This is a genomic window from Roseburia zhanii (assembly GCF_014287635.1).
Lineage (GTDB): Bacteria > Bacillota > Clostridia > Lachnospirales > Lachnospiraceae > Roseburia_B > Roseburia_B zhanii.
The window spans coordinates 115,344-230,686 of sequence record NZ_JACOPH010000002.1 but is presented as its reverse complement, the minus strand read 5'-3'; the positions used below and the strand labels follow the sequence as shown (position 1 = coordinate 230,686).

Here is a 115,343-nt window from a genome sequence, read left to right as displayed (position 1 = left end):
TCTTTACAATGTTGGGGATGGACTGCGTAATTTTGGCATCTGGCTGATCGGAAATATTCCGGTATTTTTTGTATTAGCGGTTGTGATCGCAGTCATTGTCTGGATCGTTAGAAAGGTAAAAAAGATCAGAAAGAAAAAAGAAATCCATACAAAAGAAGAAAAAACGAAAGACTAAGAAAATCAAGCAAAAAGCAGGTGTCAAGAAAAAATACTTGACACCTGCTTTTCGCTGTGTTATCCTTTCCTAGGTGATAAGATGGAAACAAAGGTAGAACAGGCATATCTCTATGATTTTTATGGAGAACTGTTGAATCAGCATCAGAGAAAAGTATATGAAGATTTTTTTTTCAATGACCTTTCATTAAGTGAGATCGCAGAAGAAGAAGGCATCAGCAGGCAGGGAGTGCATGATTTAGTCAGACGGTGCACCAGGGCATTAGAAGAATATGAGAATAAACTGCATCTGGTGGAAAAGTTTCTATATATAAAAGAAAAAGTAGGAGCGATTCAGAATCTGACAAGTTCCTATGATGCAAAGAACCAGGAAACAATCAGGGCGGAGATCAATAAGATCTCCAATGAAATATTAGAGGAGCTGTGATATGGCATTCGATAATCTGTCCGAGAAATTGCAAAACGTATTTAAAAACTTAAGAAGTAAGGGAAGATTAACCGAAGATGATGTGAAGTCTGCTTTAAAAGAAGTGAAGTTAGCATTATTAGAAGCAGATGTAAACTTTAAAGTAGTAAAACAGTTCATCAAGACAGTACAGGAACGTGCGATCGGTCAGGACGTTATGAACGGTCTGAATCCGGGACAGATGGTGATCAAGATCGTAAATGAAGAAATGATCGCACTCATGGGTTCCGAAACGACAGAGATCGCATTGAAATCAGGTAATGAGATCACAGTGATCATGATGGCAGGTCTGCAGGGTGCAGGTAAGACAACAACAACAGCGAAGATTGCCGGTAAGTTAAAGCAGAAAGGCAGGAATCCATTGCTGACAGCTTGTGATGTATACCGTCCGGCAGCGATTGAGCAGTTGAAGATCAATGGTGAGAAACAGGGCGTGGAAGTTTTTTCCATGGGAGATAAGAATAAGCCTGTTGATATTGCAAAAGCAGCCGTTGAACATGCACAGAAGAACGGATTTAATGTTGTGATCTTAGATACAGCCGGTCGTCTGCATGTAGATGAAGAAATGATGGACGAATTAGTTGCCATTAAGAATGCGGTAGATGTGACACAGACCATTCTTGTGGTTGATGCCATGACAGGTCAGGATGCCGTGAATGTGGCAGGTATGTTTGATGAAAAAATCGGGATCGATGGTGTGATCTTAACAAAGTTAGATGGTGATACCAGAGGCGGTGCGGCACTTTCCATTCGTGCAGTTACCGGAAAACCGATTCTTTATATAGGTATGGGTGAGAAACTTTCAGATTTAGAACAGTTTTACCCGGATCGTATGGCGTCCCGTATCTTAGGTATGGGTGATGTGCTGACAATGATTGAAAAGGCACAGGAAGCCATCGATGAAGAAGAAGCTAAGAAATTAGAGCAGAAGATGAAGAAAGCCGAGTTTGACTTTGAAGATTATCTAAGTTCGATGAGTCAGATGAAGAAGATGGGTGGTCTTTCGAGCATTATGAGCATGATGCCGGGCATGGGTGGCATGAAGATGCCGGATATTGACGAAGCGGAGGCGGAAAAAGGAATGCGCCGTACAGAGTCCATTATCTATTCCATGACATTAGAAGAAAGAAGAAATCCGTCACTGCTCAATCCGAGCCGTAAGCGCAGGATCGCAAATGGTGCAGGAGTGGATATCGCAGAAGTGAACCGTTTAGTGAAGCAGTTTGAACAGGCAAGAAAGATGATGAAACAGCTTCCGGGCATGATGGGCGGTAAACGAGGCAGAAAAGGAAGATTTAACCTTCCGTTTTAACAGGAATTAAAGCAAAGAAGCTTTGATCATAAATATTACATTTTTTAAATTTTAGGAGGAAAATTATCATGGCAGTTAAAATCAGATTAAGAAGAATGGGACAGAAGAAAGCACCTTTCTATAGAATCATCGTTGCTGATTCAAGATCTCCAAGAGATGGAAGATTTATCGAAGAAATCGGTACTTATGATCCTACACAGGACCCGACAGAGTATCATGTAAATGAAGAATTAGCTAAGAAATGGTTAGCAGACGGCGCACAGCCAACAGAAACTGTTAGCAGAATCTTCAAAGCAGCAGGAATTGAAAAATAAGTTTTTGCAGACAAACAAGCGAGGTAGAAGTGATGAAAGAATTAGTAGAAGTAATTGCGAAATCACTTGTCGATTCCCCGGATGAAGTTGTCGTTACAGAAACGCAGAACGAAAAAGGAATTTTAGTAGAACTGCGTGTGGCACAGTCTGATATGGGTAAAGTGATCGGTAAACAGGGACGTATTGCCAAAGCAATCCGTGCCGTTGTAAAAGCAGCAGCCTCAAAGGAAGACAAGAAAGTGATCGTTGATATCGTTCAATGATCACAGCATATGACAAACAGACAGCATCTTAAGAAGCACTGTTGAAAGTGCAGTTCTTTGGATGCTGTTTTACGCTATTTAGAAAGGTATAAATATGGATGATTTATTAAAGGTCGGAGTGATTACAAGTACACATGGGATTCGTGGAGAAGTCAAAGTATTTCCAACAACCGATGATCCGAAACGTTTTTTAGATTTAGAGGAGATTATTTTAGATACAGGAAAAGAGAAAAAAACATTATCGATCCAATATGTGAAATTCTTTAAAAACATGGTGATCTTAAAATTTAAAGAGTTTGACAATATCAATGATGTTGAGATATACCGCCAGAAGGATCTGTATGTTACCAGAGAACAGGCAGTACCATTAGAGGAAAACGAATATTTCATTGCAGATCTGATCGGTTTAAAAGCCGTTTCCGATGAAGGGGAGGAATTAGGTGAGATTGCCGATGTGTTACAGACAGCTGCAAATGATATCTATGTCATTAAAAAGAAAGGCACATCGGATCTGTTAGTGCCGGCGATCAGGGAATGTGTGTTAAGTGTCGATATTGCAGGAGGCATGGTAACACTGCATCTGCTTCCGGGACTTCGTGAAGTGAATCAAAAATAGAAAGAGTGAATACGATGAATTTTTATATCCTTACATTATTTCCGGAAATGGTGATGCAGGGGTTAAATACCAGTATCATTGGAAAAGCAGTAGAAAAAGATATTCTTCATATAGAAGCAGTAAATATCCGCGATTATACAAAGGATAAGCATCAGAAGGTCGATGATTATCCTTATGGTGGTGGAGCTGGTATGGTCATGCAGGCACAGCCGGTATACGATGCATATTTAGCAGTAACAGATAAGATCGGCTATCGTCCGAGAACCATTTATCTGACACCGCAGGGGCCGACATTTACACAGCCGATGGCAAAAGAATTTGCACTTGAAAAAGATCTGATCTTTTTGTGCGGACATTATGAAGGTGTGGACGAGCGTGTCTTAGAGGAGATCGTTACAGATTATGTATCGATCGGGGACTATGTTTTGACAGGCGGGGAACTTCCGGCTATGGTCATGGCAGATGCGATTTCACGTATGGTACCGGGAGTTCTGACAAATGAAGAATCCGGTGCGACGGAATCTTTTGAAGGAAATCTGTTAGAATATCCACAGTATTCAAGACCGGCAGAGTGGAATGGAAAAAAAGTGCCGGAAGTATTACTTTCAGGAGATCATAATAAAATAGAGAGTTTCCGCAGAGAACAGTCAATCATGCGTACGAAGAAATACCGTCCGGATCTTTTGAAAAAGGCAGATCTTTCGATAAAAGAAAAAGCTGTTTATGGTGTGAATGATCTGTTGTAATTTGATCCTGATACCCTTTTTGCATTTCATACCTCAAAAATGACGTTTCACGAAATGAATAAGTTTTTGTTTATTTGGGAAGTATAATGGATTTATACATGATAGTGATCGCAAAAAGGAGGAAAATTTATGGAAAGAGTAAAAGAACAGGCGAAGAAATTCTTAGTTTCTATACTGGTATTTGGATTGATACTATCGATTGTACAGCCAGTCAGTGTATATGCCTACAAAAGAGCAAATGTCACACAGACGCAGGGATCGGAACTTTCAGATGCGTTAAGTTATGAATGGAATGCTGTCATAAAGGATAATGAATTGACAGTGTCGATAGCAGATGCTGACGCAGGTATTGCAGAACGCACAAAAAGTAAGTTTGTTGCAAGGTTATATGTAGCAGAGGGTGGAAAGTTAGATACGAAGGCTGGTTCGGATTTTTCAGGAACGAAATGTACGATATCATATGATATGTCTTCTTATGAAGATGGAATCTATACGACACCTGTTTATGTCTATGCAGTTTCAAGCACTGGAATCTCCTATTTTCAGTATATGATCGCTTTGTATATTGAGATCCGGGATGGAGTGGCTGAGATCTTTTCACCATATGGCGAGTTAAATGTGAATATGTTAAAAGATCTGAATGAAAATTATAAACCGGAAGATTATGCAAGCCCGGCAACTTATAACGGACTGATCTTATGTAAAAAATATGATGAGATCGTTGCAAAAGCGAAAGAACTGACAGCAAACTGTTCCACAGATCTCCAGAAGATCAAGACGATCCATGACTGGATATGCACGAATGTATCTTATGATATGGAAGCATTAAACAGCGGCAATACAACGAATCGTGGAAATGCAAGCTGGGTATTTGAAAATAAATTAGCAGTTTGTGCAGGATTTGCATCCTTAGGTGAATTGATGTTTCAGGCAGTAGGTATTCCGTCTGTCTATATCACAGGACGCGGCTGTGATGTATTAGATGATGGCATTGAAAATAATTTGTCATTGGCAGATTCCCACGCATGGAATGCTGTATACTGTAATGGATCATGGCATTATATAGATATGACATGGGATTGTCAAAACCGATATTACGGAGCAGGAAATGAGAATAATAAATCCGATAAGAAACCATCGTACCGGTATTTTGGAACACCTGCAGAATTGTTTGGTGTTGGCCATTATCCGATAGAGATTGCAGCTACAGATAAAGCAGCAACACATATTGAATTAGAGAGTGTAAAGAAGAAATACTTCGTTGGCGAAGAATTCAGTAAATTATACATGATCTACTTTGTTACAGCTGATGGAACAAGATGGTATGCTGGTGCACAGGGACTTGGAGAGGCTACCGGATATGATATGAGTAAACTGGGAACACAGACAGTTACCATTTCATATAAGGGATTTTCCACTTCCTTTGATATCAATGTCGTAGATATTACAGGTATCAGGGTAGAACCGGATACAGATAAAGTATATATGGCTGGAGAAGATTTTACACCTTCCTATAAACTGTATTGCCAGCTGTCAGATGGAACAGAAAGTGAAGTTACAGATCTGACAGATGTTACATGTACCGGATATGATACCAAGAAGGGTGGTACACAGACAGTTACAGTTTCTTATAAAAACTTTACTACATCTTTTGATATCAAAGTATCAGAGATCAAGGGGATCAAAGTTGTACCAAAGGTAACAGAGTATAAGAGAGGTGATCTCCTCAGACGTAATAATGATATCTATTATATCATGGGTGATGGAAGTGAAGTTTTGATTGAAAAACCGGAAGTAACTTACAGTGGATATAACAGGTATAAGATCGGCAAACAGACGGTCACTGTAAAATGCGGTGGATATACAACTACTTATGAAGTAACTGTAACAGATACAACGAGTTCAGGTTCAACATCAGGTGGTACCACAACAACAAAAAAGCCATCTACCGGTACGACAACGACAACAACATCATCGAACATAGCAGACGTAACACTTTCAGCAGACAGCTATACTTATACAGGTGATTACATCAGACCGGTGATCACAGTAAAAAATGCAGCAGGCCAGGAAGTAGATAAGAGATATTATTCCGTTATTTATGCCAACAATAAAGATGTTGGAACCGGAAGTGTAACACTTTCCTTTATCGGTACATATTCAGGCAATGCGAAAGTGACAAAGACATTTACAATCCTTCCAAAAGGTACAAAAATCGCTAAATTAAAACCGGGTGCTAAGAAGTTAAATGTCAAGATCAAAGCACAGAAAAAGCAGACATCCGGATATCAGATCAGATATGCTTTAAAGAAGAATATGAAAGGTGCTAAGATGGTAACTTTGAAAAAGAATACCAAGTTTACCACTACGATCAAGAAGCTGAAAGCGAAAAAGACCTACTATGTACAGGTCCGTACTTACAAAACAGTAGCAGGCCAGAAGTATTACAGCGACTGGTCAAAGGCTGTTTCAAAGAAAACAAAATAGATCGTCACACACCAATAACTATACCGTCCCAGAAGTTTTGGGACGGTATTTTTAAATCTAATGCAATTACATGGAAATATGTGTATAATAGTGGTGCAGGTAACTATGAGAATATAGGATAGTTACAATGATAATGAGGATACAAGGAGAGTAATATGCTGCGGATTGCTGTATGTGATGATAATGAGAGATTTTTAAAAGATGCGGTCTCTATGATTGAAAGATGGTCGGAAGAAAGTGGGAGAAGTGTTGAGATCTTTTGTTTTGACAATGGGGATGATCTGATCGCAAAGAATGCCATGCATCAGATGGATATTATCTTATTAGACATCATCATGCCATTATTTAATGGGATGGAGGCAGCAAAGGAACTTCGGAAACAGGATATGACAGCAGATATCATCTTTTTGACTTCATCAACGGAATTTGCATTAGAATCCTATGAAGTAAAGGCAAAAGGATATTTGTTAAAACCGGTATCCTATGAGAAATTATGGGAACTGTTAGAGGAATGTGGCAGGGATTTTCAGGCTGATAATAAATATCTTGTAGTAAAGACCAAATTCGGCTATCAGAAGATTTTTTATCGGGATATCGAATATATTGAAGCACAGAATAAGACGATCATTTTTTATATGCAGAATGGAAAAACGGCTGCAACGGCAGAAACACTAAGTTCCTTTGAAAATAAGTTAAATGACAGCGAGGGATTCTTTAAATGCCACAGAAGTTATATCGTTTATATTCCAAACGTCGATAATTTTAACGCATCAGAGATCAATACGAGATCCGGTTACCGGATTCCTATTGCAAGAGGATATGGAAAGGCATTTAAGGAGGCATATTTTGCATATATGTTTCAAAACTGATCGGATCATATAGTTGGGAGGGAGCATATGTTTGAGTATATTCTTGAGATCATACATTATGGTGTGATCATGCTTTTTGGAATATATTTATCTGCCGCTTTTTTAGGGATCGGAATGAACCGCAGCAATATCTTAAAATTCTTAGGCGTTGCTGTGATATTAGGAATACTTAATACCATTTCTTTCTTATCAGGCGGTGTGGAATTTACAGAGCGGATCTATCCTATGATCATGCATCTGCCGCTGATACTGCTTTTCTGGAAAGGATACCGCTATAAGCTGTTCCCTTCAGCATTGTCAGTGTCTATCGTATATCTGTGCTGTCAGATCAGTAACTGGATCGGAGTGTTCATCTTTAATGCGACAGAACAGCAGTGGGTATATTATGGAACGAGGATCATTGTCAATATACTGATCTTTTTGCTACTTATGCATTTTGCAGCTGCAGCCATAGCAGAACTTCTCAGAAAAGACACAAAAGATATTGTTATTTTCGGGCTCATTCCATTTGTGTATTATCTGTATGATTATGCAGTGACTGTTTATACGAAGCTGTTCTATTCGGCAGGCGAAGTGGTAACAGAATTTTTAGGATTTATGCTCTGTATCTCGTATGTGCTGTTTCTGATCCTGTATTTTAAACAGTATGAGGAAAAAATGGAAACGGAACAACAGAATAAAACAATGGAATTACAGCGGATACAGTCCGAAAAAGAAGTAGAGCGGATGAAACAGTCAGAATATACGGCAGCGATCTTACGGCATGATATGCGGCATTTTTTAAACGATATCGCAGGATTTGTAGAAAATGGAGAAAAAGAGCAGACATTGAGCTATATCCATGAAGTGATCGAAAAAGTAGACAGCACCGCAGGAAAAAAATACTGTACCAATAAGATCGTCAATATGATCCTTTCTTCTTATGAAAATAAGATGAAAGAGGAACAGATTGATTTTACTTATTCGATCCGCATACCAAAAAAATTAGAGTATGCAGACAGCGATATATCTTCCATCCTGTCAAATGCATTAGAAAATGCGATCCATGCAGTTGAGGAATTAGAAACAGGGAAAAGAAAAATCGGATTAGATATGCGTACCCATAATGATAAACTACTGATCTCTATCAGGAATACATATGGAAAAAAACCGCATATGGCAGATGGACTTCCGGTATCAGGAGAGCCCGGTCATGGTTTTGGAACACAGAGTATCCGCTATGTGACAGAAAAATTAAAGGGGAACTGTCAGTTTGGAGTAGACGAAAAATATTTTATACTGCGGATCGTACTCTAAGCCTTAAGAGTAATTTACAAACAATAGAAGAATATGGTAGAATAGTAACCGCAGGAATTTTAGCCTGCGGTGCTTTTATATATGAAAATGGAGGTGCACCATGAAACGGGTATTTTTGATCGTATTAGACAGTGTAGGCATAGGGGAAATGCCGGATGCGGCAGATTATGGTGATGCAGGCAGCAACACACTTCTTGCAGCATCAAAAAGTCCATATTTTTCTATGCCGAATATGCGTAAACTTGGATTTTTTAATATAGATGGTGTTGATATCGGGGAAAAAGAGAAAAATCCCACTGGCTCTTTTGCCCGTATGGAAGAATTATCCAAAGGAAAAGATACCACCATCGGACATTGGGAAATTGCAGGTATTGTATCCAAAGCACCATTGCCGACGTATCCGAATGGATTTCCAAAAGCAGTGATTGAAGAATTTAAAAAGAGAACGAACAGAGGTGTTTTGTGCAATAAGCCGTATTCCGGTACAGATGTGATACGTGATTATGGGGAGAAACATCTACAGACAGGAGATCTGATCGTCTATACCTCAGCAGATTCTGTTTTTCAGGTGGCAGCCCATGAGAAGATCGTTCCGGTAGAAAAGCTGTATGAGTACTGTAAGATCGCAAGAGAGATCCTGCAGGGTGAAAATGGCGTGGGACGAGTGATCGCAAGACCATTTACCGGAGAGGCCGGAAAGTTTACAAGAACCGTCAGACGGCATGATTTTTCTTTAGAACCGCCTAAGGTTACGATGTTAGACCAGCTAAAAGAAGAAGGTTATGATGTGCTTTCTGTCGGCAAGATCATTGATGTATTTGCAGAGCGTGGCATTACAGAATATGTAAGGACTACCGGTAATGAAGATGGTATCCAAAAAACGCTCGCATATATGGAAAAAGATTTTGAAGGTCTGTGTTTTACCAATCTGGTAGATTATGATATGCTTTACGGACATCGCAATGATGTGGACGGTTATGCAAAAGCGCTGACGTATTTTGATCTTCAGGTGCCAAAGCTGTTACAGAGAATGAGAAAAGATGATGTGTTGATGATCACCGCAGACCATGGATGTGATCCGAGTACACCGTCAACAGATCATTCCAGAGAGTACACGCCGCTTTTAATGGTCGGAGAAAGTATCCCATCCGGCATCAATTTTGGCACACGAAAAGGATTTTGCGATATTGCCGCAACAATCCTGAAATTATTTGACCTGACACCAGAGTGTGAGGGCAGCAGTATCCTATAACGTAAACTAACTATTCAGAACCCCTTAGAATCATAAAAATTGATACGTCATGCTTGCATGTAAGTAGCAGTTTTTATGATTCGTAAGGTGGCTCGAATAGAGCCACCGCCCCATATATGAGCAAAATAGCTGCAAAGCAGCGGTAAAGCACGATTTATCGTGCGGTTTTGCGAATATATGAGTGGGGTTCTGAATAGTTATAACGTAAAAAACAAAAGAAAGAGGGGAGTTTCCTATGTATGGAACATGGTGGTCGATCGTTCCGCCGATCGTAGCAATCGTATTAGCATTGATAACAAAAGAAGTTTATGTATCACTGTTTTGTGGTGTATTATTAGGTGCATTATTTACAGCAGGATTTCAGCCTTGGGCGACATTTGAAACATTATTTAACACAATGACAGATAGTATGAACTTAAATATCATCATCTTTGATGTACTGTTAGGTATGATCATTGTATTGATGTCGCAGTCAGGTGGTTCAGCAGCCTATGGAAACTGGGCGAGCAGTAAGATCAAGAATAAAAAAGGTGCATTATATGCAACGACCGGACTTGGAATATTGATCTTTGTAGATGATTATTTCAACTGTCTGACAGTTGGTTCTGTTATGCGTCCGGTAACGGATAAGTTTAAGGTTTCAAGGGCAAAATTAGCATATATCATTGATGCAACAGCTGCTCCGGTCTGCATCATTGCTCCGATCTCAAGCTGGGCAGCAGCAGTCAATTCCTATGTGCCGGAAGATAGTTCACTGACTGGATTCCAGCTGTTTTTACGGACAATTCCGTATAATCTGTACGCATTGCTGACAATTTTAATGGTACTGTTCGTAATCGGCTGGAATTTAGATTTTGGTTTAATGAAAAAGCATGAACAGAATGCAGCAAACGGAGATCTGTTTACATCAGGCAGGGAAGAATTTGAAGCAATGCAGGAAGCAGAGAAACATGTCAATCCTAACGGTAAGGTGATCGACCTTGTACTTCCGGTAGCAGTTTTGATCGTATCGGCAGTATTTGCAATGGTCTATACCGGATTCTTAGGCGGGGCAGGAAATGTGATCGATGCATTTGCAAACTGTGATGCTGAGATGAGTCTGATCTTTGCTACAATGGTAACTGTGATCTTTATGGCAGTTCTTTATCTGCCGAGAAAAGTTATTTCCTTTAAGAATTTTATGGGCGCTTTAGTAGAAGGTGCAAAACTGATGCTTCCGGCAATTCTGATTCTGACATTTGCATGGACATTAAAAGGAATGGGGGACAATCTTGGAATTTCTGATTTTGTCAAAAGTACTGTAGGTGCCAATGCAACTGCAAGTGTAGTCATTCCGGCAGTCATGTTCTGTATCGCTGTATTTTTAGCATTTTCTACAGGTACTTCATGGGGCACATTTGCCATTTTAGTACCAATCGTTGTCGGTATGTATGCAGGCAGTGATGAAGAAATGATGATCATTGCAGTTTCCGCAGTTTTAGCAGGTGCAGTATGTGGTGACCATGTTTCACCGATCTCCGATACGACGATCATGTCATCATCCGGTGCACAGAGTAACCATATCAATCACGTACAGACGCAGATGCAGTATGCAGCCATCGTGGCAGTCATCTGTATCGTCGGTTATCTGATCGCAGGTATCAGTGAAAACTGGCTGATCTCACTTGGCAGTTCAGCAGTGATCTTGATCGCAGTATTATTTGCGATCCGTAAAAAGGAGAGTAAGAAAACAGCATGAAAAAGGTGATCAAAGTACCTTATATCGACCAGACGAAAGAGTATCCGACAGGATGTGAGAGTATCTCTACAGTCATGCTTTTATGGTATCTTAAAATTATGGTCACACCAGAGCAGTTTATCGATGATTATCTGATAAAAGAACCAATGCAGAAAAAAGGGGACAGGCTTTACGGCCCTGACCCTTTTTTCAAGTTTGCGGGAAGTCCGTATGATGCAGATTCTTTCGGGTGTTATCCGCCGGTGATCGTTTCCGCATTAAACAGGTTATTTAAAGAAAAACAAATTCCAAAGAGAGCAGAAGACATTACCGGAATGTCCATGGAAGATATGATAAAAAATTATATTGATCACGATATCCCTGTGATCTACTGGGCAAGTATCGATTTAAAAGAAACGATCATAGGTCCTGACTGGTATCTGTCAGATGAAAGCAGATTTACATGGATCTCCAATGAGCACTGTATGCTTTTGGTGGGCTATGATGATACATCTTATTATTTTAACGATCCATGGCACAACCATGGCTGTATTGCTTATCCGAAGGCACTTGTGGAAATGAGGCACAAAGAACAGCGTGAAATGGCAGCTGTGGCTGTTGACAGTGGAAAAACCATAGTATAAAATAGAATAGTTTGTTATAATATGTGACAGTTACGATTACATTATGGTTCGGAGGAATTATTTTGGCTGATTTAAGAAAAGAAATAGAAAAAAGAAGGACATTTGCGATCATATCCCATCCGGATGCCGGAAAAACGACATTAACAGAGAAATTTCTTCTCTATGGAGGAGCGATCAATTTAGCAGGTTCTGTCAAAGGTAAGGCAACCGCAAGACATGCAGTTTCCGACTGGATGGAAATAGAAAAAGAAAGAGGTATTTCTGTTACTTCTTCTGTATTACAGTTTAACTATGACGGATATTGTATCAACATCTTAGATACACCGGGGCATCAGGACTTCTCGGAAGATACTTACCGTACACTGATGGCAGCAGATTCCGCAGTCATGGTCATTGACGGTTCAAAAGGTGTAGAGGCACAGACAAGAAAATTATTTAAAGTCTGCGTGATGCGGCATATCCCGATCTTTACATTTATCAATAAGATGGATCGTGATGCGAACGATACCTTTGATCTGTTAGATGAGATCGAAAAGGAATTAGGGATCGCAACCTGTCCAATCAACTGGCCGATCGGTTCCGGTAAGAATTTTAAAGGAGTCTATGACCGCAACAAAAAAGAAGTCATGCTCTACAGTGATACACAAAAAGGAACAAAAGAGGGAGAAGAAAAGATCCTTTCGATCGATGATGATTCCCTTTTGGCAGAGATCGGTGAAGAAAATTACGAGAAACTGCTGGAGGAGATCGAACTCTTAGACGGTGCAAGCGCAGAATTTGACATGGATCTTGTATCAAAGGGAGAACTTTCACCTGTATTTTTCGGTTCTGCACTGACAAATTTTGGTGTGGAAACATTTTTAAAGCATTTTTTACAGATGACATATTCTCCATTGCCAAGACGGTCAAATGAGGGAGAAAAAGATCCGTTTGATGAAGATTTTTCCGCATTTGTCTTTAAGATCCAGGCAAATATGAATAAAAACCACAGGGATAGGATCGCATTTATGCGTATCTGTTCCGGTAAATTTACTGCAGGCATGGAAGTTACCCATGTACAGGGTGGCAACAAAAAGATCAAATTATCCCAGCCACAGCAGATGATGGCACAGGAGAGAAAGATTATCGAAGAAGCTTATGCCGGTGATATCATCGGTGTGTTTGATCCGGGGATTTTTTCTATTGGTGATACGATCACAACAGCAGCAAAACCGTTCGAATTTGAAGGTATCCCGACATTTGCACCGGAACATTTTGCAAGAGTGCGGCAGTTAGATACCATGAAGCGGAAACAGTTTGTCAAAGGTATCACGCAGATTGCACAGGAAGGTGCGATCCAGATCTTTCAGGAATACGGCATGGGGATGGAGGAGATCATCGTAGGCGTTGTAGGTGTGCTTCAGTTTGATGTTTTAAAATATCGTCTGGAAAATGAATACAACGTGGAGATCCGTCTTGAAAATCTCCCACACGAATATATCCGCTGGATTGAAAATAAGGATATCGATATTGATAAACTGACCGGTACATCGGATATGAAAAAAATTCAGGATCTTAAGGGCAATCCGTTACTTATCTTTGTCAATGAATGGAGTGTCGGCATGACGCTTGACAGAAATGAGGGACTTGAACTGGCTGAGTTTGGAAAGAACTAAAGTAAAGGAGCGTTTTGTATGGAAATGACAACAATTACAAAAGATAATTTTGATGATGAAGTATTGGCATGTAAAGTACCTGTTATTTTAGATTTCTGGGCAGAGTGGTGTATGCCCTGCAAAATGCAGTCCATGATCTTAGAGGAATTTGTAAAAGAGATGGGAGATGCCGTTAAGATCGGAAAAGTTAATGTTGATGAAGAAGCGGCTCTGGCTTTAAAATACCAGATTATGAGCATTCCGACTCTGGTGCTGATGGACAAAGGCGTATTTGTAAAACGTGTGTCAGGAGTACAGCAGTTAGAAGAACTGAAAGATTTTGTGGCAGGTATTGCTTGACAAGTATTTTAAGAAAATTTATACTAAAAGGCAGTTGAAGAAATGATTCAACTGTCTTTTTTCTTTTATCTGAAAGATTTTATATCATAGATGATAGGTTATTTTGCAGACAGCAAAGATTCCACTTACAATCCCTATTATAAAAAATTTAAAGTTTGTAGTTGACTTTTTTGGAAAAGTATACTACTATTGTTACTAGAAACGAACATAAGTTCGCAAATGTTGAAGGAGATCATTATGGCAAAGGACGATAAGAAAGAAGAAAAGATAGAAAATAAATTACAGGCATTAGATGCAGCGATCGCTAAGATCGAGAAAGATTATGGCAAAGGCTCTATTATGAAGCTTGGGGAATCTGCAAAACAGATGAATGTTGATGCAGTTCCGACAGGGGCATTAAGCTTAGATGTTGCACTTGGGATCGGTGGACTTCCGAAGGGACGTGTGATCGAAATCTATGGACCGGAATCGAGTGGTAAGACAACGGTTGCCCTGCATGTGGTTGCAGAAGTACAGAAGATGGGCGGAATCGCAGGATTTATCGATGCAGAACATGCACTTGATCCTGTCTATGCAAAGAATATCGGGGTAGATATCGATAATCTATATATTTCCCAGCCGGACAGCGGGGAGCAGGCATTAGAGATCACTGAAACCATGGTACGTTCCGGTGCGATTGATATTGTGATCGTGGACTCTGTAGCTGCACTTGTACCAAAGGCAGAGATTGATGGGGATATGGGAGATTCCCATGTCGGATTACAGGCACGTCTGATGTCACAGGCATTGCGCAAACTAACTTCATTGATCAGCAAATCTAACTGTATTGTTATATTTATCAATCAGCTTCGAGAGAAAGTCGGGGTAATGTTCGGCAGTCCGGAAACAACGACTGGTGGACGTGCACTGAAATTTTATTCATCTGTACGATTAGATGTCAGAAGGATAGATACCTTAAAGCAGGCGGGCGAATTTGTCGGAAACAGAGTCCGTATTAAAGTTGTCAAGAATAAAGTTGCTCCGCCATTTAAAGAGGCAGAGTTTGATATCATGTTTGGACAGGGAATCTCAAGGGAAGGAGATATTCTTGATCTTGCGGTAGACTGTAATGTTATCAATAAATCAGGTTCATGGTATGCATACAACGGTGAAAAGATTGGTCAGGGACGTGAGAATGCAAAACAATATCTGAAAGAACATCCGGAGATCCGTGACGATGTAGAAAAGCAGGTCCGTATCCATTATGAACTGATTGAATCTGATGATAAGGATAATACAGCAGAGAAAAAGCCGGAAGAGAAAGCAGCTAAACCGTCAAAAGAAACAGCAAAACCAGAAGATGATAAGAATACAAAAGAGGAATAATGCATTACATAGTAACAGAGTATAAAGAACTCGGAAAAGGCAGGGTCGAACTTTGTCTGAATGAATCCATAAGATTCTGCCTTTATAGAAAAGAAGCGTCTGCTTTTCATCTGAAAGAAACATCAGAATTAACAGAAGAAGAATATCAGCAGCTGATACATGAAGTCATCGGAAAACGTGCAACGAAGCGGGCAATGCATATTTTAGAGCGGCAGGAGAGAACAGAATACCAGCTTCGTGAGAAACTGCTGCAGAATGGTTATCCTGAGGAATCCATAGAAGATGCAATCGATTATGTGAAATATTATCATTATGTGGATGATCTGCGTTATGCAAAGACTTTTATCCGTTATCATCAGGAAAAGCGGAGTAGAAGACGGCTATATAATGACCTGCGGCAGAAAGGCATTTCAACAGATGTGATCACAAGAAGTTTAGAAGAAGAATTTTTTTCAGATGAGCGTCAGCAGATCATGGATCTGATTGAGAAAAAAGGATTTTCAGCAGATACAGCAGATCAGAAAGAGTATCGGAAAATGTATCAGTTTCTGATGCGCAGAGGATTTAAGGGGGCAGATATCATGGCTGTGATGCGTTATAGTTCACAGGCATACTGTGAACTATAACTTTTGAGCAGTCCCATATAAGATTTTGCTTCGTAAAAAGGGGACTGCTCACTCTTGAATCACGTTCTTACATACCTAAACAGCAGGTGTTTAGGTACTGTATGGACAGTTCATGTGATGCGTCAGAACTACTTGACATAATTGGCAATAAAGTATAATATTTATATATTGTTAATTATGACAGATAAGAATTAGTTTTTGTTATATGTACAATGAAAATTGAATAAAGGAGGTGCTCCTGTGCAAGAAGTAATTATTGCTGTGATAGTCACGTTAGTACTTGCTGTACCGATCACATATCTCATTACCGTTGCTTACCGCAAGAAAGTTTCTGACCAGAAGATCGGAAGTGCGGAAGAAAAGGCAAGAGAGATCATTGATGAAGCAGTCAAGACAGCCGAGACGAAGAAGCGTGAAACTCTCCTCGAAGTCAAAGAAGAAACCATCAAGAGTAAGAATGACTTAGACAAAGAGATACGTGAACGTCGGGCTGAGATCCAGCGTAATGAAAGACGAATCGTGCAAAAGGAAGAAAACTTAGATAAAAAGTTAGAGTCTATCGAGAAGCGCGAAGCAGGTTTCATTGCGAGGGAAGAAGAACTGAACAGACAAAAAGCAGAAATTGCTAAGCTGAATGAAGAGCGCGTGCAGGAATTAGAAAGAATCTCAGGACTTACCTCCGAACAGGCAAAAGAATACCTTTTAAAAACTGTTGAAGAAGATGTAAAACTTGATACCGCAAAATTGATCAAAGAACTGGAAAATCAGGCAAAGGAAGAAGCTGGTAAGAAAGCAAGGGATTATGTGGTTACAGCCATACAGAAGTGTGCTGCTGACCATGTTGCAGAAACTACGATTTCCGTTGTCCAGCTTCCAAATGATGAGATGAAGGGAAGAATCATCGGACGTGAAGGACGTAACATCCGTACATTAGAAACACTTACAGGTGTAGATCTGATCATTGATGATACGCCGGAAGCGGTTATCCTTTCTGGATTTGACCCTATTCGCAGGGAAATTGCAAGAATTGCATTAGAGAAATTGATCGTGGATGGACGTATTCATCCAGCAAGAATCGAAGAAATGGTTGAAAAAGCCAAAAAAGAAGTAGAAACAATGATTCGTGAAGAAGGCGAAGCTGCTACATTAGAAGTAGGCGTTCATGGAATTCACCCAGAACTGGTACGTCTGTTAGGACGTATGAAATTTAGAACCAGTTATGGACAGAATGCATTGAAACATTCAATCGAAGTTGCACAGATTGCAGGACTCTTAGCAGGTGAGATTGGTGTAGATGTCCGTACTGCAAAACGTGCAGGTTTACTACATGACATTGGAAAATCAGTAGATCATGAAATGGAAGGTTCACATATTCAAATTGGTGTTGAATTATGTAGAAAATACAAAGAATCTCCACTGATTATCAATGCAGTGGAGGCACATCATGGTGATGTAGAGCCAGAAAGTTTGATTGCATGTCTGGTACAGGCTGCTGATACGATCAGCGCAGCACGTCCGGGTGCAAGACGGGAAACAATAGAAACATATTCAAACAGATTAAAACAGTTAGAAGATATTACAAATAGTTTTAAAGGGGTAGACAAATCTTTTGCCATTCAGGCAGGTAGAGAGATTCGAGTGATGGTAGTTCCTGAGCAGGTAAACGATGCTGATATGGTATTGTTAGCGCGTAACATTTCAAAACAGATAGAATCTGAATTGGAATATCCGGGACAGATCAAGGTAAATGTAATCCGGGAGTCCCGCGTCACTGAGTATGCAAAGTAATACGATAGTATGATGAAAAATAGAGGAAAGTATTGGAAATGTAGAGTTTTCGATACTTTCCTTTTTATCATATTTTAAGGAGGAATAAACCAATGGTTCAAAAATTAAAAAGAATAAAACGTGAATTAGTCCAAAAAGGTGCAATCGTCAATATGTACAAAGACAGCATTGAACTGCCCGACGGAAAAGTCGCAGAATGGGATTTTATCGAGCATAGGAAAGGTGCAGCGGCAGTGCTTGCGGTTCTGCCGGATGGCAGGATTTTGATGGTCAGACAGTATCGTAATGCGCTAGACCGGGAAACATTAGAAATACCGGCAGGAGCCAGAGACAGTGTCACAGAAGATACCGCTATCTGTGCTAAAAGAGAATTAGAAGAAGAAACCGGTTATATCTGCGGCAAAATAGAAAAACTGTTAGCATTGAAGTCAACGGTTGCCTTTTGCAATGAGTTTATTGATGTATATTTAGCAACAGAGCTGACAGAGGGAGTGCAGCACTTAGATGAAGAAGAATTTATCGACGTAGAAGCATGGAAATTATCAGATCTGTGTGAGAAGATCTATGCAGGAGAAATTCAGGATGCAAAAACAGTAGCTGCAATTCTTGCATATGCAAATAAGATCAAAAGCTGACAGAACAGAAGCAGCTGAATGAATAGAGTAATGATGAAGTATCAAATAGTTACCAGATAAATTATAGCTTACAGGCAAAGAGAGTCAGTGGTATAAAAGAGAACAGACAGACATATGTTAGACTAATGATGTGGACGAGGATAGCAATGAAAAAGAGTTCAACACTGTTTTTTGCAGTATTTCTTTGTGGAGTCATTAGTGCTAATGTTCTTGGCATCGCATCCGGCAGGGAATTTGGTGCGATCAATGAATATTTTATCAACCGCTATCTGTATGCGGATATATGTGGAAGGGAATTATTTTTATATTTGTTTTATGAGAGGGTTCCGAAAATTTTTCTGCTGTTATTTTTAAGCATCGGAATCTATGGAACATTTATCATAAACGGATATATCTGTTATCTGGGATTTTCAACAGGATTTCTGGCAGTGATCGCAATTATGAATTATGGGATAAAAGGTGTTTTGTTAATGATGGGATTTTTTCTCCCGCAATGGATCTTTTATGTGCCGGTCATTGCAATCTGGTATCTTGGTTTAAAACGATATAAAGGGATCAGGACGGAATGTGTCAGTGCAGACCGGAGAGGGAATGATCCGATCCGATACGTGATATTATTTGTGATCGGAGCAGTATTATTGTTACTTGGGATTTTTATGGAAAGTTATGTGAATCCATTTCTCTTACAGAAGATCATTCGTTTTTTGAAGTGAGGTAGTAGAAATAAGTGGAAGAATGAAAAAACTGTAGCATTCTAAATAAAATTTATATTATCTACAGTTACCTGTAAATCATCAATGAGCAGCCTCTGGCAAAATGATTTTTGCAAAGGAGGCTGCTCATTGATTATCTTGATTTTTGGATTAGGTGCTGCTGAAAATCCCATCATGCAGTAAAATTAAGCATTCATTTCAGCCATATCATAGATCAGCTTTTCAGAAGCTTCCCATCCTAAACATGGATCAGTGATAGATTTTCCATAGATATGCTCACCGACTTTCTGGCTGCCCGGTTCGATATAACTTTCGATCATAACACCTTTTACCATATTTCTGATCTCAGGAGAGAGAATACGGTTGTGCATGACTTCTTTGACAATACGAACCTGTTCTGCATACTGTTTATTGGAATTTGAATGGTTAGAATCAATGATCGCAGCAGGATTCATAAGTTCCATCTGGTCATACCTCTCAATAAGACGCATGATATCTTCATAGTGATAATTCTGTACACAGTTTCCATGTTTGGATACAGCCCCACGGAGTACAACATGTGTCAGAGGATTTCCGGTTGTTTCAACTTCATATCCGCGATATACAAAATGATGCGGATGCTGTGCAGCATATACGGAATTTAACATAACAGTAAAGTCACCACTGGTCGGATTCTTCATACCGGAGGCAACATCAAAGCCACTGACAGTCAGACGGTGCTGCTGATCTTCTACAGAACGTGCACCGATAGCAACGTAAGAGAGAAGGTCTTCTACATAGCCCCAGTTTTCAGGATAAAGCATTTCATCAGCGCAGGTCAGTCCGCTTTCCTCGATCGCACGGATATGCATTTTACGCATAGCGATCAGACCAGCTAACATGTCAGGTTTTTTCTCAGGATCAGGCTGGGAAGCGATTCCCTTGTAACCTTCTCCGGTCGTACGTGGTTTATTTGTATAAATTCGCGGAATGATGATCAATTGGTCTTTTACCTTTTCGGCAACGGCAGTTAAACGGCTGACATAATCACATACAGAATCTTCATTATCTGCGGAGCATGGTCCGATGATAACTAAAAAACGGTTATCTTTTCCGGTGATCACATCTGAGATCATTTTATCCCTTTCTGCTTTTAATGCTGTTAATTTAGCGGAAAGAGGATATTGTTCCTTGATTTCTGAAGGACTTGGTAATTGTTTTAAGTAAGAAAAACTCATAATCATATCTCCTGTTCTTTTTATCTGCGTAAAAATGGTTACAGTCTGCGGATAGCTTTGAACTGTAATGAAAAAGGTTATAGAAATCTGTGATTCCCATAACCTTCAAAGTAAGTGCAACCGGCGGGAATCGAACCCACATTGCAGGAGTCGGAGTCCTGTGTTCTATCCGTTAGACTACGGTTGCAGAACAAAAATTATAATAATACATAGAAGGAAAAATGTCAACAAATTCTTTTATTTTATCCTTGTAACGGCTTGACTTTTGAAGTATGGTTTGCTATTCTAAAAAATGTATGTTGTTACAAAAATATTACAATAATGCAGAATACTTAAAAATTATAGATATATTACATTGAGAATTGGTTTTAGAACAGGAGGAAATCAAATGAGCAGTCAGGATAACAAAGATAAGAATCAAGCAGATACACAGAATACAATGGCAGAGAAATTTGCACAGGCAGTCGAATTTTGCAAGAAAAATGTGCGTTACATTGCAGCGGCAGGTCTGTTTATCGTATTAGTGATCGTACTTGCCAAATGTTCAGGTAATAGTGCGGATAATGCCAAACCGAAGAAAGATGCGGCTACAGAGGTTGTGACAGAAGTAACAGAAACAGCAGAGAATTATACACAGGATGCGTATCCGCAGATCAATGAACTGATCAGCAATTACTACACCGCATATGCAAATGGGGATACAGATACACTTGCTACATTAGCAGATCCTCTTTCAGATGCAGAAAAGAGTTATATTGCAGTATTCAGCCAGTATGTAGAAGGATATGAGAACATTTCCTGCTACACAAAGAAAGGTTTAGATGATACTTCCTATATCGCATCTGTATATTTAGAAGCAAAATTTAAAGATGTAGATACAACTGCACCGGGTCTTGAAACATTTTATATCCGCACAAGAGAAGATGGTTCTTTATATATCGATAATGTATATGGTCAGTTCAATTCCCAGATGGAAGAATACGAAACAGATGCAGAGGTGTCGGCATTGTTAGATGCATTCAGCCAGCAGGACGATGTTGCTGCATTACAGACAGATGTGCAGACAAAATATGATAATGCACTTGCAGCGGATGAGAATCTGAAAAACATGGTAGAAAAGACAATACCGGATGCGATCACTGTATGGGCATCTGATCAGGCGGCAGCAGCAAAGAAAGCAGAGGAAGAACAGAAAGCTGCCGAAGAAGAACAGAAGAAAGCGGAAGAAGAAGCAGCTAAGAAGGCAGCGGAAGAACAGAAGAAAGCAGAAGAACTTGCAGCCGCAGTCGTTGTATATGCTACAGATAAAGTTAATGTACGTGCAGAAGCAAGTGAAACAGCAGACGTCATCGGGCAGTTAGAAGCTGGTTCACAGACAACAAGATTAGAAGATAAAGACGGATGGAGTCGTATCGATTACAGCAATGGTACACAGGGATATGTGAAATCCGAATTTTTATCTACTGAAGCACCAACTGCTCCGGCAGCAGACACAACAACAGATGCAGCACAGACAACAACTGACACAAGTGCAATCGCAGAGGGAACTGTGATCAGACTGACACAGAGTACGAATATCCGTGAATCCATGAGTGAGGATGCTCCAAAGGTTGCAACTGCTTTTTCAGGAGAAAAAGTTACAGTTATCATGAGTTATGCAGAAGGTTGGACAAAAGTAACTTATGGAGATAAGACAGGCTATATCAAAACAGAATTATTAAAGTAATTACAGCAGAAAAGGTACTTAAGAGTACATAAAAACAGATAAGGAGTGTACGGAGGCTTAGAACGTCAGATGACAGTAAGTCTCCGTATTTTCAGTTTTTTATATAGTGTTGACTACAGTTAAAGGGAAAGATGGCAATGGCAGAGGGGATTCGGATCAACAAATTTTTAAGTGAAGCAGGTGTATGTTCAAGGAGAGAAGCCGACCGGCAGGTAGAAAACGGCAATGTTACGATAGATGGAAAAATTGCTGTGATGGGTGATCGTATTTTTGATGGACAAAAAGTGTGTTTTATGGGAAAAGAAGTCACATTAGAAGAAGAAAAGATCCTGCTTGCAGTCCATAAACCGGCAGGAATCGTATGTACGGCAGAAAAGCGGGAGAAAAATAATATTGTGGATTTTATCCATTATCCGAAACGGATCTATCCGGTTGGAAGATTAGATAAGGATTCCACCGGTCTGATACTGATGACCAATCAGGGAGAACTTGTCAATAAGATCATGCGTGCCGGAAATATGCATGAAAAAGAATATATCGTCACCGTCAATAAGCCGGTCACAGATGCATTCCTGCGGGGAATGTCAGGGGGCGTGCCCCTTGTGGAACTTGGCGTTACGACAAGAAAATGTAAGGTAGAAAGATTAGGCAAACGGAAGTTTAAGATCATTCTGACACAGGGGTATAACAGACAGATACGCCGGATGTGTGAATATTTTGGCTATCGCGTGGAAGAATTGCAAAGAGTGAGGATTATGAATATCCATCTTGGAGATTTAGCACCGGGAACTTATCGGAAACTGACCACGAAAGAATATACGGAATTGATGCACATGCTTGCACATTCAAAAAGCGTTCCGGTAATGCCGAAAAAGGAGTAACAGAATGGAAATAAAAGACAAAATAGAAGATTTAAGAAAGCAGATTGAATACCACAGCAACCGGTATTATAATGAGGACAATCCGGAAATATCAGATTATGAATTTGATATGATGATGCAGGAATTGAAAAAATTAGAGCAGGAATATCCAGAGTATGCATCTGTTAATTCCCCGACAAAAAAAGTAGGTGGATCGGCAAAAAGAGAAGCCGGTGTTTTAGTACGGCATAATGTACCAATGTTAAGCCTGCAGGATGTTTTTTCAAAAGAAGATGTGATCCGTTTTGTCGAAGAAATGAAAGAGCAGCTAGACGATCCGGAGTTTGTCGTAGAATATAAGATTGATGGGCTTTCCATGTCACTTCGTTATGAAAATGGAGAGTTAAAATTAGCAGAAACCAGAGGAGATGGCATTAACTTTGGGGAAGATGTGACAGAAAATGCGAAAGTGATAAAAGATGTCAAAAAGAAATTAAAAGATACACCTGAATATTTAGAGATCCGCGGAGAAGTTTATATGAAAAATGCGGATTTTGATGCAGTCAATGCAAAACAGGAACTATTAGGTAAAAAAACATTTGCAAATCCGAGAAACTGTGCAGCAGGAACGCTTCGCCAGTTAGATACTGCGGTCACAAAAGAACGGAAACTTTCCATGTTCATATTTAATATCCAGCAGACAAGAGGCATTACGTTTGAAACACATACACAGGGATATGAATATTTGAAAAAGCAGGGAATCCCTGTGATCGACGATTATAAGGTATGTAAAACGGCTGATGAAGTGTGGGATGCGATCGAAGCGATCGGAGAAAACAGAGGAAAGTTAGCTTATGACATTGATGGGGCAGTTGTCAAGATCAACCGTTATCAGGACAGGGAGATCTTAGGTGCAACATCAAAAGTGCCGCGATGGGCAGTTGCCTATAAGTATCCGCCGGAGGAAAAAGAAACGGTTTTAAAAGAAATCGAATTGTCTGTAGGACGTACCGGCAGAATCACACCGACAGCAGTATTTGAACCAGTGCGTTTGTGCGGAACATCCGTTTCAAGGGCAACACTTCATAATCAGGATTTTATAGACGATTTAGATATTGGAATTGGCGATACCATCGTCGTATACAAGTCCGGTGAGATCATTCCAAAGATCAAAGAAGTGCGGAAAGAAAAAAGACCATCTGACTGGGTGAAATTTCAGATTCCAGATGTCTGTCCGGTCTGCGGAGAGAAAACCGTCAGAGATCGTGATACGGCAGATATCAAATGTACCAACGCAAATTGTCCGGCACAGTTAGAGCGGCACATCATCAATTTTGTGGGCAGAGATGCCATGGATATCAAGGGATTTGGAACAGTATATATTGAAGAATTAGTCAGAAAGGGGTATATTAGTAGTGTTGCCGATATTTATGATCTAAAAGACCATCGGAAAACACTGATTGAAGAAGGCATCATCGGAAAAGAAAAAAATACAGATAAATTATTAGATGCGATTGAAAAATCAAAAGAAAATGATGCATACAAACTTCTGACCGGATTTGGAATCCCAAATGTTGGAAAAGCAGCAGCAAGAACGATCATGAAAAAAATGCAGAATATTGATACACTGATGCAGGCGAGCATGGAAGAATTACAGGAAGTAGATGATATCGGAGAAGTTTCCGCAGACTGTATCAGACGTTTTTTTGCAGATGAAAAGAACAGACAGCAGGTCGAGAGATTAAAACAGGCAGGTTTAAATATGGAATGTAAGGAGAGTGCCGGAGAAGATCAGCGTTTTGCGGGACTTACATTCGTCATTACAGGTACTCTGCCGAATATGGATCGAAAAGAGGCGGCAGCCATGATAGAGAACTTCGGTGGAAAAGTCACTGGTTCCGTATCGAAAAAGACAAATTACCTGCTAGCGGGCGAAAATGCCGGAAGTAAACTGACAAAAGCACAGACATTAGGCATTTCCGTAATCTCAGAAGATGAACTGTTACAGATGATACAGGAAAAATAAGAGTAGATGGTAATTTACCAGTCAACGACAGATTAAAATAGAAAGAAGGCGTTCATATGCCAATTCGTACACAGAGCGATTTACCGGCAAAAGAAATATTAGAAAAAGAGAATATATTTGTCATGGATGAAAACAGGGCGATGCATCAGGATATCCGACCGATCAGTATTGCAATCTTAAACCTGATGCCATTAAAGGAAGATACAGAATTGCAGCTCCTCCGTTCCCTGTCAAATACACCATTGCAGGTGGATATTACATTTTTGACGGTTACAAGCCATGAATCCAAAAATACATCTATGAGCCATCTGAATAAATTCTACCAGACATTTGATGACATCAAAGAAAAGCGGTTTGACGGACTGATCATTACCGGTGCTCCGGTAGAAAAAATGGAATTTGAAGAAGTTGATTACTGGGAAGAAGTCTGCACGATCATGGACTGGAGTAAAACACATGTAACGTCAACGATGCATTTGTGCTGGGGCGCGCAGGCTGGTTTATATTATCATTATGGAATCAAAAAACATATTCTGGACCACAAAGTATTTGGCATTTTTGACCATCGTGTGATGAACCGGAAAGTGCCATTGGTACGTGGATTTGATGATCATTTCATGGCACCACATTCAAGAAATACAGAGAACCGTACCGAAGATATCCGTGCGATCAAAGAGCTGACGATCCTTGCGGAATCAGAAGAAGCAGGTGTTTTTCTTGCCATTGCAGATGAGGGAAGAAAGATTTTTCTCATGGGACACCCAGAATACGATCGCATGACATTAGATAAAGAGTATAAGAGGGATTTAGAAAAGGGGATTGAGATTTCCCTGCCGAAGAATTATTATCCAGATGATGATGCTTCACAAAAACCGAATCTTCAGTGGCGTTCGCATGGAAATGCGTTATATTCTAACTGGCTGAATTATTACGTTTACCAGACAACACCGTATGATTTTATTGATACAGCGGAGATTGTGGGGAAATAGGTAGCAGCATAAGAACTTTTGCATAATTAAAAAATCAGGGACAAGCAGAACTTAAGCTGTTTGTCCCTGAAATGATATATGATGAAACTTCATTGGTATTTATAAAAATTCTATTTGTAAGAACTCAAATCTCTGATCAAGATTTTTCGTGCAAATACAACAATTCATGTTATAATAAATCAAAACACTTGTAGCATACTCGTAAGATTGCTCAATCTAAATCAACACCACCTATACAACAAGAACGCATCACATAAGGAGAAGATAGATGAAACCAGAAGAATTACTACAGACATTGATGAAAATGCAGAAAGAAACCAAAGATGGAACATTAAACTGGCGCCTAGATGTGCAGACCACAGAGGGCAATGAGAAAAAGTATACAGTCGAAGAAGATGAAAAGACATGGATGGTAGACGAATGTTATGTATCCTATCATTGTACATACAGAGGAAAAGAATTCTGCCTGATCTCTTATGAAATGATAAAGACTAGCGGCAGGGAAATACATACGAGCAATTATCTGTTCCTGCCACCGCTTGGAGTACGGTTATTTTCCTTAGAAACACTTCTTCCGCATAGTATTGAAGCCGATGCAGTATTGGTATCACAAGTGCATATGCTTTGGGAACTGCTGATGGAACTTGTGAAAAAACAGAGTCCACAGGTAGAATTTCATATTACAGAAGCAAGTGTGAATGTAGAAGATATATAAAAAATAGCTGCAAAGCAGTGGGAAAGTACGATTTATCGTACGGTTTTGCTAATATATGAGAGAAGTTTGGAATAGTTGCAAAGATAGCTATAAGAGGATAGGGGGCATCAGATGTCACAACCGATACAGCTTAATACTGTGGAAAAAGAAGCTATTTACCGGATGCGGGAATTATTTGCATTACAGAAGGAAGTTTCCATAGCCACAGAAGTAAGTGAAGAACAGGAATTTATCACAACATTGGCGGAACAGGCATTATATCCTGAAAAGCCACAGCTGTGTTTTCAGAAAGTCGAAGAAAATTTAGAAGAACAGGCTGCATTTCGACAGGACGATACAGAACGTTTTCATCTGGCAAAAAAGCTGCATAACAGACCATGTGTCCGCAGGCTGATCACCTGTGGCGGTGTAGATGATGGAAAATCTACATTGATCGGCAGGCTTCTTTATGACACCATGGGCAAGCAGGAGCAGGAGAGCATTGCAAAAAATCAGGTATATCTTAGAAAAGATGGTTCTATCGACTATGCATTGTTAGCAGGGATGACGGAAGAAGAAGCAAAACAGGGCATTACCGTACAGGTTTCCTACAGTACATTTGAAGGAAAATCCTGTAGTTTTTTAATGGCAGATGTTCCGGGTCATGAAGAATATACCAGAAATATGGCTTATGCTGCCTTAGATTCTGATACAGCGATCATTATGATCGCCGCTAATAAGGGAATCGTGCCACAGACAAGAAGACATACGAAGATCTGTTATTTTATGGGTATACGAAATATGATATTCGCTGTCAATAAAATGGATATGACAGGATATGACAGAAACGTTTTTGATATGATCTTAAAAGAGATCCGGCAGATGATGCAGGAATATCCGGGCTGTCACATTCAGATAGTTCCGGTAGCAGCTAAAAGTGGCGTAAATATCATTCAGGCTGCATCAGAGATGCCTTGGCATCAAAACGGAAGTCTGTTGGAATTATTAGAACAGATGCCACAGTCAAAAAAAGATGACAGGTTCTATTTCCTGACACAACGTATCTGTAAATCCAGTCAGATCAAAGGTGCTGTGATCAAAAAAAGAGTGATACAGGGTGAAATGGTATCAGGAACATTGCAGACCGGAGATGAGATTTTTGTTTATCCTACGAATCAGTGTGCGAAAGTGACAAAGCTTTATCTGCTAGATAAAGATACAGAAATGGTAAATGGAAAAAATCCATTAGGGATCGAATTAGACCGGGAGTTAGATATTGCAAGAGGTTCTGTACTGACAAAAACAGATATTTTAAGTTCTACAGACTGTATTGAGGCAGATATCTTATGGACTTCTGATAACCGGCTGACGCAGGGCAAGCGGTATTTAGCAAAAATCGGTACGGATATCGTCAATGCGGCAGTTACAAAGATTCATTATCAGGTTGATGTCAATACAGGAGATCACCGGTATGCAGAATATTTAACAAAGAATGCACTTGCACGCTGTGAACTCTGTTTTTCCAAACAGGTATATCTGACAGCGGAAAAAGAGAACCGTACCCTTGGAACATTAAAACTTTTTGAGCGGGAAACCGGTTTGCTCGCCGCTTATGGAAATATCATTCAGACAATTTCCGGGGAAGTATGGAAGGAAAATTGCAAGGAAGTAACTGCAGCAGAACGAGAGATGGCACTCGGGCAGAAAGCAGGTCTTATTCTCTTTTTGCATGATGAAGAAAACTATGCGAATTGTGTAGAACGGTATCTGCTTGGCATGGGATTTCATACCATGCAGCTTATGGCAGAGGGAACAGATGAAAAAGAGAGAATTTATATCAGAAAGTTCTTAGATGCCGGAATGATCCTGTTATTAAGAACAACACCGGAAGGAATCGGTATGGCAGAAAACTTGATCGGCGAACAGGACAGAATCTTTTCTTTTGCAGGTTCATGCATGGAAAAGGAAGAATTTTCAAATTCTTTAAAACAGATTAAACAATGGGCATCTTCATTATTATAAAAGAGTGTGTGCTTGCTTTTTCTATATAGATTCGAGTGTCAAAAGGTGGCTTCAAGTTTTTTGATTGGCAGATTGCACAAAGCCGAGTCTATTTTGTTCCGTTGTACGAAAATAAGAAAATCTAAGTCTGCCTGAATTAGGTCGCAACAAAGTGACGTGTACGTCTTAAACGCCCCGTCCATGGGGCATTAAGACTTTTGCTGCCGTCCATGGCAGCAAAACACTATATATTAACAGGCAGACTAAGATTTACTAATTTTCTCCCAAAGTCACAAAACAGTCTCGGCTTTGTGCAATCTGCCAGCTACTAAGTTGTGAGCCATCTTTTGACTCTCAAATTCTATACAAAAAAAGAATGCAGCCGCTTGCTGCATTCTTAAGGGGAGAGTTTATGAAAAAGTTTTGTTTGTATCAAATGAAGTAATGAGTGGGGGAACTTCATTTGATGAGATTAGTATATCCATAAATTGTGTTCATTTGGTGTCCTAAAAATGAAGGGTTTATGAAGAAATTATAAAAATAAATGTTAGAAATTATGAAGGAGTGAATTTATGAGCAAAATTTGGAAAACCATACCTGTTTTTTTCTGTGTAATGCTGTTTTTGTGTACTTCAATACCGGTACAAGCCGCAGGATTACAGGTACAGTGGTACAACGGCGAAACTGAAACAGATATTTCTGTAGAAAAAGGTCAGAAATTCTATTTGGGAGATTTTATCAGTATTATAGGAAAAAATACTTCGAAAACAGCAGCATTGTCAAAAGCTTCTTACCGATCGGGCAGTTCTAAGACGGCATCGATCAATGGAAAAGGCTATTTAAATGCGAAAAAAGTGGGAAAGACGGATATTACTGTCACCTGTATGGGAACGAGATTAGTCTGCCATCTGACTGTTGAGAAAAAAGGAACATTTGACAGTAGTGCTGCAGTGAAGAATCTGCAGGCAGCAGGTAAGAAATTTCCTAAAAATTTTCCAAAGAAATTAAATGCATCTAAGGCATTCGCCCTAAAAAAGAAAATCGATGCATTTCTTGTGGAATACCAGTCGTATTCTGCAAAAAAACTGGCATATGACGGTTTTTTATATGAAAAAGAGCGTCCAGCACCGGATAATAACGATTATAAACGATGTGAAAAACTTGCAGCACCATTAGCAGGACGGTATTTAAGTGCAGAAGCGTTAGTGAGGCAGTTTATCTTAGACAATGATCCGACGTCCATCCAGTCGAAAAAGACGATGAAGATCGCATCAGCCGCAGCAAGCAGCAAGACAGGAAAGATTACGATAAAGCTGTCAAAGAGTTTAAATGCAGATCAGATCTGTGCCGCACAGCTTGCCTTTCCGGAAGAAAATGGTACAATCAACAGTAGGTCAAAAGCGAATATCCGTGTATCTGTATATGATGAAACGACAGAGAAGTATTATACTGCCTTGATTACGCTCAAAAAAGGCAGCAGACAGTATACAACGAATTTATCAGTATATACATATGGAAAATATGAAAATGTAGATATCGTAAAAGGACATACTTACCTGATCGGTTCAAAACTCATATGGGCAGGTGGAACAAGGATTAAGGCAAAATAAAAGTACAAAGGAGAACGGACGAATGATAAATCCGGCAAAATTATTTCAGATCAAAAATATGTGGGATCGATTTACCAAGAATCACCCGAAATTTCCAAAGTTTTTACAGGCAGCAGCACAGGCTTCTATCGGAGAAGGCACAGTGCTTGAAGTAAAGATCATAAAACCAGATGGAGATTCGATCGCATCGAATATCAAACTGACAGCAGATGATATGGAACTGTTAAACGAGATCACCAATATGGCAAGAGAAAATTAACAGTATTTCTTGCGAATCTAAGATAAGGGTGCTAAAATGACTAAAGTACTACAATAAAAATACAGGAGGAATGAACATGAGAGAGAACATGAAAAAGCGTCTGGCAGTATTTTTATCAATTTTATTTATTCTGCCGACAATCATGTCAGTACTGCCGATGACATCACAGGAAGTGCAGGCGGGAGTTACATATATGGGATGGAACATGACATCCTATAATTACTCGGGATCAAGCAGAGTGATCGCAGTAGAAGCAGGACAGCAGTTTAATATTGGTGATTTTGTCATGGTCTATGGAGGCAGTTCAAGTACGATCGCATCCATGGTAAAGACATCTTATAAGTCAAATAAAACATCCGTTGCAACAGTAGATTCTAAAGGTGTTGTGAAAGCAAAAAAGACAGGTAAAGCAACCATTACGATCAAATATAAGGGACAGAAATTAAGCTGTATCGTTAATGTTGAAAAGGCAGGAAGCTTTGGAGAAAAAGATATTATTGCATCAGCACAGAATGAAGTAAATGCACTTGTTAAGAATCTGCCATCAAAAGTGACCGGCAAGAATGGATTTTCACTTCTGAAAAAGAAAGCTGATTATTATAAAAAAATGACAGATTATACTGATGATTATGCAGCTAAGATTTCTTATGACGGATTCTTAAAAGAGAATTATTCTACAACAAGCAAACTCGCTGTTCCAGATGCATCAAAATATTATCGTATACAGGCATTATTAACTACTTTTGCTGAGAAAAATAGTCCGACATCTACCCGTTCAGCAAAAGTTTTAAAAGTGAAATCCCTGTCAGGAAAGACAAGCGGCATTACGATGAAACTGAACAAGGCAGTTACAAGTGACCAGATTTTGGCATCTAATATTGAAAGTTCCTATTATAATCAGGATACTCTTAGCCAGAATACATCAAAATCTTATATTACAGTATATGATAAGACGGCAGGTAATAAATGGTATTCTGGAATGGTAACCTTGAAAAAGGGCAGCAGATCAGCAACGCTGGTATTGACAAAGTATAAGTTTTCCGGTGGAGCAGGTAAATATGTAAAAGTAAAACTGAAAAAAGGACACACCTATCAGATCGGCTCATCTGTATACTGGACAAAAGGAAAAACAGTAAAAGTAAAATAAGATTACATGAGATTTATGAGTGAGCAGTCCCCCTTTTGCGTAGCAAAACTTTGTATGGGACTGCTCCTTTTGTTTGCAGGAGGAAAGAATCCATGAAGAAAAATACACAGAAAAAAGCAGCCTATATGTGGGATCTTATGATTCCCCTTCTGCTTATGATCTGCATATTGCCATTACTGGTACACCTTGCCGTATACCGCTGTGGATACAGCCAGTATGACTGGTATGCAGCAGATGATCTTCTGCCAGATTTCTATTGCTATTATAAAAGCTATTTTATAGATATTGTAGCAGCATTTGCCTTGATCATACTGGCATTCCGTATGGGACTGTATAAAGAGGATACAAAGCAGATCCGGTGGTTTTATCCATTGTTTGTCTATGTTCTTTTTGTTATGTTATCTACCATATTTTCCATGAATCAGACAGCTTCTGTTCATGGCAATTTTGAATCTTTTGAAAGCGTATTTGTGCTTATCGGATATGTTGTACTTGCATTTTATGCCTATCAGATGATGGAACATGAAAAGGATTATCAGATCATTTTATACGGAGTTATGGGAATCAGCGGCGTGTTTGGGATCGTTGGATTATTTCAGGTATTTCATTGTGATCTGATGCAGTTTGCATGGGTACAGAAACTTCTGATGTCAGCAGAAGAATATGAAACGTATGGCGGTATGATCGAGGATACATTTTCTGGAAATAATGTCTATTTGTCTTTATATAACCCGAATTATGCAGGAATCGTATTATGTATGCTGTTTGCTGTTTTATTTGTTATGGCATTGACAGAAACACAGAAAAAAAGAAAGATCTGCTATACAGTCATTGCCGGACTTATGATGTTTTTGATCTGGTATACCTATTCGAGAGCATCTTTACTTGCACTGATCGTTGTGATCGTGCTTGCAGGAGCATTTTTAAAACCGATCAGAAAGAAGAAAAAATTATGGCTTCTTCCACTTTTACTGTTTGCAGCCGGAGCTTTTTTCATTGTCATAGATGTGGCAGGCGGCAGTAAATATCTGTCCCGTATGATTGATACGAACGACAGGGAACCGTTAAGCAGTATGACAACAGAAAAGAATGGGATTTTCCTTTGTTATGATGGGACAGATTATCGTATCTGGGCAGAAAATGAACAGCTTTATTGTAGAAATCTGACGACAGAAGATGAACTGTATGCAGATATGGGAGAAGAATTATCACTCCCAATGGAAGACGATGCAAAGGCAGTTTACATACAAGAGGAACAGCCGGAGATCTTATTATATTTAGCAGAAACAACATTGACATTTATCCGGAAAGACGGTACTTATTACTATAAAAATTTTGCCGGAAAGATCAGCAGCATGTCTGATGTCAAAGCGGCAGATCTGCATGGACTGGAATACTTAGGCTCTGCCCGCGGTTATATCTGGTCTAGGACGATTCCACTGTTAAAAAGCCACCTGTTGATCGGCAGCGGGCCGGATACGTTTGCAGAACTGTTTCCACAGGAAGATTATGCCGGAAAAATCGTATATGCAGACAGTCCGGACGTTGTGATCGAAAAAGCACATAATGATTATCTGACGAAATGGGTGCAGACAGGCGGGATTTCTGTTTTGTGTATTCTGATCTTTTATGTGATCCTTCTTAGAATGGGAAAGAAAAAATTCTATTTAGCAGATATGGATTCCATGCAGATGCGGCTTGGACTAGGCTGTTATCTTGCCTGTATCAGTTATATGCTTGCAAATCTGTTCAACGATTCTACAGTGCAGACATCACCGTTATTCTGGGTTTTTGCAGGGATTGTATTAAGCGCGGCAGGCTAGGAATTGATAACGGTCAGTCTGCAAACAAGAGGAAAAGGAGAAAAATCATGTTGATCAGAACAGCATCCATAGAGGATATTGAAAAAATAGCAGCAGTAGAAGCAGCCTGTTTTCCGGCAGCAGAAGCCGCCACGAAAGAGCAGTTTGCAAAAAGAGTAGAATATTATGGCAATCATTTTTTACTGATGTTTGACGGAGAACAGTTAGTTTCTTTTGTCGATGGATTTGTGACCGATGAAGCCGACCTTACCGATGCGATGTATGAAGAAGCAGAACGGCATAATGAAAAAGGTGCATGGCAGATGATCTTTGGAGTGAACACTCTTCCAGAATACCGCAGGCGGGGACTGGCAGGAGCACTTTTACAACAGATGATACAGGAGGCAGAAGAACAAAAACGTAAAGGGCTTGTGCTTACCTGTAAAGATGCCCTGGTGCCTTATTATGCGAAGTTTGGATTTGTAAATGAAGGCGTTTCCACGCAGTCTACACATGGAAATGTTGTCTGGAATCAGATGCGTTTGACCTTTTAAATGCAGGGAGTTCAGATAATGCAATAACTTTTGGTTATAAAAAATATGAAAAACTATAATAACAAACTATATTGAAATATCAAAACGAATATTATATTATGGTACTAGAATCAAAAACCATGTCAAAAAATAGAAAAAGGAAGGAAGTTATAGATATGAATTACCATGTGGGAGTCATTTCGGGTGACGGAATTGGACCAGAAGTAGTAGCAGAGGCACAAAAAGTATTAGATGCCATCGGAGCGAAATTTGGTCATACATTTACATATGATGCAATTTTAATGGGAGGATGCTCGATCGATGCAACAGGCGTACCGCTGACAGACGAGGCGATCGCACAGGCAAAAGCATCTGATGCAGTTTTAATGGGATCGATCGGAGGCAATACAGCGACATCTCCATGGTATAAGTTGGCACCGCACCTTAGACCGGAGGCAGGACTTTTAAAATTGAGAAAAGCATTGAATCTGTTTGCAAATTTAAGACCTGCATATCTGTATGAAGAATTAAAAGAAGCCTGCCCGCTTCGTGATGACATTATCGGGGACGGTTTTGATATGATGATCATGCGTGAATTAACAGGCGGTCTTTACTTTGGAGCACGTAAGACAGAAGAAGTAAACGGTGTGATGACAGCCGTAGATACACTGACTTATACAGAAGATGAGATCAGAAGAATTGCAAAACGTGGATTTGATATTGCAATGAAACGCCGTAAGAAAGTAACCAGTGTCGACAAGGCAAATGTTTTAGATTCTTCAAGACTCTGGAGAAAAGTCGTAGAAGAAGTGGCAAAAGATTATCCCAAAGTCACTTATGAACATATGTTAGTAGACAATTGTGCCATGCAGTTAGTCAAAGATCCAAAACAGTTTGATGTGATCTTAACAGAGAATATGTTCGGAGATATTTTATCTGACGAAGCAAGTATGGTAACAGGTTCGATCGGAATGTTATCATCTGCAAGTTTAAATGATACGAAATTTGGTCTTTATGAGCCGAGCGGCGGTTCTGCACCGGATATTGCAGGAAAAGGCATTGCAAATCCGATTGCAACGATCTTAAGTGCAGCGATGATGCTCCGCTATTCCTTTGATCTTGACAAAGAGGCAGATGCTGTAGAAGCAGCCGTAAAACAGGTGTTGAAAGACGGTTACCGTACGATCGATATCATGCCGCAGGAAGAAGATAAAAAAGCATCTGTGACACAGGTGGGAACAAAACAGATGGGAGATCTGATCTGTGAACGTATCTAAGGAGATACAGCAGGAACATTCAAAATACAGACAGAAAGGAATATAGAACATGAGTATGCAGATTATAGCAGCGATCGCTGTTTTAGTAATAGGAGTCAGTGCATTAGTAATTTCACGTAGAAATAATAAAGATGATAAATAATGGAGGAATCGCCTTATGAGAAGTGATAACGTAAAAACAGGTATGCAGCAGGCACCACACAGAAGTCTGTTCAATGCATTAGGATTTACAGAAGAAGAAATGAAAAAACCAATGGTAGGTATCGTAAGTTCCTATAACGAGATTGTTCCGGGACATATGAACTTAGATAAGATCGTCAACGCTGTAAAATTAGGCGTTGCAGAAGCAGGCGGTGTGCCGGTAGTATTTCCGGCGATCGCAGTCTGTGATGGAATCGCAATGGGACATGTCGGCATGAAATATTCCCTTGTTACAAGAGATCTGATCGCAGATTCTACAGAATGTATGGCAATGGCACATCAGTTTGATGCATTAGTTATGGTGCCAAACTGTGATAAAAATGTGCCGGGACTTTTAATGGCAGCAGCAAGGATCAATGTACCGACTGTTTTTGTATCCGGTGGTCCGATGCTCGCAGGTAAGATCAATGGCTGCAAGAGAAGTTTATCTTCCATGTTTGAAGCTGTTGGTTCCTATGCAGCAGGTACAATGACAGAAGATGAAGTAAAAGAATACGAAGAAAAAGTATGTCCGACCTGCGGTTCCTGTTCCGGTATGTATACGGCAAATTCTATGAACTGTCTGACAGAGGCACTTGGTATGGGACTTGGCGGAAATGGTACGATTCCGGCAGTATATTCAGACAGGATCCGTCTTGCAAAACATGCAGGTATGGCAGTTATGGATATGTATAATAAGAATATCCGTCCAAGAGATATTATGACAAAAGAAGCGATCATCAACGCATTGACCGTAGATATGGCATTAGGCTGTTCCACAAACAGTATGCTCCATCTTCCGGCGATCGCACATGAAGTAGGCTTTGATTTTGACATCAAATATGCAAATCCGATCAGTGAAAAAACACCAAACCTCTGCCATTTAGCACCGGCTGGTCCTACTTATATGGAAGACTTAAACGAAGCCGGCGGTGTCTATGCAGTTATGAAAGAATTAGCAGATGCAGGTCTTTTGAATACAGACTGTATGACAGTAACCGGAAAAACAGTTGGTGAAAATATTAAGAATGCAGTCAATAAGAATCCGGAAGTAATCCGTCCATTAGATAACCCATATACAAAGACAGGTGGACTTGCTGTATTAAGCGGTAATTTAGCACCGGACGGAAGTGTTGTAAAACGTTCCGCAGTCGTACCGGAAATGCTTGTCCATGAAGGTCCTGCAAGAGTATTTGAATGTGAAGAAGATGCAATCGCTGCGATCAAAGGCGGCAAGATCGTTGCTGGCGATGTTGTAGTGATCCGTTATGAAGGACCAAAAGGCGGTCCGGGTATGCGTGAAATGTTAAATCCGACTTCTGCGATCGCAGGTATGGGATTAGGTTCCTCTGTAGCATTGATCACAGACGGACGTTTCTCAGGTGCAAGCCGTGGAGCATCGATCGGTCATGTTTCACCGGAAGCTGCTGTCGGAGGTCCGATCGCATTAGTAGAAGAAGGAGATATCATCAAGATCAATATTCCGGAAATGACATTGAATGTAGATATATCCGATGAAGAAATGGCAGCAAGAAAAGCAAAATGGCAGCCAAAACAGACAGAAGTTACAGGATATTTAAAGAGATATCGTGAAATGGTAACATCAGGAAACCGTGGTGCTATCTTAGAAACAAAATAGTTATGATCCACAGGAACAGTTGTGGACGATAACGTAAAGTAAGGACGAAAGAGAGGAATTTTCATGCAGTTGACAGGTGCAGAGATCATCATTGAATGTTTAAAGGAGCAGGGCGTAGATACTGTATTTGGTTATCCGGGCGGGGCAATTTTAAATGTATATGATGAGCTGTATAAGCATAAAGATGAAATTAGACATATCTTAACTTCACATGAGCAGGGAGCATCCCATGCAGCAGACGGATATGCAAGAAGTACAGGAAAAGTCGGTGTCTGCATGGCAACAAGCGGACCGGGAGCAACGAATCTTGTAACCGGGATCGCAACAGCCTATATGGATTCTGTTCCGATGGTAGCAATTACCTGTAACGTTGGTGTGCCGCTGTTAGGAAAAGACAGTTTTCAGGAAATTGATATTGCCGGTATCACAACACCGATCACAAAACATAATTTCATTGTAAAAGATATAGAAAAACTAGCACAGACGATCCGCAGGGCATTTAAGATCGCCACAAAAGGAAGACCGGGTCCTGTATTAGTTGATATTCCAAAAGATGTTACCGCACAGAAATGCAGATACACGCCAGAAAAACCAGAGAGGATCGGACGTTTCACAGACCAGATCACAGAAGAAGATCTTGATATGGCAGTACATATGATCGAAAAATCCAAACGTCCATATGTATTTGTAGGCGGTGGAGCTGTTATCTCCGAAGCAAGTGAGGAATTACGTGAATTTGTAGAGAAGATCCAGACACCGGTTTGTGATACGTTGATGGGAAAAGGTGCATTTGACGGTACAGATGAGAAATACACAGGTATGTTAGGTATGCATGGGACAAAAACATCAAACTATGGTGTCAGTGAGTGTGACCTCTTAGTTGCGATCGGTGTAAGATTCTCTGACCGTGTAACCGGAAATGCAAGCAAGTTTGCGCATCATGCAAAGATTTTACAGATTGATATCGATCCAGCAGAAATCAACAAGAACATTATGGTAGATGCAAGTATCATCGGAGATGTCAAAGAGGTTTTGTCCCGCTTAAACAGCCGGATCAAACCGATGGAACATACAGAATGGTTAGCGCATATCAAAGAATATGCAGAGAAATATCCATTGACTTATCCAAAAGAAGGACTGAGTGGTCCATATCTGATCGATACGATTTACCAGAAGACAAAAGGCGAAGCAGTGATCGTTACCGAAGTCGGACAGCATCAGATGTGGGCAGCACAGTTTTATAAATATTCCAAACCACATACACTGATCACATCCGGTGGTCTTGGTACGATGGGATATGGTTTAGGAGCAGCGATCGGAGCACAGATCGGAAATCCAGACAAACAAGTGATCAATATTGCCGGTGACGGATGTTTCCGTATGAACATGAATGAGATTGCAACAGCAGTCCGCCAGAAACTCCCAATGATCGAGATTATTGTCAATAACCACGTACTTGGTATGGTAAGACAGTGGCAGAATCTTTTTTATGGAGAAAGATATTCGGCAACCATTTTAGATGATGGCATGGACTATGTGAAATTAGCAGAAGCCATGGGTGCAACAGGATATCGGGCAACCACAAGAGAGGAGTTTGAAACTGCGATTACAGCGGCATTAGAAGCTAAGATGCCGGTCGTTATCGACTGCGTGATCGACAAGGACGATAAAGTGTGGCCGATGGTAGCACCGGGGGCTGCGATCAGCGAAGCATTCACCGAAGAAGACTTAGAAGTAAAAAAATAATAAAAAAAAAGAATTGACAGTTGTGTCGAAAAAGATTACATTAGTGAATAAATATACAAGAAGCAGTATTCAATAATTAATTTGAGGAGGATATGTGAAAATGAGCAGAGTTTACAATTTTTCTGCAGGACCAGCCGTTCTGCCGGAAGAAGTACTAAAAGAAGCAGCAGATGAGATGTTAGATTACAAGGGAAGTGGTATGTCTGTTATGGAAATGAGCCACCGCTCTAAAGTATATGACAATATCATCAAAGAAGCAGAAGCAGATTTAAGGGAACTGATGAACATTCCGGATAATTATAAAGTGTTATTTTTACAGGGTGGAGCATCACAGCAGTTTGCAATGATCCCGATGAATCTGATGAAGAACAAAAAAGCTGCCTATATTATTACCGGACAGTGGGCAAAGAAAGCATGGAAAGAAGCACAGATCTATGGAGATGCAGTTGCAGTAGCATCTTCCGAAGATAAGACTTTCTCTTATATTCCGGACTGCTCAGATTTAGACATTCCAGAAGATGCAGACTATGTATATATTTGTGAAAACAATACGATTTACGGTACAAAATATAAAAAGTTACCAAATACAAAGGGACATACATTAGTAGCTGACGTATCCTCCTGCTTTTTATCTGAACCGGTTGATGTGACCAAATATGGTGTGATCTACGGTGGTGTTCAGAAGAATATCGGACCGGCAGGTGTTGTTATCGTGATCATCCGTGAGGATCTGATCACAGAAGATACCTTACCGGGAACACCTACCATGTTAAAATATAAGATCCATGCAGATGCAGATTCTTTATACAATACACCACCTGCATATGGTATCTATATCTGTGGAAAAGTATTCAAATGGTTAAAGAAAATGGGCGGACTTTCTGTTATGAAAGAACGTAATGAGGAAAAAGCAAAAATCTTATACGATTTCTTAGATCAGAGCAAACTCTTTAAGGGAACTGTTGTTAAAGAGGATCGTTCTTTAATGAACGTACCATTTGTAACAGGTAACGAAGAATTAGATGCTAAATTCGTAAAAGAAGCAAAAGAAGCAGGCTTTGAAAACTTAAAAGGACATCGTACCGTTGGTGGTATGAGAGCTTCTATCTACAATGCTATGCCAAAGGAAGGTGTAGAGAAATTAGTAGAATTTATGCGTGAATTTGAAAAAAACAACGCATGATCTGACAGAAATAATCGTAAAAAAGGTTTTATAAAAGGAGTAGAGGATATGTTTCAGTATACCTGTTTAAATCCGATCGCCAATGTCGGTCTGGATCTGTTATCAGATGATTACAAAAAAGTAGAAGATTTAAAAGATGCACAGGCGGTTTTAGTCCGTAGTGCATCCATGCATGATTTAGATTTACCGGATAGCTTAGAAGCAGTTGCAAGAGCCGGAGCCGGTGTCAATAATATTCCATTAGATAAATGTGCAGATAAGGGAATCGTTGTATTCAATACACCAGGCGCAAATGCAAATGGTGTAAAAGAAATGGTTCTTGCAGGTTTATTACTTGCTTCCCGTGATATCGTAGGCGGTATCGAATGGATCAAAGAGTCCAAAGATGAAGCAGACATTGCAAAATTAGCAGAGAAACAGAAGAAAAATTATGCAGGCTGTGAGATCTCCGGTAAGAAATTAGGCGTGATCGGACTTGGTGCGATTGGTGTGCTGGTTGCAAATGCAGCCACACATTTAGGCATGGAAGTGTATGGATATGACCCATATATTTCTGTAAATGCAGCATGGAATTTATCACGTAATGTAAAACACATCAGCAATGTAGAGGAAATCTATAAAGAGTGTGATTATATCACCGTACATGTTCCATTATTAGATTCTACAAAAGGCATGATCGATAAAAATGCGATCGATATGATGAAAGACGGAGTTGTGATCTTAAACTTTGCAAGAGATCTTTTGGTAGATGAAGCAGCAGTCGTAGCAGCATTAGCTGATAAAAAAGTAAAGAGATATGTAACAGATTTCCCGAATCCTACAACAGCAGGAAAAGAGGGTGTGATCTTAACACCACATCTTGGAGCGTCTACAGAAGAATCCGAAGACAACTGTGCAATGATGGCAGTCAGAGAGATCAGGGATTACTTAGAGAATGGTAATATCGTACATTCTGTAAACTATCCTGACTGCAGCATGGGTGGCTGTGATAAAGCAGGACGTGTAGCTGTTTTACATAAAAACAGCAAAGGTATGATTGCACAGTATACTTCTGTATTAGGAGATGCAGACATCAATATCGAGGATATGATGAACAAATCCAAAGGAGATTATGCATATACATTATTAGATGTGGATACTCCGGTTACAAAAGAAGTAGCTGCAAAATTAGAAGCTATTGAAGGTGTATTAAAAGTACGTGTTGTAAAATAATAAAGGAGAACAAGAATGGCAACGATCAGACCATTTCTGTGTATCCGTCCATCAGAAGGTAAAGCGGCAAAGATTGCTGCTTTACCTTATGACGTTTATAACAGAAAAGAAGCAAAAGAAGTAGTAGCAAAAAATCCTGATTCTTTTTTAAAGATCGACCGTGCAGAAACACAGTTTGATGATTCTGTCGATACATATGATCCATGTGTATACAAAAAGGCACATGATATTCTCTGGAAAATGGTCGAAGATGGTGACTTTATTCAGGAAGATAAACCATGTTATTATATTTATGAACTGACCATGGATGGAAGGGTGCAGACAGGTATTGTGGCATGTGCATCCATTGATGATTATGTTTCAGAAGTGATCAAAAAGCATGAGAATACAAGGGCAGAGAAAGAAGCAGACCGTATCCATCACGTAGATACCTGTAATGCACAGACAGGACCGATCTTTTTGGCATATCGTGCAAATGATATCATAAGACAGGTTGTAAAGGATACAAAGGAGGGAACACCGCTGTATGATTTTATATCAGATGATGGAATCCGTCACAGAGTATTCAGGATCGATGCAGCAGAAGATATTACGAAGATACAGAATGCATTTGCAAAGATACAGGAGATTTATATTGCAGATGGACATCACAGGGCAGCATCTGCCGTGAAAGTAGGACTGATGCGGAGAGAGCAGAATCCATCTTATACAGGAGAGGAAGAATTTAATTATTTCCTGTCCGTACTTTTTCCGGATGAAGAACTGATGATCATGGATTATAATCGTGTGGTAAAAGATCTAGGTGCTTATAACGAAGATACATTTCTTGAAAAAGTAAAAGAGATTTTTTCCGTAGAAGAACTTTCAGGTGCGAAAAAGCCGGAAGAAAAGGGAAAGATCACGATGTATCTTGCAGATAAATGGTATGAACTTACGATAAAAGCACAAGATAGAAGTGAAGATCCGGTAGAAGGTTTAGATGTGTCTTTATTACAGAATCTGCTGTTAGACCCGGTGCTTGGCATCAAAGATCCAAAGACGGATGCAAGGATCGATTTTGTGGGTGGCATCCGAGGCATCCATGAGTTAGAACGACGGGTAGCAGAGGATTGTCAAGTGGCATTTGCGATGTATCCGACTTCAATACAGGAATTATTTGCTGTAGCAGATGCAAACCGCCTGATGCCGCCGAAATCTACTTGGTTTGAACCAAAACTCCGGAGCGGATTATTTATACATGAACTGTAATTATTCCATACAAACCGTACAGCTATCTTGTACGGTTTCGTTTGTGTTATACGAAAGATAATGTTAATATGTATACTATACAACAACAGGCTTGGAGGTTATCAATGGGAATACAGGATATTACGGATGTTACCACAGAGGCAGTTACATTAGAAGATGTTAGCGCAGCAGCAGAAAAGATAAAAGATACGAATCCTAGCATGATTCGTCAGTGGCTTGAGAGCCTTTTACCCGGAATCTTAGGATTTGCATTAGAAATTTTATTAGCAGCCGTTATTTACTTTATCGGTACAAAAGTGATCAAACTTGCAAGAAAAATCTTAAAACGCTGGTTAGAAAAATCAGATGCAGATCTAGGAGCAAGACAGTTCTTAGATGCGCTGCTGAAATACATTTTGTATTTTATACTGATCGTACTGATCTTGACACTGTTTGGTATTACGACAGCATCTGTTGTGGCGGTGGTAGGTTCTGCCGGACTGACAGTCGGTCTTGCATTGCAGGGCAGTTTGTCTAATTTTGCAGGAGGAGTGCTGATCTTATTATTAAAGCCGTTTAAAGTAGGCGATTATATCAAAGAAGATACACATGGCAATGAGGGAACGGTTGCAGAAATTTCTATCTTCTATACAAAACTTTTAACGGTCGATCAGAGAACCATTGTGATCCCGAATGGTACATTGGCAAACAGCAGTTTGACGAATGTTACCCATAGTGATAAACGCCAGCTTGCTTTACAGGTAGGCATTGCATACGAAGCAGATCTGCGTCTTGCAAAAGAAGTGCTCTATAATGTAGCAGATAGTGATACAGCAGGTTTAAAAGATGAGGAAATCAAGGTATTCGTGTCAGAATTAGGTGCCAGTGAAGTGACATTAGGACTTCGTATCTGGGTAAAGACAGAAGATTACTGGGAGGCAAAATGGAGGCTGACCGAGAATATCAAACTTGCATTTGATGAGCATAAGATTGAGATCCCTTATCAGAAGATTGATATACAGATGCAGAAATAGCAAAGACACAAGGGAGAGTTAAAATGAGAGGACAAAGGATAAAAAGTGCTTTAGCTGTTGGAAGCATCTGCCTGTTTGCAGCAGGATGTGGGCAGAGTACAGATCAGGCTGTGCTGATAAATGATGCGGCAGAGAGCACCGAACCTGTCACTGGTGAAACAGATACCAGCCAGACTGACACAGAAACGGTATTACAGGAAACAGAAACGGCAATGCGTGGAAATAAGATCAGCGAACAGTCATTTGATGTAGAATTAGCACCATTGGGCAAGGTGTCATTCAGTTCCTATGCACCGGCAGAAAAACAGGGAGATGTTATTTTTACGATCGAACAGCAGGGAACGGAAATTGCTGAATTAGAAGGCATGGAGTCAGACAACCGACGGAAAAATGATCAGTTTTATGCAGTCGAGGCAGTTTCTTTTCCGGATTATGATGGAGATGGAGCAGCTGATATCATTACCATTTGCAGTTATCAGCCGGAAAATGATGATAAATTTTTGGAGGCACGTATTTACAAAGGAAATGCATCTGGACAATTTACATTAGAAAAAGAACTTTCTAAGGAAACCAATGCGGCATTGACAGAAATGACCGTAGATTCCGTCAAGCAGTTTATCGGTGCAGTGGATACTGCAAATAGCGGCAGCAGTAGTAAGTCCATGGAAGGCTGGCAGCAGGCATATATCGATCATATCAGGACGCATACAGCCGATGAGGGACAGGAATATGATTTGATCTATTTAGATGCAGATGATGTACCGGAAGTTGTTGAGATCGGGAACTGTGAGGCAGCCGGATGCCGGATCCTCAATTTTTATAATGGCAGGATTCAGGAAACACAGTTAGGCAGATTATATTTTACTTATATTGAAAAAGAAAATCTTCTATGTAATTCAGAAGGATTGATGGGTTATTATTATGATAATGTTTACAGTATCAAAGATGGTGTGCTGACACTGATCGGTAATGGTGAATACTGGTTTGCATCGGAAATGGGAGATGCACTAGATGAAAATGGAGAACCATTATATGAATACAGCTGGAATGGAACAAAAGTATCAAAAGAAGAATATGAACAGGATCTTAGGGCAATTTATGATACCGATAAAGCCAAAGAGGGATACCAGTGGGATGAAGCTTATTCCACTGAAAAAATCATAGAAGTATTAGAAGGAATGAAATAAGATTGACAGAAAGGAAAAAAGAGGTGTTATTAAAAAGGATGGAGCAGAAGAAAAAAATAAAGTCATGGAGTAAAAGGATTTTTACATGTATGATGGCAGGATGTATTGGTATTTTAGGAATGCCGGGCATATCCGCACAGGCAGCAGCCTTTGTGCCGAAAAATCCACTGCATGTTTGTATAGGAGAAGATACGACAGATTATGATACAATCACATTTGGAATGTATCCGCAGACACAGATCACAGGAACAGAACTGACCGATGCGATCATCAATGCTGATTATGACAGTACAACCGGCGATGCCGTTGTGGATGGAGTGACATATCGTAGAATGAGCAGGGACGATGCGACAAGTGTAATCAATTATCCGTCAGGGGAAGGATACAGATATTTTAAATGGGAACCGGTCAAATGGAAGGTGTTAGAAGTCAGTGATGATGATATTTTTGTTATGGCAGAACAGACACTTGACTGTCAGAAATATGATAGCAGCAAATACAGTTCAGTAACATGGGAAACTTCTACATTGCGGAAATGGTTGAATGAAAAGTTTATCGGGCAGGCGTTTTCAGCGGAAGAACAGAAGCTTATCAAACAGACAAACGTAACCAATCCAAGAAACTCTGTATATAGCATCGATGGTGGTAAAAATACAACAGACCAGATCTATATTTTATCAGAGGAAGAAGTACAAAATACGAAATATGGTTTTTGCCAGATCACCAATGAATTTTCACAGACAAGAAATCCGGCTGCCAGCGATTACAGTTATTCCAAAGGAACACATTATAGTGAATTTGCAGCCGATTCGAGAGAGAAGGGCAGCTACTGGTGGCTGCGTACACCGGGAAAATCATTAAGCCAGGCAGCAGGTATTATCAATGGTAAATTTGATCTGGAAGGTTCTGCTGTTGGTTGTGCAAATCTTGGTATTATACCTGTTATGCATTTGAAACAGTCAGCAGCATCACAGACATTCAAGGCACCGGTACATTATTGCAAGACAAATCACAATAGCATCTGGGATACGATATCTTTTGGAAATTATCCGGCTACACAGGTGGCAGATGTAACAGCAGAGATTACGGATGCAGTATATGATGAAAATGGCGATGCGGTTGTTGGTAATACAAAATACAGACGAGTGTTAGAATATGGTACAGAAAATACCTATACTTATTACAAATGGGAGCCAATTCAGTGGAAAGTACTTTCCTATGATGGAACAACGCTGTATCTGATGACACAGAATGCTATTGACTGTAAGGAATATGATTTAGGAGAAAATGACAGATGGGATGGCAGTTATCGGTGGTCTTCAAGCGTCATCCGTAAATGGTTGAATGAAACTTTCTATCAGCAGGCATTTGATGAAAAAGAAAAGGCAGATATCAAACAGACAGAGCTTATGAATGTATCTAATGATATAACAACTGATGCGGTATATCTTCCATTTTCTTCTGATATGTTAAATCCATCATATGGATTCTGTAAATATACGGATGCGTATGACCAAAGAGCGGTTTCTTTCACAGATTATGCAAAAAAACAGAGAATACAGAACTATAAGACAACAGAATTGCCAGAAGATGTCTGGCCGGACGAAGGAAATTTCTGGCTTCGTGGGATCAAGGGGAATTATGACAATACGGATGCTCTTATCACAAAGGCTGGAGCGGTAGATACAAAATATGGTGAGGAGACCGACATCGCACTAGGTGTTGTTCCTATGATCAGAATAAACTATATTGCTGATAGGGTTCCAGATCCTGATGAAGATAATGATAACAAAGACGATAATACAAAGGATGATAATACGAAGAATGATCCTGCCAAAGACAATGATATAAAAGATAATAATACAAAGGACAACCGTCAGGATAATAATAGTCAGAACAATCATGATTCAGGCAGTACTACCGGTAGTACAAATCAGCCATCTTCAGATCATACAGGCGTGGCGAAGACCTCTGTACAGAAATTAAAGATAGAACTTCCGTCGAAAAAGTTGGCAGTAGGAAAGAAGGTAAAATTAAAAGTCAAAGTAACACCTGCAAATGCCAGCGATCAGACAGTGAAATATGAAGTTAATAATAAAAAATATGCATCTATCAATAAAAAGGGAGAACTAGTATTAAAGAAAGCCGGAGCAGGTCATACCGTAAAACTGACAGCAACTGCACAGGATGGCAGCAATGTCAAAACAAGCTGTAAGATCTCCATTATGAAACATGCGGTAAAGAAAGTAAAATTATCCGCAGCTTCTAAGACAATCAAAGCCGGAAAGAGTATCCAGTTAAAAACAGAGATCGCAGTTACAGGAAAAAAAGTCAATAAGAAACTTAAATATATAAGTTCAAATACGAAGTATGCAACGGTGACGCAAACAGGTGTCGTAAAGGCAAAAAAAGCAGGAAAAGGAAAGTATGTTACGATTACCGCAGCCGCAACAGATGGCAGCAATAAGAAGGGAAAGCTCCGCTTAAAGATTAAATAAAAATACTTGCATCTTCACACATTCTATGGTATGATGCAATAGTTGTGTAAAGTATGCGATGGTCCTCTGCTACAAGATATGTATTAAGAACATCGGACAAATAGGAGGAAATAAAATGAACGCAAGTGAAATCATCAAAAACATTGAAGCAGAACAGTTAAAGGCTGAAGTACCGGAGTTCCACGTAGGAGATACTGTAAAAGTTTACGGTAAGATTAAAGAAGGAAACCGTGAAAGAATTCAGGTATTTGAAGGTGTTGTATTAAAGAAACAGGGTGGAAGCAACCGTGCAACATTTACCGTTCGTAAATTCTCAAACGGTGTTGGTGTTGAAAAGACATGGCCACTTCACTCTCCAAACGTAGAAAAAGTAGAGATTGTTCGTCTTGGTAAAGTAAGAAGAGCAAAATTGAACTACTTAAGAGAACGTTCAGGAAAAGCTGCTAAGGTTAAAGAATTAGTAAAATAATTGATGCTTATTACGAACGGGTGAAAGGATCTGCTGTGAGTTTCTCACAGCAGATTTTTTGCGTTTTTGAATAAGAAATTTTTTGGAAAAATTTCAAAAAATCCTTGACAGTGCCACGTTACTATGCTAAACTGACCGTAATTTCAAGAGAATAAGTAAAATCAATGATCAAAGAGAGTACTGTAGAAAGAGTCCTCACAGAGAGTTATCGGCTGGTGGAAGATAACAGGAAAGTTTTACAGGAATGGGTTTGTGAGATGCAAAGCGAATGATAGTAGCGGATGCCGTTTTCCTTACGTTACAAGGGTGAGATATCGAAGTAATTCCGTATCAATAAGACTATGAGATTGGTGGCAGACATTTTCCGGATCAGGAAAATGTTTTTTTGTTTTTATAGGGATCATAATACATCACTTCATAGTGAATACTGGGTGGCACCACGAGAACAATCGTCCCGGACATTCTGAAAAGAAATTCAGAATGTCCGGTTTTTTATTTATCAGGAGTAACTATTCAGAATCCCTTAGAATCATAAAAATTGATACGTCATGCTTGCATATAAGTAGCAGTTTTTATGATTCACAAGGTGGTTCGAATAGAGCCGCCGCCCCATATATGAGCAAAATAGCTGCAAAGCAGCGGTAAAGCACGATTGATCGTGCGGTTTTGCAAATATATGGGTGGGGTTCTGAATAGTTACTATCGGGACAGATAAAGGAGGAACATTATGAAAAGAGTATATCGTGTTTATAAGAAAACAGTCAGCATCGTAAATGAAACCGCAATCGGTATGTATGAGAATCTGGTAGGAAAAGAGAAAGGATTTCTGTTAGAAAGTTATGATAAGAATTACGACCGGTTCACATTTTTCGGAGCATTGCCGGAGGAAATCATCACATCGAGGGGACAGTCACTAGAGATCCTTCATCAGGATGGAACGATCACAACACAACAGGGCAATCCACTTGAGCTGTTAAAAGAATATTACAGCAGTTTTGAGATCAGGCGGGAAGATGGAGATACCGGATTTTCCGGCGGACTGGTAGGTAACTTAGGATATGATTTTGTAAGATATTCCGAAGAATTACCGGATGATAACCCAGATGAGATCGGTATAGAAACAATCCAGATGATGTTGATGAAAGAATTTGTCGTTGTAGATCATATTGCCGAAACGTTAACCGTTGTGGTCTTAGAATCAGATGATGAAGCAGGAAAGCAAAAAGCAGCAGAAAAGGCAGCAAGAATCATTGCAAAGGTCAGAGAGAAAAATGAAGAAAAGAAAACACGTTTTTGTCAGGATGGAAAAGTAATCAAGAAATCCGATACCTTAGAAGAATATAAAGCAAAAGTGTTAAAGATCAAAAACTATATCAAAGAAGGACACATTTTCCAGACCGTATTATCCCAGAGATGGACAATCGAAACGAAACAGAGCGGTTTTGAATTATATAAAGAACTTCGGGAATTAAACCCGTCACCATATCTATATTATTTTAATTATGGAGAGTTTGAAGTGGTCGGAAGTTCACCGGAAATGCTCGTGAAAAAGCAGGACGACAGAGTATTTACCTGTCCGATCGCAGGAACACGTAAGAGAGGTAAAGATGATGCGGAAGATGAAGCATTAAAAGCAGAACTTTTAGCGGATGAAAAAGAACGTGCAGAACATGTTATGTTAGTCGATTTAGCAAGAAATGATATGGGACGTATCGCAAAATTCGGTACTGTAAAAGTGACTGAATTTATGGGAGTCCGGAAATTTTCACACGTCATGCATATCGTATCGACAGTAGAAGGAAGGAAAAACGGCAGTTCACATCCACTTGATCTTGTTGCATCTTTCCTGCCGGCAGGAACCTTAAGCGGGGCGCCAAAGATTCGGGCAATGGAGATCATTGATGAATTAGAAACCGTAAGGCGCGGGCTTTATGGCGGTGCAACAGGATATATTGATTTTAACGGAGATATGGATTTTTGTATTACGATCCGTACAATGATCAAGAAAAAAGACCGGGTATATCTACAGGCAGGAGCCGGAATTGTTGCAGATTCCGTACCGGAGTCTGAATATCAGGAATGCTGCAATAAAGTCATGGCACTTGCAAAGACATTAGTCGAGGAGGAAAACTTATGATCTTATTAATAGATAATTACGATTCATTTACTTATAATCTGTACCAGTATATCGGTGTTTTTTGCAATGATATCAAAGTCATCCGTAATGATAAGATCACAATAGAGGAGATCAAGGAATTACAGCCGGAAAAGATCATCTTATCGCCGGGACCGAAAAGTCCGAAAGAGGCAGGCATCTGTATGGAAGTTGTGAAGGAATTTTACGATAAAGTCCCGATGCTTGGTATCTGCTTAGGACATCAGTGTATTGGAGAAGCATTCGGCGGTATCGTATCTTATGCAAAAGCACTGTTTCACGGAAAACAGTCAGAAATCACCCATGATGGAACCGGATTATTTGAAGGGATCGATTCACCGATCAAAGTGGCAAGGTATCATTCACTTGCCGTACAACAGGAAGGACTGCCGGACTGCTTACGTGTGACAGCAGTTACAGACGATGGAGAGATTATGGCAATGCAGCATAAAGAATATCCGGTATACGGCTTACAGTTTCATCCGGAATCCATTTATACCGAACATGGAAAACGGATCATTGATAATTTTATATCAAATACAGAAGGCAGGCGTTAAGATACAGTAGTAAATAAGGAGAACAATATGATATTAGACCAGATTGTAGAAGATAAAAAAATCCGTCTGAAAGAACACAAAAATAAGACATCACCAGATGAGATCAGACGTATGGCGGAAGAACAGGTCAAGATCGGAAGTAGTTTTTATGATGCTTTAAAAAAAGATCAGATATCGATCATTGGAGAGTTTAAGCAGGCATCACCGAGCCTTGGAAAGATCACAAGCAAGATCAATCTGACAGAGCGGATGGAAGAATACAATGCTTCTGTGGATGCAATCTCCTGTCTGACAGAGGAAGATCACTTTTTAGGAAACATCGATTATTTAAGGACGATCCGTAAACAGACGAAACTGCCGATCTTAAGAAAAGATTTTATGATCGATGAATACCAGTTTTACGAGGCAAAAGCCATACAGGCAGATGCAATCCTTTTGATCGCTGCAATTTTAGACGATGTGATGTTAAAAGATTTTTACCAGCTTTCGACGGAATTAGGCTTAGATGCTTTAGTTGAAGTTCATGATGAAAGAGAGATGGAACGTGCATTAAAGGCGGATATAAAGATCATTGGTGTCAATAACCGCGATCTAAGGGACTTTACGATACGGTTAGATACAACGAAACGTTTGTCGGCGATGGTTCCTGGCGATAAAGTATTTGTGGCAGAAAGCGGAATTGTTACCGATGAAGATGTATTATTCTTAAAAGAGTGTCATGTAGATGCATTTTTGATCGGCAGGGCATTCATGGAGGCAGAACATCCAAAGGAGTTAGCAGAAAGATGGAAAAAACTGTAAACAGACCAAAAGTTAAGATCTGCGGGCTTACAAGGATAGAAGATGCAGATTTTTTAAATGAAGCAGGAGCCGATTATGCAGGCTTTGTATTTTATGAAAAAAGCAGACGGAATGTCAGCTTAAAAAAAGCGGCAGAAATAGCCGCACATTTATCAGCAGATATAAAAAAAGTTGCGGTGACGGTCAGTCTGGAACCTGCTTTTGTCAAAGAAATCGAAACACTTGGTTTTGACATTTTACAGGTACATGGAACATTAAAAACAGAAGTAAAAGAGATGACAGCACTACCAATCTGGCGGGCAGTCAATATTTCTGACACAGATACATTAGAAGAATTATTTGCAGGAAATCGGGAATCGATAGAAGGTTACGTGGCAGATGGAGCCGGATATGGCGGTGGGAAGCCATTTGACTGGGAAGTATGCAGCAGTCGTGTGAGGGCACTTTCTAAAGGAAAGAAACTGATCCTTGCAGGCGGCTTAGATGCAGAAAATGTCAGAACCGGGATCAGATATTTTCATCCGGATGTTGTTGATGTCAGCAGCAGCGTAGAAGAAGATGGAAAAAAGAGCAGACAAAAAATAGAAGAATTTATAAGAAAGGTGAGAAAAGATGAACAGTAAAGCATATTATGGTAAATTCGGAGGACAGTTTGTAGCAGAATCGTTAATGAATACATTAGAGGAATTAGATGAAGCATTTGAAACAGCGATCAAAGATCCGGAATTTTTAGAGGAATATCATTATTATTTAAAACAGTATGTAGGCAGAGAAACACCGTTATATTATGCCGAACGTTTAAGTGAAAAGTATGGTACAAAGATTTATTTAAAAAGAGAAGATCTAAACCATACAGGTGCCCACAAGATCAATAACGTGATCGGACAGATCTTACTTGCAAAACGCATGGGAAAAAAGAAAGTGATCGCAGAAACAGGAGCCGGACAGCATGGTGTGGCAACTGCAACAGGAGCAGCACTTTTTGATATGGAATGTAGCGTATACATGGGAGAAGAAGACATGAAGCGTCAGGCATTGAATGTAATGCGTATGGAAATGCTTGGCGCAAAAGTAGTCAGTGTCCGTTCCGGCAGCAATACATTAAAAGATGCGACAAATGAAGCAATCCGTACATGGGCAAAAACAGCAGAAGATACCTTTTATGTGATCGGTTCTGCAGTAGGACCGTATCCATATCCGAAAATGGTAAAAGAATTTCAGAGCGTGATCAGCCAAGAAGCAAAAAAGCAGTTCTATGAAGTAGAAAAAAGACAGCCGGATGTTGTTATGGCATGTGTTGGCGGTGGTTCAAATTCAATCGGAATGTTTGCTGATTTTATAGAAGAAAAAGGTGTGGAACTGATCGGTGTAGAAGCCGCAGGAAAGGGAATTGAAACCGGAGAACATGCATCTGCAATGGCAGAAGGAAAACCGGGAACCTTACATGGAATGAAATCTTATCTGCTTCAGGATGAAGATGGAAATATCAAATTAGCACATTCTATTTCAGCCGGACTTGATTATCCGGGAGTCGGACCAGAACATGCCTATTTAAAAGATACCAAAAGAGCGGCTTATGTATCGATCACAGATACAGAGGCAATGGATGCATTGATGGAACTTTGTAAATTAGAAGGTATCATACCGGCGATCGAAAGTGCGCATGCAGTTGCATATGCGATCAAAAAAGCAAAAGAGATGAACATGGATCAGTCGATGATTGTCTGCCTGTCAGGACGTGGTGATAAAGACGTACATACGATCGCAGATTATTTAGCAGGAAAAGGTTATCTGAATTAGGAGAGAGGAGAAGAACATGAATCGTATCGAGGAAAGATTAAAAGAATTAAAAACAGAAAATAAGAAAGCGTTTATTACTTATATGACAGCAGGACTTCCGGATATGGAAGGAACAAAAGCACTGATTAAGGCACAGGAAGAAGCAGGAACAGATATTATCGAACTTGGAATCCCATTTTCTGATCCGGTTGCGGATGGCCCGGTCATTCAGGATGCGTCATATAAATCCATCTGTAAAGGCACAAATTTAAGAAAAGTATTTCAGATGATGGAGGAAATCAGAAATGATGGTGTAAAGATGCCGGTTATTTTTATGATGTATTATAATACGATCTTACATTATGGCATTGAAGCATTTGCAGCAAAATGCAAAGAAGCCGGCGTAGATGGTCTGATCATACCGGATCTTCCATTTGAAGAACAGGAAGACTTGCAGACAGCATTAGATAAAGAAGATGCAGCAATTTTGATCCAGCTTGTATCTCCGGTATCGAAAGACCGCATTGCAAAAATCCTAGAACATGCAAGAGGATTTGTCTATTGTGTATCGTCGATGGGTGTGACCGGTCAGGCAGGCACTTTTCACAAGGAGATCATAAGTTATCTTACAAATGTGAAAAAAGTATCAAAGATTCCGGTGATGATGGGATTTGGTATCCGTACACCAAAGGATATTGAACCTATGAAAGATATTATTGACGGAGCCATCGTAGGAAGTCATTTTATCAGGTTATTAGAAGAAAATAATTATGATATCAAGGCAGCAAAAGAATATTGCAGGAGTTTTAAAAGAGATCTATAAAAGACAAATGAGGAGGATAATACCATGAAAACAGCGATTGAAACAGTAGTAAGCGGCAAGGATCTGACAGAAGAAGAAGCAAAAAGAGTAATGAACATCATGTTAAGCGGAGATGCAACACAGGCACAGATCGGTTCACTTTTGACAGCACTTCGTATGAAGGGAGAAACAATCGATGAACTGACTGGTTTTGCTTCTGTACTCAAAGAAAAAGCAGATACGATTTCACCAAAGTCAGAAAATTATGTAGATTTTGTCGGAACAGGCGGGGATCGGACATTTACATTTAATATTTCAACAACAGGCGCATTTGTCGCAGCAGGCGCAGGTGTCCATGTCGCAAAACACGGAAACCGTTCCATTTCTTCTAAGAGCGGTGCAGGAGATGTGCTAGAAGCATTAGGCGTGAATATCACAGCAGAACCGGCTGTCGTGGAAAAATGCGTAGATGAAGCAGGTATCGGATTTATGTTTGCACAGTCATTTAACAAGTCCATGCGTTTTGTAGGTCAGGCAAGAAAAGAAATGGGTATCCGTACCGTATTTAACATCTTAGGACCGTTAGCAAACCCATCAAGGGCAAAAGGCATGGTCGTTGGTGTCTATGATCCTGACATTACGGAAAAGGTAGCAGTTGTTTTAAGCAGACTTGGTGTAGAACGTGCATTTGTCATCAGTGGAAAAGACCATATGGACGAATTTACAACAACAGATGCAACAGTTGTATCAGAGATCAAAGAGGGCAAAGTAACCACTTATGAAGTGACACCGGAAGAATTTGGCATACAGAGAGTTACATTAGAAGATCTGCAGGGTGGTGACGGTACAGAAAATGCGAAGATCACAAAACGTATTTTAGATGGCGAAAAAGGTGCAAAGCGTGACATCGTCGTATTGAATGCAGGTGCAGCAATCTATATTGCAGGAAAAGCAGATTCGATCGGAGAAGGCATCAGATTAGCAGAAGAATCGATCGATTCAGGAAAAGCAAATGAAGTATTGCAGAAGTTAGTAGAAATGTCAAATGGAAACTAATTAGAATATTCTCTTTTAAAAAGGAACGCACAAGATCAGTGCGTTCCTTTATTGATAAATGTCGTCTGTAATTTAGAATACATGATCGTCTGGCTGTGGTACAGACCAAAGTGACCCGAGAGCATATAGCTGAAAGCACAGGCAAGCAGGTAATAAGGCATACCGCTAAAACCAAACATTTCAAAACTGATCAACAGTGAAGTGATCGGGCAGTTAGTAACACCACAGAATACACTTGTCATACCAACCGCTGTACAAAGCACCGGAGAAAAACCGGTGATAGTTCCAAACAGACAGCCAAATGTTGCACCGATAAAAAATGTCGGGACAATCTCGCCACCCTTAAATCCGGCTCCTAAAGTCAGTGCCGTAAACAGTATTTTTAATAAGAATGCCGCCGGAACAACTTCACCATTTAAGGCGCGGGAGATGACCTGCATACCGGTTCCATTATAATCATGGTTGCCGACAAGCAGCGTTAAGAGAAGAACAAAACAGCCACCGGCAAAAGCCCTGATATACGGATTTGCAAAATATTTCCTGTAAAGATTCTGTGCAGTATGCAGTACGATACAAAACAGAATACTCACAACTGCACATAAAACAGCGAGGATACAGATGATGACCGCATTTTTTACAGAAAACACCGGAAGGTTACTGATATGGAAAATATTTTCCGACAGCTTGAAATGCGAAGTGATCCCATAACCGATCAGTGCGGAGATCACACATGGAACCAGTGCAGAATAGTACATAATGCCGACACTGACAACTTCCATTGAGAAAACAGCCGCTGCCATAGGTGTGCCAAACAGTGCAGCAAATGCGGCACTCATGCCGCACATGATCATTACATGAGCATCTTTGTCATTGAGTTTTAAGAGTTTACCAAGGCTGGCACCAACACTTCCGCCAAGCTGTAATGCAGCACCTTCCCTTCCGGCAGAACCACCGAAAAGGTGCGTTAGGATCGTGCTGATAAAAATAGAAGGTGCCATACGCAAAGGCACATGTGCATTAAAATGAATGGCAGAGATGACTAAATCCGTACCTGTATCTGCCTCGTTATTTAGTAGATGATAGATGCCGACAATACATATACCGGCAACCGGAAGTAAAAAAATGATATTCGGATGTTCTAATCTGTAATTTGTTGCATAATTCATACAGATACAGAAAGCAGCTCCGACAAAACCAATGATAATACCAGAGAGGATCGCAAGCACCGCCCATTTAAAAGCAATAAAGAGAGGGTCAAGTGCGAGATGTATCCTTTTTTTTATCTGTTCGTTCATAAACATCTCCTTTTTCTAATGTAATCATATGAAGTCAGAAATCTCCCAATGGATTTTAGCATGAAATAAAAAAAATAACAAGAAGCAGCTGCCGGATAGAACCGAATCTAGTTGTTTAAAATAGACAAAAATGGTGTCAAAAATTTATGGATATATACAGAAAGTACAAAAGAGTATTGCATTTTCTGAAAAAATAGTTATACTGAAATTATCAACTGAAAACGTTTCCAAAACCAAAAGCTATGTTTTTAAATTAGGAGGAAAAAAATATGAAAAGAAAAAGTATAGCAATGTTGTTAGTACTCACGATGGCAGCATCTATGTTCGCAGGATGCGGCAGCACAGGCACAAAGGATTCTGCAGGTTCAGATTCAGCAGATTCAGCAGCTTCTACAGAAACCGGGAAATCAGATACAGCATCTTCCGATGGTTCTGTATACTATTTAAACTTCAAACCGGAACAGGATCAGCAGTGGCAGGATCTTGCAGCAGCATATACAGATGAAACAGGTGTACCGGTTACCGTCGTTACAGCAGCATCCGGTACATATGAATCTACATTAAAATCTGAAATGGCTAAAAAAGATGCACCTACATTATTCCAGGTAAATGGTCCGGTTGGATTAGCTTCATGGGATGATTACTGCTTAGATCTTTCTGATACAGATCTGTATTCCCATGTAAAGAGCGATGACTTCGTATTAAAAAGCGGAGATGCAGTCAAAGGTATCGCATACGTAATCGAAACTTACGGACTGATTTATAACAAGACAGTTTTAAATGCATACTGTAAGATGGATGGAGCAAAAGTATCTTCTGTTGATGAAATCAACAGCTTTGATAAATTAAAAGCAGTCGCAGATGATATCCAGTCCCGGTTAGCAGATGTCAGTGCAGCTGCAAATGATGAAGCAGGATCTGATATTTATGAATTAGAAGGGGCATTTACTTCATCAGGTATGGATTCTTCTTCTGACTGGAGATTTAAGACACACTTAGCAAACATTCCGGTATATTATGAATATAAGGATAAAGGCATTACAGATACAGATGCGATCGAAGGAACATACTTAGACCAATACAAACAGATCTTTGATCTTTATATTACAGATTCTACCTGTGAGCCTTCTATGATCGCTACAAAGACAGGTGATGATGCAACTGCAGAATTTGCATTAGGCAATGCAGTATTTTACCAGAATGGTACATGGGCATACCAGAACATTATTGATGCAGGTCTTTTAACAGATGATGACCTTGGCATGATGCCAATTTACATCGGTGTGGACGGAGAAGAAAATCAGGGACTCTGCACAGGTTCTGAAAACTACTGGTGTATCAATAAAGATGCATCTGAAGCAGATATCCAGGCAACAGAAGATTTCTTAAACTGGGTGATCACAAGCGATACAGGTCGTGATTCCGTTGCAAACAGTATGGCATTCGTTACACCATTTGATACATTTGATGATGGATATACTGCAGAAAATCCATTTGTAAAGCAGGCAAATGATTATATTGCTGATGGCAAGACATCTGTAGCATGGGTATTCTCAACAATGCCTTCTGAAGAGTGGAAAAACGGTGTTGGTGCAGCTTTAACAGAATATGCACAGGGCACAGGTGACTGGGACGCTGTTAAGAGTGCATTTGTTGATGGCTGGGCAAGCGAATATGCTGCTACACATGAATAAGAAGCGATAACAGAAGATTTAGTTTCATGTTTCGTATAAAGGGTGGGAAATTCTCACCCTTTATATATAACAGAAAGGAAAATGATCATGCAGAAATCAATCAAAAAATATTTTCCCATTTTTGCATTACCGACTTTCATAGCATTTACAATTGGTTTTATAGTTCCTTTTCTTATGGGTATCTACTTGTCATTTTGTAAATTCACAACTGTAACAGATGCAAAGTTTGTGGGATTTTCAAATTACACAAAAATTTTTACCGATGCAACCTTTTTGCATGCCCTTTGGTATACCGCATTGTTTACGATCGTTTCAGTTGTACTGATCAATGTATTGGCATTTGTGATTGCGATGCTTTTAACAAAGGGAATTAGGGGTACAAATATTTTCCGTACCGTATTTTTCATGCCAAACCTGATCGGTGGTATCGTGCTTGGTTACATCTGGCAGCTTATCTTAAATGGTATTCTTGCAAAATTTGGAAGAACCTTAGTATATAGTTCTACTTATGGATTCTGGGGTTTGGTGATCTTAATGTGCTGGCAGCAGGTCGGCTATATGATGATCATTTATATTGCAGGAATCCAGAATATTCCGGGTGAACTGATCGAAGCAGCAAAAATCGATGGGGCAACTTCTAAACAGGTACTGCGTCATGTGACGATTCCGATGGTCATGCCGTCGATCACCGTCTGCACCTTTTTAACTTTAACGAATGGTTTTAAACTGTTTGACCAGAACCTGGCACTGACAAATGGTGCACCGTCTGATATGTCACAGATGTTAGCACTGAATATCTATGATACGTTCTATGGAAGAACCGGCTGGGAAGGTGTTGGTCAGGCAAAAGCAGTTGTATTCTTTATCTTAGTAGCCGTGATCGCAATGATCCAGAATTATCTGACAAGACGTAAGGAGGTGCAGCAGTAATGGCAAAGAATAAAGACAGTCAGGTGAGTGCAGTACGCAAAACCAAACATGGTACAGCATTTTCGGTATTTTTTTCTTTACTTTCGATTGTATATGTGATGCCGATCATGATCGTGATCATCAACTCTTTTAAGAGAAAAGCATTTATCAATAAGTTCCCGTTTAAGATCGGAACAGGAAAAATGTTTGTCGGCTGGGAAAATTACGTGGAAGGTATCAAGAAAATAGAATTTTTCAAAGCATTTGGATATTCTTTATTTATTACGGTATGTTCTGTTGCAGTCATCATTCTCTGCACATCCATGTGTGCGTGGTATATTACAAGAGTACAGACAAAATTTACAAAATTATTCTATATGCTCTGCCTGTTTTCGATGATCGTTCCGTTCCAGATGGTGATGTTTACATTGTCGAAACTTGCAAATATGTTGCATTTATCCAACCCGGTTGGTATAATTTTGGTGTATTTAGGCTTTGGCGCCGGTTTAGCTGTATTCATGTTTACCGGCTTTGTGAAAAGTATTCCACTAGAGATTGAAGAAGCAGCAATGATAGATGGATGTACACCGATTCAGACATTTTTTCAGGTAGTATTTCCGATTTTGAAACCGACAGCTATTACAGTTGCTATTTTACAGGCAATGTGGATATGGAATGATTATCTGTTACCATATCTGGTATTAGATATCAAGAGATTTAAGACGATCCCGATTGCAATCCAGTATTTAAAGGGCGGTTACGGTTCGATCGACTGGGGCGCAATGATGGCAATGCTCGTATTAGCGATCATACCGATCATCCTCTTTTATATTGCCTGTCAGAAACATATTATTGAAGGTGTTGTAGCCGGAGCAGTCAAAGGCTAAAAAATCAGTTCAGGCAGGGATGTAAATGGTTACGATAAAAGATATCGCAAGAGAATCCGGGTATTCAGTAAGTACAGTTTCACGGGTATTAAATCACAGACGGGATGTAAGTCCTGCAGCAAAGAAAAAAATAGAAGAAGTGGTTGCACAGTATAATTTTGTACCGAATAATAATGCAAAGCATTTAAAACAGAGCATTAGCAAGACGATCGCCATTCTTGTCAAAGGTACATCGAATATGCTTTTTGCAGATATCGTAGAAGAAATGCAGCGCATGATTGAAAAGACAGAATATACTGCGGTGATCGTTTATTTAGATGAGTTAGATAACGAAGTGCAGCAGGCAATCCAGATCTGTTGGGAGAGAAAACCATTAGGACTATTGTTTTTAGGCGGTAATCCAGATTATTTTAAAGAGGAATTTAATAAGATCACCATTCCGTCTGTTTTAGTTACCAATCAGGGCGCACAGTTAGGATTTGAGAATTTAGCGAGTGTTGCAACCGATGATATTGCGGCTGCAGAGTGTGCAATCGATTATCTGATTGAAAACGGACATCAGGAGATTGGAATTGTTGGTGGTGATATTGATAAGTCCCATACCAGTGCACAACGGTATGAGGGATGCATCAGAAGCTTTAAAAAGCATCATCTTACATATGATCCTGCATCATCTTATGGGAGGGCAAGGTTCAGTTTTGAGGATTCTTATCGTGCAATGGGCGAGCTGTTAAAGAAAAATCAGAAATTGACAGCCGTTTTTGCAATGAGTGATGTAATGGCGATCGGAGCGATACGGGCATTAAAAGACCATGGCTGTGATGTACCTAAAGACATTTCAGTCATCGGTTTTGATGGGATCACGTTAGCAGATTATTATAATCCAAAACTTGCCACGATCAAACAGCAGTATAAACTTTTAGCAAAGCGAAGCATGGAGATCCTTATGTATCAGATTGAATTTAAACGTGCGGCAGTACATGAGGTCATTCCATTTGAATTAGTTGCGGGAGAAAGTGTAGGCAGACTATAAACGCATAGCAGGAGATAAGCAGATGAGAACAAGTGGAATTTTAATGCATATATCATCCCTTCCATCGAAGTACGGCATTGGAACAATGGGCAGGGAGGCAAGAAAATATGTAGATTTTTTAGCAAAGGCAGGACAGACATACTGGCAGATTCTTCCAATCTGTCCGACAAGTTATGGAGATTCTCCGTACCAGTCTTTTTCAAGTTTTGCAGGAAATCCGTATTTTATTGATTTAGATTTACTCTGCAAGGATAAATTATTAAAAAAGGCAGAATGTGACTCCTATTTCTGGGGGAAAAGCGATACAGAAGTAGATTATGGTATTTTATATGAAAACCGATATGATCTGTTAAAAAAAGCATATAAGCGGTTTGTAAAAAATCTGCCGGATGATTATGAGGTATTTTGTGAAGAACAGAGTGAATGGCTTGATAATTATGCACTCTTTATGGCATTAAAAGATGCAAATGGCGGCAATGAGTGGTCAAAATGGGAGAAAAGCCTTAAATTCCGTGAAGAAGCATCCATTGTGCAGACAAGGAAAACATATGCAGAAGAGATGGATTTTTATAAGATGCTGCAATATCTGTTTTTTAGACAATGGAACAGCTTAAAAGCATATGCAAATGAAAAAGGTATTCAGATCATCGGAGATGTGCCAATCTATGTTGCCATGGATAGTGCAGATGTCTGGGCAAATCCAAGTCAGTTTTATTTAGATGAAAAGTTAGAGCTAATCGAAGTCGCAGGATGTCCGCCGGATGCATTTTCCGCAGATGGTCAGTTATGGGGCAATCCGCTGTTCCGCTGGGATGTGATGAAAGCAGACGGCTATACATGGTGGACGAAACGGATCGCTGCCATGTCGAAGATCTATGATGTAGTAAGGATCGATCATTTCCGTGGATTTGATTCCTATTATGCGATTCCGGCAAAAGATGATACCGCAAGAAACGGCAAATGGAAAGAAGGACCGGGAATGGATCTGTTCCGTTGCATGGAGCAGAAATTAGGCAGATTAAATATCATCGTGGAAGATCTCGGTTATCTGACACCATCTGTTTTAAAATTGGTCAAAGATTCCGGTTTTCCGGGAATGAAGCTGATCCAGTTTGCATTTGATACAAGGGAAGAAAGTGATTATCTTCCACATAATTATCAGAAGCATAGTGTCGTATATACCGGAACGCATGATAATGATACGATCTTAGGATGGATGAAAAATGCACCGAGGGAGAGTGTCAATTTTGCCAAGAAATATTTTAACCTTACAAAAGAGGAAGGTTATAACTGGGGTATGATGCGTGGTGCATGGGCAAGTGTCAGTGATATGGCGATCGTACCGATGCAGGATATCTTAGGATTAGATGGAAAGGCACGTATGAATACACCGTCCACCCTCGGCTGTAACTGGAAGTGGAGAGCAAAAGAGGGACAGATCACACCGCAGCTTGCGAATAAAGTCCGTAAGTACATGAAGCTGTATGGCAGGGAACGGTGTGAGGTTGTAAAATAATATAAATAATACAGCTGTGCAGGAAAAATGCATGGCTGTTTTTATGTAGACTTTTACCCCTTGTATCATAAACTTGGCAATAATTTAGCGAGTATAGGAAAGAATACTTCTTGAAATGAAGATACTGATAGGATAGAATAGGGTGGGTGAGTAAGAATATCAGTCAAAAAACAATATGTCGTGTATAAATATAAAAAGGAGAGAACGATAGAATGCGAAAAACCAAAATTGTATGTACATTAGGACCATCCACAGATAAGAAAGATGTCTTAGAACAGCTTATAAAGAAGGGAATGAATGTCGTAAGATGTAACTTTTCCCATGCAGATTACGAAGAACATAGTCAGAGGATCAGCAAAGTTAAAGAATTGCGTGAGAAATACCATACTCCGACAGCGATCATGTTAGATACCAAAGGTCCGGAGATCCGTCTTGGCGTATTTAAAGAGCATGAGGTGATCTTAGAAAATGGACAGGAGTTTACGCTGTATTGTGAAGAAAGAGAAGGGGATGAGACAGGTGCATCTATCACATATGCAGATTTGTACAAAGATGTCAGTGCCGGTACAGTGATATTGATCGATGATGGTTTAGTAGCAATGGATGTGATCGAAGTAAAAGAGAAGAAGATCGTCTGTAAGGTAAAAAATGCGGGAAAGATTTCTGACCGTAAAGGTGTGAATGTACCAAATGTCAAATTATCCATGCCATTTTTAAGTGAAAAAGATAAAAACGATCTTTTGTTTGGTATCAAACAGGACGTTGATTTTGTAGCAGCTTCTTTTGTCAGGAGAGCAGATGATGTCAAAAAGATGCGTAAGTTTTTAAATGACCATGGCGGATATGATATCCATATCATTGCTAAGATCGAAAACCGCGAAGGTGTAGAAAATATTGATGAGATTTTAAATGAGGCAGAAGGTGTGATGGTTGCCCGCGGTGATATGGGTGTGGAGATTCCATATGAAGAAGTTCCGGTTATCCAGAAAATGATCATCAAAAAGGGTGTGGAAGCAGGAAAACAGATCATCACAGCAACACAGATGTTAGATTCCATGATGAAAAATCCAAGACCGACAAGAGCAGAGACAACAGACGTTGCCAATGCGATCTATGATGGTACCGGTGCGATCATGCTTTCCGGTGAAACAGCAGCGGGACTTTATCCGGTAGAAGCATTAGAAACTATGATCCGTATTGCTGACCGGACTGAGCAGGATATTGATTACCGCAAACGTTTCTTTGCAAGAGAGCGGATCGCAAATCCTGATATTACAGATGCAATCTGTCATGCAAGCTGTACAACAGCCTTAGACTTAAATGCAAGAGCAGTTGTCACAGTTACAAAGAGCGGACGTTCTGCGAGAAATTTAGCAAAATATTGTCCGGCGTGTCCGATCATCTGTGGTGCAATGGATAAAAAGGTAGCAAGGCAGTTAAATCTGGTATGGGGTACCGTTCCGGTTATCATTGAGAAGAAAAAAGATGTCTTTGATTTATTTGACCATGCGTTAGAGGTGGCAGAGAAGCAGGGATATTTAAGCAAAGGAGATACAACTGTTATTACATCCGGTGTACCGATCGGTGTATCTGGTACAACGAATATGATCAAAGTACAGACAGTATAAACGTACAGATATGATGGATAAAAACAAAAGATATACGGTATGGAACAGGATAAGTATATTTTTCGTATGTGCTATATTGTTTGCAGGAAGTGCAGGATGCGGCAGAAAAAATGCTGCAGAGGAGAAAATAAAATCATATACGGATAGGGGATCATCTGAAATAGATGATATTGATAACTACCTGAGATCAGACATAAAAGATATGAAAGAGAATAAAATAAAAGATACGAAAGAAAGCGGACAGTCAGCAACAGAAACGCCGGATGAAAAGACGAAAAGACTTCGGGCAGAAGCCATCAGTGCACCTTCTGTTTCCGTAGATGAAGTGACGGATCTTCATATTGAGATCCATAAGAAGCAGCATGCACTCCAGTTATGGAATGAAGAAAAACTGATCGCAGAATATCCTGTCGGACTTGCAAAGAATCCGACAGGGGCAAAAGAAAAAGAAGGCGATAACAAAAATCCGGAAGGAAGTTATTATATCTGTAATAAAAACAGCAGGAGTCAGTATCATTTAGCATTGGGCATATCCTATCCGAATATTGAAGATGCCAACAGAGGATATGAAGAAGGACTGATAAATGAGTCAGAAAAAAACAGTCTGGTCTATGCAAATGAACATGGAAAAAAACCTGACTGGTATACGGCACTGGGTGGAGAGATCATGATCCATGGACAGAAAGGTGAACAGGGAAGTGAGTCTGACTGGACAAGAGGCTGTTTTGCAGTTGATAATGAGATCATGGACTTCATCTGGGATTACGTAGAGGTTGGAACGCCTGTTTTGATCACCGCAGATTAAGTAGTCATAAAACGTAACTCTTTTCATACAATGTATAAAGTATTTTTGAAACATACATTGTAAGAAAGGGGTTATTTTTTTATGGAAATGACGTCTGCAAATAAAGAATTTAATCTTTATAGTGACATAAGCAAAAGAACAGGCGGAGAAATCTATATCGGGATCGTGGGACCGGTGCGTACTGGAAAATCAACTTTTATCAAACGTTTTATGGATATCATGGTATTGCCGAATATGGAAGATGAGAACAGTAAGAGCCGGACGATTGATGAACTGCCGCAGTCGGCACAGGGCAAGACCATCATGACGACAGAACCGAAATTTATTCCAAAAGATGCCGCATCCATCCAGCTTGGAACAGATGTGGAAGTGAAGGTGCGCCTGATCGATTGTGTAGGCTATATGGTGGATGGTGCTGCCGGACATATGGAAGGAAATAATAAACGTATGGTAAAAACACCATGGTTTGATTATGAGATCCCCTTTGTAGAAGCCGCATCGATCGGGACAAAAAAAGTGATCAAAGAACATTCCACGATCGGTATTGTCGTGACAACAGACGGTTCTTTTGGAGAGATTAGCAGGGAGAGCTATGTTCCGGCAGAAGAACAGACTATAGAAGAATTGCGGACTCTTGGAAAACCATTTGTCGTTGTGTTAAATTCAGAAAAACCATACAGTGATGAAACAGTGAGTTTAGCGGATCGCATGATGAAAAAATACCAGACACCTGTCATTCCGGTAAGCTGTGAACAACTGCGGAAAGAAGATATCAATAAGATCTTAGAAAGTATCTTATATGAATTTCCGATCATTAAAATGGAATTTTATATTCCAAAGTGGGCGGAAATGCTGCCGTCTTCGAACCGTATGAAAGAAAGTATCATTGAAAATGCAAAAGGCATTTTAAATGGTGTGACGAAAGCAAAAGATGTGAAAAATATCAAAAAACAGGACGAATCCGAATATATCGCAGATATTCATTTAGATAAGTTAGATCTTGCAAAGGGGCTTGTAAAGATCAAATTAGAAATGGAAGATAAATATTATTATGAAAATATCAGCGATCTGACCGGAGTTCCGATTCAGGGAGAATATCAGCTGATTTCACTGATTAAAGATCTTTCAGCACAGAAAAATTCTTATGAAAAAGTTTCCGATGCTGTCAATGCAGTACAGATGAAAGGCTATGGAGTCATTCATCCGCAGTTATCGGATATCACGTTAGAAGAACCGGAACTGATCCGTCATGGCAATAAATATGGAGTGAAGTTAAAGGCAACATCACCGTCTATCCATTTGATACGTGCCAATATCGAAACGGAGATCGCACCGATCGTAGGAAGTGAAGAACAGGCAAAAGATCTGATCGCCTATATCAAAGCAGGGCAGAACACACCGAGCGGAGTCTGGGATACCAATATTTTTGGGAAATCAGTCGGAGAACTGATGGAAGATGGCATCCGCAGTAAGATTTCCATGATGGATGATGAATGTCAGATGAAATTACAGGATACGATGCAGAAGATCGTAAATGACAGTAACGGAGGTTTAGTCTGCATCATAATCTGATGGTTGCGGCAAATGGATTTTACATTTATAATAGATATAAGGTTTGAAAGACCGGCAAGTTGGTCGTGCCTGCACGATATGACTTGTCGGCGTTTCCATTCAGAGTATATATCATGCGAAGGAGGCGTAGCATGAACGAAGTATATGAAAAATTGCAAAAATGCTATGAGAGCGTAAGAGAAAAAATAGATTTTAAACCGAAGGTAGCCTTAGTGCTTGGTTCCGGTCTGGGTGATTTTGCAAAACGGATCAGGGTAGAGGCTGAGTTAGACTATCATGCTATTGATGGGTTTCCGGTATCGACGGTAGAAGGACATGCCGGAAGATTTATCTTTGGTTATATAGGCGAAGTTCCGGTCGTATGTATGCAGGGCAGAGTACATTATTATGAAGGATATGCTATGTCAGATGTAGTTCTTCCGACACGGCTTATGAAACTGCTTGGTGCAGAGATCTTATTTCTGACAAATGCGGCAGGCGGGATCGCACAGGGAATGCAGGCAGGAGATTTTATGCTGATCACCGGACAGATCGCATCATTTGTGCCATCTCCATTGGTCGGATCAAATATCAGTCAATTAGGGACAAGATTTCCGGATATGAGCCATATTTATGACGAAGATCTGCAGACGATCATTAAAAAGACTGCATTAGACAATGGAATTTCCTTAAGACAGGGCGTATATCTGCAAATGACAGGCCCACAGTATGAAACGCCGGAAGAAGTATCGATGTGCCGGCTGCTTGGAGCGTCCGCAGTTGGCATGAGTACAGCCTGTGAAGCGATCGCAGCAAATCATATGGGCATGAAGATCGCAGGGATTTCCTGTATTTCTAATCTTGCAGCAGGGATTGCACCAAAGCCTTTAACACATACAGAGATTCAGGAAACAGCAGACAGAGTTGCTCCTGATTTTGAAAAATTAGTATATGAATCCATTCTTAAGATGGGAGCATAGGAGGAAGGCATATGAATATCCGTTTTTATAATGCAAAGATACTGCTTCCTGGAACAGGACATACATTTCAGCTGATCGAAGGGGAACTCTGGGTAAAAGGGAACCGTATCGTCTATATCGGAGATGGAACGGATACATCACGTATCTATGAACATGTGGAACCAGAAGGAATCTTGTGGGACAGGCAGATCGATGTAGGAAAAAATGTGCTGATGAGCGGATTTAAAGATGCACATACACATTCGGCAATGACATTTTTACGTTCTTATGCAGATGATCTCCCATTGCAGGAATGGCTCACGCAGCAGGTATTCCCAAAAGAAGCCTTGCTAAAAGAGGATGATATTTACTGGCTGTGCAAGTTAGGCATTATGGAATATCTGACAAGCGGGATCACATCGAATTTTGATATGTATTTTGCACCACTGCCCGGAGCAAGGGCTTCGTCTGACTGCGGTTTTCGAACCGTATTTACCAGTGGTTTGAATGATTTTTGTGAGTCTTTAGAAGAAGTGGAAGATTTATATCATAAGATCAATGCCATGAGTGACCTGACAAGTTTTAAGCTTGGATTCCATGCAGAATATACAACATCTTTAAAACTGTTAGAGGGCATGGCTGCTTTAGCAGATAAGGTCAGATCTCCAGTCTGGTTTCACAATGCGGAAACAGCATCAGAAGTAGCTGATTGTAAAAAACGTTATGGAAAAACACCGACACAGCTTGCAGAAAGTCTTGGCATGTATGCTTATGGTGGTGGCGGTTATCATTGTATTTATTTTGAGGAAGAAGATTTTGAGATCTTTAAGAAACGGAGACTTATCGCAGTTACAAATCCAGCCTCAAATCTGAAATTAGCAAGTGGCATTGCTCCTGTAAAACGTTTCTTAGATGAGAAGATACCGGTTGCGATCGGAACAGACGGACCGGCAAGCAACAACTGTCTGGATATGTTCCGGGAGATGTTCTTAGTCACTGGTTTAGCAAAGGTAAAAGAGCAGGATGCAGCATGTGTACCGGCAGAAGAAGTGCTTTATATGGCAACCACAGGCGGGGCAGAAGCCATGGGACTTTCTGACTGTGATTCTTTAGCAGAAGGAAAACTTGCAGACCTTATCCTGATAGATCTGAAACAGCCGAATATGCAGCCGGAGAATGATTTTGTCAAAAATATCGTTTATTCCGGCAGTAAACAGAATGTATTGCTTACCATGGTAAATGGAGAAATATTATACGAAAAACAGAAATTTTTTATTGGCGTATCAGCAGAAGAAGTCTATCGACACGTCAATGAGATCATAGAGAGGATGCGGACATGATAATCACATTTGTACACCACAGTTGTTTTGTGGTAGAAACAGACGAAAGAGTAATGATCTTTGATTACTTTAAAAAAGGAAATTTGCATGGATATGAATTTACCGGTGAACTGCCGGAATTTGATCCTGATAAGAAAATAGATGTATTTGCCAGCCATTTCCATCAGGATCATTTTGATCTTGAGATTCTGCGCTGGGCAGACAAATACAAAAATATCACTTATATTTTGTCAAAAGATATCAAACTTTCCAATCGTTATTTAGAGAAAAATGGCATACCGGCAAAGGTAAAAGAGAAGATCACATTTGTCACATATAACAAGCACTATAAAATCGATGGAATGGAGATAAAGACACTTCGATCTACAGATGTCGGAGTTGCGTATCTGATCCATGCAGAGGGAAAATGTTATTATCATGGTGGAGATCTAAATCTCTGGAAATGGGAAGGCGCAGGAGAACTTGTCAATGGAAAGGAAAGCAGGGCGTACAGATTTGAGATCAACAAGCTGCGGGATGAAACGATCGATGTTGCATTTGTTCCGGTAGATTCCAGACAGAAACAGTATGCAACCGAAGGATTGAAATTTTTTATGGAAAATGTCAATGCAAAAGTGATCTTTCCGATGCATATGTGGCAGGATTATTCCCCAATCGCAGTTTATAAATCCATGACAGCAAATGGAGCATTTGCCAGAAGACTCGTGGATATTTCGGGCGAAAATGAATCGTATGAATTATCGGAGGAAGTCTGATCGTTGCTGGTCACACTGTTAGGTGTGAACAATAACGTCTGATCGTTTGCGTGGCAGCAGATATTTGACATTTAATCTGATTACGTTTAATATTAGATATATTTGTCACTGTGATTTACAGTCAGGGATTTTGGCATCGTAATTATGAAAATACAAAATAGTTACGAAGTTTATTATAGAACAAAGGAGTAGTAATAGAATGAAAAAGATGTTAGATCTGATCACAGAAGAAGTGACCAAAGCATTTACGGCATGTGGGTATGATGAAAAGTATGCCAAAGTGACATTGTCAAACAGACCGGATCTGTGCGAGTATCAGTGTAATGGTGCAATGGCAGCAGCAAAAGAATACAAAAAAGCACCATTTATGATCGCAGATGCAGTTGCAGAGCAGTTAAAAGATGATCCGATGTTTGCTTCGGCAGAATCTGTTAAACCGGGATTTTTGAATTTCAAACTAGATGAAGGATATTTAGCAGGATATTTAAGAGAAATGCAGGCAGATACTGAGCGTTTTGGCTGTGATAAGACAGACGCACCGAAAAAGATCATGATCGATTACGGTGGACCAAACGTTGCAAAACCGCTTCATGTAGGACATTTACGTTCAGCGATCATCGGAGAGAGCATCAAGAGGATTGGCCGTTTTATGGGACATGAGATGATCGGTGATGTGCATTTAGGTGACTGGGGACTTCAGATGGGACTGATCATCACGGAGTTAAAGGTAAGAAAACCTGATCTTGTATATTTTGATGAAAGTTACACAGGAGAATATCCGGCAGAACCGCCATTTACGATCTCAGAATTAGAGGAGATCTACCCGACTGCGAGCGGAAAATCCAAAGAAGATGCCGTTTATAAAGAAGCTGCCATGCAGGCAACTTATGAATTACAGCATGGAAGAAAAGGTTATCAGGCACTTTTATCACATATTTTAAATGTATCTGTTACCGATTTAAAGAAGAACTATGCAAACTTAAATGTATCTTTTGATCTCTGGAAAGGTGAGTCCGATGCACAGCCTTATATTCCTGACATGGTACAGAAGATGAAAGATGATGGCTATGCTTATATCAGTGAGGGAGCATTAGTCGTTGATGTCAAAGAAGATACTGATACCAAAGAGATCCCGCCATGTATGATCTTAAAATCAGACGGTGCATCTCTTTATAATACGACAGACCTTGCAACGATCGTATGGAGAATGAAAGACTATCACCCAGATGAGATCATCTATGTGGTAGACAAGCGTCAGGAACTTTATTTCACACAGGTATTCCGCTGTGCAAAGAAAACACATCTTGTTGATGATACGACCAGCTTAAAATTCCTTGGTTTTGGTACGATGAATGGAAAAGACGGCAAGCCTTTTAAAACAAGAGAAGGCGGCGTCATGCGGTTAGAGCATTTAGTATCTGAGATCAATGAGGAAATGTATAAAAAGATCACAGATAACCATACAATGGACGAAGCAGAAGCAAGGGACACAGCAAAGATCGTGGCACTTTCTGCGATCAAGTATGGAGATCTTTCAAATCAGGCATCTAAAGATTATATCTTTGATATTGAGCGGTTTACTTCTTTTGAAGGAAATACAGGTCCATATATTTTATATACGATTGTCCGTATGAAGTCCATTCTTGCAAAATATAAAGCAGCAGGACATGAAGTAGCAGATGCAAAGATCCTTCCGGCAAGGTCAGAGAGCGAAAAAGCACTGATGTTAGAACTGACACGCTTTAATGCAGCAATGGAAACGGCATTTGCAGAAACTGCACCGCATAAGGTATGCGCATATATCTATGATCTTGCAAATGCACTTAATCATTTTTATCATGAAACAAAGATCTTAGCAGAAGAAGATGAAGCAGTACAGGCTGGTTATATCTGTCTGTTAGAACTTACAAAAGGTATCTTGGAAAAATGTATTGATGTGTTAGGATTTTCGGCACCGGAACGTATGTGATCCCATGGAAAAAATGGAAGAAATAGTAAGAAAACATATTGTTTTTTATGGAAGAGTACAGGGAGTTGGTTTTCGTTACCGCTCCCATTATGCAGCAGAGCAGTTTGGTCTGACCGGATGGGTAAGAAACCGGTATGACGGAACCGTCGAGATGGAAATACAGGGAAAACGGATGTGCATAGATGCGCTGCTGTGTGCATTAGAACAGAATGATTATGTACAGATCGATGATATGGATACCAGAATGCTGGCAGTAGAAGCAGAGGAGAGGAGCTTTCGGATTCTTGATTAGAATCCGAAAGCTCCTCCGATCAGAAGTACTTTGATACGTCCTTTGATACCGCTGCGTCTGGTAATGACAACCTGATTACAGATGCAGTCCGGGGAAAGACAGTTAGCACAGCTTCCGGTTGCTGCACATGGTGTCTTTTTATTCAGACGGATACAGTTTGGCGGGGTTGCTGTATTATGTATCCGGTCAAGGGCATCCTGCAGAGTCGGTGCGATCTTATTCATGCCGGCAAGGATGATGACTTCCTTTGGACCGTAGATCAAAGCAGCAACACGGTTTCCGGTGCCATCGATATTAACAAGTTCTCCATCTTTTGTGATCGCATTACTGCTCATAAAGTATGCATCCGCAGACAGACATTTGTGATAGAGTGCATCTTTTTCATCTGCAGGTACAGCATCACGGTCAAACAGCCGGATAGATGGACAGACTCTTAAGGCATCTAACATGCCGGTTTCTGCTAATGTGGCAGAACCGCCAAAACCGACAGAGGCATTTTCTGGTAAAAAGGAAAGTGCCTTTTCGATTGCCTCTTTTGCGGTAGGGCAATAGTAGCCTTCCATTTGCCGTTTTTCTAAATTTTTAATGACAGAAGCGGCTAAGATCTCATGGTGTTTTGCAATACTAGTATCCATTTGTAAGTTCCTCCTGTTTCTATATTATTAACGTAATGATTCAGAAGCCCACTCATATATTCGCAAAACCACACGATAAATCGTGCTTTATCGCTGCGTTGCAGCTATTTTGCTCATATATGAGTCGGTGGCTCTATTCGAGCCACCTTACGAATCATAAAAACTGCTACTTACATACAAGCATGAAGTATCAATTTTTATGATTCTAATGGGTTCTGAATAGCTACCTTAAAATTATAACACGAAATCGAGAAAGGCAATAGAATATGAGTAAAAATTTGAAAAAAATGATCTCCTATTACAGACCGTATTTAGGAGTGTTTACAGCAGATATGATATTTGCGATCATAGCATCCGCAGTTTCACTTGCAATTCCGCTGATCGCCCGTTATATCACATCGACGATCATTTATATGGATAAAACGGAAGTACTGCATCATGTATTGCTGCTTGGAGTCATGATGATCGGACTGGTTGCGGTATCCTGTTACTGTAATTTTTTTATCTCCGATTATGGTCATGTCATGGGCGCAAAGATCGAATATGATATGCGTGCAGAGATTTTTGAACATTATCAGAAATTATCTTTTTCATTTTATGATAACCAGAAAGTCGGGGCATTGATGTCACGAATCACGACGGATCTGTTTGATATTACAGAACTGATGCATCATGGACCGGAAAATATCGTGATCTCTGTGATGAAGATCGCAGGTGCATTTGTCATTATGATGTGCATCAGTCCGTCATTAACTGCTGCGGCATTTGCATTAGTGCCGGTTATGTTTGTCTATGCATATTTCTTTAATAAGAAGATGAAACGTGCTTTTAAAAGAAACAGAGAACAGATCGCAAAGATCAACAGCCAGATCGAAGATAATCTATCCGGTATCCGTGTTGTGAAATCCTTTGCAAATGAAGAAATTGAAAAAGAAAAGTTTGCAAAAGGCAATGCCGGATTTTTGAATGCAAAAAAAGAAAGTTACCGGTATATGGGTGGTTATCATGCAGGACTGGGTTCTTTTTCCCTGCTGATCACGATCTCTGTTTTAGTTGCAGGAGCAGTATTTATTTCAGATGGTACAGTCGATGTGACAGATCTGATCACATTTTTACTCTATATCAGTATTCTGACCGAACCGATCAAGACACTGATCGATTTTACTGAGCAGTTCCAGAACGGATATACCGGATTTGAGCGTTTCCTTGAGATCATGTCGATCGAGCCGGATATACAGGATGCAATCGATGCAAAGCCATTAAAGCAGGTAAAAGGAGCCATCGATTTTGATAACGTATCTTTCCGTTATGAGGAAAACAGTGAAAAAGTCTTAAGCCATATCAATCTGCACGTAGATGCAGGAGAATATGTGGCATTAGTCGGTTCTTCCGGTGCTGGAAAAAGCACCTTATGCAGTCTGATCCCACGTTTTTATGATGTGACATCGGGAACGGTAAAGATCGATGGGCAGGATGTCCGTACATTACAGTTACAGAGCCTTAGAAACCATATCGGTATTGTACAGCAGGATGTCTATTTATTTGTCGGAACAGTGTATGACAATATCCGTTACGGCAAGCCGGATGCGACAAGGGAAGAAGTGATACAGGCAGCAAAAAATGCAAATGCACATGAGTTTATCATGTCACTGCCAAATGGATATGAAACCGATATCGGACAGCGCGGAATCAAATTATCAGGTGGTCAGAAACAGCGGCTTTCCATTGCAAGGGTATTTTTAAAGAATCCACCGATATTGATTTTTGATGAAGCAACTTCGGCATTAGATAACGAAAGTGAAAAAGTTGTACAGGAATCTTTAGAAAGATTGGCAAAAAACCGTACAACCTTTGTGATCGCCCACAGACTGACAACGATCCAGAATGCAAAACGTATTCTTGTTTTAACAGAAAATGGCATCGAAGAAGAAGGTACACATGAAGAATTATTAGCCAGGGGCGGAATATACGAGAAACTGTATCATATGCATAAATAGAAACATCGGTTCACACTTTGTTCACATAAATATCTCTTTTTAAACACAAAAGACGATTACTGTTATAATCAGACTATGGAAATTACAAGGAGGATATGATTGTGATCGAGATGAATCATCTGACAAAGAAATATGGCAATCATGTAGCTGTGGACGATTTAAGCCTGACCGTTGAGCCGGGACGCATCTATGGCTTTTTAGGGCCGAATGGGGCAGGAAAGTCAACGACAATGAATATGGTCACCGGATATTTAGGAGCAACAAGTGGTGAAGTTAAGATCAATGGATTTGATATTTTAAAACAGCCGGAGGAGGCAAAGAAGTGTATCGGCTATCTGCCTGAGATACCGCCGCTGTATGTAGATATGACAGTAAAAGAGTATTTGGATTTTGCGGCAGAATTAAAAGAGATCGACAGAGCAGACCGTAGACAGTATGTGGATGAAGCGATGGAAATGACGAAGATCACAGATATGAAAGACCGCCTGATCAAGAATCTTTCGAAAGGTTACAGACAGAGAGTCGGACTTGCACAGGCTGTTTTAGGATATCCTGAAGTGATCATTTTAGATGAACCGACCGTCGGCTTAGATCCGAAGCAGATCATTGAAATGCGGGAACTGATCAAAAAATTAGGCGAAAAACATACGGTGATCTTAAGTTCCCATATTTTATCGGAAGTCAGGGAAGTCTGCGATTATATTTTTATCATTTCAAAAGGAAAATTAGTGGCAAATGACACCACCGAAAATCTGCTTGAAAAGGTAGAAAAGAATCACAGGGAATTAGAAATACTGCTTCGTGGAGATGCAGAGGCAGCATCAGGCCTGTTAAAACAGGTTGACTTTATAGAGGAGATTGAAACTGCGGAAGGAAAAGAGGAAGATACTACACTCTTAAAAGTAAAGACAGCAGCAGATACCGATATCCGTAACCAGATTATAAAGATATTAGTAGAAGCAAATGTAGAACTTTTAGAGATCAGGTCAGCAGGAAAATCATTAGAGGACATTTTCCTTGAATTAACAGAACAGAAAGGAGAGTTACTGTAATGAAAGCAATCTTTAAAAGAGAATTTAAGTCTTATTTCCAGAATATCATCGGCTGGCTGTATCTTGCCGCAACAATCGCATTGTATGGACTTTACTTTTTTGTATATAATTTAAATTATGGTTCATCAAAAGTTTCGTATTCCTTAAATGCGATCACATTTTTATTTTTGATCACAGTGCCGATCCTTACGATGCGGAGTCTTGCAGAAGAACAGAAAAGCAAGACAGACCAGTTGATCTTAACTTCACCGGTATCGGTAGGAAAGATCATTGCCGCAAAATATTTAGCAATGGCAGCAATACATACGATCGCAGTCCTTGTGATCGGACTTACACCGCTTCTTCTTTTGTGTTTTGGCAAAGTGCCGCTCGGAGAAGCTTATGTTGCAGTAGCAGGATTTTATCTGTATGGACTGACCTGTATTGCAATCGGTCTGTTTGTATCATCTTTGACCGAAAGTCAGGTGATCTCAGCTGTTTTGACATTTGTATTCCTGTTTTTAGGCTATATGATGAATGGAATCACAAGTACCTTTTCTGCGTCAGGCAATATCCTGACAAAGATTTTAAACTGTTATGATCTCGTTTCACCATTAGATTCCTTTATGGATGGCTGTTTTTCCATTACTGGAGTGATCTATTATGTGACAGTTACAGTCCTGTTTTTGTTTTTAGCATCGCAGTCAGTGCAGAAAAGACGTTTTACAGTCAGCGCGAAAAAGTTAAAATTAGGAGTTTTCAGTCTTGGATTTGTTGCGATCGCAGTTGCCCTTACAGTAGTGGTCAATTTATTTGCGGCAGAACTCCCAAGTACCTATATGGAATTAGATGCAACATCGACAAAACTGTATTCACTGACAGATGATACGAAAAAAATGTTACAGGATATGGACAAAGACGTTACGATCTATGTGATCGCAGCAGAAAAAAGTGCAGATAAGACTGTTGCAGAAACTTTGAAACGTTATGAAGATTCTACGTCCCATATAAAAGTAGAATACAAAGATCCTACAACAAATCCGACATTTTACCAGCAGTATACAAGTGAAACGATCAGCATGGGAAGTCTGATCGTCACCTGCGGAGATACTTCAAAAGTCATTGATTCACAGGATCTATATGAAACAAATATTGATTACAACACGTATTCCCAGCAGACAACCGGTTATGATGGAGAAGGTCAGATCACAAGTGCATTGCAGTATGTCACAAATGATAACAAACCGGTTATTTACCAGATCACCGGACACGGAGAAGCAGAACTGACTTCTAATTTCAAAAAAGCAGTAGAAAAAGCAAATGCAACATTAGAAACTGTGAATTTATTGGAAAAAGATGAAATTCCGTCCGATGCACAGGCGGTGATCATCAATGGGCCGACTTCTGATTTTTCAAAAGATGATGCAGATAAGGTCATTACTTATATGCAGGGCGGCGGCAATGTTTTAGTGGCTGCTAATTATCAGTCACAGGCAGATCTTTCTAATTTTGAGTCGATCCTTGCAGAATATGATATCAGTTTAGTAAATGGTATTGTCGCAGAGGGCAATTCCGATATGTATTATCAGAATCCGTTTTATCTGCTGCCGGAAGTTGCTTCAAATACCTATACAGCTTCGGTTGGCAGTAATTATATCTTTGCACCTTATGTACAGGGTATCAGCTATCCGGAAAGTACAGATGATGTGACGTATACAGCTTTACTTACTACCTCAGAAGATGCAGTATCGAAAACCGATGCAGCTAATGCCACAACATACGCATACGAAGATGGAGATGAAAAAGGTCCATTTACGGTTGCACTTGCAGCAGAAAAAACGATCGATGATGATACGACCGGAAAACTGGTGGTATTGGGTTCAACAGAACTGATCGCAGATAATGCTGACCAGATGGTATCTGGAAGTAATTCCGCAATGTTTGCAGATATGTTATCAAACTTCATCAATACCGACGGCATGGTGACAACTGTGATTCCGGTAAAAAGTTATGAAGCATCCCAGCTTACGATCTCTGCTTTTACAGCAATGCTTACCGGAATAGCAGTCATGATCGTACTTCCGTTACTGTTATTGATCGCAGGCATTGTGATCTGGGCAAAGAGAAGAAAACGTTAGGAGGGTGTATGATGCAGAAACAAAAAAAGCAGATGATCCTTGTTGTTATACTGCTGCTCATATTCGGGTCAGCGTACGGCGGCATGAGAATTTATAATCAGAAACAGGCAGATAAAGAAGAAAAAGAGGAAGAAGCTTCAAAGACCTATGTTACCGGTGTGAAAAAAGAAGATATCACTGCTTTTTCCTATCAGAATATGGAAGAAACCTTAGATTTTGTCAAAGAAGAGGACACATGGGTTTTGAAAAATGACGAGAGCATGAAGTTAGACCAGAGTGCAGTCGGGAGCATGGTAGATGAGATTGCTTCTTTAGAGGCAGAAGAAGTGTTAGATCTGCCGGAGGATATTTCAGAATATGGATTTGATAAACCGGAAAATGTGATCACCTATACGACAGACAAAGGAACCGTCACATTGACTGTCGGTATGGAAAATACGATCACAAACCAGTATTATCTGATCCAGAATGAAGCCGACAGTCTGTATATGGTCAATGGCAGTTTCCCATCTGCATTCCAAAAGACAGCCGGAGATTTAGAAGATACGTCAGAAGATTCTACGGAAACCGTTGTCAGTGAAACGGAAACTGAATAATAAAGTACTTACGAGGCATCTTCATTGTCATTCTTACGGCTTTTAATATAGCGGTACATGGCAATATATACCCATAAAAGTATCGGGATCAAAATCGTCATTCCGATTGAGATCTTAAAGAATGTATAGGTATTCGGATTGTCAAAAATTGCGAAAAACAGTGTGATCGCATATGTACTGATAAGAATAATGATGCCTATTATGGATAAAATACGTTTTAAATTTTTCATATGGCCTATCCTTTCATTTTTTTGTTATCATACCTATTAAATGCGGAATCGTCAAGCCTTTTAAAGGAAGCCCCGAATGGGATCGGGGCTTCTAAGGGGGAGGATAAGTATTCTTGCATCTTTTGTGGTAGTTCCCGGCAGATGAGTGGGGGCTTCACCTTACCGGGAATAATCATAGTATGGTTCAAAAGAGAAAAACTATACACATTTTCAAAAAAAGTTTTTTAAAAAGGGAAAAATGTTTTGAAATATATGATAAAATCTGCTATACTATATAGAGTGTTTTGTATTTTACAAAAAGAAGGAGTAAGATAATGGCATTATTAGAACAGTGGCAGAAAGTTGCCTATAATGAAAAAGCGAATAAGCAGGATTTACAGAGATTCTGGCAGAGATATTTTCTCTTAGAAAAAAACGTATATGAGCAGTTGTTGACGAATCCTGATGAAGTAGTAGAAGGAACCGTTAAGGAACTTGCAGAAAAGTATAAATTAAGCATTATGGATATGACAGGTTTCTTAGATGGTATCAATGACAGTCTTGTAACACCAAACCCAATCGATACTATGGAAGAAGATACAAAAGTAAGTCTTGCATTTGACAAAGAAAAGTTGTATAAGAATATGGTAGATGCAAAGGCAGACTGGTTATATGAGCTTCCGATGTGGGACGAGATCTTTGATGCAGATACTAAGAAACGTCTGTATTTAGAGCAGAAGAAGTCCGGTACCGTGATCGTCGGCAAGAAGATCGGACGTAATGATCCATGTCCATGTGGAAGCGGTAAGAAGTACAAACAGTGCTGTCTGAACAAGAAATAAAACATATTCATAGATCAATATAAGAATACGTTGACGAGATGAGTAAGCTGCGGAACGTGACAGAGAGAGATGCCCTGAATATATTCAGTGTGCTGTAAGCATCTTGACTGGAAACAGCCGAAAACTACCTCTGAGTGACCCCAATCCGGTCCGGTGATACCGTTATCATCATAACGAGATGGATTTTTTGTATATAAGATCCAAACTGGGTGGAACCACGGTAAGTAAGATCGTCCCTGATGCATAGTAAGTATGCGTCAGGGATTTTTTAATTTTAAAAAATTCTAGCAGCAAACATTTTGCAGAGATGCACACCTTGCACAGTTGAGGTGAATGTTTCACATACTTTATCAAAAAAGAAAGGAAGAATGAGATATGAAGATCACATTAAAAGATGGCTCTGTAAAAGAGTATCAGGAAACAAAAACAGTATATGAGATCGCACAGGATATCAGTGAAGGTTTAGCAAGAGTTGCCTGTGCAGGTGAATTGAATGGGGAGATCGTAGATTTACGAACTGAAATTGATAAAGATGCAGAATTAAATATTGTAACAGCAAGCGATCCGGAAGGATTAAAAGTTATCCGCCATACCACAGCACATGTGATGGCAGAAGCTGTACAGCATCTGTTCCCAAATGCAAAGATCACGATCGGACCGGCGATCGAAGATGGTTTTTACTATGATTTTGATTCAGAGCCGTTTTCAAGAGATGATTTAGATAAAATCGAAGCAGAAATGAAAAAGATCATCAAGGAAGGACATGAGATCAAACGGTTTACACTTCCTAGAGCAGAAGCAATCGCATTTATGGAAGAAAGAAAAGAACCTTACAAAGTAGAACTGATTGAAGACCTTCCGGAAGGTTCTGTGATCTCATTCTATGATCAGGGTGGCTTTGTAGATCTGTGTGCAGGTCCTCATTTAATGAGCACAAAAGGGATCAAAGCCTATAAGTTAATATCATCTTCCATGGCATACTGGAGAGGCGATTCTAATAAAGCGCGTTTACAGAGGATTTATGGAACAGCATTTAATAAAAAAGAGGAATTAAAAGAGCATTTAGAGAAATTGGAAGATGCAAAACGCAGAGATCATAATAAGCTCGGACGTGAAATGGGATTATTTACCACTGTCGATGTCATTGGTCAGGGACTTCCTTTATTCACACCTAAGGGAACAAAAATGATCATGAAATTACAGCGTTGGATAGAAGACCTTGAGGATAAAGAGTGGGGATATGTCCGTACAAGAACACCACTGATGGCAAAATCGGATCTGTATAAGATTTCCGGACACTGGGATCATTATATGGATGGAATGTTTATCTTAAATAAAGATGACAATGATAAGGAAACCATGGCACTTCGTCCGATGACATGTCCATTCCAGTATTATGTATATATGAACGAACAGCATTCTTATCGTGATCTTCCATATCGTATGTCAGAAACTTCTACATTATTCCGTAATGAAGATTCTGGTGAGATGCACGGACTGACCAGGGTACGTCAGTTTACGATCACAGAAGCACATATCATTCTTCGTCCGGATCAGGCAGAAGAAGAACTGACAAGATGTACAGAACTTGCACATTATGTTATGAAGACTTTAGGTATTGATGGAGATGTTTCTTTTCGTCTTTCAAAATGGGATCCTGCAAATAAGGATAAATATCTTGGAGATGACGAATACTGGAACAATACCCAGCAGTATCTGCGTGACGTTATGCACAAAAACGGCATTGAATTTACCGAAGCAGATGGAGAAGCAGCATTTTATGGACCGAAGATCGATATTCAGGCAAAGAATGTATATGGTAAAGAAGATACTATGGTAACCATCCAGCTTGACTGTTCTTCCGCAGAAAAATTTGGAATGTATTATATTGATGAAAAAGGTGAAAAAGTACTTCCATGGATCATCCACCGTACTTCCATGGGTTGCTATGAGAGAACACTTGCATGGCTGATCGAACATTATGCAGGCAAATTCCCGACATGGTTATGCCCGGAGCAGGTGCGTGTTCTGCCAATTTCTGAAAAATATGAAGAATATGCAGAAAAAGTCCGTAAAGAATTAGCAGCAGCAGATGTAGATGTTACGGTAGATAACCGTTCCGAGAAGATCGGATTTAAGATCCGTGAAGCAAGACTTGATAAACTGCCATATATGCTGGTAGTCGGACAGAAAGAAGCAGAAGAAGGTACAGTATCTGTCAGAAGCCGTTTCAGTGGAGATGAAGGAAGTAAGCCATTAGCAGACTTTATCGCAGCGATCAAAAAGGAGATCGATACCAAAGAGATCCGTAAAGAAGAACTTGTTGAAGAAAAAAATAATTGAATTATTTTTTGAAAAATATCTAATACTAAATCCGGTTGAAGCGTTTTTGCTTTGACCGGATTTTTGCATTAGATATTTTGCTGAAAGGAGAACGGATATGACAAAATTAGATTGTACCGTAACAAACTGTTTTTACAACGATGATAAGAGCTGCTGCAAAGGCGACATCATGGTAGAGGGCGAAGAAGCCAGAGAGTCTGGATCTACCTGCTGTGGAAGTTTTGTAGAGAAAAAATCAAGTACAGCAAAAAATTCAGTCAGCCAGCCCAAAAAAGATATTGAAGTCGGATGTCATGCCTGTCATTGTGTGCATAATGAAGATTGCAGATGCATGGCAGACAAAATTGGTATCGCCGGTACGAATGCCTGTCAGTGTCAGGAAACAGAATGTATAACCTTTGCCTGTAAATAAGACAATATGACAAAAACTTCCTCATATTTCGACAGAAAAGCACTGCAAAACTGTCGAAATATGAGGGAAAAAGTAGATGGAATATGTTTGATTTTGGCAGTATAACAAGGTACAATATGTTTATAAGAAGCTAAGAAACAAAATGAAAATGTAAAGTATGTGACGGATCACACTTGTCTTGGTTAGCATCATATGGAGAATGGATATGGAAAAAATGTTAAGTTTACATGAACTAGAAAAAGCCATTGAATGCCAGAGAAGCCGGGTGGATGCAATGGTTTATGCAGGGATGTACTCTGAGGACTTTATGAGGGAAAACCGGAGATTAGATCAACTGATCAATGAGTACATAGAGTTAGAAGACAGAGAAAAGCGATTGCAGGCATATTTTGCCGATTAAAACTGAATATTGTCTTAATATCAGAAATGCATTGGTGATAATTACCAATGCAATTTTTTTTGCCCTTTGTATTGCTTTTTTATATGTTTTGGGATAGAATAGACCTAAAAGTGGAAGAAAGTGGAGTGAAATGGTTCAAAGTGGAGTAAAAAGCCAGAATTAGGATAAGAACGGCTTTTGGTAAGAACTGTTTCTATAGAAGGTGTCCGTTATGTTCATGGGAGAGTACAACCATACAATTGACGCCAAGGGCAGATTGATTGTTCCATCTAAATTCCGGGAATTGTTAGGAAACGAGTTTGTTGTAACAAAGGGATTAGATGGGTGTCTTTTTGTGTACCCTGATGAAGAATGGACGAATATCGAAGAAAAATTCCGAAATATTCCGCTTACCACAAAAGATGCGAGAAAGTTTTCCCGTTTCTTCTTTGCAGGAGCAGCAAGCTGTGAAGTGGACAAGCAGGGAAGAATCTTACTGCCGCAGGTATTGCGGGAGTTTGCAGATTTACAGAAAGATGTCGTCTTAGTCGGAGTGCTCAGCAGGATCGAGATCTGGAGCAAAGACAGATGGCAGAATGCAAATACATATGATGATATGGATGAAGTAGCAGAGCATATGGCTGAATTAGGACTGAGTATTTAAAAGAATGGAGATGAAACGCATGGAGTTCAATCATAAGTCAGTAATGCTAAAAGAATGTATTGACAATCTGCATATCAGACCGGATGGGATTTATGTAGATGGAACTTTAGGCGGAGCAGGACATTCTTATGAGATCGCAAAACGTTTATCGAAAGAAGGCAGGCTGATCGGTATCGATCAGGATGCAGATGCGGTCATGGCAGCGACAGAACGGTTAGAGGAATTTCAAGACCGGGTAACGATCGTAAGGAGCAATTATTGCAATATGAAGCAGGTGCTCTCAGATTTAGGGATTGATAGGGTAGATGGCATCTTATTAGATCTTGGAGTTTCTTCTTTTCAGTTAGACACACCGGAAAGAGGTTTTACTTACAGAGAGGAAGATGCACCGCTTGATATGCGGATGGATCAGAGAGAAAAACTTACCGCAGAAGATATTGTCAATGAATACAGTGAAATGGAATTGTACCGTATCATACGTGATTATGGTGAAGACCGTTTTGCAAAAAATATTGCCAAACATATTGTAGAGGCAAGAGTGCAGAAACGGATACAGACCGCCGGAGAATTAAACGAGATCATAAGAAGTGCGATTCCAAAGAAAATACAGCTGACAGGAGGGCATCCGGCAAAACGGACGTATCAGGCGATCCGTATCGAATTAAACCATGAGTTAGATGTCCTTAAGAATACATTAGATGAAATGATCGGTCTGTTGAATCCGAAAGGACGGCTTTGTATCATTACATTCCATTCTTTAGAAGACAGGATCGTCAAAACAGATTTTAAAAAGAATGAAAATCCATGTACCTGTCCGAAAGATTTTCCGGTTTGTGTATGCCACAAAGTATCAAAAGGAAAATGCGTGACAAGAAAGCCGATTTTGCCTTCAGAAGAAGAATTAGAAATGAACAGCAGATCAAAGAGCGCAAAATTAAGAGTATTTGAAAGAGTATAAGACGGAAACAGAATGACAGAAAAGGAGAGTGGGAGAATTGAAAAAAGAAGCAGCTCGTAATCATACACGTTCTACAGATTTTAAGACAAATTATTATGTAGACGGCAATACTGTACGCCGGTTAGAGGGAGAACCGGAGGAACGAAGAAGACGGCAGTTAGAAAAAGAACAGGAACTTCGCAGACGGAAACACCGTCATGCCGCAAAACGTAATCAGGAACGTGCAATGCGCATGAATCTGGGATATGTTTTGTTTTGCACTGTTGCATTGATCTTAACCTGTGTTGTTGCTGTGACCTATATTCAGTTACAGTCAGAAATCACAGGCAAGATGCGCCGGATTTCCAGATTAGAAACACAGGTGGCTGATCTGCGTGCAGATAATGATGCGGCAATGAAACGGATTGACTTATCCACAGATTTAGATAAAATAAAAGAGCAGGCATTGGGATTTGGCATGAAATATGCCACATCTGATCAGATCATTTATTATGATATAGAAGATAATGATTATATGAACCAGTATTCGGATATCCCAAAGCGGTAAAAATATTCTGGCATACAGAGGGATAGAGCGTGCGTAGAAGACGTAAAAAAAGAAAGATTATACAAAAATTTTCAAAAAAGATGCAGAAGAAACTGATCGTGATGTTTCTTGTTGTGACAGTTCTGTTAGTCGGACTGATCGGAAGACTGATGTATATAGAATATACGAGTGGTGATAAATATGAAAAGATCGTATTATCACAGCAGGAATATGACAGCAGGATCATACCGTATCAGCGTGGAGATATTGTTGATACAAAGGGAACGATTCTTGCAACAAGCGTAGACGTTTATAATGTGATCTTAGACTGTAAGGTCTTAAATCAGAACAAAGATGATATAGAGCCTACAATATTAGCACTGACCACCTGTTTTCCGGATTTAAAGGCAGAAGACATACGTCAGAAATTAACAGAGAATGCAGCGAGCCAGTATGTGGTATTGTTAAAAAAACTGCCGTATGATACGATCCAGCCTTTTGTCGAGATGCAGGGGGACGATAAGAATTATCCGAATGTCAATAGTGATGCAGTCTGGTTTGAAAAAGAATATATCAGGAGTTATCCATATGGTTCGCTGGCAGCCTCATTGGTTGGATTTGTGTCCGGTGGCAATGTAGGTACGGTTGGCATGGAAAATTATTATAATTCCACGTTAAATGGTATCAATGGAAGACAGTATGGATACTTAAATTCCGACAATAATTTTGAAAAGACGATCAAAGAAGCAAAGGACGGAGATACGATCGTTTCTACAGTCGATGTCAATATCCAGTCCGTTGTAGAAGAAAAATTAGCAAAATTTAATGAAGAATATACCAATGGTTATATCGAAGGATCCGGAAGTAAGCACACAGCAGCGCTTGTAATGAACCCGCAGAATGGCGAGATCTATGCAATGGCGAATTTCCCGACATTTGACTTGAATGATCCTAGAAATCTGACAGGCTATGTTACACCGGAAGAAGAAGCGGGCATGACAGAAGAAGAAAAAATGGATTTTTTAAATGAGATCTGGGAAAATTTCTGTGTGACCTATACTTATGAACCGGGATCGACGATCAAACCATTTACGATCGCAACCGGACTCGAAACCGGCACATTAAGAGGAGATGAAACCTATTATTGTGATGGACTTGAAGTGATATCCGGAAGTGAAGTGCATTGTGTGAGCAGGGTCGGACATGGAATGGAAACGATCCAGAAAGCCCTTATGGATTCCTGTAATGATGCATTGATGCAGATGTCCTATTCGATCGGAGTAGATAATTTTACAACTTATCAGAAGATTTTTGGCTTCGGACAGAAAACAGGCATAGACCTGCCCGGAGAAGAAAGAGGCCTTTTATTTGAGAAAGACCAGATGCGGGCGTTAGATCTTGCAACGAACTCTTTTGGACAGAACTTTAACTGTACCATGATTCAGGTTGCAAGTGCATTTTCTTCCTTAGTCAATGGTGGAAAATATTATCAGCCGCATATTGTAAAAAAAATAGAAGATTCCAATGGAAATGTGATTGAAAATATAAAACCGGTATTGTTAAAAGAAACAATATCAGAAGAAACTTCAGATATGTTAAAGACATATCTGTATGCAACCGTATCAGAAGGTACAGCTAAAACTGCAAAGGTGAATGGTTACTCCATGGGTGGTAAAACAGGAACTGCGCAGAAACTTCCAAGAGCAAATAAGACATATCTGGTTTCCTTTATCGGATATGTACCACAGGAAAATCCACAGCTTGTCGTCTATGTGATCGTAGACGAACCAAATGTGGAAGAACAGGCACACAGTACTTATGCACAGAATATCGCAAGAGAAATCTTAGAAGAGATCCTTCCGTATATGAATCTGTATCCGGATGAAGAATTAGTACGTATCCGGATGAAGAATTAGTACAGACAGAAGATGATCAGAGTGGACAGGGTGCATCTGCCGGAAGTGCCGATGGGACGACAGGCGAAGCATCAACTGGAACAGGTGAAGGTACAGTCGCTGGAACTGGCGATGGAACGGCGGGCGAAGCAACAGCGGATGGAGCAGGCGACGGAACGACAGGTGAAGCAACAGCGAATGGAACAGATGCCGGAACGACAGGCGAAGCATCAACGAATGGAACAAGTGAGAAAACCGCAGGTGATAATACAGCCACAGGAGCAGGTGCCGGAACGACAGGAGATAATACAGCCGCCGGAACAGGTGAGGAAACCGCAGAAGAACCACCCGCAGATATCTTCCCTGAGTAAAAAACGAATCATAACCTCATAAAAGCAGTAATAAGATGATAGAAAGGTGCTTTTATGAGGCTTTCTTTTATGCTTCGATATAAGACATTTAACCGTAAAAAAACAATGACCATATTTGTGGCAGTGATACTTGTGATGATCTTTCTTATGGGACGGCTGGTATATCTGATGGTATTCTGTTCTGAATATTATGGAAAAAAAGCAGAAGATCTGCATGAGAGGGAGAGGACGGTCAAAGCTGCAAGAGGAAAGATCATTGATGCAACAGGCACTGTACTTGCGGCAAATAAAACTGTTTGTACCATATCGGTGATCCATAGCCAGATCAGAGAGCCGGAGGCTGTCATTGCAGCATTGACAAAAGAACTTGGGATTGGGGAAGAACTTGTCAGAAAGCGGGTGGAAAAGGTCAGTTCCATTGAACGGGTAAAGTCAAATGTGGATAAAGAAACCGGAGATCGTATCCGTGCATATGGGTTTTCCGGCGTCAAAGTGGATGAAGATTATAAGAGGTATTACCCTTATGATACATTAGCATCAAAAGTATTAGGATTTACCGGAGGTGATAATCAGGGAATCATTGGTTTAGAAGTAAAGTATGATGCATATTTACAGGGAACAAATGGAAAAATCTTAACGCTGACAGATGCAAGGGGCATCGAGATTGAGAATGCAGGAGAATCAAGGGCAGATCCGGTCGATGGGAACAACCTGCATATCAGTTTAGATTACAATATCCAGATGTATGCCCAACAGGCGGCAGAAAAAACATTAGAGCAGAAGCAGGCAGACAGTGTATCTGTCATTGTGATGAATCCGTCTAACGGTGAGATCATGGCGATGGTCAATGTACCGGAGTTTCACTTAAATACACCATTTGAACTAAACTATGAAGTGCCAGAAAATACAACAGAAGAAGAAAAGCAGAATTTATTAAACGGAATGTGGAGAAACCAGTGTATCAATGATACTTACGAACCGGGTTCTGCATTTAAGATCATCACGACAGCCGCAGCATTAGAAGAAGGCGTTGTCAGTGTCAATGACCAGTTCTATTGTCCGGGATATATCGTTGTTGAAGACAGAAGGATACATTGCCATAAACGGACAGGACATGGAGCAGAAGATTTTGTGCATGGGATCATGAATTCGTGCAACCCTGTTTTTATCGATGTAGGGCTACGCATAGGGGCGGATCATTTTTATGATTATTTCAGCCGTTTCGGGTTGTTAAAAAAGACTGGAGTCGATTTGCCGGGAGAAGCAGCAACAATCATGCATTCCAAAGAAAATATCGGTTTGGTGGAACTTGCCACCATGTCTTTCGGGCAGTCCTTCCAGATCACGCCGATACAGCTTGTCACAACTGTATCTTCGATCATCAATGGCGGAAACCGTATTACACCGCATTTTGGCGTATCGATAAAAAAAGACGATGGAACACTGGTACAGACATTTTCCTATCCAAAAACAGAAGGGATCGTAAGTTCTGAAACATCAGATACGGTGCGGGGACTGTTAGAAAAAGTAGTATCCGAAGGCGGTGGGAAAAATGCAAAGATCGCTGGTTATTCTATCGGTGGCAAGACAGCTACTTCACAGACACTTCCACGAAGTGCAAACAGATATATTTCCTCTTTTTTAGGTTTTGCTCCGGTGGAAAATCCACAGGTTTTAGTTTTAGTCGTGATCAATGATCCACAGGGGGTATATTATGGTGGTACGATCGCAGCACCGGTGGCAAAGGAGATCTTTGAAGATATATTTCCATATTTGGGGATTCCTTATGATGAAAAAGCCGCTGAGGAACTTGCAGAATAGAGAAAAATAACGTATACTAGATAAGTTATAAGACAGTACGCTATAAGGTGACAATAAGGGCATCAAATAGGGATACGTTATAACAGAGATAAAGTACAATATGTGGTGTCAGACCACAGGAATGAAAGAGGTAAAGGTTATGATTTATCATGTAGCAGCACCGGTGCTGATTGCATTTGCGATCAGTGCCGTGTCAGGGCCGGTTGTGATCCCTTTTTTGAGAAGGCTGAAAGTAGGGCAGACAGAACGTGAAGAATTGAAATCTCATTTGAAAAAGACAGGAACACCTACGATGGGAGGTCTGATGATCTTAGCAGGTGTGTTAGTAACGAGTCTTTTCTTTGTCAGGGATTATCCGAAGATTATCCCAATCCTGTTTTTAACAGTCGGATTTGGAGTGATCGGCTTTTTAGATGACTATTTAAAAGTCGTGCTCAGACGTTCGGACGGACTTTTGGCATGGCAGAAAATGCTGCTGCAGATTGTTGTAACAGGAATTTTTGCATTTTATATGATCCGTTATACAGATGTATCTTTGACTATGCTGATCCCGTTTTCCCATGGAAAATATCTCGATCTTGGCTGGGTGGCAGTTCCTCTGTTATTTTTTGTCGTGATCGGAACCGTAAACGGTGTGAATTTTACAGATGGTTTAGACGGTCTTGCATCTAGTGTGACAGTTCTGGTGGCAACATTCTTTGGAGTAGTTGCTGTTGGAACAAAGAGCGGGATCGAGCCGATCACCTGTGCTGTAGTGGGTGCACTGCTTGGATTTTTGCTGTTTAATGTATATCCGGCAAAAGTTTTTATGGGAGATACCGGTTCATTAGCTTTAGGCGGTTTTGTCGCTGCGGCAGCATATATGCTCCAGATGCCGTTATTTATCCCTGTCGTAGGATTTATTTATATGATCGAAGTGATCTCAGTTATAATGCAGGTAACTTATTTTAAAGCTACACATGGAAAACGTATATTCAGAATGGCACCGATCCATCACCATTTTGAACTTGGCGGCTGGTCAGAAACAAGAGTAGTAGCAGTCTTTTCTATCATAACGGCACTTCTTTGTCTGGTAGGATTGATGGCATTATAACAGGAGGATACGAATATGGATATAAGAGAGAAAAAATTTCTTGTAATCGGAACAGGAAAAAGTGGGATTGCAGCAGCAGAACTTTTGAAAAAAGAACAGATTGCAGTCAGGTTATATGACAGTAATGAAAACCTTGATAAACAGGTGTTTTATGAAAAGAATCCAGATCTTTCAGATGTGGCACTGATCACCGGAACACTTCCGGAAGAAGAAATGAAAAATACCGATATCTTAGTCTTGAGTCCGGGCGTGCCGACAGATCTTCCAATGGTTGGTACCATGCGGGAGATGGGAATTGCCATCTGGGGAGAAATCGAACTTGCATATGCATTCGCAAAAGGTGCAGTACTTGCGATCACAGGTACAAATGGAAAGACAACAACGACTTCACTTTTAGGTGAGATCATGAAGAATTATTTCAAAGAAGTATTTGTTGTTGGAAATATCGGCATACCATATACCAGTGTTGCGGCAGATACAACAGAAGAAAGCGTGACAGTTGCAGAGATCAGCAGTTTCCAGCTGGAAACGATCCATACCTTTGCACCGGAAGTCACAGCTATTTTAAATATCACACCAGATCACTTAAACCGCCATCATACGATGGAAAATTATATTGCAGCAAAAGAGAGCATTACTAAAAATCAGGGAGAAGGAGATCTTTGCGTATTAAATTATGAAGATGAAGTTCTGCATGATTTTGGTAAACAGTTAAAAGTGCCTGTGATCTGGTTTTCAAGTGAACGGGAATTAGAAGAAGGTTATTACTTAAAAGATGATATAATTTATTTTGCAAAAGCCGGAAAAGTGACAGAGATCATCAAGACAGATGAATTGAATCTGTTAGGAAAACATAATTTTGAAAATGTAATGGCAGCTGTTGCCATGGCAGTCGGTTTTGGAGTCCCACTTGAGAAAGTGCAGGAAGTATTAAAACGATTTACAGCTGTTGAGCACAGGATCGAATATGTAACGTCAAAACGCGGGGTTGCATTCTACAATGATTCAAAGGGTACAAATCCGGATGCGGCGATCAAGGGAATACAGGCGATGAACCGTCCAACGTATCTGATCGGCGGCGGCTATGATAAAGAATCTACCTATGATGAATGGATCGATGCATTTGACGGCAAAGTAAAAGAATTAGTGCTGATCGGACAGACAAGAGAGAAGATTGCAAGCACAGCAAAAGCACATGGATTTACGTCAGTTGTTATGGCAGATTCCTTAGAAGAAGCCATCCATATCTGTTATGACCATGCAGTATCGGGAGATGCCGTCTTATTATCACCGGCATGTGCAAGCTGGGGAATGTTTACAAATTATGAAGAACGGGGCAGGATATTTAAGGACATTGTACGAAGCTTAAAGGAGTGAGATTATGAGCCGAAGACCTGAAAAGAGGGAAAAAGAAAAAAAGCAAATCAAATATTTTGACTATACACTGCTGTTTATCATTATCTTTCTGGTGGGTTTTGGGCTGGTCATGTTATACAGTACAAGTTCCTACAATGCACAGGTGAAGTTTGGTAATTCAGCCTTTTACCTGAGAAAACAGCTGCTTGCTTCACTGATTGGCTTTGGAGGAATGTTTATTGTGGCACATGTGGATTATCATATATGGACACGTCTGAGTGGATTGGCATATATTGCGGCATTAGGACTTTGTACGTTAGTTATTTTTGCAGGTGCAGAATATAATGGTTCAAGCAGATGGCTGCGTGTCGGAGGAATTTCTTTCCAGCCATCCGAACTTGCAAAGTTTGCAGTCATCATATTTTTAGCAACGATCATCAGTAAGATTCCAAAGCAGATCGGAAGCCTGATGACGGTATTTAAGATTCTTGCGATCGTACTTCCAATCGTTGTTGTCGTAGCTGTCAATAACTTAAGTACGGCGATTATCATTCTTGGAATTGCGGTATGTCTGCTCTTTGTGGCAAGCCCAAAATATGGGCAGTTTCTTGCAATGGGCGGTCTGGTAATCGGTGTTGGTGCCGTTTTTATCATGGTAGAAAGCTATCGTGCAGAGCGTCTTAGAATCTGGCTGCATCCGGAAGATTATGAAAAAGGATATCAGACATTGCAGGGATTATATGCGATCGGTTCCGGCGGTCTCTTCGGTAAAGGTTTAGGCGAAAGTATGCAGAAATTAGGATTTTTACCGGAAGCACAGAATGATATGATCTTTTCCATCATCTGCGAAGAATTAGGTCTGTTTGGAGCAATCTGTGTGATCCTCTTATTTCTGCTTTTGATCTGGAGGTTCCTGGTGATCGCTAACAATGCACCTGATCTGTTTGGAGCATTGATCGTGGTTGGCATCATGGCACATATTGCCATTCAGGTGATTTTAAATATCGCAGTAGTTACAAATACGATCCCAAATACAGGAATTACCCTTCCGTTTATCAGTTATGGAGGTACTTCCGTTGCGATTCTTTTAACAGAGATGGGATTGGCACTTAGCGTATCGCGCAGAATTAAGCTGGAGATGGTATGATGGCAGAAAGATATGAAGTGGATAACAGGGAGAGAAAGGAATTTTTAAGGGAAAAAAGAAGACGGAAAAAGAAAAGAAAGATCATTCTGATCATTTTACTTTCTTTTCTGGCAGTCATAGCAACAGCTGTTCTTATCGTCTGGAAAGTGTTTACGGTAAAAACAGTTGTTGTCGAGGGCAACGAACATTATTCGGATAAGCAGATCGAGAAATTCGTATTAAGTGACGATTATTCATGGAATTCTCTGTATGTGGTGTTGAAATACCGCTTTTTGGAAACAAAAGAGATTCCATTTGTCGATACAATGGAGATATCCCTTAAAAATCCGCATACCTTAAAAGTCCATGTATATGAAAAAGGAATCCTTGGATATCTCTATATCCCCACAATTTCCCAGAATGCATATTTTGACAAAGACGGATTTGTCGTCGAAACTTCGAAAGAGATCATAGAACATATTCCGCAGATTGAGGGACTTAACTGTAAAAAGGTAGTTTTATATGAGAAACTTCCATTAAAAGATGAGAAGATCTTAAAAAGTCTTTTGGCAACGACGCAGACGTTAAAGAAAAATGAGATCGTACCGGATAAGATAATGTTCGATGGGAACGGAGATATTTCCCTGTCATATGGAAGTATTGAAGTCCTGCTTGGCAGTTCGGAAAATCTATCCAAAAAGATCTTGCGTCTTTCCTATATCCTGCCGCAGTTATCGGGGATGCAGGGAACATTACATATTGAAAACTGGACCGAAAATACAACGGATATCATATTCGATAAAGCAAATTAAAAAAAGTCACAAAAAAATCTAAATTTTTATTGATTATTTATAAGAAAAACTATATTATAGAGTATAAGAGTTTATTTTTATCAAGATATAGCGTTTTTTCATACGAAATGGAAGAAAAATACTTCAGATAGAAATATAGGGTAGAGAAGAAGGAGGAAATACCTTGCTTGAGATTAAAACAACAGATGCTGATTCCAGTGCAAAGATTATTGTAATAGGTGTAGGAGGAGCTGGAAATAATGCAGTAAATAGAATGATTGACGAAAATATCGGTGGAGTAGAGTTTGTTGGGGTGAATACGGACAAGCAGGCTTTGATGCTCTGTAAAGCACCGACACTGATCCAGATCGGTGAAAAATTAACCAAAGGATTAGGAGCAGGTGCACAGCCGGAGGTTGGACAGAAAGCAGCCGAGGAAAGTGCAGAGGAGTTATCCGCAGCTGTCAAGGGAGCGGATATGGTATTTGTAACCTGTGGTATGGGTGGAGGAACTGGAACCGGTGCTGCACCTGTGGTTGCCAAAATTGCAAAAGAGCAGGGTATCCTTACAGTAGGAGTTGTAACAAAACCATTTAAGTTTGAGGCAAAGACACGTATGGTCAATGCAATTTCAGGAATTGACCGTTTAAAAGAAAGTGTTGATACATTGATCGTCATTCCAAATGATAAATTACTTGAGATCGTAGACCGCAGAACAACCATGCCGGATGCACTCAGAAAAGCAGATGAAGTATTACAGCAGGCAGTTCAGGGTATCACTGACCTGATCAATGTTCCGGCACTTATTAACTTAGACTTTGCAGATGTACAGACCGTTATGAAAGATAAGGGTATGGCTCATATCGGTATCGGTGAAGCAAAGGGTGATGATAAGGCGATCGAAGCTGTAAAACTTGCCGTTGCAAGTCCATTGCTTGAAACAACGATCACAGGAGCATCCCATGTTATCATCAATATTTCCGGTGATATTTCTCTTATGGATGCAAATGATGCCGCAAGTTATGTACAGGATTTAGCTGGTGATGATGCAAATATCATCTTTGGTGCGAAGTATGATGAGAGCATGACAGATGAAGCAACGATCACCGTCATTGCGACAGGACTTGAGAACCAGTCATCATCAGGAATGCAGGGAATGAGATACCAGTCCTCTTTAGGAACAGGACGTTCCATGACCAATACGACAAGACCACTTACCAATACGACGAGACCTGTAACATCACAGACTTCAGGTTTACATAGTTCTTCACTTGGCATGGGAGGAAACAATACACAGCAGCCGACAACAACACCGTTTAATTATGGTGGTATTAAGAAGCCGCAGAAACCGGAAAGTTCTGTACAGCAGAAGGATATCCAGATTCCGTCCTTCCTAAAGACGACAAGAAAATAAACAGATATTCAGATATTGACAGAAATCCACTGCCACATCTATGTTTTTTAGATCATAGATGTGGCAGTTTTCTTTTTTTGTCGTATTAGTAAGATGAATTTCAAAAATATATTCCGCAGTTTGACAAAAAATCAGGGGATACTCTTTTATAATAGGCATCAGCAGAGGAAACTGGAGGTGAAGGGTGAACTATGAATTTTATGCAGATGTATTTTTCCTAAGTAATTTTTATCTGGATTTTCTGGCAGTTTATTTAACCAGTGAGATCTTACAGCAAAAGAAAAAACTGCTCCGGTATCTGCTTTGTTCCGCAGTAAGCAGTGTCATTGGCTGTGTGCTGTTTCTTGTGATCACAGATTATGATCTTTATCTGCTCTGTATACATTTTATTGTGAATCCGGGAATGGTCATTGGTTGTTTTTTCCCGGCAGGAAAGAGGATATATGGAAAGGCCTTTGGATTGATGTATTTTACAATACTCCTGTTAGGTGGAAGTGTGGAATGGCTCTACCATACGATAGCAGGCGGCAGTTATTATGAGCTGTGTCTTTTATCTGCGGCTGTGCCGGTATTGGTATTTCTATATATTCTACGTCAGAGGCGAAAAAAGGTGCATTGTTTTTATCAGGTCAGTGTGGAATATCAGGGGAAAACATTAGATGTGCAGGCACTTTATGACACAGGGAATAATCTGATCGATCCATATGTCAGACAACCGGTACATATTATTTCGAGAAATGTTTATAAAATGCTTATAGAACAGGAACAGGCATCGATCCGGCTTGTGCCATTTTCTTCTGTCGGATGCAAAAATGGCATATTAGAAGTATTTACGGTAGAAAAAATCAAAATAAAATGGGATGAAAAAGAAATAGAACTTGCACCGGCAGTATTAGCGGCGGCAGATGACAGATTGTTTGAACACAGACCGTACCAGATGATATTGAACCGTTGTGTGGGTGGAAAAATGGGAAGAAAAGAGGAAGAGATATGTATATAAAAGTAAATATTCCAAAACAGATCCAGTTTAAGTGGATGCCATCTGTATACCAGATGATGTTAGGAAACAAAAATGATGTTCATTATATCGGTGGGACAGAAGTCCTTCCACCACCGCTTGAAGCAGAGGAAGAAGCTGACTGCATCATGCGGCTGTCCACAAGCGGGGCAGAATATGCGAAAAGCTGTCTGATTGAACATAACCTGCGTTTAGTAGTCTATATTGCAAAAAAATTCGACAATACCGGTATTGGTGTGGAAGATCTGATCTCAATCGGAACAATTGGTCTGATCAAGTCGATCAATACCTTTAACCCGGATAAAAATATCAAACTTGCCACTTATGCATCCAGATGTATTGAAAATGAGATCCTGATGTATTTAAGAAGAAACAGCAAAACCAAAATGGAAGTCAGCATTGACGAGCCTTTAAATGTGGATTGGGACGGAAATGAACTGCTGCTTTCTGATATTCTGGGAACTGATGAAGATGTGATCTACCGGGATATCGAGGCCGAAGTAGAACATCATCTGTTAGGCAAAGCAATCGATAAATTATCCGGCCGGGAGAGGCTGATCGTAGAACTGCGTTATGGCGTAGGGAGAGGTAAGGGGAAAGAACTGACACAGAAGGAAGTTGCGGATAAACTTGGCATCTCGCAGTCCTATATCTCAAGGCTTGAGAAGAAGATCATGCGGCGGCTAAAAAAAGAGATGATCAGATTGGAATAAAAGATGATAAATTGCATAAAAATAGTACTCATGACACATGAATATGTGGTATAATCTGATTATATAATAGGCGAGGAGATGATACTATGCAATTGCAATTTTTAGGGGCAGATCATGAAGTGACAGGGAGCTGTCATTTTTTGAAATTTGGAGAAAAGAATCTGTTAGTGGACTGTGGTATGGAGCAGGGACCGGATCTGTATGTGAATCAGGATATTCCGGTCAATCCATCGGAAATCGATTATATTTTAATCACACATGCGCATATCGATCATTCGGGATTATTACCGCTTTTATACAGCCATGGATTCAGGGGACAGGTGTTTGCAACAAAAGCAACTTGTGAGCTGTGTAATATCATGTTAAAGGATAGTGCACATATCCAGATGTTTGAAGCAGAGTGGAGAAACCGTAAAGCACGTCGTGCAGGAGCACCGGAAGTTGTACCACTGTATAATATGGATGATGCACAAGGAGCAATCGAACTTCTGATCCCATGTGATTACAATAAGAAGATTTCAATTGATGAGAATTTAGATGTACGATTTATCGATGCAGGACATTTATTAGGCTCTTCAAGTATTGAGATGTGGATACGGGAGAATGACAAAGAAGTCAAGATGGCATTTTCCGGTGATATTGGGCATTCCGGTAAGCCGCTTATTAAGAATCCGGAATTTATCGAAGAAGCAGATTATGTTGTCATGGAGTCTACTTATGGAGATAAAAACCATGTAGAACCACCTGATTTTTCAAGAGAATTAGCAGCAGTCATTGACCGTACATTTGCAAGGGGCGGTAATGTTGTCATTCCTGCATTTTCCGTAGGCAGGACACAGGAGATGCTGTATTTTCTTAGAAAGATAAAGACGGAACGTTTATTAGACCGTTTTCTTGATTTTGAAGTATACATAGACAGTCCGTTGGCAGTAGAAGCAACGAACATTTTTCATAAGAATGTAGCTGACTGTTTTGATGAAGAAGCCTTATCTTTAGTAGAGCAGGGAATCAATCCGATCGGATTTGACGGATTAAAAGTGGCAGTTACAAGTGATGAGTCAAAGATGATCAATTTCATTGAGAAGCCGGTCGTTATCATATCCGCATCCGGTATGTGTGAAGCCGGACGTATCCGCCACCACTTAAAGCATAACCTCTGGAGAAGGGAATCAACGATCCTCTTTGTCGGCTATCAGGTTCCCGGAACACTTGGAAATGCACTTCTTGGCGGAGTCAAAGACGTAAAGCTCTTTGGTGAAACAATCCATGTAGAAGCGGAGATACGCAATCTTCCGGGTATCAGCGGTCATGCAGACCGGGATCACTTATTAGAATGGGCTTCAAAGATCAAACATCCAAAGAAGATCTTTGTTGTACATGGAGATGATAAGGTATGTGAATCTTTTGCAGCACTATTACATAGTGAACTTTCAGAAGATGCTTATGCACCATATAGCGGAGATACGTTTGACCTGCTGACAGGAGAGATGGTTGCGCAGGGCAGCCGCATACAGATAGAGAAGAAAGATACAAAAGTACGTGCTTCTTCAAATATCTTTGCAAGACTTCTTGCAGCCGGACAACGACTGCTTACAGTCATTAACCGCTGCGAAGGTATGCCAAATAAAGAACTTGGTAAATTTGCAGACCAGATCAATTCACTTTGTGATAAATGGGAACGCTAAAGGGTGGCAGAAGTTAAGAAAGATAATTTCTCATACTTTTTAGAGCCGATTTTTCAAGACGGCTGACCTGGGCCTGTGAGATGTGGATTTCTTCTGCAACTTCCATCTGTGTTTTGCCTTCAAAGAACCTGAGATGTACGATACGGTTTTCGCGTTCATTTAAATGTGTCATCGCATCGCCGATAGCAAGTGTTTCCACCCAGTTGTCCTCTTTATTCTTCTTATCTTTGACCTGATCCATGACATAGAGGGTATCGCCACCATCTGTATAAACAGGGTCATAGAGAGAAAGAGGCGTCTGGATGGCATCTAGTGCAAAGACTAAATCTTCTTTTGGAATACCGGTAGAATCAGCGATTTCCTGAATCGTTGGTTCCTTAAAGGATGTTTTTAACAACTGTTCTTTTGCGTGGATGGCTTTGTAGGCTGTATCACGCAGGGAACGGCTGACACGGATGGAGGAAGCGTTATCGCGGAGATAACGGCGGATCTCACCGATGATCATGGGAACCGCATAGGTAGAGAATTTTACACCGATCGTTTCATCAAAATGATCGATCGATTTGATAAGACCGATGCATCCGATCTGAAAGAGGTCATCTACATTTTCGTTATTATTAGAGAAACGTTTGATCACACTTAAGACCAGACGCAGGTTGCCTTTAATATAGGTTTCACGGGCAGCAGGATCACCGGCCTTGATTTTTTTGAATAATGCTTCTTTCTCCTCTTCCTTGAGGATAGGGAGTTTTGATGTATTGACACCACAGATTTCAACTTTGTAGACAGCCATGGGAAGACCTCCAGTTCCTTAAAGTAGTTATGGTAGAATCATTCTCACTTTTGGCTTTTTTTATTCATGATAAATGAGGAGATTAAGATGAGAGATTTAATTGACGAAAGAGATTTCAGAGAAAAATGTGCAAGAAGTATTGTCAAAAACTATAATGTGCATTATATGACAAAAGAAGAAGTAGAAGAACAGCAGATAGAGAAGGCAAAAGAAATTGTGGAAGATGCTAAATATGGGGTGATCAAAGAAATTGTGGGGCAGACAGAACAACAGGAGCATGCTGCGGCAGCAGATAAGCAGGAGAAAATGGATCCAGTGACGGAAGAACAGATCCGTAAGATCTTAGGGGAACGGGAAGAACAGTTAGAAGAAACAATCGAAGCAAATAAGCAGTAGATGCCGCTTGTCGGCTTATGGGGTTAAGGAAGCAGTATGTCTTGCATATTCTTTTGGTGATATACCGTACTTTTTGCGGAAAGCCCTAAGAAACGTAGAATAATCTAAAAAACCGCTGTCTTTGGCAGCTTTCATAACAGGAATACCTTTTTTGATCTGGGCAGAGGCATTGGCAAGACGCTTTTGCTCAATATAATTATGAAGGGTATATCCTGTTTCTTTTTTGAACTTGTGCATCAGATGGTAACGGCTTAAGTAAAATCTGTCTGCAAGAGCATTATTTGAGAGGTCAGCAGACAGGTTATGATTGATAAACTGCATGATCTCCTCAATCTGCTTATCATATGTAAAAGAGGAAGAATGGACAGATCTTTGTGAAAGTGTGATCCGGTTGATGTAGATCAGTAATTGCAGGAATAAAGTGGTAGCTAAAAGCGGTGCTGCAAATTTGTCTGAGGAAAGTGCAATCTCTAACTGAAATAAGATCTCCCGGATGATCAGCTGCGGATCAGCCGCAGGACGGATCAGATGGATTCCCTGATTGTCTGTATGAGAAAAACACGCAGAAATATTATCTTCTGTGTCGTGATAAGATCCGATAAATTCATTTTTGATCCAGATAACGATACGCTCATAAGTACTGTCCTTTGAAATCAGCGGCTTATGGACGTTGTAGCGTCCGACTAGAAGAATATCCCATGGTTTTGGATAATAGGCTTTTCCTTCTATAAAATAGGTTACATTGCCGGATATAAAGATCACGATTTTGTGAAAATCGTGATAGTGAAACTGAAATTCCTGTTCTGTTTTGTCACGCAGATGGAACAAACGGAAATTTTCGTTCAGATATCCGGTTTTCTGTGTTTCTGCTAGTTTCTGAAATAATTCTTCTTCCTGATGCAAGGTGAGTTTCCTCCTGTGATTTTTATGCTCTTTCAGTTTATAACGGAATAACACTTTTTGCAATACAAATAGCATAAAATGATGTTTAATTGTAAAAATATGCGAATATAATATAAAGTAAGTTTGGTGTGGCAGATGATTTAAGAATAGTGAAATACAATGCAGCCATCTGAAACATAAGTTGACAGTAGAAAACAGAAACGTTAAAAATTTAAAAATGATGTGGTCTTGGAATTTTTTAAACAGAGAATTTTAAGAGCGCATCAGGGATCATAGGAGGATATGTATGGGTACAATTACAATGCATAAATATCATGGACTCGGAAATGATTATCTGGTATTAGATCCAAACCGGAATCATCTTGCTTTACAGGAACGTCATATAGAAAGACTCTGCCTGAGAAATTTCGGGGTAGGGGCAGATGGAATTTTATATGGTCCGATTTTTGAAGATGGCAAGATCAAGGTGGCGATCTTTAATCCTGATGGAAGCGAAGCAGAGCGGAGTGGAAATGGTGTGCGGATCTTTGCAAAGTATTTAAAAGATGCATCGTATGTACAGGAAAAACAATTTGTCCTGACAACAAGAGCCGGAGATGTGGAAATTGAATTTTTAGATGAAAATGCAGAATATATGCGGGTAAATATGGGAAAGGCAGATTTTATGAGCACTGCCATACCAGTCGATGGAATCGAGCATGAAGTGATCAATGAGCCATTGATGTTCCATGGAACATTGTATAATACAACTTGTTTATCCGTTGGAAATCCAAACTGCGTGATCATGACAGAAGATGTATCAGGAAAAGCGGCAAGGGCATTAGGACCGTATGTTGAAAATGCATCGTATTTTCCAAACCGTATGAATATGCAGCTATGCAAAGTGGAAGGAAGAGATAAACTTCGCATTGAAATCTATGAGCGTGGAGCAGGCTATACACTAGCGTCCGGTACAGGTGCCTGTGCAGCTGCAGCAACAGCATATCGACTAGGACTTGTAGACCGCAAAATGACAGTCGAAATGCCGGGTGGAACGCTAGAGATCATGATTGCAGAAGATGGAGATATTTATATGACAGGAAGTGTGAAGAAAGTGGGGGTATTTACGTTGGAGGAGAATTTCTTTTCGTAGCAGTCAGACATAGAGTCTATCCGTCAGCAGGCTGACAGTTCTTTATATATATGTTTAGATAGTGGTGTGTGAAATTTAAAGATTGTTTTTTGTGGTGAAGCCTGTGTCAGATAAGGAGGTAGTGACAAACAGTCCGAGTGCCCCATACCGCCTGTAAGTTTCGTGTCCGCTTTTTAGTGTGCCTAAGCAGGTGGTGACATAAACGCTTATTTCAAAAACTGCCCATAACTCGCTTGTGACGTAGAGCAGGTTTTCTATGTTGTTAAGCTCAGACAGATGGGCAGTTCTTGGCGTTTATGTCACCGCCTGCTAAGGCACACACAAAAGCCGTCCAATAAAATTTACAGGCGGTATGGGGACACCCGGACTGTTTGCTTGTATTTTATGCAGACACAGGCAGTTGAACCATTGGGATACAATCCTTAAATTTCACTATCGAAGTATCAAACGAGTGAAGAAGCACTAATTTGCATATAAGAAACTACAACGAATACCCACAGTCAGAATTTTTGATGGCAGCCCCTACAAACCGTAAATTGCCTGTGTCCCCAAAACGTAGATAAAACTGCATCGGGTGCGTATCCGGCTGACGGGGGTATTTGCCCAGCTTTCGTGTATGCCTTAGCAGGTGATGACATAAGCGTAAAAACTGCCCAACTGTCTGAGCCCAATACCATAGTGAACGCCACTATGTAAGAAGCGAGTTTTGGGCAGTTTTTGAAATAAACGCTTATGTCATCGCCTGCTTAGGCGTACCAGAAAGCCGGGCATACCCCCGTCAGCCGGATACGCACCCAATGCAGTTGTTCAAATCCCTTCACGACACAGGCTCACTCCCTTCCGGTTAAGCCATTCAAAAATCCTCAACAAACTGAAACTTGACAAATCCCCACTTTAAGACTATGATTTCTAGCAGAAAACGAAAAGTATAGTTTCAAAGAAAGAGGGCATATATCATGATAAAAATTGACATTATTTCCGGTTTCCTAGGAGCAGGAAAGACAACCTTCATCAAGAAAATGTTAGATGAAGTATATAAAGATGAAAAGATCGCACTGATCGAAAACGAGTTTGGGGAAGTAGGCATTGATGGAGGATTTTTAAAAGATTCCGGTGTCAATATCACAGAAATGAACTCAGGCTGTATCTGTTGTTCCTTAGTTGGTGATTTCGGTAAGAACTTAAACGAAGTCATCACGGCTTATAAGCCGGATCGTATCATCATTGAACCATCAGGTGTAGGTAAATTATCCGATGTTATGAAATCCGTTATCGATGTAGAAAAAGAGCAGGATGTAAAATTAAATGCATTAGTAACCGTTGTAAATGCAAAGAAAGCATCTAAACAGATGAAAGCATTCGGTGAATTTTTCAATAACCAGATTGAATTTGCGACAACGATCGTTCTTAGCAGAACACAGAATACCACACCGGAACAGTTAGAACTGTGTGTAAAACAGATGCAGGAACTCAATAAAAAAGCTGCGATCATTACAACACCTTGGGATGCAATCGCAGGAGAGCAGATCTTAAAAGTTATCGAAGGACAGGATTCTTTAGAGATGAAAGTCTTAGCAGAAGAAGCACACAAAAAAGAAGAAGCAGAGCACGAACATGAGCATCACCACGACCACGATCATGATGAGCATGAGCACCACCACGACCACGATCACGATGAGCACGAGCATCACGATGAGCACGAGCATCATCACGACCACGACCATGGTGAGCATTGTACTTGTGGCTGCCATGAGCACGACCATGAACATCACCACCACCATCATGCAGATGATGTATTCACAAGCTGGGGTAAGGAAACACCTCATAAATTTACAAAAGCCGATATTGAAAAAGCAGTTAAGACACTTGCAGAAACAGAAGAATATGGTTCTATCTTAAGAGCAAAAGGTATGGTAGAAAATGTAGATGGCGGCTGGATCTACTTTGATATGGTTCCGGGTGAGTATGAAATCCGTGAAGGAGAACCGGATTACACCGGACGGCTTTGTGTCATCGGAACAAATGTAGATGAAAAACAGTTAGAAGAATTATTTGGAATTGCCTAAAATCATGATGCCCACCTTATCACAGGTGGGTAGTGTCTTACATATATAAACAGAAAGGAAGAATCAGATGGAAGAAATACCAGTATATTTATTTACCGGTTTTATGGATAGTGGAAAAACAACTTTGATCCGCCAGACACTGCTTGAAGAAGATTTTGGTGAGGGAGCAAAGACTCTGCTGATCGTCTGCGAAGACGGAGATGAAGAATATGATGAAGCAGAGTTAAAAAGAGCCAATACAAAACTTCTGATGATCGAAAAAGAAGAAGATTTTACGGAAGATCTGTTAAAAAATATCAATCTTCAGTATCTGCCGGATCAGATTTTCATTGAATACAATGGAACATGGGGTATCGATACGATCCTTGAAACAAAACTGCCGGCAGGCTGGGTGATCGTACAGTCACTTGCAACTGTAGATGCGACAACCTTTGAAATGTATCTGAATAATATGCGTGCCATGATCACAGAGCAGTTTTTTAAAGCAGATGTCGTGATCTTCAACCGTTGTACAAAAAATACACCAAAGACAAAGTTCAGGGCAGCTGTAAAATCTGTAAATCGTCCGGCACAGCTTGTTTATGAAAGAGAAGACGGATCGATCGATGATTCTGAGGAGGAACTGCCATTTGATATCAATGCAGATACCATCGAGATCACAGATGCAGATTATGCACTCTGGTATATGGATGCACAGGAAAATTATAAAAAATACGATGGCAAAAAAGTGGAATTTCTAGCTTTAGTCTACAATCCCGATAAGATGAAAAAAGGAATGTTCGTACCGGGAAGATTTGCAATGACATGCTGTATCGAAGATGTGACATTCTTGGGATTTAAGTGTAAATATGCAGATTCAAAGAGTATCGGACATAAAACATGGATTCGTATTGTTGCAGAGATCCATGTGGAATTTGCCAAAGAATATAAGGGAAAAGGACCGGTTTTATATCCAATCAGCATTGAACCGGCAGAAAAACCGGAAGACGAATTGGTATATTTCTCATAAAAATTACTTGACAAAATAACTTTTGGGTATTAAAGTATAAAACAGTCAAAGAAAAATAATAAGAAACCTTTGAAAAAGAGTAGTAAGTAATGTGTGGATTTTCAGAGAGCTGTAGATGGTGGGATTACAGTATAAAGGACTTACCGAATGGACTTTTGAGGGCGGCCTGAACTAACAGTAGGCGTCGACGGGAACCGTACCCGTTACCAATACGGCATGTATGATGCGTACATGAGAGAGTGGACATTTGTCAATTTGAGTGGTACCGCGATAATAGATTTTATTACCGTCTCAGGCTTTTAGCTTGAGGCGGTTTTTATGTTTCACTAAACGCATACAAACTTGTTACAAAGATTTAGGAGGAAAATATTATGAAAAGAAAAGCATTAGGAATCGTATTAACAATGGCAACAGTAATGAGCATGTTCGCAGGATGCGGCAGCAACGCAGGAACAACAGATGTGGCACAGACAGACACAGCAACAGAGACAGCAGCTCCGGAGAAAACAACAGATGGAAATGTTTACAAAGTAGGAATCGTACAGTATGTAGATGATGCATCTTTAAATCAAATCGAATCTGCGATTGAAAAAGAATTAGATGCAAAGGCAGAAGAACTGGGTGTTACTTTTGATTATGCAGATTATACATTCAATGGTCAGGCAGATTCTACGACATTAAACCAGATCGCAACTGAATTAGTTGCAGATAATGTAGATGTGATTATTCCAATCGCAACACCGGCAGCAATGATCATGCAGGCAGCAACAGAAGATAACCAGATACCGGTTGTATTTTCCGCTGTATCTGATCCGGTAGGTGCAGGTTTAGTAGACAGCTTAGATGCACCGGGTTCTAACATTACAGGAACAAGTGATGCATTAAATACACAGGCAGTTATGGATCTGATGTTTGCAGCAGATGAGGATATCAAAAAAGTCGGTATCCTCTATGACAAGAGTCAGGACTCTTCTAAAACTCCGGTAGAAGATGCGATTGCATACTGCACAGATAAAGGTGTAGAAGTTATTGAAAAAACAGGAACAACCAATGATGAGATCTCTTTAGCAGCAGATGCCTTAGTTGCAGCAGGTGTAGATGCAGTATTCACACCAACAGACAATACTGTTATGACAGCAGAACTGGCTATTTATGAGAAATTTACAGATGCAAAGATCCCACATTATACAGGAGCTGACTCATTTGCATTAAACGGAGCATTTTTAGGATATGGTGTTAATTATGAAGAATTAGGAACAAAAACAGCAGATATGGCAGCAGAAGTTTTAGTAAATGGCAAAAAACCAGCAGAGTTTGCAGTAGAATTATTAGACAATGGCATTGCAACTGTCAACACAGATACCGCAGCAGCGATCGGACTTGACTACAGCAAGTTCTCAGATATGTGTGAAGCTGTCAAAGAAACAGCAACAAATGAAGAATTTGAATGATACAAGGGTTAACAAGTCAGAAATCGTTCCTGCTTGCAGGATAAGATTTCTGACTTGTTGACACGCTCACACATGAGGAAGTAGCAATTTTCCTTGGAAAATCTGCGGATTCCGAATGTGTGTAGAATTGTGGGAGTTGCGTAGCAACGGAACAATTCGTGTATCAAATGAAAGTAAAAATACATTTGACTTTAACGTCATAATATTGATTAAAACAGATAACGGAGGGTTTTGGACATGAGTTCTATTTTTACATTGTCCATTGTGCAGAGCGCATTAGAATTAGGATTGATCTATTCCTTAGTAGCATTGGCATTATTTATTTCATTTTCCATATTAAATATCGCAGATCTCTCCACAGACGGCTGCTTTACTTTAGGCTGTGCCGTCTGTGCGATGGTAACGATCGCAGGACATCCGGTTTTGGCATTGTTTGCCGCTATGGCAGCGGGTATCTGCTCCGGTTACATAACGGCATTTTTACAGACAAAAATGGGTATTGAATCCATCTTGGCAGGAATTATCGTCAATACAGGATTGTATACGATCAACATTGCTGTAATGGGATTTGCTTCAAATGTTAACCTGTTTAACTGTGATACGATATTTTCCATAGCGAAAAATGCGATTGGTGGTAACTGGTATAAGATCTTTGTCGTTGCAGGTATCGTGCTTGTGGTCGGACTTTTACTGGCATGGTTTTTAAATACAAGACTTGGGCTTTCTATCCGTGCAACAGGAGATAATGCTTCTATGGTCAGTGCATCAAGTATCAATCCAACGATGACGGTCACTGTAGGACTGTGTGTTGCTAATGCACTTACTGCTTTATCGGGCGGCATTTTAGGACAGTACCAGAAATCCTGTGATATCAACCTTGGAACAGGAATGGTCACGATTGCCCTTGCAAGTCTAATTATTGGGGAATCGCTGGTCGGAAAAGGTTCTGTTGCAAGACGTGTGATCGGTGTTGTATTAGGAAGCTGTCTGTACCGTTTTATCGTGGCAGTTGCCCTTAGATTAAGCGTTCCGGCGGAATGTCTGAAATTAGTATCAGCGATCATTGTTGCAGTAGCAATCGCATTTCCGTATTTAAAGAAACATGCAGCATTTGTCAGACAAAAATCCAATGCTAAAAGCCGTATAAAGAATGGAGGAATGCAGTAATGTTAGAGTTGATCGGTATCAGTAAAACATTTAATCCGGGAACGGTAAATGAAAAGAAAGCACTGTCGGATGTCAGCCTGCATTTAAAAGAAGGAGATTTTGCAACGATCGTAGGAAGTAATGGTGCAGGAAAGTCAACGATGTTCAATGCGATCACCGGAGCATTTTATATCGATGAGGGACAGATTGTACTTGACGGAGAAGATATCACTTATGTGAAAGAATATGTCAGGAGTAAAGAGATCGGACATCTGTTTCAGGATCCGCTTCGTGGAACTGCACCCAATATGACGATTGAAGAAAATATGGCACTTGCCTATTTAAGGGCATCGACATTACGGCATGAATATTTCAGCAGGATCAAAACATCGGATAAGAAAAAGTTCAGGGAACAGTTATCCCTGTTAAATATGGGATTAGAAGACCGCATGAAACAGCCGGTCGGACTGCTCTCCGGTGGACAGCGCCAGGCATTAACACTTTTGATGGCAACAATGGTAACACCTAAGATCCTTCTGCTTGATGAACATACTGCGGCACTTGATCCGGCAACAGCAGAAAAAGTATTAGAACTGACAAAGCAGATCATTGCAGAGAGAAAACTTACCTGTCTTATGGTCACTCATAATATGCATCAGGCATTAGAACTGGGAAACCGTACGTTAATGATGGACGGAGGTCAGATTGTCTTTGATGTGGAAGGCGAAGAAAGAAGTAAACTTACGATGGATGATCTGTTAGAAAAATTCCGCATCAATGCCGGAAAACGCTTGGAAAATGACAGGATTTTATTGTCAAAAGAGCAGGAATAGTGGGCATTGTGATAAATCTTTTGTTTTTCTTAAGAATATTTCCATATTCTGACGCTGTTTTTTTGGGTTAGTTATGGTATACTGAAAAAGCAGTTGTTAAATGTACAGTAACGATGGGGTACTGGATAGATGCGATATGCAGAAAAATAGGACAGACGAGGAAGGAAAATGAAGTATATTCTAGAGAAAAATGGAAAACGTGAAATCGTAGAGAAGAAAAAACACAGTAAGAATTATTACATATCAGCAGTATTAAAATGGCTGTTTTGTATTGGTATATTGGCATTGACGTTATTATTATGTCAGTTTTTGGATAAAAAACTAAATGACGGCAGGATCGTAAATAAGATCATCAATTCGGGACTTTCTGTATCTTCTACAGAAAAAACGGAAAATACCGAAAGCATAGCAGTTACCGAAGAAGCAACAGAACAGGATGTCTTAACAGTATGCCTGGATCCTGGGCATGGCGGAATGGATCCCGGGTGTGATTATAATGGCAGGATTGAATCAGAAGATAACTGGGCATTGGCATTGGCAGTTAAACAGGAGATGGAGAGCAAAGGCATTGAAGTCATTATGACAAGAAATGACAATGATACAAAAGTTTTTTTGAAAGACAGGGTAGCGATCGCTAATGCATCCGGTGCAGATTATTTTATCTCCCTTCATCGTAATAAAGGGGAAGGATATGGTATTGAAACATGGATGACAGCAACGAATGATACAACTGTTACAGAAACATTGACAAACAATGTCCATAATGCATTAGTCGGAGTCGGTGTACAGCGTGACCGCGGTGTCAAAACCGGAACAGAAACCGGAGAAGGCTCTGATTATTATGTCATTGGCAATACGACAATGCCGGCATGTCTGTTAGAGTTTGGTTTTATCAATAATGAAGAAGATAACCGTCTGTTTGATGCAAACAAACAGGCATATGCACAGGCAATCACACAGGCAGTCTTAGATACATATGCACAGTATGGAGAAGCAGATGATACATCTGTAAGTGGAGAAGCAGGTACAGAAGATACTTCTGCGGCAGATACTCTGACAGGAATGACTTTAAGTTATCCAACGATCGACAATGTCAGCGGACTAAGCGGAGAGATCTTAAACTGGGGACAGGGAAGTAATGTAGATGAATATAATCGTCCGACAGGTTCTTTGAGTTATCAGGAAAAATACAAAGATTATCCGGTAGATTTCATCATTCCGACAACAGATAAAAAAATCTATCTGACATTTGACGAAGGGTATGAATATGGATGTACGCCGTCAATTTTAAGTACATTAAAAGAAAAAGATGTTAAGGCAGTATTTTTTGTAACAAAACCGTATGCAGAAGAAGATCCGGATTTAGTCCGTCAGATCATAGATGAAGGACATATATTAGGAAATCATTCCGTGACACACCCATCAGCGGGAATTCCTAGTTTATCCTTAGATGACCAGAAGCAGGAAGTTATGGGCAACCACGAATATATCAAACAGAATTTCAACTATGATATGTGTCTGTTCCGTTTTCCGGCTGGTAAATTCAGTGAGCAGTCACTTGCAATTTTAAATAACTGCGGTTATCGTGGAGTATTCTGGAGTTTTGCATATTTAGATTATGATGTCAATAATCAGCCAAATGAAGCGGAATCTTTACAGAAATTAGTGGATAAGCTGCATCCGGGGGCGATTTATTTATTACATGCAGAATCATGGACAAATACCAATATTTTAGGAAGTTTTATTGATAAAGCAAGAGAAGCCGGTTATGAATTTGGCATTTATACCGATACATTGAAATAAGATCATAAAATATTCATTGAATTTTAACTAAAAATCTAGTATGATAGTTTAAGACGGTACTTTACCGTCTTAAACTGTTTTTAAATTGTATAGGAGGATGAAGATGTATCCAATCGTTAGAAAAGAAAAATTGGCAGACAAGATTTTTCTTATGGATGTCAAAGCACCACGAGTAGCAAAGACCTGTGAGCCGGGTCAGTTCATTATTGTAAAGATTGATGAAGAAGGCGAGCGTATTCCGCTTACAATCTGTGATTATAATAGAAAAGCAGGAACTATTACGATTGTATTTCAGACTGTAGGAGCTTCTACAGAACGTATGCAGTATTTAGAAGAAGGAGATTCATTTCAGGATTTCGTAGGTCCGTTAGGCTGTCCTTCTGAATTAGTAGATACTGATATTGAAGAATTAAAGAAGAAAAAGATCGTATTTATCGCAGGTGGTGTTGGAACAGCACCGGTTTACCCACAGGTAAAATGGCTGCATGAGCACGGTGTAGACTGTGATGTGATCATGGGATCTAAGACAAAAGATTTGCTGATCCTTGTAGATGAGATGGAGAAAGTAGCAACAAATCTCTATGTTACAACAGATGATGGAAGTTACGGATTCCATGGAATGGGAACAAACCAGCTTCAGCAGTTGATCGATGAGGGCAAGACTTATGATCAGTGTATTGCGATCGGTCCTATGATCATGATGAAATTTGTCTGTCTGTTGACAAAAGAATTAGGTATCCCGACCATCGTATCCATGAACCCGATCATGGTAGACGGAACTGGTATGTGTGGCGCATGTCGACTGACTGTTGGCGGTGAAGTGAAATTTGCCTGCGTTGACGGACCGGAATTTGATGGACATTTAGTTGATTTTGATCAGGCTATGAAACGTCAGCAGATCTATAAGACAGAGGAAGGCAGAGCTATGCTAAAACTTCAGGAAGGTGATACTCACCATGGCGGATGTGGACATTGCGGAGGTGACAAATAATGGACGTATTAAATAAAGTACCAGTAAGAGAGCAGGAACCTGCAGTTCGTGCAACGAATTTTGAAGAAGTATGTTTAGGATATAATGAAGAAGAAGCTGTAGCAGAAGCAGGCAGATGTTTAAACTGTAAAAATGCACAGTGTATGAAAGGATGTCCGGTATCTATCAATATTCCGGCATTTATTCAGGAAGTTAAGAACCGTAATTTTGAAAAAGCATATGAGATCATCAGTGAATCTTCTGCACTTCCGGCTGTATGTGGCCGTGTATGTCCGCAGGAGAGCCAGTGTGAAGGAAAATGTATCCGCGGTATCAAGGGCGAGGCGGTTTCCATCGGTAAATTAGAGAGATTTGTAGCTGACTGGGCAAGAGAAAATGGTATCCGCCCGAAAAAAGCAGAGAAGATGAACGGTCATAAAGTAGCAGTTATTGGTTCAGGTCCTGCAGGACTTACCTGTGCAGGCGATCTTGCAAGATTAGGCTATGATGTGACGATCTTTGAAGCATTACATGAGGCAGGCGGTGTATTGATTTACGGTATTCCGGAGTTCCGTCTTCCAAAGCAGAAAGTTGTTGCCAAAGAAGTTGAGAATGTAAAAGCACTTGGCGTTAAGATCGAAACCAACGTAGTCATCGGTAAATCTACAACGATTGATGAACTGATGAAAGAAGAAGGATTCGAAGCCGTATTTATCGGTTCAGGAGCAGGACTTCCTAGATTTATGGGTATTCCTGGAGAACAGGCAAACGGCGTATTTTCTGCAAATGAATTCTTGACCAGAAATAACCTGATGAAAGCATTCCGTGAAGAATATGATACACCGATCATGAAAGGTAAGAAAGTTGCAGTTGTCGGTGGTGGTAATGTAGCCATGGACGCAGCAAGAACAGCACTTCGTTTAGGAGCAGAAGTACATATCGTATATCGTAGAAGTGAAGAAGAACTTCCAGCCCGTGTGGAAGAAGTTCATCATGCAAAAGAAGAGGGAATCATCTTTGATCTTTTGACAAATCCTACGGAGATCTTAGTAGATGATAATGGCTGGGTAAAAGGTATGACCTGTATCCGTATGGAACTTGGTGAACCGGATGCATCCGGAAGAAGATCACCGGTAGAAATCAAAGGTTCTGAATTTGACATGGAATTAGATACAGTTATCATGTCCTTAGGAACTTCACCAAACCCATTGATCTCCTCTACAACAGAAGGACTTGAGATCAACCGCAGAAAATGTATTGTTGCCGATGAAGAAAACGGTGCAACTTCAAAAGCTGCTGTATTTGCAGGTGGAGATGCCGTAACCGGTGCTGCAACCGTTATTCTTGCGATGGGAGCAGGAAAAGCAGCTGCAAAAGGTATCCATGAATATCTCTCTGAAAAATAAGAGATAGACAGAACAGATTTTAGTAAGTAATCAAAAAGCAGAGTCAGAAAACAAAAATGTTTTTAGACCCTGCTTTTTAGTTCATTTGTTGTATGTGGCAGTCTTATTCTAAGTTCAGGTGTTTACAGGTAATGTAACGGCCTGTGATATAAAATGCAATAGCAAATATAAGTGCTTCTATGATTCCGGTAATAAAAGTACCACGGTAGAAAGAAGCCACTGCATTAGGCGCATCAGATAATAAAACTTCATCTGAAAAGTCATAAGTATTTCCGATACCTATTGCGAATAAAACGATCATGCTGATGATCTGCTGGATGATGTAAAATACAATATATGTTACGACAGCAGCAAGGATACGGTGCTGTCCAAATAACTGTCCGACCGATAAACTGGCGAAGATCATCAGAACCATGCTAAAGCATGAGAGTAAAACGGAGAGTATGATATAGCTCATAAATTCTCCAAACGGAATACCTAATGATTCATAGAGCGCATCTGCTGCAATGGAAAAAGCGGCAGGATCCCAATCATTTCCGGCTGCGATACGGATCAGCAGAAAGATTGAACCGGTTGTAATGACAGCTGCGATCAGAAGCCAGAACACAGCAGTCAAAAGTTTTGTATGAATGATGGAAATTGTAGATACAGGGAGTGTGTGAGTCAGATAACCCTGTGCCGCATACATGGTTTTGTAAAAACGTACGGTCAGATATACCGCAGTAATGATAAATAAAGCAAAAATGCTTAAAATATAGATCATCATGCAGGAAAATGATAACATCTGCAAAGATTCATTTTGTAAAATGCTGCTGCCTAAGAGGATACAGCCGATCACAGTGACGGCAAGCAGAACAAGATCTAATGGGAGCAGAAGTTTCGCTGTTTCCTTAAATTCGTGTTTAAATAGTTTCCTTAACATTTGAATACCTCCCGGAATAGTGCATCTACAGATTTACCCTGTGATTCACGTATTTCATCAACAGAAGAAGTCAGTTCGATCTGTCCGTTCTTGATAAAGATCACTTCATCAAGGATATTTTCGATATCAGCGATCAGGTGGGTAGAGATCAGGATCGTTGCATCTTCGTCATAATTGCTTAAAATAATATCTAAGATATAATCCCTTGCAGCGGGATCAACCCCTGCGATCGGTTCATCTAAGACGTATAACTTGGCACGACGGCTCATGATCAGGATCAACTGTACTTTTTCTTTTGTACCCTTTGACATCGTTTTTAATTTGTCACTCGGATTGATCTGTAATTTAGCTAACATATCATAAGCACGGATCTCATCAAAATCATCATAAAAATCTTTAAAATAATCAATGATCTCACGTACTTTCAGATTCGATTCTAAATAGGTATGGTCAGGAAGATAAGAAACGATCTTCTTGCTTTCAATTCCTACCGGATTCTGATCGATATAAAGTTCTCCCTCACTTGGTGTTAAAAGCCCGTTGATCAGTTTGATCAGTGTCGTTTTGCCGCTGCCGTTCGGTCCTAACAGCCCGATGATATGACCGCTTTCTAGGGCAAGGTCGATATGGCTTAGGGCAGTTTTATTACCGTAGGCTTTGCTTAGATTTTTACATTCTAATATTGTGCTCATAATTCCTCCCCTTTCAATGTTTCCGTCATCAGACGGATCGTTTCTTCTTTTTGAAAACCTAATTTCTGCATATTTTCTAAAAATTCATGGATTTTCTCTTTTGCAAGAGATGATTTTAATTCTTCGATCATTTTCACATCCTCCGTAATAAAGCGTCCGCTCGTCCGCTGGGAATAGACAAGTCCGCTGCGTTCTAATTCTGATAGTGCTTTCTGCATCGTGTTGGGATTGACGGCTGCCTCAGATGCAAGATCACGCACAGATGGCAGTTTGTCACCCGGACGATATTTGCCAGAAATGATCTCAAGCTGTATGATCTCTATGATCTGCATAAAGATCGGACGGTCAGAAGTTAAGTTCCATGGCATGATAGTATCACCTCACTTAATGTATGGTTGTATTAACTAAATAATACAATAATATGAAAAGAAAAAAATGTCAAGCAGAAAATAAAAAAGTACCTGAACATTTACTGCACAGGTACGTAAGAACGTGATCCATATGTTTATTGCATCAGACAATCTAATAGTTTCCGGTTATCTTCCGGCATCATAAAGCAGAACCGGATATATTTCTGGTCTAAAAATGGGAAGGTCGAGCAGTCACGGATCATAAGACCTTTGAGGATCGTCCGGTCAAACAGATCCTGAGAAGTCAAATCTTCTTTTAAAATCTTTACAAGGATAAAATTAGCACTTGGCGGATATGGCTTGTAATTCGGATTTTCCTGTAATGCCTGATAGATTTTTGCACGTTCAGAGGAGATCAGTTCTCTTGTTTTTTTGATATAATCCTGATCCTGAAACATCAATTCACCGGCAATGACAGCGAGAGAGTTGATCGTCCATGGATTCTGCCTGGTGTTGATGGATTTGATCAGATCGTGGTTGCCTGTCACCGCATAGCCAAGACGCAGTCCCGGAGCTGCAAAAAACTTTGAAGTTCCACGCAGGATAATGATATTATTGTAATAATGCGTAAGAGGAATCGAGGTGATCTCCTCCATATTTTCTGTAAATTCGACATAAGTTTCATCGACCATGACAAAAATGTCATACTGTTTGCAGACATCAAGGATCTGGCGCATCTGTGTACGGGTGATCGCAGAAGAAGTCGGATTGTTCGGGTTACAGATGACTAACAGATCAATGCTTTCATTTAAGCAGGCGGTAAAATCTTCGATATTTAAAGCAAAATCATCAGCTTCTTTGAGCGGATAGTAGTGTGTAGTTCCACCGCCTAAAAAGATTTCCCGTTCATATTCAGAATATGTAGGACCTAAGACCATTGCTTTTTTCGGGTGCTCAATCTGGATAAATAAAGAAATCAGTTCCGTAGAGCCGTTTCCTACAATGATATGTTCTGCATCAGAATGGATATATTCCGCAATACAGTGCCTTAAGGAAGTGTATTCCCTGTCAGGATAAGTCGTAATGGCATTTAAATGTTCAGAAAGCGTTTTTCTTAGATTCGGGGAAATGCCAAGGGGATTGACATTTGCTGAAAAACTGATGATATCCTCTTTTTTGATGCCATAGTATTGTTCGATCTTTTCAAGATCACTTCCATGAAAATGTTCTTTATGTTTTATCATAATCCATGTACCTCCGGTTGAATTTAGGGCATAAATAGTTTATAATAGTTTTAATTGTAATTATAATCATTCTTAATAAAAAATCAATAAAATAAGAAATAGAAGAAACAGGTGGCAGCGTGCGTAAGAGAATCGATGAACTTGCATGTGGCAGGGTTTGGTGTCTTGCTCCCATAATCGAATTTTCTGTAAACAGGATAGAGATCACAGTGCCTGAAGGCAGGGAATATATGGGAGAATTTACCATTACGGCCATCAATAAGACAGCGGTGCGTGGCATGGTATATTCTTCTGATTCACGAATGGAGTGTCTGACTCCAAGGTTTGAAGGAGAAGAAGTACGCATTTTATACAAATTTCATAGTGCAGGACTGATGGAAGGTGATATTTTAAAAGGTGATTTTTTCATTGTTTGTAACCAGGGAGAATATAACCTTTCTTTTGTTGTGCTTATTTCGAAACTCTATGCAGCTGGGGAATCAGGAGAGATCCATGGACTGCGCGACTTTGCAAGGCTGGCACAGACCAATTATCAAGAAGCAGAAAAAATATTTTATTCCCCATGTTTCATTCATATCTTAAAACATACCGAAGTATCTGAACGTCTTTTATATAACGGACTGGCAAAGGGCAGACCT

The 115,343-nt window shown here is 40.0% G+C and carries 104 protein-coding genes, 1 tRNA gene and 2 other annotated features (2 of these 107 cut by a window edge); of the genes, 94 read left to right on the top strand and 11 right to left on the bottom strand.

Translation table 11 applies throughout. From position 1 onward, the window contains the following. From H8S17_RS04180 to H8S17_RS04085, 20 genes are all read left to right on the top strand, one after another. Window positions 1-175, top strand: partial view of a DUF4349 domain-containing protein gene (locus H8S17_RS04180; RefSeq protein WP_186866362.1) — the end only. 746 nt of this gene lie to the left of the window's left edge; 175 of the gene's 921 nt are visible here — the last part of the coding sequence; its start codon lies beyond the left edge, outside the window; the stop codon is at window positions 173-175. An 81-nt stretch (window positions 176-256) separates the two neighbouring features. Further along, window positions 257-601, top strand: a complete 345-nt coding sequence (gene ylxM, locus H8S17_RS04175) for a YlxM family DNA-binding protein (protein ID WP_186866361.1) — start codon at window positions 257-259, stop codon at window positions 599-601. Window position 602: 1 nt separating this feature from the next. Continuing rightward, complete coding sequence (gene ffh / locus H8S17_RS04170) at window positions 603-1,952, top strand: signal recognition particle protein (protein WP_186866360.1); 1,350 nt, start codon at window positions 603-605, stop codon at window positions 1,950-1,952. A gap of 68 nt (window positions 1,953-2,020) precedes the next feature. Beyond that, complete coding sequence (rpsP, locus tag H8S17_RS04165) at window positions 2,021-2,266, top strand: 30S ribosomal protein S16 (protein ID WP_178050505.1); 246 nt, start codon at window positions 2,021-2,023, stop codon at window positions 2,264-2,266. A 32-nt stretch (window positions 2,267-2,298) separates the two neighbouring features. After that, window positions 2,299-2,529: a KH domain-containing protein gene (locus H8S17_RS04160; protein WP_178050506.1), complete on the top strand. Its 231-nt coding sequence runs from the start codon at window positions 2,299-2,301 to the stop codon at window positions 2,527-2,529. A gap of 94 nt (window positions 2,530-2,623) precedes the next feature. Further along, window positions 2,624-3,145, top strand: a complete 522-nt coding sequence (rimM, locus tag H8S17_RS04155; protein ID WP_178050507.1) for a ribosome maturation factor RimM — start codon at window positions 2,624-2,626, stop codon at window positions 3,143-3,145. Window positions 3,146-3,159: 14 nt separating this feature from the next. Next, window positions 3,160-3,891: a tRNA (guanosine(37)-N1)-methyltransferase TrmD gene (trmD, locus tag H8S17_RS04150; RefSeq protein ID WP_186866359.1), complete on the top strand. Its 732-nt coding sequence runs from the start codon at window positions 3,160-3,162 to the stop codon at window positions 3,889-3,891. Between the two features lie 129 nt (window positions 3,892-4,020). Beyond that, complete coding sequence (locus H8S17_RS04145) at window positions 4,021-6,378, top strand: transglutaminase domain-containing protein (protein WP_186866358.1); 2,358 nt, start codon at window positions 4,021-4,023, stop codon at window positions 6,376-6,378. A 155-nt stretch (window positions 6,379-6,533) separates the two neighbouring features. Continuing rightward, a complete protein-coding gene (locus tag H8S17_RS04140) occupies window positions 6,534-7,247 on the top strand; it encodes a LytR/AlgR family response regulator transcription factor (protein WP_186866357.1) in 714 nt (237 codons plus the stop codon). A 27-nt stretch (window positions 7,248-7,274) separates the two neighbouring features. Then, on the top strand, window positions 7,275-8,543 hold the full coding sequence (locus tag H8S17_RS04135) for a sensor histidine kinase (RefSeq protein ID WP_186866356.1): 1,269 nt from the start codon (window positions 7,275-7,277) through the stop codon (window positions 8,541-8,543). Between the two features lie 100 nt (window positions 8,544-8,643). Next, entirely contained in the window at window positions 8,644-9,795 is a 1,152-nt protein-coding gene (locus H8S17_RS04130; RefSeq protein ID WP_186866355.1) for a phosphopentomutase, read from the top strand. A 235-nt stretch (window positions 9,796-10,030) separates the two neighbouring features. Then, window positions 10,031-11,533: a Na+/H+ antiporter NhaC family protein gene (locus H8S17_RS04125; protein ID WP_186866354.1), complete on the top strand. Its 1,503-nt coding sequence runs from the start codon at window positions 10,031-10,033 to the stop codon at window positions 11,531-11,533. Then, complete coding sequence (locus H8S17_RS04120; RefSeq protein ID WP_186866353.1) at window positions 11,530-12,156, top strand: C39 family peptidase; 627 nt, start codon at window positions 11,530-11,532, stop codon at window positions 12,154-12,156. The genes H8S17_RS04125 and H8S17_RS04120 overlap by 4 nt, the downstream gene beginning before the upstream one ends. 62 nt (window positions 12,157-12,218) lie before the next feature. Beyond that, window positions 12,219-13,811, top strand: coding sequence for a peptide chain release factor 3 (locus H8S17_RS04115; RefSeq protein WP_178051229.1), 1,593 nt, complete (start codon window positions 12,219-12,221; stop codon window positions 13,809-13,811). An 18-nt stretch (window positions 13,812-13,829) separates the two neighbouring features. After that, window positions 13,830-14,150 carry a thioredoxin gene (trxA, locus tag H8S17_RS04110; RefSeq protein ID WP_186866352.1) on the top strand — a complete coding sequence of 107 codons (321 nt, stop codon included), beginning with the start codon at window positions 13,830-13,832 and terminating at the stop codon, window positions 14,148-14,150. A 237-nt stretch (window positions 14,151-14,387) separates the two neighbouring features. Further along, window positions 14,388-15,515, top strand: coding sequence for a recombinase RecA (gene recA / locus H8S17_RS04105; protein WP_186866351.1), 1,128 nt, complete (start codon window positions 14,388-14,390; stop codon window positions 15,513-15,515). Then, window positions 15,515-16,141, top strand: a complete 627-nt coding sequence (locus H8S17_RS04100) for a regulatory protein RecX (protein ID WP_186866350.1) — start codon at window positions 15,515-15,517, stop codon at window positions 16,139-16,141. The genes recA and H8S17_RS04100 overlap by 1 nt, the downstream gene beginning before the upstream one ends. Window positions 16,142-16,381: 240 nt before the next feature. Next, window positions 16,382-17,929 (top strand): ribonuclease Y, encoded by a 1,548-nt coding sequence (gene rny, locus H8S17_RS04095; protein ID WP_186866349.1) that lies wholly within the window; start codon window positions 16,382-16,384, stop codon window positions 17,927-17,929. 92 nt (window positions 17,930-18,021) lie between these two features. After that, a complete protein-coding gene (locus tag H8S17_RS04090) occupies window positions 18,022-18,564 on the top strand; it encodes an NUDIX domain-containing protein (RefSeq protein WP_186866348.1) in 543 nt (180 codons plus the stop codon). 146 nt (window positions 18,565-18,710) lie between these two features. Further along, on the top strand, window positions 18,711-19,277 hold the full coding sequence (locus H8S17_RS04085; protein ID WP_186866347.1) for a stage II sporulation protein M: 567 nt from the start codon (window positions 18,711-18,713) through the stop codon (window positions 19,275-19,277). 185 nt (window positions 19,278-19,462) lie between these two features. On the opposite strand, the gene H8S17_RS04080 is transcribed toward H8S17_RS04085, so the two are convergent. Both H8S17_RS04080 and H8S17_RS04075 read right to left on the bottom strand, forming a co-directional pair. After that, the gene (locus tag H8S17_RS04080) at window positions 19,463-20,494 is read right to left on the bottom strand and encodes a 3-deoxy-7-phosphoheptulonate synthase (RefSeq protein ID WP_186866346.1); all 1,032 of its coding nucleotides are present in this window, start codon (window positions 20,492-20,494) and stop codon (window positions 19,463-19,465) included. A gap of 115 nt (window positions 20,495-20,609) precedes the next feature. Next, window positions 20,610-20,681, bottom strand: a tRNA-Arg gene (locus H8S17_RS04075). Between the two features lie 201 nt (window positions 20,682-20,882). Here H8S17_RS04075 and H8S17_RS04070 point away from each other — a divergent pair. From H8S17_RS04070 to trpD, 28 genes are all read left to right on the top strand, one after another. Further along, a complete protein-coding gene (locus H8S17_RS04070; RefSeq protein ID WP_243237964.1) occupies window positions 20,883-22,220 on the top strand; it encodes an SH3 domain-containing protein in 1,338 nt (445 codons plus the stop codon). 137 nt (window positions 22,221-22,357) lie between these two features. Then, window positions 22,358-23,101 (top strand): 23S rRNA pseudouridine(2604) synthase RluF, encoded by a 744-nt coding sequence (rluF, locus tag H8S17_RS04065; RefSeq protein ID WP_186866345.1) that lies wholly within the window; start codon window positions 22,358-22,360, stop codon window positions 23,099-23,101. A 4-nt stretch (window positions 23,102-23,105) separates the two neighbouring features. Further along, on the top strand, window positions 23,106-25,106 hold the full coding sequence (ligA, locus tag H8S17_RS04060; protein ID WP_186866344.1) for an NAD-dependent DNA ligase LigA: 2,001 nt from the start codon (window positions 23,106-23,108) through the stop codon (window positions 25,104-25,106). Window positions 25,107-25,162: 56 nt separating this feature from the next. Continuing rightward, on the top strand, window positions 25,163-26,095 hold the full coding sequence (gene metA / locus H8S17_RS04055) for a homoserine O-acetyltransferase MetA (RefSeq protein WP_186866343.1): 933 nt from the start codon (window positions 25,163-25,165) through the stop codon (window positions 26,093-26,095). Between the two features lie 268 nt (window positions 26,096-26,363). Beyond that, entirely contained in the window at window positions 26,364-26,810 is a 447-nt protein-coding gene (locus H8S17_RS04050) for a hypothetical protein (protein ID WP_186866342.1), read from the top strand. Window positions 26,811-26,921: 111 nt separating this feature from the next. Continuing rightward, entirely contained in the window at window positions 26,922-28,811 is a 1,890-nt protein-coding gene (locus tag H8S17_RS04045) for a GTP-binding protein (protein WP_186866341.1), read from the top strand. 551 nt (window positions 28,812-29,362) lie between these two features. Continuing rightward, window positions 29,363-30,400 (top strand): hypothetical protein, encoded by a 1,038-nt coding sequence (locus H8S17_RS04040; protein ID WP_186866340.1) that lies wholly within the window; start codon window positions 29,363-29,365, stop codon window positions 30,398-30,400. A 22-nt stretch (window positions 30,401-30,422) separates the two neighbouring features. Continuing rightward, window positions 30,423-30,659, top strand: a complete 237-nt coding sequence (locus H8S17_RS04035; protein WP_178050609.1) for a hypothetical protein — start codon at window positions 30,423-30,425, stop codon at window positions 30,657-30,659. Window positions 30,660-30,735: 76 nt separating this feature from the next. Next, complete coding sequence (locus H8S17_RS04030) at window positions 30,736-31,806, top strand: Ig-like domain-containing protein (RefSeq protein ID WP_243237963.1); 1,071 nt, start codon at window positions 30,736-30,738, stop codon at window positions 31,804-31,806. 92 nt (window positions 31,807-31,898) lie between these two features. Beyond that, a complete protein-coding gene (locus H8S17_RS04025; RefSeq protein WP_186866339.1) occupies window positions 31,899-33,629 on the top strand; it encodes an O-antigen ligase family protein in 1,731 nt (576 codons plus the stop codon). A gap of 47 nt (window positions 33,630-33,676) precedes the next feature. Next, window positions 33,677-34,162, top strand: coding sequence for a GNAT family N-acetyltransferase (locus tag H8S17_RS04020; RefSeq protein WP_186866338.1), 486 nt, complete (start codon window positions 33,677-33,679; stop codon window positions 34,160-34,162). Between the two features lie 155 nt (window positions 34,163-34,317). Next, the gene (gene leuB / locus H8S17_RS04015) at window positions 34,318-35,418 is read left to right on the top strand and encodes a 3-isopropylmalate dehydrogenase (protein WP_186866337.1); all 1,101 of its coding nucleotides are present in this window, start codon (window positions 34,318-34,320) and stop codon (window positions 35,416-35,418) included. A gap of 157 nt (window positions 35,419-35,575) precedes the next feature. Beyond that, complete coding sequence (gene ilvD, locus H8S17_RS04010) at window positions 35,576-37,237, top strand: dihydroxy-acid dehydratase (RefSeq protein ID WP_186866336.1); 1,662 nt, start codon at window positions 35,576-35,578, stop codon at window positions 37,235-37,237. Between the two features lie 63 nt (window positions 37,238-37,300). Next, window positions 37,301-38,983, top strand: coding sequence for a biosynthetic-type acetolactate synthase large subunit (gene ilvB, locus H8S17_RS04005; RefSeq protein WP_186866335.1), 1,683 nt, complete (start codon window positions 37,301-37,303; stop codon window positions 38,981-38,983). Between the two features lie 100 nt (window positions 38,984-39,083). Continuing rightward, on the top strand, window positions 39,084-40,166 hold the full coding sequence (serC, locus tag H8S17_RS04000; RefSeq protein ID WP_178050377.1) for a 3-phosphoserine/phosphohydroxythreonine transaminase: 1,083 nt from the start codon (window positions 39,084-39,086) through the stop codon (window positions 40,164-40,166). Between the two features lie 48 nt (window positions 40,167-40,214). Further along, the gene (locus H8S17_RS03995; protein ID WP_178050376.1) at window positions 40,215-41,378 is read left to right on the top strand and encodes a phosphoglycerate dehydrogenase; all 1,164 of its coding nucleotides are present in this window, start codon (window positions 40,215-40,217) and stop codon (window positions 41,376-41,378) included. 15 nt (window positions 41,379-41,393) lie between these two features. Beyond that, entirely contained in the window at window positions 41,394-42,626 is a 1,233-nt protein-coding gene (locus H8S17_RS03990; protein WP_178050375.1) for a DUF1015 domain-containing protein, read from the top strand. 104 nt (window positions 42,627-42,730) lie between these two features. Continuing rightward, window positions 42,731-43,639 (top strand): mechanosensitive ion channel family protein, encoded by a 909-nt coding sequence (locus H8S17_RS03985; RefSeq protein WP_186866334.1) that lies wholly within the window; start codon window positions 42,731-42,733, stop codon window positions 43,637-43,639. Between the two features lie 23 nt (window positions 43,640-43,662). After that, a complete protein-coding gene (locus H8S17_RS03980; RefSeq protein ID WP_186866333.1) occupies window positions 43,663-44,826 on the top strand; it encodes a hypothetical protein in 1,164 nt (387 codons plus the stop codon). Window positions 44,827-44,828: 2 nt separating this feature from the next. Then, window positions 44,829-47,324, top strand: a complete 2,496-nt coding sequence (locus tag H8S17_RS03975) for a DUF6273 domain-containing protein (RefSeq protein WP_186866332.1) — start codon at window positions 44,829-44,831, stop codon at window positions 47,322-47,324. Between the two features lie 115 nt (window positions 47,325-47,439). Then, window positions 47,440-47,793, top strand: a complete 354-nt coding sequence (rplS, locus tag H8S17_RS03970; RefSeq protein WP_178051552.1) for a 50S ribosomal protein L19 — start codon at window positions 47,440-47,442, stop codon at window positions 47,791-47,793. A gap of 155 nt (window positions 47,794-47,948) precedes the next feature. After that, window positions 47,949-48,253: a binding site (T-box leader), on the top strand. Between the two features lie 267 nt (window positions 48,254-48,520). Then, the gene (gene trpE, locus H8S17_RS03965; RefSeq protein ID WP_186866331.1) at window positions 48,521-49,930 is read left to right on the top strand and encodes an anthranilate synthase component I; all 1,410 of its coding nucleotides are present in this window, start codon (window positions 48,521-48,523) and stop codon (window positions 49,928-49,930) included. Beyond that, window positions 49,927-50,505, top strand: a complete 579-nt coding sequence (locus tag H8S17_RS03960; RefSeq protein ID WP_186866330.1) for an anthranilate synthase component II — start codon at window positions 49,927-49,929, stop codon at window positions 50,503-50,505. The genes trpE and H8S17_RS03960 overlap by 4 nt, the downstream gene beginning before the upstream one ends. Before the next feature lie 27 nt (window positions 50,506-50,532). Then, window positions 50,533-51,306 (top strand): indole-3-glycerol phosphate synthase TrpC, encoded by a 774-nt coding sequence (trpC, locus tag H8S17_RS03955; RefSeq protein WP_186866329.1) that lies wholly within the window; start codon window positions 50,533-50,535, stop codon window positions 51,304-51,306. Further along, a complete protein-coding gene (locus tag H8S17_RS03950; RefSeq protein ID WP_186866328.1) occupies window positions 51,291-51,929 on the top strand; it encodes a phosphoribosylanthranilate isomerase in 639 nt (212 codons plus the stop codon). Before trpC ends, H8S17_RS03950 begins: the two co-directional genes overlap by 16 nt. After that, on the top strand, window positions 51,919-53,106 hold the full coding sequence (gene trpB, locus H8S17_RS03945; protein ID WP_186866327.1) for a tryptophan synthase subunit beta: 1,188 nt from the start codon (window positions 51,919-51,921) through the stop codon (window positions 53,104-53,106). Before H8S17_RS03950 ends, trpB begins: the two co-directional genes overlap by 11 nt. 16 nt (window positions 53,107-53,122) lie before the next feature. Then, window positions 53,123-53,908, top strand: coding sequence for a tryptophan synthase subunit alpha (trpA, locus tag H8S17_RS03940; protein WP_186866326.1), 786 nt, complete (start codon window positions 53,123-53,125; stop codon window positions 53,906-53,908). A 24-nt stretch (window positions 53,909-53,932) separates the two neighbouring features. After that, window positions 53,933-54,943, top strand: coding sequence for an anthranilate phosphoribosyltransferase (gene trpD / locus H8S17_RS03935; protein WP_186866325.1), 1,011 nt, complete (start codon window positions 53,933-53,935; stop codon window positions 54,941-54,943). A gap of 35 nt (window positions 54,944-54,978) precedes the next feature. Here the strand turns inward: trpD and H8S17_RS03930 are convergent, their stop codons facing one another. Beyond that, on the bottom strand, window positions 54,979-56,238 hold the full coding sequence (locus tag H8S17_RS03930; protein WP_186866324.1) for a chloride channel protein: 1,260 nt from the start codon (window positions 56,236-56,238) through the stop codon (window positions 54,979-54,981). Between the two features lie 269 nt (window positions 56,239-56,507). Here H8S17_RS03930 and H8S17_RS03925 point away from each other — a divergent pair, with 269 nt between their 5' ends. From H8S17_RS03925 to H8S17_RS03865, 13 genes are all read left to right on the top strand, one after another. Beyond that, window positions 56,508-57,932 (top strand): ABC transporter substrate-binding protein, encoded by a 1,425-nt coding sequence (locus tag H8S17_RS03925; protein WP_186866323.1) that lies wholly within the window; start codon window positions 56,508-56,510, stop codon window positions 57,930-57,932. An 87-nt stretch (window positions 57,933-58,019) separates the two neighbouring features. Further along, the gene (locus H8S17_RS03920; protein ID WP_178050486.1) at window positions 58,020-58,862 is read left to right on the top strand and encodes a carbohydrate ABC transporter permease; all 843 of its coding nucleotides are present in this window, start codon (window positions 58,020-58,022) and stop codon (window positions 58,860-58,862) included. After that, the gene (locus H8S17_RS03915) at window positions 58,862-59,728 is read left to right on the top strand and encodes a carbohydrate ABC transporter permease (protein ID WP_186866322.1); all 867 of its coding nucleotides are present in this window, start codon (window positions 58,862-58,864) and stop codon (window positions 59,726-59,728) included. The genes H8S17_RS03920 and H8S17_RS03915 overlap by 1 nt, the downstream gene beginning before the upstream one ends. 25 nt (window positions 59,729-59,753) lie before the next feature. After that, complete coding sequence (locus tag H8S17_RS03910; RefSeq protein WP_186866321.1) at window positions 59,754-60,761, top strand: LacI family DNA-binding transcriptional regulator; 1,008 nt, start codon at window positions 59,754-59,756, stop codon at window positions 60,759-60,761. Window positions 60,762-60,783: 22 nt separating this feature from the next. Next, window positions 60,784-62,277: a 4-alpha-glucanotransferase gene (gene malQ, locus H8S17_RS03905; RefSeq protein WP_186866320.1), complete on the top strand. Its 1,494-nt coding sequence runs from the start codon at window positions 60,784-60,786 to the stop codon at window positions 62,275-62,277. A gap of 212 nt (window positions 62,278-62,489) precedes the next feature. Beyond that, window positions 62,490-63,905, top strand: a complete 1,416-nt coding sequence (pyk, locus tag H8S17_RS03900) for a pyruvate kinase (RefSeq protein WP_186866319.1) — start codon at window positions 62,490-62,492, stop codon at window positions 63,903-63,905. Between the two features lie 202 nt (window positions 63,906-64,107). Beyond that, window positions 64,108-64,710, top strand: a complete 603-nt coding sequence (locus H8S17_RS03895) for a L,D-transpeptidase family protein (RefSeq protein WP_186866318.1) — start codon at window positions 64,108-64,110, stop codon at window positions 64,708-64,710. 81 nt (window positions 64,711-64,791) lie between these two features. Continuing rightward, window positions 64,792-66,282 carry a stage IV sporulation protein A gene (spoIVA, locus tag H8S17_RS03890; protein ID WP_186866317.1) on the top strand — a complete coding sequence of 497 codons (1,491 nt, stop codon included), beginning with the start codon at window positions 64,792-64,794 and terminating at the stop codon, window positions 66,280-66,282. 131 nt (window positions 66,283-66,413) lie between these two features. Beyond that, complete coding sequence (locus tag H8S17_RS03885) at window positions 66,414-67,241, top strand: purine-nucleoside phosphorylase (protein WP_186866316.1); 828 nt, start codon at window positions 66,414-66,416, stop codon at window positions 67,239-67,241. A gap of 11 nt (window positions 67,242-67,252) precedes the next feature. Next, window positions 67,253-68,560, top strand: coding sequence for an amidohydrolase (locus H8S17_RS03880; RefSeq protein WP_186866315.1), 1,308 nt, complete (start codon window positions 67,253-67,255; stop codon window positions 68,558-68,560). Further along, window positions 68,557-69,315, top strand: coding sequence for an MBL fold metallo-hydrolase (locus H8S17_RS03875; protein WP_186866314.1), 759 nt, complete (start codon window positions 68,557-68,559; stop codon window positions 69,313-69,315). The genes H8S17_RS03880 and H8S17_RS03875 overlap by 4 nt, the downstream gene beginning before the upstream one ends. Window positions 69,316-69,514: 199 nt before the next feature. Further along, window positions 69,515-71,284, top strand: coding sequence for an arginine--tRNA ligase (argS, locus tag H8S17_RS03870; RefSeq protein WP_186866313.1), 1,770 nt, complete (start codon window positions 69,515-69,517; stop codon window positions 71,282-71,284). A gap of 13 nt (window positions 71,285-71,297) precedes the next feature. After that, window positions 71,298-71,576 carry an acylphosphatase gene (locus tag H8S17_RS03865; protein WP_186866312.1) on the top strand — a complete coding sequence of 93 codons (279 nt, stop codon included), beginning with the start codon at window positions 71,298-71,300 and terminating at the stop codon, window positions 71,574-71,576. Here the strand turns inward: H8S17_RS03865 and H8S17_RS03860 are convergent. Next, complete coding sequence (locus H8S17_RS03860; RefSeq protein ID WP_178052136.1) at window positions 71,573-72,211, bottom strand: lactate utilization protein; 639 nt, start codon at window positions 72,209-72,211, stop codon at window positions 71,573-71,575. The two genes, H8S17_RS03865 and H8S17_RS03860, sit on opposite strands and share 4 nt — an antisense overlap. A 266-nt stretch (window positions 72,212-72,477) precedes the next feature. Here H8S17_RS03860 and H8S17_RS03855 point away from each other — a divergent pair, with 266 nt between their 5' ends. From H8S17_RS03855 to H8S17_RS03840, 4 genes are all read left to right on the top strand, one after another. Further along, entirely contained in the window at window positions 72,478-74,208 is a 1,731-nt protein-coding gene (locus tag H8S17_RS03855; protein ID WP_186866311.1) for an ABC transporter ATP-binding protein, read from the top strand. A gap of 101 nt (window positions 74,209-74,309) precedes the next feature. Further along, window positions 74,310-75,260 carry an ABC transporter ATP-binding protein gene (locus tag H8S17_RS03850; RefSeq protein WP_186866310.1) on the top strand — a complete coding sequence of 317 codons (951 nt, stop codon included), beginning with the start codon at window positions 74,310-74,312 and terminating at the stop codon, window positions 75,258-75,260. Beyond that, window positions 75,260-77,377, top strand: a complete 2,118-nt coding sequence (locus tag H8S17_RS03845; RefSeq protein WP_186866309.1) for a Gldg family protein — start codon at window positions 75,260-75,262, stop codon at window positions 77,375-77,377. Before H8S17_RS03850 ends, H8S17_RS03845 begins: the two co-directional genes overlap by 1 nt. An 11-nt stretch (window positions 77,378-77,388) precedes the next feature. Beyond that, window positions 77,389-77,973 carry a DUF4340 domain-containing protein gene (locus H8S17_RS03840; RefSeq protein WP_186866308.1) on the top strand — a complete coding sequence of 195 codons (585 nt, stop codon included), beginning with the start codon at window positions 77,389-77,391 and terminating at the stop codon, window positions 77,971-77,973. Window positions 77,974-77,981: 8 nt separating this feature from the next. Here H8S17_RS03840 and H8S17_RS03835 read toward each other — a convergent pair whose 3' ends face one another. Next, window positions 77,982-78,203, bottom strand: a complete 222-nt coding sequence (locus H8S17_RS03835) for a hypothetical protein (RefSeq protein WP_186866307.1) — start codon at window positions 78,201-78,203, stop codon at window positions 77,982-77,984. Window positions 78,204-78,517: 314 nt separating this feature from the next. Between H8S17_RS03835 and H8S17_RS03830 the strand changes: the two genes are divergently transcribed. The 18 genes from H8S17_RS03830 (at window position 78,518) to H8S17_RS03745 (ending at window position 97,589) form a co-directional block, all read left to right on the top strand. Further along, window positions 78,518-79,024 (top strand): SEC-C metal-binding domain-containing protein, encoded by a 507-nt coding sequence (locus H8S17_RS03830; RefSeq protein WP_186866306.1) that lies wholly within the window; start codon window positions 78,518-78,520, stop codon window positions 79,022-79,024. Between the two features lie 375 nt (window positions 79,025-79,399). Then, window positions 79,400-81,367, top strand: a complete 1,968-nt coding sequence (thrS, locus tag H8S17_RS03825) for a threonine--tRNA ligase (protein WP_186866305.1) — start codon at window positions 79,400-79,402, stop codon at window positions 81,365-81,367. Window positions 81,368-81,464: 97 nt separating this feature from the next. Continuing rightward, entirely contained in the window at window positions 81,465-81,779 is a 315-nt protein-coding gene (locus tag H8S17_RS03820; protein WP_186866304.1) for a DUF1540 domain-containing protein, read from the top strand. Window positions 81,780-81,984: 205 nt separating this feature from the next. Next, complete coding sequence (locus H8S17_RS03815) at window positions 81,985-82,179, top strand: hypothetical protein (protein ID WP_178051965.1); 195 nt, start codon at window positions 81,985-81,987, stop codon at window positions 82,177-82,179. A gap of 211 nt (window positions 82,180-82,390) precedes the next feature. Beyond that, the gene (gene mraZ, locus H8S17_RS03810; protein WP_186866303.1) at window positions 82,391-82,822 is read left to right on the top strand and encodes a division/cell wall cluster transcriptional repressor MraZ; all 432 of its coding nucleotides are present in this window, start codon (window positions 82,391-82,393) and stop codon (window positions 82,820-82,822) included. Between the two features lie 19 nt (window positions 82,823-82,841). Further along, window positions 82,842-83,780, top strand: a complete 939-nt coding sequence (rsmH, locus tag H8S17_RS03805) for a 16S rRNA (cytosine(1402)-N(4))-methyltransferase RsmH (RefSeq protein WP_186866302.1) — start codon at window positions 82,842-82,844, stop codon at window positions 83,778-83,780. 37 nt (window positions 83,781-83,817) lie between these two features. After that, entirely contained in the window at window positions 83,818-84,327 is a 510-nt protein-coding gene (locus H8S17_RS03800) for a hypothetical protein (RefSeq protein ID WP_178051969.1), read from the top strand. Window positions 84,328-84,356: 29 nt separating this feature from the next. Further along, window positions 84,357-86,222: a peptidoglycan D,D-transpeptidase FtsI family protein gene (locus H8S17_RS03795; RefSeq protein ID WP_330595611.1), complete on the top strand. Its 1,866-nt coding sequence runs from the start codon at window positions 84,357-84,359 to the stop codon at window positions 86,220-86,222. A gap of 21 nt (window positions 86,223-86,243) precedes the next feature. Further along, the gene (locus H8S17_RS03790; protein ID WP_186866301.1) at window positions 86,244-86,594 is read left to right on the top strand and encodes a hypothetical protein; all 351 of its coding nucleotides are present in this window, start codon (window positions 86,244-86,246) and stop codon (window positions 86,592-86,594) included. 47 nt (window positions 86,595-86,641) lie between these two features. Beyond that, the gene (locus tag H8S17_RS03785) at window positions 86,642-88,393 is read left to right on the top strand and encodes a peptidoglycan D,D-transpeptidase FtsI family protein (protein WP_186866300.1); all 1,752 of its coding nucleotides are present in this window, start codon (window positions 86,642-86,644) and stop codon (window positions 88,391-88,393) included. A gap of 139 nt (window positions 88,394-88,532) precedes the next feature. Beyond that, the gene (mraY, locus tag H8S17_RS03780; RefSeq protein WP_186866299.1) at window positions 88,533-89,486 is read left to right on the top strand and encodes a phospho-N-acetylmuramoyl-pentapeptide-transferase; all 954 of its coding nucleotides are present in this window, start codon (window positions 88,533-88,535) and stop codon (window positions 89,484-89,486) included. Window positions 89,487-89,501: 15 nt separating this feature from the next. Next, a complete protein-coding gene (gene murD / locus H8S17_RS03775; protein WP_186866298.1) occupies window positions 89,502-90,863 on the top strand; it encodes a UDP-N-acetylmuramoyl-L-alanine--D-glutamate ligase in 1,362 nt (453 codons plus the stop codon). A gap of 4 nt (window positions 90,864-90,867) precedes the next feature. Then, the gene (locus H8S17_RS03770; RefSeq protein WP_186866297.1) at window positions 90,868-91,989 is read left to right on the top strand and encodes an FtsW/RodA/SpoVE family cell cycle protein; all 1,122 of its coding nucleotides are present in this window, start codon (window positions 90,868-90,870) and stop codon (window positions 91,987-91,989) included. After that, on the top strand, window positions 91,989-92,780 hold the full coding sequence (locus H8S17_RS03765) for a cell division protein FtsQ/DivIB (RefSeq protein ID WP_186866296.1): 792 nt from the start codon (window positions 91,989-91,991) through the stop codon (window positions 92,778-92,780). Before H8S17_RS03770 ends, H8S17_RS03765 begins: the two co-directional genes overlap by 1 nt. A gap of 163 nt (window positions 92,781-92,943) precedes the next feature. Further along, the gene (ftsZ, locus tag H8S17_RS03760; protein WP_178050997.1) at window positions 92,944-94,173 is read left to right on the top strand and encodes a cell division protein FtsZ; all 1,230 of its coding nucleotides are present in this window, start codon (window positions 92,944-92,946) and stop codon (window positions 94,171-94,173) included. Window positions 94,174-94,357: 184 nt separating this feature from the next. Next, on the top strand, window positions 94,358-95,173 hold the full coding sequence (locus tag H8S17_RS03755) for a sigma-E processing peptidase SpoIIGA (RefSeq protein ID WP_186866295.1): 816 nt from the start codon (window positions 94,358-94,360) through the stop codon (window positions 95,171-95,173). Beyond that, complete coding sequence (gene sigE / locus H8S17_RS03750) at window positions 95,164-95,904, top strand: RNA polymerase sporulation sigma factor SigE (protein WP_178050995.1); 741 nt, start codon at window positions 95,164-95,166, stop codon at window positions 95,902-95,904. The genes H8S17_RS03755 and sigE overlap by 10 nt, the downstream gene beginning before the upstream one ends. Window positions 95,905-95,990: 86 nt before the next feature. After that, window positions 95,991-97,589 (top strand): MBL fold metallo-hydrolase RNA specificity domain-containing protein, encoded by a 1,599-nt coding sequence (locus H8S17_RS03745; RefSeq protein WP_186866294.1) that lies wholly within the window; start codon window positions 95,991-95,993, stop codon window positions 97,587-97,589. A 13-nt stretch (window positions 97,590-97,602) separates the two neighbouring features. Here the strand turns inward: H8S17_RS03745 and sigG are convergent, their stop codons facing one another. Then, entirely contained in the window at window positions 97,603-98,382 is a 780-nt protein-coding gene (gene sigG / locus H8S17_RS03740; protein ID WP_186866293.1) for an RNA polymerase sporulation sigma factor SigG, read from the bottom strand. 87 nt (window positions 98,383-98,469) lie between these two features. On the opposite strand from sigG, the gene H8S17_RS03735 reads away from it, so the two are divergent. Then, window positions 98,470-98,778, top strand: coding sequence for a hypothetical protein (locus tag H8S17_RS03735; RefSeq protein ID WP_186866292.1), 309 nt, complete (start codon window positions 98,470-98,472; stop codon window positions 98,776-98,778). Between the two features lie 15 nt (window positions 98,779-98,793). Here H8S17_RS03735 and H8S17_RS03730 read toward each other — a convergent pair whose 3' ends face one another. Beyond that, window positions 98,794-99,681, bottom strand: a complete 888-nt coding sequence (locus tag H8S17_RS03730) for a helix-turn-helix transcriptional regulator (RefSeq protein ID WP_243237962.1) — start codon at window positions 99,679-99,681, stop codon at window positions 98,794-98,796. 286 nt (window positions 99,682-99,967) lie between these two features. On the opposite strand from H8S17_RS03730, the gene dapF reads away from it, so the two are divergent. The 9 genes from dapF to gltA all read left to right on the top strand — a co-directional run bounded on the left by dapF (window position 99,968) and on the right by gltA (window position 111,497). Continuing rightward, window positions 99,968-100,813 (top strand): diaminopimelate epimerase, encoded by an 846-nt coding sequence (gene dapF / locus H8S17_RS03725; RefSeq protein ID WP_186866291.1) that lies wholly within the window; start codon window positions 99,968-99,970, stop codon window positions 100,811-100,813. Between the two features lie 956 nt (window positions 100,814-101,769). Next, complete coding sequence (locus tag H8S17_RS03720) at window positions 101,770-102,879, top strand: CobW family GTP-binding protein (RefSeq protein WP_186866290.1); 1,110 nt, start codon at window positions 101,770-101,772, stop codon at window positions 102,877-102,879. Window positions 102,880-102,946: 67 nt separating this feature from the next. Further along, the gene (locus tag H8S17_RS03715) at window positions 102,947-103,888 is read left to right on the top strand and encodes a TIGR03943 family putative permease subunit (RefSeq protein ID WP_186866289.1); all 942 of its coding nucleotides are present in this window, start codon (window positions 102,947-102,949) and stop codon (window positions 103,886-103,888) included. A 60-nt stretch (window positions 103,889-103,948) separates the two neighbouring features. Then, window positions 103,949-104,185 (top strand) — a binding site (T-box leader). A 74-nt stretch (window positions 104,186-104,259) separates the two neighbouring features. Next, complete coding sequence (locus tag H8S17_RS03710; RefSeq protein ID WP_186866288.1) at window positions 104,260-105,339, top strand: ABC transporter substrate-binding protein; 1,080 nt, start codon at window positions 104,260-104,262, stop codon at window positions 105,337-105,339. A gap of 237 nt (window positions 105,340-105,576) precedes the next feature. Next, window positions 105,577-106,506 (top strand): ABC transporter permease, encoded by a 930-nt coding sequence (locus tag H8S17_RS03705; protein ID WP_186866287.1) that lies wholly within the window; start codon window positions 105,577-105,579, stop codon window positions 106,504-106,506. Further along, window positions 106,506-107,318: an ABC transporter ATP-binding protein gene (locus H8S17_RS03700; RefSeq protein WP_186866286.1), complete on the top strand. Its 813-nt coding sequence runs from the start codon at window positions 106,506-106,508 to the stop codon at window positions 107,316-107,318. The genes H8S17_RS03705 and H8S17_RS03700 overlap by 1 nt, the downstream gene beginning before the upstream one ends. Window positions 107,319-107,486: 168 nt before the next feature. Next, window positions 107,487-109,121, top strand: coding sequence for an N-acetylmuramoyl-L-alanine amidase (locus H8S17_RS03695; protein WP_186866285.1), 1,635 nt, complete (start codon window positions 107,487-107,489; stop codon window positions 109,119-109,121). Window positions 109,122-109,224: 103 nt separating this feature from the next. After that, complete coding sequence (locus H8S17_RS03690) at window positions 109,225-110,112, top strand: sulfide/dihydroorotate dehydrogenase-like FAD/NAD-binding protein (RefSeq protein ID WP_186866284.1); 888 nt, start codon at window positions 109,225-109,227, stop codon at window positions 110,110-110,112. Continuing rightward, the gene (gene gltA, locus H8S17_RS03685) at window positions 110,112-111,497 is read left to right on the top strand and encodes an NADPH-dependent glutamate synthase (RefSeq protein WP_186866283.1); all 1,386 of its coding nucleotides are present in this window, start codon (window positions 110,112-110,114) and stop codon (window positions 111,495-111,497) included. The genes H8S17_RS03690 and gltA overlap by 1 nt, the downstream gene beginning before the upstream one ends. A gap of 103 nt (window positions 111,498-111,600) precedes the next feature. On the opposite strand, the gene H8S17_RS03680 is transcribed toward gltA, so the two are convergent. The 4 genes from H8S17_RS03680 to H8S17_RS03665 all read right to left on the bottom strand — a co-directional run bounded on the left by H8S17_RS03680 (window position 111,601) and on the right by H8S17_RS03665 (window position 114,705). Next, complete coding sequence (locus H8S17_RS03680; RefSeq protein WP_186866282.1) at window positions 111,601-112,419, bottom strand: hypothetical protein; 819 nt, start codon at window positions 112,417-112,419, stop codon at window positions 111,601-111,603. Beyond that, window positions 112,413-113,111 carry an ABC transporter ATP-binding protein gene (locus H8S17_RS03675; protein WP_186866281.1) on the bottom strand — a complete coding sequence of 233 codons (699 nt, stop codon included), beginning with the start codon at window positions 113,109-113,111 and terminating at the stop codon, window positions 112,413-112,415. The genes H8S17_RS03680 and H8S17_RS03675 overlap by 7 nt, the downstream gene beginning before the upstream one ends. Beyond that, the gene (locus H8S17_RS03670; protein WP_186866280.1) at window positions 113,108-113,479 is read right to left on the bottom strand and encodes a GntR family transcriptional regulator; all 372 of its coding nucleotides are present in this window, start codon (window positions 113,477-113,479) and stop codon (window positions 113,108-113,110) included. Before H8S17_RS03670 ends, H8S17_RS03675 begins: the two co-directional genes overlap by 4 nt. A 137-nt stretch (window positions 113,480-113,616) precedes the next feature. Beyond that, the gene (locus H8S17_RS03665; RefSeq protein WP_186866279.1) at window positions 113,617-114,705 is read right to left on the bottom strand and encodes a pyridoxal phosphate-dependent aminotransferase; all 1,089 of its coding nucleotides are present in this window, start codon (window positions 114,703-114,705) and stop codon (window positions 113,617-113,619) included. 119 nt (window positions 114,706-114,824) lie between these two features. Here H8S17_RS03665 and H8S17_RS03660 point away from each other — a divergent pair, with 119 nt between their 5' ends. Continuing rightward, a protein-coding gene (locus tag H8S17_RS03660; RefSeq protein WP_186866278.1) for a DUF5717 family protein crosses the window boundary here: on the top strand, window positions 114,825-115,343 show its beginning. It continues 3,021 nt past the right edge of the window; only the first 519 of its 3,540 coding nucleotides appear in the window; the start codon lies at window positions 114,825-114,827; its stop codon lies beyond the right edge, outside the window.

Coding starts and splice junctions, on each gene's coding strand:
- H8S17_RS03865 (WP_186866312.1), top strand. CDS start 71,298: ATGGAAGAAATAGTAAGAAAACATATTGTTTTTTATGGAAGAGTACAG.
- H8S17_RS03980 (WP_186866333.1), top strand. CDS start 43,663: ATGAGAGGACAAAGGATAAAAAGTGCTTTAGCTGTTGGAAGCATCTGC.
- pyk (WP_186866319.1), top strand. CDS start 62,490: ATGCGAAAAACCAAAATTGTATGTACATTAGGACCATCCACAGATAAG.
- H8S17_RS03770 (WP_186866297.1), top strand. CDS start 90,868: ATGAGCCGAAGACCTGAAAAGAGGGAAAAAGAAAAAAAGCAAATCAAA.
- H8S17_RS03735 (WP_186866292.1), top strand. CDS start 98,470: ATGAGAGATTTAATTGACGAAAGAGATTTCAGAGAAAAATGTGCAAGA.
- H8S17_RS03910 (WP_186866321.1), top strand. CDS start 59,754: ATGGTTACGATAAAAGATATCGCAAGAGAATCCGGGTATTCAGTAAGT.
- H8S17_RS03830 (WP_186866306.1), top strand. CDS start 78,518: ATGGCATTATTAGAACAGTGGCAGAAAGTTGCCTATAATGAAAAAGCG.
- rluF (WP_186866345.1), top strand. CDS start 22,358: ATGGCAGAGGGGATTCGGATCAACAAATTTTTAAGTGAAGCAGGTGTA.
- H8S17_RS03885 (WP_186866316.1), top strand. CDS start 66,414: ATGAACGAAGTATATGAAAAATTGCAAAAATGCTATGAGAGCGTAAGA.
- H8S17_RS04050 (WP_186866342.1), top strand. CDS start 26,364: ATGAAACCAGAAGAATTACTACAGACATTGATGAAAATGCAGAAAGAA.
- trpD (WP_186866325.1), top strand. CDS start 53,933: ATGAAAACAGCGATTGAAACAGTAGTAAGCGGCAAGGATCTGACAGAA.
- H8S17_RS04035 (WP_178050609.1), top strand. CDS start 30,423: ATGATAAATCCGGCAAAATTATTTCAGATCAAAAATATGTGGGATCGA.
- malQ (WP_186866320.1), top strand. CDS start 60,784: ATGAGAACAAGTGGAATTTTAATGCATATATCATCCCTTCCATCGAAG.
- H8S17_RS03840 (WP_186866308.1), top strand. CDS start 77,389: ATGCAGAAACAAAAAAAGCAGATGATCCTTGTTGTTATACTGCTGCTC.
- H8S17_RS04160 (WP_178050506.1), top strand. CDS start 2,299: ATGAAAGAATTAGTAGAAGTAATTGCGAAATCACTTGTCGATTCCCCG.
- trpB (WP_186866327.1), top strand. CDS start 51,919: ATGAACAGTAAAGCATATTATGGTAAATTCGGAGGACAGTTTGTAGCA.
- H8S17_RS04130 (WP_186866355.1), top strand. CDS start 8,644: ATGAAACGGGTATTTTTGATCGTATTAGACAGTGTAGGCATAGGGGAA.
- H8S17_RS03920 (WP_178050486.1), top strand. CDS start 58,020: ATGCAGAAATCAATCAAAAAATATTTTCCCATTTTTGCATTACCGACT.
- H8S17_RS03705 (WP_186866287.1), top strand. CDS start 105,577: ATGAGTTCTATTTTTACATTGTCCATTGTGCAGAGCGCATTAGAATTA.
- H8S17_RS03665 (WP_186866279.1), bottom strand. CDS start 114,705: ATGATAAAACATAAAGAACATTTTCATGGAAGTGATCTTGAAAAGATC.
- H8S17_RS04080 (WP_186866346.1), bottom strand. CDS start 20,494: ATGAGTTTTTCTTACTTAAAACAATTACCAAGTCCTTCAGAAATCAAG.
- H8S17_RS03835 (WP_186866307.1), bottom strand. CDS start 78,203: ATGAAAAATTTAAAACGTATTTTATCCATAATAGGCATCATTATTCTT.
- H8S17_RS03690 (WP_186866284.1), top strand. CDS start 109,225: ATGTATCCAATCGTTAGAAAAGAAAAATTGGCAGACAAGATTTTTCTT.
- H8S17_RS03720 (WP_186866290.1), top strand. CDS start 101,770: ATGATAAAAATTGACATTATTTCCGGTTTCCTAGGAGCAGGAAAGACA.
- H8S17_RS03710 (WP_186866288.1), top strand. CDS start 104,260: ATGAAAAGAAAAGCATTAGGAATCGTATTAACAATGGCAACAGTAATG.
- murD (WP_186866298.1), top strand. CDS start 89,502: ATGGATATAAGAGAGAAAAAATTTCTTGTAATCGGAACAGGAAAAAGT.
- H8S17_RS03985 (WP_186866334.1), top strand. CDS start 42,731: ATGGGAATACAGGATATTACGGATGTTACCACAGAGGCAGTTACATTA.
- gltA (WP_186866283.1), top strand. CDS start 110,112: ATGGACGTATTAAATAAAGTACCAGTAAGAGAGCAGGAACCTGCAGTT.
- ylxM (WP_186866361.1), top strand. CDS start 257: ATGGAAACAAAGGTAGAACAGGCATATCTCTATGATTTTTATGGAGAA.
- rsmH (WP_186866302.1), top strand. CDS start 82,842: ATGGAGTTCAATCATAAGTCAGTAATGCTAAAAGAATGTATTGACAAT.
- H8S17_RS04085 (WP_186866347.1), top strand. CDS start 18,711: ATGAAAAAGAGTTCAACACTGTTTTTTGCAGTATTTCTTTGTGGAGTC.
- ilvB (WP_186866335.1), top strand. CDS start 37,301: ATGCAGTTGACAGGTGCAGAGATCATCATTGAATGTTTAAAGGAGCAG.
- H8S17_RS04120 (WP_186866353.1), top strand. CDS start 11,530: ATGAAAAAGGTGATCAAAGTACCTTATATCGACCAGACGAAAGAGTAT.
- rimM (WP_178050507.1), top strand. CDS start 2,624: ATGGATGATTTATTAAAGGTCGGAGTGATTACAAGTACACATGGGATT.
- H8S17_RS04090 (WP_186866348.1), top strand. CDS start 18,022: ATGGTTCAAAAATTAAAAAGAATAAAACGTGAATTAGTCCAAAAAGGT.
- trpC (WP_186866329.1), top strand. CDS start 50,533: ATGATATTAGACCAGATTGTAGAAGATAAAAAAATCCGTCTGAAAGAA.
- H8S17_RS04025 (WP_186866339.1), top strand. CDS start 31,899: ATGAAGAAAAATACACAGAAAAAAGCAGCCTATATGTGGGATCTTATG.
- H8S17_RS03820 (WP_186866304.1), top strand. CDS start 81,465: ATGACAAAATTAGATTGTACCGTAACAAACTGTTTTTACAACGATGAT.
- H8S17_RS03990 (WP_178050375.1), top strand. CDS start 41,394: ATGGCAACGATCAGACCATTTCTGTGTATCCGTCCATCAGAAGGTAAA.
- trpE (WP_186866331.1), top strand. CDS start 48,521: ATGAAAAGAGTATATCGTGTTTATAAGAAAACAGTCAGCATCGTAAAT.
- H8S17_RS03895 (WP_186866318.1), top strand. CDS start 64,108: ATGAAAGAGAATAAAATAAAAGATACGAAAGAAAGCGGACAGTCAGCA.
- H8S17_RS03930 (WP_186866324.1), bottom strand. CDS start 56,238: ATGAACGAACAGATAAAAAAAAGGATACATCTCGCACTTGACCCTCTC.
- H8S17_RS03745 (WP_186866294.1), top strand. CDS start 95,991: ATGCAATTGCAATTTTTAGGGGCAGATCATGAAGTGACAGGGAGCTGT.
- trxA (WP_186866352.1), top strand. CDS start 13,830: ATGGAAATGACAACAATTACAAAAGATAATTTTGATGATGAAGTATTG.
- leuB (WP_186866337.1), top strand. CDS start 34,318: ATGAATTACCATGTGGGAGTCATTTCGGGTGACGGAATTGGACCAGAA.
- ligA (WP_186866344.1), top strand. CDS start 23,106: ATGGAAATAAAAGACAAAATAGAAGATTTAAGAAAGCAGATTGAATAC.
- H8S17_RS03785 (WP_186866300.1), top strand. CDS start 86,642: ATGCTTCGATATAAGACATTTAACCGTAAAAAAACAATGACCATATTT.
- spoIVA (WP_186866317.1), top strand. CDS start 64,792: ATGGAAATGACGTCTGCAAATAAAGAATTTAATCTTTATAGTGACATA.
- H8S17_RS03675 (WP_186866281.1), bottom strand. CDS start 113,111: ATGAGCACAATATTAGAATGTAAAAATCTAAGCAAAGCCTACGGTAAT.
- recA (WP_186866351.1), top strand. CDS start 14,388: ATGGCAAAGGACGATAAGAAAGAAGAAAAGATAGAAAATAAATTACAG.
- H8S17_RS03765 (WP_186866296.1), top strand. CDS start 91,989: ATGGCAGAAAGATATGAAGTGGATAACAGGGAGAGAAAGGAATTTTTA.
- H8S17_RS04045 (WP_186866341.1), top strand. CDS start 26,922: ATGTCACAACCGATACAGCTTAATACTGTGGAAAAAGAAGCTATTTAC.
- metA (WP_186866343.1), top strand. CDS start 25,163: ATGCCAATTCGTACACAGAGCGATTTACCGGCAAAAGAAATATTAGAA.
- H8S17_RS03855 (WP_186866311.1), top strand. CDS start 72,478: ATGAGTAAAAATTTGAAAAAAATGATCTCCTATTACAGACCGTATTTA.
- H8S17_RS03700 (WP_186866286.1), top strand. CDS start 106,506: ATGTTAGAGTTGATCGGTATCAGTAAAACATTTAATCCGGGAACGGTA.
- H8S17_RS03995 (WP_178050376.1), top strand. CDS start 40,215: ATGTTTCAGTATACCTGTTTAAATCCGATCGCCAATGTCGGTCTGGAT.
- H8S17_RS04145 (WP_186866358.1), top strand. CDS start 4,021: ATGGAAAGAGTAAAAGAACAGGCGAAGAAATTCTTAGTTTCTATACTG.
- H8S17_RS03880 (WP_186866315.1), top strand. CDS start 67,253: ATGAATATCCGTTTTTATAATGCAAAGATACTGCTTCCTGGAACAGGA.
- H8S17_RS03695 (WP_186866285.1), top strand. CDS start 107,487: ATGAAGTATATTCTAGAGAAAAATGGAAAACGTGAAATCGTAGAGAAG.
- rplS (WP_178051552.1), top strand. CDS start 47,440: ATGAACGCAAGTGAAATCATCAAAAACATTGAAGCAGAACAGTTAAAG.
- H8S17_RS03925 (WP_186866323.1), top strand. CDS start 56,508: ATGAAAAGAAAAAGTATAGCAATGTTGTTAGTACTCACGATGGCAGCA.
- rpsP (WP_178050505.1), top strand. CDS start 2,021: ATGGCAGTTAAAATCAGATTAAGAAGAATGGGACAGAAGAAAGCACCT.
- H8S17_RS04020 (WP_186866338.1), top strand. CDS start 33,677: ATGTTGATCAGAACAGCATCCATAGAGGATATTGAAAAAATAGCAGCA.
- sigE (WP_178050995.1), top strand. CDS start 95,164: ATGTATATAAAAGTAAATATTCCAAAACAGATCCAGTTTAAGTGGATG.
- H8S17_RS04100 (WP_186866350.1), top strand. CDS start 15,515: ATGCATTACATAGTAACAGAGTATAAAGAACTCGGAAAAGGCAGGGTC.
- ffh (WP_186866360.1), top strand. CDS start 603: ATGGCATTCGATAATCTGTCCGAGAAATTGCAAAACGTATTTAAAAAC.
- mraZ (WP_186866303.1), top strand. CDS start 82,391: ATGTTCATGGGAGAGTACAACCATACAATTGACGCCAAGGGCAGATTG.
- H8S17_RS04140 (WP_186866357.1), top strand. CDS start 6,534: ATGCTGCGGATTGCTGTATGTGATGATAATGAGAGATTTTTAAAAGAT.
- H8S17_RS04070 (WP_243237964.1), top strand. CDS start 20,883: ATGAGCAGTCAGGATAACAAAGATAAGAATCAAGCAGATACACAGAAT.
- H8S17_RS03715 (WP_186866289.1), top strand. CDS start 102,947: ATGGAAGAAATACCAGTATATTTATTTACCGGTTTTATGGATAGTGGA.
- thrS (WP_186866305.1), top strand. CDS start 79,400: ATGAAGATCACATTAAAAGATGGCTCTGTAAAAGAGTATCAGGAAACA.
- trmD (WP_186866359.1), top strand. CDS start 3,160: ATGAATTTTTATATCCTTACATTATTTCCGGAAATGGTGATGCAGGGG.
- H8S17_RS03860 (WP_178052136.1), bottom strand. CDS start 72,211: ATGGATACTAGTATTGCAAAACACCATGAGATCTTAGCCGCTTCTGTC.
- ilvD (WP_186866336.1), top strand. CDS start 35,576: ATGAGAAGTGATAACGTAAAAACAGGTATGCAGCAGGCACCACACAGA.
- argS (WP_186866313.1), top strand. CDS start 69,515: ATGAAAAAGATGTTAGATCTGATCACAGAAGAAGTGACCAAAGCATTT.
- trpA (WP_186866326.1), top strand. CDS start 53,123: ATGAATCGTATCGAGGAAAGATTAAAAGAATTAAAAACAGAAAATAAG.
- H8S17_RS03815 (WP_178051965.1), top strand. CDS start 81,985: ATGGAAAAAATGTTAAGTTTACATGAACTAGAAAAAGCCATTGAATGC.
- mraY (WP_186866299.1), top strand. CDS start 88,533: ATGATTTATCATGTAGCAGCACCGGTGCTGATTGCATTTGCGATCAGT.
- serC (WP_178050377.1), top strand. CDS start 39,084: ATGAGCAGAGTTTACAATTTTTCTGCAGGACCAGCCGTTCTGCCGGAA.
- H8S17_RS03680 (WP_186866282.1), bottom strand. CDS start 112,419: ATGTTAAGGAAACTATTTAAACACGAATTTAAGGAAACAGCGAAACTT.
- sigG (WP_186866293.1), bottom strand. CDS start 98,382: ATGGCTGTCTACAAAGTTGAAATCTGTGGTGTCAATACATCAAAACTC.
- H8S17_RS04040 (WP_186866340.1), top strand. CDS start 29,363: ATGAGCAAAATTTGGAAAACCATACCTGTTTTTTTCTGTGTAATGCTG.
- H8S17_RS04030 (WP_243237963.1), top strand. CDS start 30,736: ATGAGAGAGAACATGAAAAAGCGTCTGGCAGTATTTTTATCAATTTTA.
- H8S17_RS03960 (WP_186866330.1), top strand. CDS start 49,927: ATGATCTTATTAATAGATAATTACGATTCATTTACTTATAATCTGTAC.
- H8S17_RS04135 (WP_186866356.1), top strand. CDS start 7,275: ATGTTTGAGTATATTCTTGAGATCATACATTATGGTGTGATCATGCTT.
- H8S17_RS03670 (WP_186866280.1), bottom strand. CDS start 113,479: ATGCCATGGAACTTAACTTCTGACCGTCCGATCTTTATGCAGATCATA.
- H8S17_RS03845 (WP_186866309.1), top strand. CDS start 75,260: ATGAAAGCAATCTTTAAAAGAGAATTTAAGTCTTATTTCCAGAATATC.
- H8S17_RS03875 (WP_186866314.1), top strand. CDS start 68,557: ATGATAATCACATTTGTACACCACAGTTGTTTTGTGGTAGAAACAGAC.
- dapF (WP_186866291.1), top strand. CDS start 99,968: ATGGGTACAATTACAATGCATAAATATCATGGACTCGGAAATGATTAT.
- H8S17_RS03950 (WP_186866328.1), top strand. CDS start 51,291: ATGGAAAAAACTGTAAACAGACCAAAAGTTAAGATCTGCGGGCTTACA.
- H8S17_RS04125 (WP_186866354.1), top strand. CDS start 10,031: ATGTATGGAACATGGTGGTCGATCGTTCCGCCGATCGTAGCAATCGTA.
- H8S17_RS03915 (WP_186866322.1), top strand. CDS start 58,862: ATGGCAAAGAATAAAGACAGTCAGGTGAGTGCAGTACGCAAAACCAAA.